The sequence below is a fragment of the Acidobacteriota bacterium genome, assembly GCA_039030395.1.
Taxonomy (GTDB): domain Bacteria; phylum Acidobacteriota; class Thermoanaerobaculia; order Multivoradales; family JBCCEF01; genus JBCCEF01.
The window spans coordinates 1-115,343 of record JBCCEF010000013.1; the positions used below are offsets into that span (position 1 = coordinate 1).

The window sequence follows — 115,343 nt, forward strand, 5'->3', positions numbered from 1 at the left end:
CCGCCACCGGGGGGTACGTAGAGCAATGGTCTTCCCATGCCCTAGGGAGACGCAGAGGGAGACGAGGATCGCTCGCAGCCGAAAACGCTCTTCCCCGAAAACTGCATAGACGCGCCATTTCGACTTTCAGGTGGCACCCTTGAGAGGGCGCACCTTTGAGGGGCAGCTCGATATTCGGGTAGCACCTTTGAGGGGGCAGCTCGATATTCGGGTGGCACCTTTGAGGGGCACGACGAAAACCCCGCTTCCAGGTGCCGGGAGAGGGAATGGCACGACATCACGCGGCCTAGACGGTCACGGATCGGCGGAATCCCGCAGGGTCGTTCGAGCCGCCTCGTAGGCACCGGTCAGGTGGGTGGCACCTTTGTCCGCCGCCAGCTCTTCCAGCCGCAGACCGGCCAGGGCGAGGAAGGTGGCGGCGCGCTCCGTTTGAGTGCGCTCACCTCGTCCGGCGGCGGAGTCGAAGGCTCGGCGATCGAAGGTCTGAACGTGGTCGGCCACCCGCACCATCATCCGACCGAGGGCGGCGAAGGCGCCGTCCGATAGCGGCGGGTCGCCGCGGTAGATGGCGATGCGGCCCTCCGGGAGCAGATGGCCTCGCGGATCGAGGCCGACGAAGCGGAGGAACCAGTCGGCCCGGAAGCGGCCTTCCGCCGCCACGATGCCGGCGTAGTCGGCGATCAGCTCGTCGAGCAGGTGGTTGCGCATGGAGCCGAACACCCGGCGAGTGAAGTAGTGGGCGGCTTCGTGGTCGCGGCGGATGACGAAGGACTTGCGCCGCCACTCGGCTTCCTCCAAACCCAGTTCTTCCGCCGAGACGGCGCTGTACGGCCCATCGCTCAGGATCATGAAGCGGTCCTGATACCGCTCTTTCTGCGGCAGGATGCGACGCAGTTCTTCTCCCCAGGTTGCCGTTTCGCGCTCGGCCGGGTCGGTGGCCTCCCAGGCTCGGCGCAACCGGTGCAGGCGAGCCCAGTTGTTGTAGCCGGCGAGCATCTGGGCGCCCATCGCCTCGGGAATGGTCGCCGGTTCGTTGCGCCGGGAGAGGGCGCGCACCAGGGCCACGAATTCCTGCCGCCCGGAGTCCTGGATGCGAAGCACCGGCACTCGCCCGGCCGGACTCTCGAACAGTTCCAGTTCGAGGCGGGAGGGATCGTCCAGTTGGAGTCCGGTCGCCTCGTCGAGGGAGGTGGGATCCACGCCCTTCAAGGTGGCGGCGCGGTAGGCGGAGGACTTGCTGATGCCCTCGCGCACCGGAAAGGCGAGCTGCGGCAACTCGGCCCGGAGCACCTCCCAGGCCCCGCGACGGCGCGCGGCGTTTTCCCACTTCTGCCAGCAGGCGACGAAGGCTTCGTCCGGCAAGGGGAAGGACAAACCGCTGGCGGCGGCCGGATCGAAGCGGTTGTCGCCGTAGTTCCGAAGCTCCGCGGCCTCCCCAGGATTCGCACCCAGAGCCATATAGAGAGAAGCGAAGCTCTCCTCCAACAAAACGTCTTGCGCGTGTCGACTCATCGTGCTACTTTACCAGATCGACATACGCTTTGAAATGAATGTTTTCAACGACTTGCGCGAGTTTGTGAACGCCGTTGCGCAGCGTCCGGAGGGCGGCATGGCACGGCTTTCCAGAGTCGCCGCAGGCGCGGCGGCGATGGCCCTTGCCTTGATCTTGGCCGCTTCCCCTGTCTTCGCAGCTCCCCCAGCTCCCGGCCTGACCCTGCTCGAAGCCCTCCGCCTCACGTTGGAGAACGATCCGGCCATCGCTCGGACGCTGGTGCAGTCGGATCTGGCCGAGGGCAGCCGGCTCCAGGCAGCCGCTACCTTCGATCCCCTGGTGACCTCCGGCGCCACCCGGCTGGATACCGAAACACCCACCGGCGAGGACTCCTCGACCGAGGAGGAAACGTACCTGCTATCGGCCGGCGTCGATCAACTTCTCCACAGCGGCCTGCAGCTCACCCCGACGGTCTCACTGCAGCAGGACCGGGAGGACGGCGGCAGCAATGTCGGCACCCTGGCGATCGATTTCCGGCAGCCGTTGCTGCGCGGCCGAGGATCCGCCACCGTCACCGCGAACCTGCGAGCCGCCGAGATCGAGACCGAAGCGGTGGCGGCGGACGTCCGGCAGACCCTCTCTCTCCGCCTCCTGCGGGTCGCCCAGCAGTACTGGCAGGTGGTGGCGGCGAGGCGCAATCTGACGGTGTTCTCCGAGAGCGAGCGGACCTCCCGCGAACTGCTCGAAACATCCGAGCGCCTGGTGGAGGCGGATCTGCGGCCGGCGGCGGACTTGATTCTCCTCGAGGCGGATCTCACCGCCAAGGAGACGAGCCGCATCGCCGGCCAGCAGGCGCTGTTTGCCGCGCGCCAGAACCTCGGCCGGGAGATCGGACTGTCGGCGGAGGCCATCGCCCGGCTGCCGATGCCTTCGGATCCCCTGCCGGTGGTCGCTCCGGAAGACCTGCGCGGATCCGGCGACGGCCTGGCTTTCGTCGCCCTCGCCCTGCGCTGGCGAGACGATCTGCGGGCCGCCCGATTGCGCGAGGAAGCTGGCCGGATTCTGGCGCGCGCCGCCGAGAACGGCCTCAAACCACGCCTCGACCTGCTGGTCACTCCCAGCTACACGGGATTCGTGGCGGGCGACTCGGTGGGCGACCTCTTTTCCTCGCCGCTGGAGAATGTACCTGGGGTGAGCACTTCCGTCGGACTGAGCCTCGGCCTACCGCTGCGCAACCGCCGGGCGGAGGGCCTGCTGCTGCAGGCGGAAGCTCTGCTGACGAGTGCCCGCCTGGATGTGGAGGCGCTCGAAAAGCAGCTCGGCGCCGATGTACCTTCGGCCCTCGACGGCCTGCGGCGCAACGCCGAGCAATTGGAGAGAGCGCAACGCTCGGTGGAACTGTTCGCGCGGGTGGTGAGCAACGAGGCTAAGAAGCTCGGCGTGGGCGCTTCGACCCTAATCGACGTGATCTCGCAACAGGACCGCCAGACGGCGGCGCAGCGGCAGCTCGTGTCGGCTCAGTTGTCCCTCGCCCTGGCGCTCCTCGACCTCCGTTTCCGGACCGGCACATTGGTCCGAAGGATCGGCGACGGGGGCGAACTCCGGCTGAGCGATTTCGTGACCCTGCCGGAGCCGTCGCCGATGGTTCCGGTCCGGCCGGACTCCGGCCCCTCCCCTTCCGCAGGAGAATTGCCGTGATCTTCCGAAAAGTCGCCCTCGAAAGGTTGTCGTCGCCGGAACAACTCGACCAGCTCTTGCAGGTCACCACCCCACGGGGCTGGCTGGCGCTGGCGGCCCTCGGGGCACTGATCGTTTCGGCGCTGGTGTGGGGAGTCTTCGGCTCGTTGCCCACGGAAGCCCCGGGATCGGGCATTCTGTTGCGCCGGGGCGGAGTGTCCGACGTGGTGTCGAACGTCAGCGGCCAGGTCGAGGAGGTGCGGGTGCGGGTGGGAGACACCCTCGAGCAGGGACAGGTGGTCGCCACGGTCCGCCAGGAAGCCCTCGAACGGCGGATCGACGAGACCGTCGCCAAGCTCCAGGCCCGCCAGCAGGAGCTCGACGACATGATGGGCTTCACCGCGGAGCAGGAGCGCCTACAGACCCGCAACCGGGCACAGGAGCGGCGGAAGCTCGAACGCACCCTCGAAACCCTGGACACGGATATTGCGCTCCTTCAGGAACGCATCGCGGCACAGGAGGACCTGCTGACGGACGGCCTCATCACCAAACAGGATCTGGTCGCCAGCCAGCAGGATCTCAACAACCTGCAGGACCGGGTGGCCTCCACCCGCCTGGAGCTGGCCTCCCTCGACCTCACCCGCCTGGAGAAAGAACAGGTTTCGGAGCAGCAGATCGAGCAGCAGCGCACCGAAGTGCGCGACCTGGAGTTCGAAATCGCCGACCTGCGGGCGCAGCTCCAGGAAGACTCGCAGGTCCTCTCGCCAGTGGCCGGCCGGGTGCTGGAGTTGATCGTCGATCCCGGCGATGTCATCAGCCCGGGCAAGGCGCTCCTCAGCATGGAGATGCTGGGCGAAAAGGTGATCGCAATCCTCTTCGTGCCGGCCTCCGACGGCAAGAAGATCAAGCCGGGCATGGAGGCCCAGGTCTCCCCCTCCACCGTCAAGCGCGAGGAGTTCGGCTACATGTTGGGCCAGGTGAGCTGGGTGGCGGAGTTCCCTTCGACCCGCCGCGGCATGATCCGCCTGCTCGCCAACGACGATCTGGTGACGGGGATGATGGCCGACGGACCACCGATCCAGGTGGAGGTGGAGTTGGAGCGCGATGCCTCCACCCCGACGGGCTTCCGCTGGTCTTCGTCGCGCGGCCCGGAACTCGAAATCACCAGCGGCACCCTGGCCGCCGGCAGCGTGGTGATCGAGCGCAACCAGCCGATCCACCTGGTGATTCCCACGGTCAAAGAAAAGCTTGGAGTCTAGGGGTCCGATGCTGAAAACCCTCTGGAAACGAATTCGCGGCGGCGCCGGCGAGGCCCGCCGAGACAAGACGCCCACGGTGCTCCAGATGGAGGCGGTGGAGTGCGGCGCCGCCAGCCTGGCGATCATCCTCGCTTTTTACAAGCGCTGGGTGCCGCTCGAAGAGCTGCGCATCGCCTGCGGAGTCTCTCGCGACGGCTCCAAGGCCAGCAACGTGATCAAGGCGGCGCGCACCTACGGCCTCACCGCCAAGGGCTTCAAGAAGCAGCCGGAGTCCCTCCGGCGCCTCAAGGGGCCGGCCATCCTGCACTGGAACTTCAACCATTTCCTGGTGCTCGAAGGGTTCCGCAAGGGCAAGGTCTTTCTCAACGACCCGGCGATGGGACCGCGGGTGGTGACCGAGGAAGAGCTCGACCAGTCCTTCACCGGCGTGGTACTCACCTTTGAGCCGAACGAGGAGTTCGAGGCCGGCGGCCAGGCGCCCAACATTTTACCCGCCCTGGCGCGCCGGGTGGGCGGTTCCCGCACCGGCCTACTCTACGTGGTTCTGGCCGGTTTGGCGCTGGTGATCCCCGGCCTGGTGGTGCCGGTGTTCTCCAAGGTGTTCATCGATCAGGTGTTGCTCAGCGGCCGCCTGGAGTGGTTGCGGCCACTGCTCCTGTGCATGGGTTTGACGGCGCTCATCCTGGGCGCTTTGACCTGGCTCCAGCAGCATTTCCTCCTGCGCCTGGAAACCAAGATCGCCCTCGCCGGTTCGAGCCGTTTTCTGTGGCACGTCCTGCGCCTGCCGACGGTGTTTTTCAGCCAGCGCTTCGCCGGCGACATCTCGACCCGGGTGCGCTCGAACGACCGCGTGGCGCAGCTTCTCTCCCGCGACCTCGCCACCAACGCCCTCGGGGTGATCGTGATCGTCTTCTACGTGGCGGTGATGCTGCGCTACGACGTCCTCTTGACGATGGTCGGCATCGTGGCGGCGTTCCTCAACGTCGTCGCCCTGCGCTTCGTCGCCCGCAAGCGGGTGGACGGCAGCCGCCGGCTGCTGCAGGAGAAGGGCAAGCTCAACGGCACCGCCATCGGCGGTTTGCAGATGATCGAGTCCTACAAGGCGTCCGGCAGCGAAGCGGATCTCTACTCCCGCTGGGCGGGCTTTCAGGCCAAGGTGGTCAATATCCGCCAGGACCTGGAGCGCTACACCCAGTTCCTGAACGCCGTGCCGCCGCTGCTGGCAGCCCTCACCACCGCCGCGATCCTCGCCATCGGCGGCCTGCGGGTGATGGAGGGGGAACTCTCCTTGGGCAGCCTGATCGCCTTCCAGGTGCTGATGGCGAGTTTCATCGCCCCGGTCAGCCAACTGGTCAACCTGGGCGGCAAGGTGCAGACCGTCGAAGGCGACATGAACCGCCTCGACGACGTGCTGCGCTACCCGGTCGACTCGTCCGTGAAGGTCGATGACGAGGATGAACTGGACGAGGACGAACCGATCAAGCTGGCCGGCCGGCTGGAATTACACCACCTACAGTTCGGCTACAGCCGGCTGGATCCGCCGTTGATCGACGGCTTCGAACTGACCCTAGAACCGGGTTCGCGGGTGGCCCTGGTGGGCGGCTCCGGCAGCGGCAAGTCGACCGTCGCGCGGCTGGTCACCGGCCTCTACCAGCCGTGGAGCGGCGAGATCCTGTTCGACGGCCGAAAGCGCGAGGAGATCCCCCGCCGAGTGCTCACCCAGTCGCTGGCGGTGGTCGACCAGAGCATCTTCCTGTTCGAGGGCACGGTGCGCGAGAACCTCACCCTGTGGAACTCGACCATCCCCTTGCCAGAGGTCGTGGCGGCGGCCCGAGACGCTTCTATCCACGAGGACATCGCGGCCCGCAGCGGTGGCTACCAGAGTCTGGTGGAAGAGGGCGGCAGCAACTTCAGCGGCGGCCAGCGGCAGCGCTTGGAGATCGCTCGCGCCCTGGTGGTGAATCCTTCGCTGCTGGTGCTCGACGAGGCCACCAGCGCCCTCGACTCGACCACCGAATCGCTGATCGATCAGAACCTCCGCCGCCGCGGCGCCACCTGCTTGATCGTCGCCCATCGCCTGAGCACCATCCGCGATGCGGACGAGATCATCGTCATGGACCAGGGGAAGATCGTGCAGCGCGGCACCCACGACGAATTGATGGTGGACACGGAGGGTCCCTACGCGGCCCTGATTTCCAATGAGTAGCCGCCGATGAACGAGCCCACCACCCCCGCCGCGATCGGCGACCACGCCGGCGGCGGCTCGCCGTTGTCGCTGCCGAGCAACCGCACTCTGGACCTCACCCACTCCGAGAGCCGCCTGTGGCTGGTCGACCGGGGCCGTCTCGAATTGTTCATGGAGCCCTGGGACGGCGGACGCGCCACCGGCCCTCGCCTGCACTTGGGCGAGGTCACCGCCGATGGCGGCTTGCTGGCGAGCTTCGAGGCGGGCGGCCTGCGGTTGATCGCCGTCGCCACGGAGCCGACGGAACTGACGGAAGTGAACCGGGGCGAGGTCACCACCGCCCCGCAGAGAGACGACGCCGCTGAGGCTCTAGGGCGACGCATCGACGGCTGGATCGCTTCCGTGACGGAGGCGGTGCCCCGGCCTCCAGCGCCGCACCATTTGACGCCACTCCGCAGCGACGGCACGGAACAGGCACTCGAGGCCAAGAAACCCGCCGGACGCCCCGCCAAGGGTCTCCTGTGGGTGCGCCTGGAGAGCGGCGAAGCGCGCTATTTGGGCATCCCGGAGCTGGCCCTGGCGGTGGGGGAAACGGTGCCTTCGACGGGCGATCTGTGGCTGACCGGCGATGGCGAGACGGTGGTTTCCGCCCGCTCGACTCAAGAGCTATTGAAGGCCGGCACCCTCGAAGATCATCTGCGGGCCTTCCACCAGCGCTTCTTGACCTGGCTCGAGATCGAGCGCCGAACGATCGACGAGGAAGAACGACAACGCCTCGGGCTGGCCACGGAACTCGATCGGCGGTCGGTCGAGTCAGCGACGGAACGGCTGGTGTCGATTCTCGACAGCGACGATTCCGGATCCTCCGCCACCGCCACCGTCAGCGAGCCGATGATCACCGTGTGCCGCCTGATCGGCGAATTTCACGGCTTCGAGATCCGGATACCGCCGGAACCGGAGTCCGGTAAGAAGCGCAAGACCCGGCTGGAGGAGATCTGCGCCGCCTCCCGCCTGCGCAGCCGTCGGGTGCTGCTGCGGGACGACTGGTGGCGCCACGACAACGGTCCGCTGATCGGCGTCCGCCTGCTCGGCGAGGGCAAGGAAGAGGACGATCGGCGGGCGGTGGCTCTGCTGCCCACCTCGCCGCGCAGTTACGACATGGTCGATCCGGTCGAAGGCACCCGGCAACCGGTCGACAAGGAAATCGGCGAGGCCCTCGACGGCAACGCCTTCATGCTCTACCCGCCGCTGCCGGAGGGTCCCCTGGGGATTAGGGATCTGGTCCGCGCCGCCTTCAAGGGACGCCGCCGGGACGTGATGACCCTGATCATGATGGGCCTTTGCGGCGGCCTCCTGGGCATGGTCGTGCCGTTGATCACCGGCCGGCTCTTCGGCCAGGTGATCCCCAGCGCCGACCGATCGCAGCTCGCCCAGCTCGGCATGGCCCTGGTGGTCAGCGCCGTGGCGACGGGGGTGTTCGAGATCGTCCGCGGCATCGCGATGCTGCGCCTCGGCGCCAAGGTCGATGGCTCGGTGCAGGCCGCCGTCTGGAACCGCCTGCTCTCGCTACCCATGTCGTTCTTTCGCCGCTACACCGTCGGCGACCTGGCGGACCGCTCCCTCGGCCTCGACGCGATCCGCGAACTTCTCGCCGGCAACGTCACCTCGACCCTCCTGACGGCGATCTTCTCGGTGTTCAGCTTCGGTTTGCTGTTCTACTACTCCTGGCGCCTGGCGCTGGTGGCAACGGCGATTGTGCTGGTGCTGATGGTCACCACCACGGTTCTGACCCTGATGCAGATTCGCCGCCAGCGGCCCCTGTTCGAAATTCAGGGGAAGATCGCCAGCCTGCTTCTGGGACTCCTCCATGGGGTATCGAAGCTGCGCGTCGCCGGCGCCGAAAAACGCGGCTACGCCTTGTGGGCGGGACGCTTCGCGGAGCAGCGCAGTCACGCCATGCGGGTGCGCCATGTCGCCAACCTGCAGGCAGCCCTGAACTCGTTCTACGGGGTGCTCGCCTCGATCGCCATCTTCGCCATGCTCGGCCTGTCCCAGAAGATCCAAATGCCGATCGGCGACTTTCTGGCCTTTATCGCCGCCTTCAGCCAGTTCCTCGCCTCGTCCCTGGCGATCATCGGCGTACTGTCCAGCGTGCTCGCCATGGTCCCGACCTACGAACGCCTCGTCCCCATCCTGGTGGAGCCGCCGGAGGTCGACGAGAGCCGAGTGGACATCGGCGATCTACGCGGCGACATCGAGTTCAACCATGTCTCCTTCCGCTACAAGGAAGACGGTCCGCTGATCCTCGACGATGTGTCTCTGGAGGCCAAGCGCGGCGAGATGGTCGCCCTGGTGGGACCTTCGGGGTCCGGCAAGTCCACCTGTATCCGCCTGATCCTCGGCTTCGAGACGCCGGAGGCCGGCTCGATTTACTTCGACGGCCAGGACCTCTCATCCCTCGCCCTGCAGTCCGTTCGGCGGCAGATCGGGGTCGTGCTGCAGAACGGCGAACCGATGGTCGGCGACATCTACTCGAATATCGTCGGCAGTTCGAACCTCGGCATCGACGCCGCCTGGGAGGCCGCCGCCATGGCTGGCCTGGCGGAGGACATCGCCGCTATGCCGATGAAAATGCACACCATCATCAGCGAGGGTGCCGGGACCTTCTCCGGCGGCCAGAAACAGCGGCTGCTGATCGCCCGGGCGGTGGTCCACCGGCCCCGGGTGTTGCTGTTCGACGAGGCCACCAGCGCCCTCGACAACCGCACCCAGGACATCGTCAGCCGGAGCCTGGAGCAGTTGGACGCCACCCGCATCGTGGTCGCCCACCGGCTCTCCACCATTCTGAACGCCGATCGGATCTACGTCATCGACCGGGGAAGGGTGATGGAGTCGGGCACCTACGCCGAACTGGCCCGGGCGGGCGGCGTGTTCTCCACTCTTGTCGAGCGCCAGGAAGTGTGAGGCCTGCCGTGATTTGCACCACACCACACCTTGAAATCTTTGGGGCAACCACCGGGGAAGCACTATGAGAAAGGTCCTCTACCTTTTCGGCCAGCTCGACGACGGTGATGTCGAATGGCTGACCGAAACGGGCCACACCCAGAACGTCGCACCGAACGAGGCGATCATCATCCAGGACGAACCGGTCGACGCCCTCTTCATCCTCTTGCGGGGTGGCCTGTCGGTCTACCTCGGCAGCGGCGGCGGCGAGCGCGAAATCGCCCGCCTCGGCGTGGGTGAGATCGTCGGCGAAATGTCCTTTGTCGATGCCCGACCGCCGTCGGCGACGGTGCGGGCGCAGGACGAGGGCATCGTCTTCGCCATCTCCCGGGCGGCCCTGAACGCCAAGCTGGCGGCGGACATGGGATTCGCCGCACGCTTCTACAAAGCCCTGGCGATCTACCTCTCGACCACCGTACGCGAACGCCACCGCGCCCTCGGCTTCGGCTCCGAGGAAGACCTCGCTACCCTGGCCGAAGAAGACACCGAGTTCGACGAATTGGATCCCAACATTCTGGACACCCTCGCCCTCGCCGGCGATCGCTTCGACCGCATGCTCAAAGAACTGCTCGAAGACTAGCAGCACTGCTGAAGAAGCGCTTCGCGCATGATTTCAGCAGCGCTGCTAGTCGTGTTGTCAGGGGGCTAGGCGCCCCCTCAGCCGAAAAGAACTGCCTTTTCGGCTTCACCCCATCCTCGGCGGCTGTTCGCCGCCGCTTCACCCTTCGGGCTCAGGTCTGACTCCTGGGTGCTGAGGCAGATTCTCAGCGTCCTGCTAGAATTGCCTTTTACGAGCTGACGCCATGCGGTGCCCCCAGTGCCAATTCGATAGCCCACCGGAGATGCGCTTCTGCGGCCATTGCGGCTGCGGACTGGCGGCCTCCTGCCCTTCCTGCGGCATCGAGGCGCCGCCGGGATTCCGCTTTTGCGGCCACTGCGGCACTCCCCTGAGCGTAGGTCAGGTCGCACCGGTTCCGTCCGCTCCCCCGGCGGTCGCGGCCCAGGCGACCGCCACCGCGCCGCCGACGGTGGCCGCGTCCGCTCCCCCACCGGCGCCCAAGCCGGCGGTGCATCCGACCCGCGCCACGGCGGAGGTGGAGACCTACACACCCGCTCACCTGGCGGACGAAATCCTGCGCTCAGCCGCCGCCCTGGAGGGTGAGCGCAAGCAGGTCACGGTGCTGTTCTGCGATCTCGCCAACTCGACGGCGACGGCCGAGAAGCTGGGCGCCGAAACCATGCACGGCCTGTTCAAACGGATTTTCGAAATCACCCTGGAGGAGATCCACCGTCTGGAGGGCACCGTCAACCAGTTCCTCGGCGACGGATTTATGGCCCTCTTCGGAGCGCCGATCACTCACGAGGACCACGCCCGACGCGCGGTGATGGCGGCGCTGGCGATCCAGCACCAACTGCGCGAGGCGCATGCGCAAATGGGCGGCAAGCACGGGGTCCAGCTCCAGTTCCGCATCGGCATCAACACCGGACCGGTGGTGGTGGGAGGCATTGGCGACAACCTGCGGATGGACTACACCGCCGTCGGCGACACCACCAATCTGGCGGCGCGACTCCAGGGACTCGCCGAACCCGATGACATTTTGATCAGCCAGAAGACCGAGCGGCTGGTGCGCAACCTGTTCGCGATGGAAGGGTTGCCGCCCACCCGGGTCAAGGGCAAAAGCAAGCCGGTCCAGGCCTTCAAGGTGACCGGCCTCTTGCGCGGCGCGCGCCAGGCCAGCGCCTTCGAGCGCGAGACGTCGAGCCCCTTCGTCGGCCGCCGGCGGGAGCTGTCGATTCTGGACGATGTGCGGGAGCGCGCATTCGAGGGAAGTGGCCAGGTGGTCGGGATCACCGGTGAAGCGGGCAGCGGCAAGACACGCCTGGTCAAGGAATTCTGTAGCTCCATGGATCCGGCCTCCTTCACCCACCTGCGCGGCACCTGCCTGTCCTACAGCAGCACCACCCCGTACCTGCCGATCATCCAGCTCCTGCGCCAGGCCGGCCAGATCACCGCCGCCGACCGGGACGAGATGGTCGGGCGCAAGCTGTCGGCGAACCTGAAGCGCCTGGGCTGCGACCCGGAAGAGCACTTGCCCTACCTGCTGCGCCTTCTCGGCAGTCCCACCGAAGACGAGGAACTGGCGAACATCGAGGCCGTTACCCTCCAGAACCGGACCTTCGCGACCCTGTTGCGGATCTTCCTGAATGCCTGCCGCCTTCGCCCTCTGGTGCTCGAAGTCGCCGACCTGCAGTGGATCGACAGGACGTCCGAACAGTTCCTGGAGACGCTCATCGAGTCGCTCGCCGGGGCGCCGATCCTGCTGTTGCTCAGTTTTCGCTCCGGCTACACGGCGGACTGGACGGAAAAGTCCTTCGCCACCCAGATTCCCGTGCGCCCGCTCTCGAAGTCGGACAGCCTCGAGTTGGTCACCGCCCTCCTGGCGGAACGCGAACTGCCGGCGGATCTCACCGAGATGATGCTCGCCAAGGGCGAGGGCAACCCCTTCTTCCTGGAAGAGATCGCGCGGGCGATCTCCGAGGGAGACGACGACGCCAGCGTGCCGGACACGGTGCAGGGGGTGTTGATGGCGCGCATCGACCGCCTAGCGGAGGAGCACAAGCGCCTGCTGCAAACCTCCTCGGTGCTCGGGCGGGAATTCTCGCAGAACGTTCTGGCGGAGGTCCACGGCGACATCGGCCGGTTGCTGAAGGATCTCAACCGCTGGGAGTTCCTCTTCCCCACCCCCGCGGACAACGACCGGTACCAGTTCAAACAGGGGCTCACCCAGGAGGTGATCTACGACAGCCTGCTCACCGATCGTCGGCGGGCACTGCACGCCCAAGCCGGCGCGGCGCTGGAGGCGCTCTACGCCGATCGACCGGACGAAGTCCTCGACCTCCTCGCCTTTCACTGGAGCCGCTCCCCTCACGCGGAACGAGCGGTCCGCTACTTGATTCTGTTCGCCCGGGCGGCCGTCGCCGAATTCGCTCACGGAGATGCCGTGAGCGCTCTGCGGCGAGCTCTCGAACGCATCGCGGAGCTGCCCGAGAGCAGCGAGCGAAACGAGCAGACCCTGGAAGTCGTCCTGTCCATCGCGGAGTCGCTCCTGCCCCTCGCCCAGTTCCCGCAGACCCTCGAACTCTTGCAGCAGCACGACCAGCTTCTGGACGAGGTGGACACTCCCGCGATCCGCGGTCGGTTCGAATTCTGGCGCGCTCACACCTATAGCTATCTCGGCGTCCAGCAAGAGGCCCGTGAGGCCGCCCAGCGATCGATCACCGCCGCCGGTGAGGCGGACGACCCGATCACCCGGGGGCAGGCCTGCTACGTGCTCTCGCGGGAGGGCTTCTGGACCGGTCGGTTTGCGGAAGGCAGCCGCTACGGGGCCGAAGCCCTCGAACTCCTCGACGCCCCCGGCGGCCGCTGGTGGCAAGGCCAGGCCTACTGGACCAACGCCTTCAACCACTTCGCCGTCGGCGAGTTCGAAGCCGCCTTCGAGGCCATCGCGCAGGCGACGGCCCGCGGCGAAGAACTGGAGGACTACCGCCTCGACGCTTCCTGGAGCACCGGCTACTTCCACGCTGCTCTGGGAGATGGAGCGGCGGGAATCTCGCACTGTGAAGGCGGCCTCGAGCGGTCCAAGGACCCGATGAACTCCGCCGTCGCCGGGGGATTCCTGGGATATGCCTACTGGGTCGACGGTCACCGGGAGCGGGCCGCCGAGGCCCTGAGGACTTCCGTCGAGGTGCTCGGTCAGGTCGGCATGCTGCAGCTCGCGGGCTGGTTCTCCGCCTACCTCGCCGAGGTGGAACAGGCCGAAGGCAACGCCGAAGAGGCTCTCGCCAAGGCGCGAGAAGGGTTGGAGATGACCCGCAAGGCACACTTCCGCTTTGGCGAAGGGCTATCCCAGCGAGCCCTCGGGCGCATCGCCCTGGAGCGGCGCGACTTCGACGAGAGCAGCGACCACCTCGCCGAAGCTCTGAGAGTATTCGAGCGGTTGGGAGCTTCCTACGAAGCCGCCCTCACCCAGCTCGATCAGGCGATCGTCCTTCACCACCGCGGGCAGCACAAAGCCTTCCGCAAACTCGCGGACCAGCACTTCGTCGTTCTCGACGGCCTCGGGGCCCACACCGCGATGGAGCGCTCGAGAGCCCGCATCGAAGCGTTGCCGAATCCGCCTCTGAGCGCCGTTTCCTAGCTTTCAATGGAAGCGGGGAGAGCGGCATCCTTCCCCTCGACAAACTGAAACAGCAAGTAGGCCTTGGCTTCGAGCTGGCCGTTCGGGCGTGCCACCAGCTTGCAGTGACTCAGACGACGCACCGCATGGCCCGCCAGGCCCACCTCGTCGGCGGGCCAGTCACCGCGCGCCGTCCAATAGGTATCCACTCCCGAGGCCTGGAGAAAGGCCTCGGCCTTCGCCGCGCTACACAGGCCGGCGCGCGTCCACCGCTCCAGCAACGAGCGCCACCGAGGGTCCTTCTCCGGTGGCGACCTGAAGGATCCCTCCAAGCCCACCCGCGGCAGGACCTCCACCCCGGAGTCCGAGCCGAAGACGAGGTCGAAGGAAACGTGGGGCCGCTCGACCCCGGCCATCAGACCCCCGCCCCGCTCGACCGCCGCCATCACCGACGGAGGCACCAGCGGCCGCAGCACCCCGGCGGCGTCGGCCATCGGCAGTCCGACCCACTCCACGCGCACCGGAGCGCCGGGCCGGGACCAGAGTCCGAAGGCATAGAGAACTCGCGCGCCCCGCGGCATGCGTCGACTCCACTCGTCGATTGTGCGGCTCTGCGATCGGGATAGCTCTCGCCGACGGAGGATTCCCAGGACTTCGCTCAACTCCACGCCGCCGGGAGTCCGCTCGATGCAGACAATCGGGAGGGGCAATCCCCCGCTGGGTGACTCGCCCAATGCCGATCCGACAGGCAGGTCCAGCTCGATCCACAGGCGGCCTGAGTCGGCCAATGAGCCGCTCCGCCAGCCTTCCAACAGCTCCCGGAAGGCCTCGGAATCGAAGGCCTTGACCAAGGCTCCGGAAGGCAGTCTCCGGTCGATGCGAAAGGACAGGTCCACCTGCTCGCTCGCAGGCGCCAGTCGGCATTCGAAAGCAAAGAGAAGGCGCCCGGGCAGAAAGCCGGCGCAGTAGGAGAGGTTCCGCCCTGCCGCGGGTCGGACTAAATCGGCAGGAAGCCGCTTCCTGAGAAGCGGCCACCAGGCCGCGAGGGTGCGGGTCACCCGATGCGGTTCAGACGTCTGAGATCAGCCGCCACCGCCCGGCGGGGGCGGCGGAGGATCGGACGAAGACCAGCCGCCGGCGACCTCGTCGAGATCGTCGTCGGAGATTTCTTCGTTGAGATCCGCCAGATCATCCGGACTCAGGTCGTAGCCCTTCGAGCGAGCCCAGACGGACCAGGTGGCCAGGTCTTCCGCCAGGCTCTCAAACTCGGCGCGAAGCGCGGCGTCGCGTCCCAGATCTTGCTGAAACCTGATCAGGTCAGTGTTTGTCATCTTTTCTTTTTCCTTCTGTAGATTCCTGAATATGACAACAAACTATGCTCCCGGCACGCCTGCTGTCAAGACCAGGACAAGGCCCCGGAGGACCTGATGGGCGTTGGCCCCTTGATCGCTAACCGCAACAAAGTAAAGAGCCTTTTGCCCCCCTCGGGAAGCCCACAGAATCGTTGGACAGCCGGCAGTTCTCGTTCTTCGACGCGAGCGACTCGGCGAGCGGCGGGCTTCACACCGGTTGCTTGCCGGCGGTGGTCGACAGTAGGAAAGTGCGCGCGAAGACCAGCAGGCTAGCGAAGTACCCCGTGGAGCGGGAGCGGCGATCTTTCGAAGATCTTCATTCCGCGCCGGTGGGCCTGCGCGACGCCTTTCCTACTGGATGTCCGGGCTACGCTCGATCTGCCCGGAGCAGCACCAGATGGAGCAGATGCCACCGGTGGCCTCTTCGATCTCGTCGTCGGCGAGGCCATCGATCTCCGTCTCGTCCATGCCATCGATCTTCTCGAGTGCCACTTCTCTCAGCTTGTCCTTGTCCATTGGGAATTCCTTTCTCTCATTCGCCGATCGGCACCGGCGAGGCGGCGGCCCGACGATCTTCCGCAGCTAGAACAGATCCCACATGCCGTGAGTCGAAAGCCCCAGCTCCGGCAGGCCGGAGCCTAGGCGTCGCGCTTCGCGCTCCACGGCGACCACCCCCTTGGCAGAAGGACAAACGACTTACCAAAATACAACCATTGTCAGCTTACCATAAAAAGATGATATTAAGTATGCCTGCTATCACATACAACTTCATTGTCCCAATGACAGAGCGCGCCGCTCCTATCCGGCGCTCGGCCGAAGTGTGACCGGCCGGAGGGCCGCCACTCGATCTTCACCGCGCAGCAAGAGGTGGTAGGCAAACCGCTCCTGAGTCATGCGCAAGCCACAAGCATTGGACACTCCGTGCAACACCTTGAAAAGGGCCGGAAACACCGGACCCTCGGCAAAGGGATCGATGACATAGACCGGATCTCCTTCGAATCGTCGGAGGTAGTCGACGAAATTCACCAGCGGCCGCGCCTCCTCCTCGGACACTCGCAGCCCGGCCATCAAGGAGCCGCTGATGGCGGACGTCCGAGCCCGTTCTTCGAGCCGGGCAATGGAGTTCCCCGCTTGTCTCCGGCCGAGCAGCGGCAAGCGAATGATCCAGTCGCGGTGATACGAAAAGTAGGCCGCCAGCCGTTCTCGTGACCAGCCCAACCCGGCCAACGACGTGCTGACGATCTCCACCAGGATTCGCAGGCGACCGCCGGCGGTCAGCAGACCGGACCGCGGCGCCGCCATGAGACCGACCAACCGTTCACAGCAGGATGCCGCCGCGCGGCCGAAGAGTTCACGGTAGGTGGCATCTTCCAACAACGGCCCACCGCCCAAGGACACGGCACTGGGCCGGTACTCGGTCCAGCGCAGGGTGAGATTTGGGTAGGGACTTTCGACATCGTCTTCGAGATCGATGGCCGGGAGGCTCCGCCCCACGGCAGGGCCGGGGGTGTCGGTGCCTTTCCCGTCTTCTGCGAAGCGGGCGAAGCGGGCAGCGAGTTCGTGCCGCAAGGTGGGCACCTGCGGCGCTTCGGCATACCCCCTGAGTTTCAGGTGTTCCCCGCCCTTGGGATAGCGCAGAAACCACAGCCAACCGGCCTCCCCCATCGCCCTGCGCAAGGGAGCGATGACCTCGGCGATCACCGCGTCCAGCCGACCGCGAGCGTAAAGATTGGCGGTCAGGACGGGATCGGCAGAAGATCGGTTATCGGTCACGGGAGGCTACCCAATGGAGGCGGTCGGGAGATGTTATCCGGTGAGCCGTCGGCGAGACGTCCTCACGGCAGCTTCTTGTGACCCATCCCGGAACCGGTGACCGGACCTCGGCGGCGCGGTAGACTCGCGATTCTCGCCGCGCCCAGCGGCCGCATTGTCTATCACGGGGAATCAACGATCATGCATAGCTACCGAACTCACACCTGCGGAGAATTGCGCCCGGCGAACGCCGGCGAGGAAGTTCGCCTTTCCGGCTGGCTGCATCGCGCTCGCAATCTGGGTCAGCTTCTGTTTCTCGACCTGCGCGATCACTACGGACTCACCCAGTGTGTCATCACCCCGGAGAGCCCGCACTACGCAGCGGCGGCGGATTTACACCATGAATCGGTGATTCGCGCAACCGGCAAAGTGGTCGCACGGGAGAGCCCGAATCCCGAGCTGCCGACGGGACGAGTCGAGGTGATGGTCGACGATCTCGAAATCCTGTCGGCAGCCGAGGTGGTACCGCTACAGGTGAGTGGCGCCCATACGGAGCCCGAGGACATCCGGCTGCGCTACCGCTTCCTCGACCTGCGGCGGGAGAAACTGCACCAGAACATTGTGTTGCGGTCACAGGTGGTCTCCGCCATCCGGCGGCGCATGACGGAGGCTGGCTTCCAGGAGATCCAGACCCCGATCCTGACCGCCAGTTCGCCGGAGGGCGCGCGCGACTATTTGGTGCCCAGCCGACTGCATCCGGGACAGTTCTATGCCCTTCCCCAGGCACCGCAGCAGTTCAAACAGCTCCTGATGGTGGCCGGTTTCGATCGTTATTTTCAGATCGCACCTTGCTTTCGCGACGAGGACGCCCGGGCGGATCGCTCGCCGGGCGAGTTCTACCAGCTCGACGTGGAGCTTTCCTTCGTCGATCAGGAGGATGTCTTCCAAGCCATCGAGCCGGTGATGGCCGGGCTCTTCGCGGAGTTTTCGGATTCTGCCGTAACCCCTCCGCCCTTCCCGCGCATCCCCTACGCCGAAGCGATGCTCAAGTACGGCAGCGACAAGCCGGACCTGCGCAACCCGATCGAGATCTCGGACGTCACGGAAGTCTTCCGCGGCTCCGAGGTGAAGATCTTCTCCGGCGCCATCGAGAACGGTGCCGTCGTTCGGGCGGTACCGGCGCCGGGGGCGGCGGACCGGTCGCGGAGCTGGTTCGACAAGCTCACCAAGTGGGCTAAGGAACTCGGCATGCCGGGACTGGCGTATGTCGCCTTCGTCGAAGAGGGTCTCAAGGGCAGCCTCTCCAAGGCCATCGATCCGGAGCTAGCGAGTCGCCTCCAGGAGACCTGCGGTGTCACCGTGGGCGACGCCCTCCTCTTTACCTGCGACCCACCGTCCCAGGCGGCGGCCTATGCCGGCGCCCTGCGCAAACGGATGGGCGAAGACCTGGAGCTGCTGGAGGCAGACGCCTACCGCTTCTGCTGGATTGTCGACTATCCGCTCTATGAGCGCGACGAGGAAACCGGCCGAATCGAATTCAGCCACAACCCGTTCTCCATGCCCCAGGGCGGGCTGGAGGCGTTGCAGACGGAGGACCCTCTGTCGATCCTGGCCTACCAGTACGACATTGTGTGCAACGGCGTGGAGCTGTCCTCCGGAGCGATCAGGAATCATCGGCCGGACATCATGCTCAAGGCCTTCGCGATCGCCGGCTACGGTGAGGACGAGGTGCGCGAGCGCTTCGGCGGCATGTTCAACGCCTTCCGCTACGGTGCGCCGCCGCACGGTGGTTTGGCCCCGGGAGTCGACCGCATCGTCATGCTCTTGGCCCGCGAGCCGAACATCCGCGAGGTCATCGCCTTCCCGATGAACCAGCAGGCACAAGATCTCCTGATGGGCGCCCCGGCCGCCATCAGGCCGGATCAACTGGCGGACGTCCACCTCGCCCTCGATCTGCCGGAAGGGGACGACGACTGAGGTCCGCCACGGCCTCGAATTGTGGTTTGACCCTCTTCCGGCCCGTTGCTATTCTGCGGCCACGGAATTCTCCAGCGGTTTCGGTCGTAAGTCCGTTCAGACCAGTGTCTTCGCTCGCAGAAAGGAGCCACGATGCTCAATCGCATCGGTAACCTGATCCGGGGATTCTTCAGCCTCTTCATCTCCGGAATCGAGAAACAGAATCCCCGCGCCCTGATCGAGGCGGAGAAGGAAAATCTACGCCGCCAGATTTCCCGTTTCAACGAGAGTCTGGCGCAGCACGCGGCCTTCGTCGAGCGCCTGATGCGGCAGGTCAAGAACCTCGAGAAACGCGAGAACGAACTGGCCGCCAAGGCCGCCGCCAATCTCAAGGTCGGCAATCGTGACGCCGCCGGGCAGTACGCCCTCCAGTTGAAGACGGTGCGCGAGCAGCTGGAAGAGAACCGGGTCCAACTCGAAGCCTCGGACGAGACCTACAAGAAGCTGGTCAAGTCGCGCGATGTCTCCGTCAAAGAAGCGCGCGAGAAGATCGAGAGCCTGAAGCGCCTGCTGACGGAAACGGAGATGCTCGAAGCGCAGGCCGAGCTGCAGGAGATGGCGAAGGGCATGATCACCGAGATCGGTGGCTCCGGCGACACCCTGAACCGGGTGGACGAGTACCTGAAGGAGCGCCGGGATTTGGCCGCCGGGCGGGCGCGAGTGGCCTCTTCGAGCATCGACACCAGCGAGGTGGAGCTGCTGGAAGCCGAACAGAAGGCCCTCGCCGACCAGGCCCTGAACGAATTCGCCGCCGCCTACGGCATCGAAATGCCGGCGACCGAAGGCACCGAGACGACCGAAGCCCCGGAGACGACCCCGCCGGCCAAGCAGATGGGGCCGGAGTTGACCGAAAGCTGAGCTAAAGCGCTGCCGCGGCGGGAAGCGGCCGAAGCGGCGCAGAATCGATACATCGGGAGGAACCCATGGCAGACAACGTCGGACCCACCAAACTGGGCAAACTGGTCATCTTTTTGTTCGTGCTGGCCTTGCTCGGCGGCGCGATCTACTTCTTCTGGGACTTGATCGCTCCGGGCGGCCGGCAGGCCGGCGACATCGACCTCGATGAATTCAAGAAGTACGAGGCCCCGGACACTTCCGGCATCACCACCGTCAACGAATACGCCTACGTGGCGGCGGAAAAGCTGCCGCCGGTCCAGGGGGTCAGCAACTACCAGTGGGACGAGGCGGAGAAGATCGTCCATTTCCCGATCAATGTGTGGGTCGGCTGGCTGCCGATCGTCGCCGCCAACGGCGGCTTCCGGCCGAATGAAGAGAGCATCTTCTTCAAGGAGCATGGCTTCAAAGTCAATCTCAAACTGATCGACGACCCGGTGGTGGCGCGCGACGCCTTCGCCTCCGGGGAGAGCCACGTGCTGTGGGGCACCCTCGACATGATGGCGCTCTTCGCACCGGACCTGATGAAGGATTCCCGCACCGCACCGCGCATCGTGCAGCAGGTGGACTGGTCGAACGGCGGCGACGGCATCGTGGTGCGCGACGGCATCCAGAGCGCCAAGGACTTGAAGGGCAAAACCATCGTCTACGCCCAGAACAGCCCGTCGCAGTATTTCTTGAACAACCTGCTGCTCAATGCCGGCATCCAGCCGTCGGAGGTGAACCACAAATTTACCGCCACCGCTTTCGAGGCGGCCGCGGCCTTCGTGTCGGACTCCTCCATCGACGCCTGCGTTTCCTGGGCACCGGACATTTACAACATTCCCGAGAACGTGCGGGGCACCCGCATTCTCACCACCACCGCGGAAGCCAACAAACTGATCGCCGATGTGTGGGCGGTCCGGGCGGACTTCGCCCAGGACCACCCGGAGATCGTGCAGGGTTTGGTCTCCGGCATCTTCCAGGGCATGGAGCGGTTGAAGGACGATACGTTCAAGGCCCAGGCCTTCCAGTGGATGAGCGATGGGTACGGCATGCCGGTGGACGAGGTGCAGGCGATGGAGGCGGACGCCCACTCGACCAACTTCGCAGAGAACAAGGCCTTCTTCTTGAACCAGAACGAGCCCGCCAACTTCGAGCGCACCTGGAAGAACATCACCTTCGTGTACCGCGAGTTGGGTTTGATCGGTACGCCGGTGCGGTTCGACGAAGTGATGGACTTCTCGTACTTGAAGGCCCTCGATGCGGCCGGCACCTTCGCCCATCAGAAAGACGAATACCGCACCACCTTCGCCCCCACCAGCTACTCCAAGGTGCGGGCCGAGGCACCGATCCTCACCCAGACGATCCGAATCAACTTCTACCCCAACTCGGCGAACATCTACGAGCCGCAGCACGACGAGTTCGACAATCCCGTCGCCGGTACCCTCTACGACCCCAACGTCAACGCAACGCTGGAGAAGGTCGGCCGGTTGGCAGGCCAGTACGAGCGCGCCGTGGTCGCCATCGTCGGCCACACGGACGCGTCGATGAAGGGCTTGGGGGTGCGCTTCGAGGACGTGAAGACGCTGTCCGAGGATCGAGCGCGCTCCGTGCGGGACGCCCTGACCAAGGAGTTCGAATTCGATCCGGACAAGTTCGTGGTCGAAGGCCAGGGTTGGAATCAGCCGGCGGACTCGGCCGATCCCAACAATCATGCCCTCAATCGGCGAGTGGAGATTTCGGTCTATCCGCCTGAGGCTCAGTGAGCCTCGGCGACGGCACCGGCGACCGCCGCTTCGAGTTGGCGGGCGATCACCGGCGTGCACAGGCCTCGATCGAGGGCCGCGCGCATCTGCTTCACCGTCAGGTCGAGGCCGCCGACGATATAGCCGAGGCACTCACGGTGGGAACAGTTGCAGGTGAATTCGTGAGCCAGATGGGTTTCGGTACCGGGATAGAAGAACGTCACCTCGTCGCCGACCGACAGCGGCTTGAGAGCGACAAAGGCCAGGCGCTCCGGATCGAAGATCGAGGTCGGAGCGCAGGCGTGGTTGACGAAGTCCAGGAAGTGATTCTGTAGATGGGTGTGCTCGTCGACTTGGATGGTGCGGAGCGTGCGCTCCGCCGTCAGCTCGTCCGGCGAGCACGCAAAGATCACTCCACTGACGGCCACGTCCTGCTGGGTGACGACCTTGAAGTAGCCTTTGTCATTGACGATTTGGACAGGATCCATAGGGGAAACTCCTCGCTAGGCGGCCGCGGCGCCGCGCTGGCCGGTGATCGAGCATCACGGTGGTTCGGCCATTCCGCTCGCGAACATGCTATTCAGCAAAAAGACGCATGTGCATACTAGCAAATCACTCTGGAAATTTCGATACGCATGCGGATCTGCGAATGCAAAGATGCCTGACACCCCGGCCCGCAACGGCTCGGAATCCGCGTCAGCGGAGGAAGACAGGGGCCTTCGATGAATAGAGACGCCGCAACGCCCGCCGATTCGCCGCTGGAGCCCCGGAACGGTGGCGGTTGGCTGAAGATCCGGGAAACCCTTCCCCGGTGGTTGGTGTGGCTCCTCGGCACTCTGCCCATTCTGGCCACGCTGGGAATTTGGTGGTTGATCACCGCCGGCGCAACGGCGGAATCGCGCATGATCTCGCCGGTCATCCTGCCCAGCCCCCTCGAAGTGCTGCGCTCGATTCCCTCGCTGTGGTTCGAGCGCGCTCTCACCCGCAATCTGTTCGTCTCCTTCGGGCGGGTGGTGGCGGGCTTCGCCGTGGCCGTGGCGGTGGTCTTCCCTCTCGGCCTGGCGATGGGTGCTTTCACCAAAGTCAAGGCCACCTTTAACCCGCTGTCGGTGCTCGGCGCCTACCTGCCGATTCCGGCTCTGGTTCCCTTGACCCTGAGCCTGTTCGGCACCGGCGAGTCGCAGAAGATCATCTTCCTGGCGCTGGCCTTCGGCATCTACCTGCTGCCCTTGATCGTGCAGGCGGTGGACAAAGTCGACGACGTCTTTCTGAAGACCGCTTATACCCTCGGAGCCCGCAAGATGCAGGTGGTCTCAAAGGTCCTTTTGGGGGTCGCCTGGCAGGACATCTACCAGGCGCTCCGCCTCGGATTCGGCATTGGCTGGAGCTACATCATCCTGGCGGAGATGGTCGATATCGGCCGCGGTGTCGGCGGCATCATCATTGTCTCCCAGCGCCAGGGACCGCGGGAGCACATCTATTTGGTGCTCCTGATCATCGTCGCCGTCGCCTTCTTGACGGATCGCATCTGGGCCTTCATCGGGCAGAAGCTTTTCCCCTACCGGGAGGGCCACCGATGAGCTGGTGGCGCCAGATGGCCCTTTGGAGGCGTGGTGAAGCCGCCGAACCGACGCCGACGGGCGAAGCCACCGTTCCTACGGAGCAGCCGACGGCCTCATCGCCGGTGGACGTACCGCCGGCCGGGCCGCCGCCGATCGTCGAGTTCAGCGGCGTCGAGAAGACCTTCGCCGCCGGCACCCCCAAGGCCTACACGGCGATCAAGGATGTGACTTTCCGGGTCGAGGACACCCCCGGCAAGGGCGAGTTCATCTCGCTGATCGGCCCGTCCGGCTCCGGCAAGTCGACGGTGCTCAATCTGATCCAGGGCTTTCCGGATGTCTATCCGCCAACCCGAGGCGAGGTGCGGGTGCGCGGTCGCCGGGTCACCGGGCCGGGGCGCGACCGCGGCATGATCTTCCAGAAGTACAGCTCCTTTCCCCACCGCACGGTTTTGAGGAACGTCACCTTCGGGCTGGAGGTCAACCGCGAGGAGTTGTCCTCGAGCCGCTCGGAAATGGACGACCGAGCGATGGACCTGATCTCGCGAGTCGGCCTGGCCGGCCACGAGCACAAGTACCCGCACCAGCTTTCCGGAGGTCAGCAACAGAGGGTTGCCATCGCCCGCTCGCTGGTGCTCCAGCCGCGCATTCTGCTGATGGATGAGCCCTTCTCTGCACTCGACGAGCCCACCCGCCACGAGATGCAGCGTCTGATCACCGAGCTGTGGCACGACGTGGAAGCCACCGTCTTCCTGGTCACCCATTCGATCTCCGAAGCGGTGTACTTGGGGGATCGCCTGTGGATTCTCACCCGGGCGCCGGGCACCATCGGCGCGGCCTTCGAGGAGATCCTGCCGCCGCGACGCGACGCCGACCCCCTCACGGAGCAGGAGACTCCTGTGTTCCAGAACGCCGTCCGGCAGGTGGCGGCGGCCTTCAGCCAGTTGGAGGCCGGCGCCCGCAGAGTGCGCGGGAGCGATTTCTGATGCCCGACAAGTCACTCGGTTTCGGGGACTACCTGAAAGCCGCCTTCTTTCGCAAAGTGAACGTGCCGCTCCTCGGCGCGGTGCCCTTGAACTTGATGCTGGTCGGCGTCTTCGGCGTACTGGGTATCGCGAATCCGGGGTTCTGGCTGCTGGGCGCCGCCGTTGAACTCGGCCTGGTCACCGCCACCGCTGCGAGCGAACGCTTCCAGAAGGTTGTGCAGGGCGAGGCCCTCCAGGCCGCCCAGCAAAGGTTCGATCACAAGGTCCAGAAGTCCATCGTCCGCCTGTCTCCCGCGGGCCGCGAGCGCTACCGCCGTTTGCTCCAGGAATGCCGGCGAATTCTCGGCATCACCGAGGGCATCGGTCGCGACGATCTGGGCGGCAATCTCGCCGACATGAAGGCGCGCAACCTCAACCAGCTACTGGGAATCTTCCTGCGCCTGCTGGCGTCGCGCGAGTCCATCGTCCAGAACTTGAAGGATCTCGACCGCGACATCCTGGCCCTCGAGATCGCGGACCTCCAAGAGCGCCTGGCGAAAATCGGCGACGAAGCCGATCCGGCGCTCCGGCGCTCCCTCGAAGGTACCCTGGAGATCCAGCAGCGACGCCTCGAGAACCTCGAACGGGCGGACAAGAGTCTTCGGGTGATCGACTCGGAGCTGGCCCGCATCGAACAGCAGGTGGAGCTGATCCGCGAAGAATCGGCCGTCTCCGGCGGCCCCGGCGCCCTCTCCACCCGCCTCGATTCGGTGACCGCCACGATGACCGAGACCCACCGCTGGATGGATGAGAATCGCGACCTCCTCGGCCCCGCCGGCCAGGACGAGGACTTCGAGTTGCCCGCCCTACCGACCATCCTCGAGGAAGAGACGTGAACGACGCCATGCCCGAATGGGCCGATCGTATGGGGCACCTGTACCGCTCCGGCTCGGCCAGCCAGTTCTTGCTCTACGGCAACGTCCACGACCTGGTACCGACGCCGCCGGCAGGCACCGGCGGACGCTTCGTCTCGCTGCGTCGCTTTTTGACCGAGGTGATGTTCGAGCCCTTCGATGTGGTGATCCACTACGACCGCGGCCGCGGTATCCGAGTGCGCAAGGGCGGCGACCACTTCCATCAGTTCTTGAAGATGTACGACTCCTTCCGGGGCACCTCCTGGGCGGCCCTGCCGGACACCGGCGAAGGCAAAGTCGAAACCCTCGACCTCGCCAATCAGCTCCCGCGGGACGCGCGCCAGGCGCTGGAGGTTCTCGACCGTTTCCTGCGCGGCAGCCAACGGCTGACGGAGATCGACGAGGAGGGTCGGCGGGTTCCGGCGCCGCTGCGGGTGGCGGTGGTGATCGACTACGCCCACTTCGTGGCGCCTCAGGGTGATCCGCTGCACCTCTCCGGGGAGCGCAGCCAGATCCTCATCCGGCTCCTCGATTGGGCCAGCGACCCGGCCCTGACGGAGGGCCTAGTCGCCACCGTCCTGATCACCGAGAACCTCGCCCAGATCCACCGCAGCTTGGCCGAGAACCCCTACGCCGCCAAGCTCTCTATCGAGCTGCCGACGGCGGACGAGATCCGCACCTTCGTCCTCACCGAGACCGACGGCGTGGACTTCGACCAGGCCAGCGACGTCAGCCGCGAGGCGCTGGCCGGCCGCCTGGTCGGCCTGTCGCGGGTGAATGTGCGGGCTCTGCTGCGCCGCGCCCTGGCGAGCGGGAACGGCGCCGAATCCGACCGCATCACCCAGGAATACTTGACGGACGTCAAGAAAGAACTGATCGAGAAGGAAGCCTTTGGCCGCATCACCTTCCTCGAATCGGACCGCACCCTCGATGACGTGGCGGGTCACGAGGAGGCCAAGGCCTGGCTGCGACAGGACGCCGAGCTCCTGAAGCGCGGCCGCCTACGGGCCATTCCCATGGGCTACCTGCTGTGCGGACGGATCGGCACCGGCAAGACCTTTCTGGTCCACTGTTGGGCCGGCGAGGTGGGCGTGCCGGTGGTCGAGATCAAGAACTTTCGGGAGAAGTGGGTCGGCGCGACGGAAGCCAACCTGGAGCGGGTGTTCGGCATCCTGCGCGCCCTCGGCCAGGTGATCGTATTCGTCGACGAGGCGGACCAGGCCACCGGCAAACGGGGCGGCGGCGATGGCGATTCCGGCCTCTCCGGCCGGGTTTACGGCATGCTCGCCCGGGAGATGTCGAAGACCGAGAACCGCGGCAAGATCATCTGGGTGTTCGCCACCAGCCGGCCGGATCTGGTGGAGGTCGATTTGAAGCGCCAGGGACGGTTGGATGTCCACATCCCGCTGTTCCCGCCGGGCACTCCCGAAAGTCGCCGCGACCTGTTCCGCGCCATGGCCCGCAAGGTCGGCCTGGGCATCGACCCGGACGACTTGCCGGACCCGCCGGACAATGAACAGATCGGCGGCAACGAGATGGAGGGCATTCTGGTGCGGGCGCTTCGCCTCTACGAGACCCAACCGGAGGACGAAGACCGCAAAGCCCTGCCGGAAGTGATCCGCGAGGTGCTGAAAGACGTGCGCCCTTCCGCCCACGTCGAGCGCCTCCAGTTGATGGACCTGCTGGCGGTCAAGGAATGCACCGACACCCGGTTCCTTCCGCCGCGTTTTGCAAAGCTGTCCCTGGGCGAAGTCAACCGGCGGATCGATGATCTTCGGATGCAGGTGAGGGAGTGACGACGAAGCGGCGCAGGGTCGCAGGCATCCGAGCTTGTTCCCTCAGTCGCCGGTAAACGGCATCTCCGAACTCACCACCGTCACCACGAACTGTTTCTCGGATTCGGCGAGGGCGATTCGATGGCCCTGCGAGTCCGGTGCGACGGCTTGCGCCGAGTAGGAAAAAGGCCCGACGGACACCCCGTGACGGGCCATGGTGTCCGCGAGGGGCGTGAAGTCCGCCTTCCTCTCCGGAGTGATCAACACCCGAGGACGCCGGCAGGTTCCCAGGAACAGCGGCAGGAGCCGGAGGATCCCCTTCGGCCCCCACAGCGAGACCTGCCCGCTTCCCAGGGGTCCATCGGGCAGCCACGGACCGTTTTCAAAGGGCGGCACGACCGCCGGGAGGAACCATCCGAGGCGCCTGATGCATGACCAGCGCACCTCCAACGCATCGACCTTGGTGGCGAAGTTCCCGGTCGTTCCTGCGAGTTCCCTGAAACCACGCTGGGCACCCGGCTTTCCTTCGTGTGGGCGCAGTCTGACCAGTTCGCGGGAACTCGCCGTGCCCAGGGACAGATCGGCGGCGGACCACTCCCCCACCATCACCGGCCCGGCCACCGCCGCAATCGGTGCTGATGCGGCGCGCAGACCCTGCGCTGGATCGCGCCAGCGCGCTTTGCAGCGGTCGATACGGTAGTCGCCGATGGTCTCGTGGCCGCCGCTGGGGGTCCGAATCTGCGAGAAATGGTGCGGATCGAGAAAAGCGTTCAGTGCCTGGACATAGAGCGCCCAGCGGTCCTCCTCCGGCTGTGCCAGGCGGCCCTTGCTCTGCCGCGACAACCGTTCCTCGATCTCCGCCCGCACTCCTTCGAGCACCCTCCGGCCCTGTACCCGAGCGGCGACGACGCCGGCCGGCGAAGGCGCCTTCGCGCCACCGCCGAAAGCGGAAACGTCACCCGTCCGCGGAGCCTCGACAAGCGACCAGGCAACGTCCCTCTGCCGCTCGGCGGTCTCGGGAGAGACCGGCACATCGATGTTGGTGAGGAAGAGCTGGTAGCTCGCTTCGACGGACGGCACGCCGCGCAGGTAAGTCTCTCCCCACTTCGGAACATCGTCCGCAAAGGCCTCCCCGTAGAAGGGCCCGAACTTCGAATCGTTCCAGTTCGCCACCAGCGGAACGGTCACCGCCTGCGGGCAATAGCCGCTGCGGGGAACGCCGCCGACCTCGAGGGCGGTTCGCAGATGGCGGGTCCAGAGGTGGGTGGCGTTGATGGCGGCCTCGCAGGCGGGCGAACGGTTCAAACGAGAAAGCGGGGAGCCGAAGCTCCCCGCAACCATACCCGCTGGCCCTGCCTCAGGAAATCGGCAAGACGTTGTTGAGCACGGCGAAGATCTTGGGCACTCCGGTGGTGTCCTTGGCGGAGATCGAGAACGTATCCTCGTTGAAGGTCACGTCCTTCGAGCTGCCGCCGGCCTTGCCACCGAAGGTGAAGGGGCCGATGCGGACTCCCGCGGTGGCGCCCCACTTCTTCCTCACTTCGTTGTAGGCCGAATGGCCGAGGTTGATCTCTACCTCCGGCTGCATCACCACCACCAGGGACGAGATCATCAGCGGAAAGATGCCGCCTTGACCCCAAGGCTTCTTGGTGCCGTTGCCGATGATGCCACCGGGCTGCCACGGTCCGTTTTCCAAGGCCGCGACCTGGGATCCCATGTACCAACCGCCGGGCCGGATCGGGAACTGCTGCCAGGAGCTCAACCGCGACACCATCTTGAACTCGTCGGAGGTGTTGTCGATGTTCACCTCTTCGTACTCGCCGCCGCCGCTCACCGCGACGAACCCGTTGGTCCATCCGGCCTTGGCGCCGACATTGAAGGTCGACTCGTGAGAGACCTCCGTCTTGCTGGTGATGATGATCTCCTGGGACTGCCGCTGACCGGCCTTGAAATCATCGATGAACTTTTGGAGATCGGCGGCGGTATCGAACGTCCGCTGATCCACCTCCGACGAGTTGGGGGGCGGAGTCATCCCGACCACCTGAAACTGCGGATCGTTGAAGCGCTGTTGCATCTGGGCGAAGGTCTGCCAACCCTGGGTGCTGGTGTTCAAGTAGCTGACGTAGGTCTGCTGAGCGCTATCCACTCTGCCCTGGGCGGCCGAGATCTTGGGCGCCTGGAACTTGGTGTACCACTGCCGGAAAGACAGTTGCCGGTTCGGAGGCAGGCCTTCCTGCTTGGTATTGAAGGCATCCCACTCTTCGAAGAGATTGCCCTCCAGCATATTCAGATTCTCCAGCGCCTCGCCGAGCTCTTCGGCGGCTTCGTTGGCCTTCTGCTGATTCGCCGGATCGGCCGGGGGGATATCGATATTCGTAAAGATCAGCTCGTAGGAGCCGGTGACCGTCTGGCCGCTCTCTTTGTAGTTTGCGCTCCAGGACGGGATCACGTTGCCCTGGGTATTGAGCACCCAGCGGGCCACCGCCTTGCGCTCTTTCTTGCCGTCGGTGCGCTTCTTCCAGTATTTCTCGTTCCAGGTGGCGGGAAGAGGCGCGGTCACGAGCTGAACGCTGTTCCAATCGGCGCCCTGGGACAGGGTGTCCACCATCGCGGTGCGGTACTGACCCCACAACTTGACGCTTGATTCGCTCACTGCCATTTTTCCAAGTCCTCCCTTCGAAATTAGTGCCGGAATAGGGCGATCTGCCCAGGGTGTCCGAGGGGAGGAAAAACGTTTCGCGGCAGGCCGCAGAAGGCGCGACGACCACCTTCGTGAGATCGGCGACCCGCTCGTCCCCGCCCGATAAGGACTGCGCTCTCACCAGCGGCGCCAGGCGGGCGCATCGAATACGTCCTCACTCCTGAGCGCAATATTCACATATATCAAATTTGATCATTTAAACACTTTCGGTTAAATTATTTTCATTCCCGGAAATCCAATCATCACTCTTTGAAAAGGAGAAGGTAATGCTCAAGTCTCGTTCAATGTTCGCAATCCTCATCGCGCTGTTCGTGGCCATTACCATGGCGCCGGTCCTGGTCGCCGAGGAGGCCGAGGGCGACACCAAGGGAACGGCCAAGGTCATTCCGCTCGACCTCGAAAAGAATCAGTCCGTCGACAAGGTGCGCTGCATCGTGGATTGCGCCGGCGATGGTGGAGATCCCGAGTACGATAACCCCGCCGACGACGCGGGGCACTGCATCGATATCTGCGAAGCCATCTGTCGCGCCGAATGTGAAGTGATCGAACAGGTATAGAACGAATCCTGCCGCCGCCCGGCTCGTCCCGAGCGATCAGGCGGCGGCAGGCCATGAACTCTTCAAGCCACCAGGCCACGACGATCAGTCGCCGAGATAGCGCGCCAGATACCAGTGATTACCGAAGGGATCCTCTAAGGCAGCTCCGTACTCTCCGTAGTCCATGGTCATCGGCTCGTGGAGCGATTCGGCGCCGAGTTCCAGTGCCCGCCGGAAACAGCCGTCCACGTCTTCCCAGTAGACGTGCAGGGAACCCGGCCGTGCCTTCCATTCGGCGCGAGCGCTGCTCATTTCGATCATCGAGTCGCCGAGACGGAAGGAGGCGTGCCGAAGGCGGCCGTCATCGTCGAGGGTGCGATCCAACTCTTCGGCGCCGAAAAGCTCCGCGACGAAGCGGGCCAAGGCCGGGGCGTTATCGACGATCAGGTAGGGCGTCACGGTCGAGAAGCCCGGTCGGCGGGGGCCTTGCTGCTGGGTCATGGTCTGGTTCTCCTATGGCGGAGCGCCGCCGTTCATCGACAGCCTCCTGACTCCAGACTGCTCTACCACAGGAGCCCCCGATCGCCCACTGCGAGATGAAGGCGGTTCGCCATGTCCTTCGGAAGGGTGGTTCCGATGGAGCCACCGGCTTGACGTAGGGTCAGATCCTGGACTCAGTCTAATCTTGATTCACCATGGGCTAGGCGAGTCCGGCCCACTGAGTCGCCACCCCGGCTAGAGGTGAGCCCGCAATACAAGAGTCGAAGACCAGGGATATGGAATGGTCGTGCTCAGGGATCGACTAGCGGTTCCGAAGTCGGCTTGCGGTGCTACGGCTAGGACCTCGACCGGTCCCGCGGGTAGCCCTGTGCCCTGCCACAGGCCCGATGCATCGGCCATATTCGCGCCGGCGAGCCACTGTAGGGTCGAACCCGAAAGAGATTGCTGACCGATCCACAAGGCCACCCGCGCGGCTAGATCAAACTGTCCACCAGAACGGGGTCGATACCACTACTTTACGGGTCAATGTGAATAGAACCCACCCCGCGCACCGCCGCAATCGCTTCTACCAACCGCTTCACCGAATCAGGGTTCAGCGCGGCGACGTTGATGCGACCGGAGTTCACCATGTAGACGGCTTGCTCCTCCCGCAGGCGTACGACTTCGGCGCGGCTCAATCCAGTAAAGGAAAACATACCGCGCTGCCGTATGATGAAGTCGTTGCCCTCGGGGTGCAGGCGGAGCTGGTGCTGATCCAGGGCGGAGGCCAAGAGACGCCGAATCTCCTCGATGCGGTATCGCATCGCCGACAGCTCCTCCAACCAACCGCCACGGATCGCAGGATCGGTGAGCACCCGGGCGACCACCGCCCCGCCGTGGGACGGTGGACTGGAGTAGAGGGAGCGAATGGCTCGCTTCACCTGGCTGAACATCGGCTCCCGCTCAGCGACCTTGGCGGTCACCACGGTCAAGGCGCCGACCCTTTCCCGGTAGAGTCCTAGGTTCTTCGAAAAGCTACTGCAGACAGCCGCCTCGGGCACCCGCGAGAGAACTTCGAGAATGCCCGCGCGATCTTCTTCCAGACCTTCACCGAACCCCTGGTAGGCGAAGTCGAAAACCGGCAGGGCACCACGCCGGGCGAGGAGCTCGCCGAGGATCGGCCAGTGCTCCGGCTGAAGGTCGACGCCGCTGGGATTGTGGCAGCAGCCGTGGAACAACACCAGATCTCCTTCCGACACCTCCCCCAGCGCATCGACCATCGCGTCGAAGGCGAGATCTTGCGCCGTCGCATCGAAATAAGGGTAGGCCCGGCTGTTCAAACCCACGGCTTCGAGTAGCGGCTGGTGGTTGACCCAGGTCGGGTTCGAGTACCACACCTCGGCCCCCGGACGGATGTTCTGAACCGTCTCGAAGAACACCCGCAGGGCGCCGGTGCCACCCGGAGTGTGCACCGTGAAGGAACGCTCCTCGGCAATCGCCGGGTGGTCGGCGCCGAGCACGAGATCCCGCACCCGGCGGCCGTAGGCCGGATCGCCGGGGATCGGCAAGTAGCTCTTGCTCCCCTCCTCCTCGACCAGACGCCGCTCCGCCGCCTTGACCGCTTCCAGGACCGGCGTCGCCCCTTCGGCGTTGGCGTACACCCCCACCCCAAGATTGAGCTTGTGGGAGCGCGGATCCTGCCGAAAATCCTCGCTCAGGCTGAGGATCGGATCCGGCGGTGCCAGGGACACGCCTCGGAATAGATGACTACCACCACGGGTCGATGACATCGCTGGAACTCCGGAGGATTGAAAACGCTAAAAAGAGCTCTGAGGTTAGCAAATCGGACATGCTAACGTCACTCTTCGTGACCTCTTTGCTCGGCCTCGACGCCGCCTTCCTCTACCTGGAGAATTCGCGCTCTCCGATGCACATCGGCGCCCTGGCGCTGATGGAAGGCACCACTCCTCGAGGGGCCTTCACCTTCGAGAGATTCCGCCGGCGCATCGCCCAACGACTGCCCCGGGTTCCCATCCTCCGGCAACGGCTGGCGAAGGACCCCACCGGCCTGGCAAGCCCCTCCTGGGTTGACGACGAAGACTTTTCCCTCGACCATCATCTGCACCACACCACCCTCGCAGAGCCTGCTGGCTGGGCGCAACTCACCTCGCTGATGGCGCACGAGATCGCTCGGCCGCTCGCGCGCGAACATCCGCTGTGGGAGATCCTCTTCGTCGAGGGCCTCGGCGAGCTGCCGGGGGTGCCACCGGGCGCCGTCGCCCTGATCACCAAGATGCACCACGCGGCGGTCGACGGTGTGTCCGGGGCCGAGGTACTGGGAGCGCTCTTCGACCTGACGCCCAAGGCCAGCGACGACACGCCGATCGCCGCCTGGAAGCCGGACGACACGCCGACGGACCTCGATTTGCTGTTCTCCGCCGGTCGCCGGGCGGCCGGCAAACCACTCGCCCTGGCCAAGACCGTCGGCCGCACCCTGAAAGGTCTTGCCGGATCCGGAGCGTTGTGGGCTCTGGGACGAGTGGAACTGCCGCCTTCGCCCTTCACGGCGCCACGCACCCGCCTCAACGGGCCGATCAGCGGGCAGCGGGTCTGGGATGCGGTCAGCCTGCCGCTCGATCGGCTGCGAGCCCTCCGGCGCCACCTTTCGGGCATCGCTCCGGACGGGGTGACGATCAACGACCTGGTTCTCGGGATCTGCTCCGGCGCCCTCCGCCGCTATCTTGCGGAGTACGACGACTTGCCCACGGACCCGTTGGTGGCGATGGCTCCCATTTCGGTGCGCGGTCGCGACGAGAACGAAGCCCTCGGCAATCGGGTCTCGGCGATGCTCGTTCCCCTCGCCACCCACGAGCCGGATTCCCTGGAGCGTTTGCGTTCGATTCACCGGGACTCGGTCTCCAGCAAGGCCTACCATCGCGCCATCGGCGCCGACACCCTGACGGACTACACCCAGTTCGTGCCCTTTTCCGTCGCCGCCCTGGCTGCCCGCCTGTACACCGGGATGGGAGCCGCGCGGTTTCACCGTCCGCCCTTCAATCTGGTGATCACCAACGTGCCGGGACCCCAAGTTCCCCTGTATCTGGGGGGCTCGCGCATGCTCACCCACTTCGGCACCGCGCCCTTGTTCGATGGCCTCGGAGTCCTGCTCGCCGTGTTCAGCTATGACGGCAGTCTGGGGATCGGGATCACCGCCTGCCGCCGCACTCTGCCAGACGTCGACCGATTCGCCCTCTACCTGCGACAGTCCTTCGAAGACCTGGAGGAGGCGGCCGCCAGCCTCTCCTCCGATTCGCCCACCGCTACTCCGGAAGATTCATGAGCGCGACCCCTCGATCAAAAAACCACCTCAAGCCCCCCTCGCCTCTGTGGTTGTTCCTGGAGCCGCGAGCGATCTACGAGGCGGCCGCCTCGGTGATGGCCATGCCGGTGCTGAACAAGGCGCCGCGCGGCGACGGACACGGCGTACTGGTTCTCCCCGGCTACCTGGCGAGCGATCTGTCGACGGAGCCGCTGCGCGCCTACCTGCGCCATCTCGGCTATCGTCCCTTTCGCTGGCGCCTCGGCCGCAACCTCGGGCTGCGGCCAGGCCTCGAACGGCGCATGGCGGCGCGGCTGGCAGAAGTGCGCCGCCGCACGGATCGCCGGGTGAGCTTGATCGGCTGGAGCCTCGGCGGCATCTATGCCCGCGAGCTGGCGCGACAGCACCCGGACTCGGTACGACAGGTGATCACCCTCGGCAGCCCGTTCACCGGCAACCCCAAAGCCAACTGGTCTTGGCGGCTCTTCGAGCGCACCAGCGGCTTCAAGATCGACGACATGGACCCCGAGGAGATCGCCGCCCGCCAGCAGACTCCGCCGGTGCCCACCACCGCCATCTACTCGCGCTCCGACGGTGTCACCGCCTGGCAGTGTTGCGTCGAGCAGGAAAGCGACCGGAGCGAGAGCGTCGAGGTGGTCGGCAGCCACTTGGGTATGGGCTTCAATCCACTGGTACTGCACGTCATCGCCGATCGGCTGGCCCAGGAACCGGGCCAATGGAGGCCCTTCGAGCGCGAGGGCCTGAGGAAGTATCTCTATCCGAGGCCAGGGCACCCAACGAACCGTCCGGCGGAATGAAACGAGATCCGGCGAGGCCTCAGGAAGCCCTCGCCGTGCGACGATGGATCCCTGATAGGCTTCCTTCCTGGAGCCATCATGACCGTTCGCGACATTCGCCCCGCAGTCTCCGATCCACCCGTGCGCTCCCCAGCGGAACAGGCCGAAGAGGAGCGCAATCCCGGCATGGAGCTGGATCTCGGCTGGGTGCGCGACGTGCGGGTCAACACCAGCGCCGTCGAGCGCCGAGCCGCCACCTTACCCAAGCGGCGCAGCGTCAAGAAGGACTGGCAGGCCGCCTGGCAACTCCGGGCGATCACCTGCATCGATCTGACCACACTGGCTGGCGACGACACGCCGGGCCGGGTCAAGCGGCTGTGCGCCAAAGCTCGGCAGCCGATCCGACGGGACATCCTCGAAGGCCTGGGGGTGGGAGATCTCGACCTCAAGGTGGCGGCGGTGTGCGTGTACCACTCGATGATCGAAACCGCCGTCCGCGCCCTCGAAGGGTCCGGCATCCCGGTGTGCGCCGTCTCCACCGGCTTCCCGGCCGGCCTCTCGCCCTTCGAGCAGCGACTGGCGGAGGTGCACGCCTCGGTCGCCGCCGGTGCCCGGGAGATCGACATCGTCATCACCCGCGCCCACGTCCTCAACGGTGACTGGCCGGCCCTCTACGACGAGGTTCGCGCCTTCCGCGAAGCCTGCGGCGATGCTCATTTGAAGGCGATCCTCGCCACCGGGGAACTCGCCACCCTGCGCAACGTCGCCCGCGCCAGCCTGGTGGCGATGATGGCCGGCGCCGATTTCATCAAGACCTCCACCGGCAAAGAAAAGGCCAACGCCACCCTACCGGTGAGCCTGGTGATGGTGCGGGCGCTGCGCGAGTACCACGAGCGCACCGGCCACGCCGTCGGCTTCAAGCCCGCCGGCGGCATTTCCACCGCCAAGCAGGCGGTGGAGTGGCTGGCGATGATGAAAGACGAGGTGGGCGACGGCTGGCTGACCAACGACCGCTTCCGCTTCGGCGCCAGCAGCCTGCTGGGAGATCTCGAACGGCAACTCGAACACCATCTCACCGGGCGCTACTCGGCGTCCTTCCGCCACCCCATCGCCTGAGGATCGCCGAAATGAGCGTCGCCGAAATCTTCGAATCCATGGAGTACGGCCCGGCGCCGGAATCCGCCGCCCCGGCCGAGGAATGGCTGGAGCGGCACGACCGTCGCTTCGGACCCTTCATCGCCGGCGAGTTGCGCTCGGAGGCCTCCGGCGGCGACTTCGAGACCCACGCACCGGGCTCCGGAAAGGTGCTCGGGCGCATCGCCCAGTGCGGCCCACGGGAGGTCGACGAGGCGGTGGCGGCAGCTCGCGCGGCGCAGTCGGACTGGTGGAAGATCGGCGGCTACGGCCGCGCTCGCCACCTTTACGCCATCGCCCGCAAGATCCAGAAACACTCGCGGCGCCTGGCGGTGCTCGAATCCCTCGACAACGGCAAGCCGATCCGCGAGAGCCGCGACCTCGACGTGCCGCTGGCGGCCCGCCACTTTTACCACCACGCCGGCTGGGCGCAAGTCATCGACCAGCGCCACCCGAACTGGCGGCCGCTGGGGGTGGCCGGCCAGATCATCCCCTGGAACTTCCCGCTGCTGATGCTCGCCTGGAAAATCGCGCCGGCCCTGGCAACGGGCAACACCATCGTGTTGAAGCCGGCGGAATTCACTTCACTGTCGGCCATCGCCTTCGCCGAGCTGTGCCGCGATGCCGGCCTGCCGCCGGGGGTGGTCAATCTGGTCACCGGTGACGGCGCCGTCGGCGAGATGATCGTCGCCCATCCGGACATCGACAAGATCGCCTTCACCGGCTCCACGGAGGTCGGCCGCGTCCTGCGCCGGGACACCGCCGGCACCGGCAAGAAACTGTCGTTGGAACTCGGCGGCAAATCGCCCTTCGTGGTGTTCGACGACGCGGACCTGGACGGCGCCGTCGAGGGCGTGGTGGACGCCATATGGTTCAACCAGGGCGAGGTGTGTTGCGCCGGTTCGCGGCTGCTGGTGCAGGAGGGCGTGGCGGAGCGCTTCCACGACAAGCTGAGGACCCGCATGGAAACCCTGCGCCTGGGCGACCCGCTGGACAAGGCGATCGACATCGGCGCCGTGGTGGCGCCGGTGCAGCTCGAACGCATCAAGGCTCTGGTCGACCGCGGGGTCGAGGAAGGCGCCACCCTCTGGCAACCTGCGGCGACTTGCCCGACGGACGGTTGGTTTTTCCCCCCCACGCTGCTGACCGGCGTCGAGCCGGCGGACACCGTGGCGCAGGAGGAGATTTTCGGTCCGGTGCTGGTGTCGATGACCTTCCGCACGCCGGACGAGGCGGTCGCCCTGGCCAACAACACTCGCTACGGCCTGGCCGGCAGCGTGTGGACCGAGAACATCAACCTCGCCCTGCAGGTGGCGGCGCGCATCAAAGCCGGTACCTTGTGGATCAACTGCACCAACCAGTTCGACGCCGCCGCCGGCTTCGGCGGCTACCGCGAGAGCGGTTACGGCCGTGAGGGCGGCGAAGAGGGGCTGTGGGAGTACATCCGCCCGGCCTGGGAACTGGCAACCGAGCAGAAACCGCAGAAGGTGGCCAAGAAACCTTCCAAGAAGGCGAAGGGCAAGCCGGCCGCCGTGGCGATCGGCATCGACCGCACCGCCAAGATGTACATCGGCGGCAAGCAGGCGCGCCCGGACGGCGGCTACAGCCGCTCCGTCGTGGGTCCTGACGGCTCACCGGTGGGCGAGATCGGCGAGGGCAACCGCAAGGACATCCGCAACGCCGTCGCCGCCGCTCGCAAGGCCGGTCCCGGCTGGGCCAAGGCGAGCGCCCACCTGCGGGCACAGATCCTCTTCTATGTCGCCGAAAACCTCGAACCGCGCAAGGCGGAGCTGGCCGGCCGCATCGTCGCCATGACCGGCGCCACGGCCAAGGCCTCCTCCCAGGAAGTCGAGCGCGCCATCGAGCGCTGGTTCCTGTGGGCCGGCTGGGCGGACAAATACGCCGGCACGGTGCAGGCGGTGCCGATCCGCAATTTCACCTTCGCCGTGCACGAACCCCTGGGCACCCTAGGGATCGTCTGCCCGGACGAGAATCCCCTTCTGGCCTTCACATCCACCGTCGCCCCGGCCCTCGCCATGGGCAACACCGTGGTGGCGGTCCCGTCCGAGGCCCACCCCCTGGCGGCAACGGACCTCTATCAGGTGTTCGAGACCTCCGATGTGCCGGCTGGCGTCGTCAACATCGTCACCGGCGAGCGGTCCGTCCTGGCGCCGGAGATGGCGAAGCACGACGACCTCGACGGTCTCTGGTACTTCGGCCCCAAGGCCGAAGCGGAGCCCCTGGAGAGCGCTTCCATCGGCAACCTCAAGCGCACCTGGGTCGGCCACCCGGGCCGCGATTGGACGAACTCCGAGCAAGGCGCTGGCGAAGAATTTCTGCGCCACGCCATCCAGGTGAAGAACATCTGGGTGCCCTGGGGCGAGTAGTCTTCTTGCAACCTCGGCAGCCGGCGAAGGCCATCGCCGCCCTGATTCTTCTCGCGGCCTGCACCAGTGCGGCCCCGAAGCCTCCACGGTTCTTGGCGGCTCCCGTCCCTCTCACTTCCGGGGGATCGAACTACAAACCGGCGTGGTCCCCCGACGGCCGGCGCCTGGCCTTCGAGTCGAATCGCGACGGGAACCTCGAAATCTACACAATGAATGCGGATGGCTCGAATCCGCGGCGCGTCACCCGCCATGCCGCGACGGACGCCGGACCGTCCTGGTCTCCGGACGGCGAACGGATCTTCTTCTACTCGAACCGGTCCTCGGAGGAGAATCCGGACGGGCGCTGGCGGCTCTACTCGACCGCGGCGGACGGCTCCGATGTCGAATCCTTCGGCCCGGGCCGGCACGATGAGTTTCGGCCGGTGGCATCGCCGGACGGGCGCTTCATCGCCTACGACGCCTGGACCGAGAGTGCCGGCACTCACCAGGTCTTCGTCTACGACCCAGCGAAGGACGAAGCGACTCAGTTGACCCGCACCCGGTCCTACGAGTCGGCGCCCCAGTGGTCACCGGACGGCTCGCGCATCGCGTTCTTTTCGGAGCGAGATTTTCCGCCGGCGGAGGACCGTCGGCGCACTCCGGCGGAGATCTACACCATGGCGCCTGATGGCTCGGACCTTCGCCGGATCACCCAACTCGGTGTCCGCAGCCACTATCCAGCCTGGTCGCCGGACGGGCGCTGGCTGGCCTTCGAGTCCGACCGCGAGGGCAATACCGACATCTACCTGGTACGGCCGGACGGAAGCGGCCTCACCCCCCTCACCCAGCACCCGGCGCCGGACCTCGGCGTCACGTGGTCGCCGGACGGCTCACGCCTCGTCTTCGTCTCCGAACGAGATGGAACGGCGCAGATCTACCTCGCCTCCTTCGCTCTCTCGAAGAGGCCCTGAATGCCCGAAGGCCCCGAGATCCGCCGCGCGACGGATCGGCTGGACGCCGCTTCGCCGGCAGATTGACCACGAAGGTCGAACTCGCCTTCGACGAACTCAGATCGTTCGAGGGCAAACTGACCGGCGTCGAAATCGAGTCCGTCCGCGCGGCATAACCGTCCTCACCCGTTTCGCCAACGGGCGGGTCATCTACCCCCACAACCAGCTGCTTTTCAGCGCTCCGGATATTGAGGTGCTGCGCGCCGACGGTCTCCGCAAGCACCCCTTCCTCTTCCGTCTCGGCCCGGACGCACTCGACGAGAGCACCACCGCGGAGACCCTCGTCGAGCGCCTCGGCGACGAGCGGTTTCAGGGCCGCGCCCCCGGCGGCCGGCGGCGGACGGATCGGAGAAGATCGCCGCCGCCGACCGGCGGCAGTACCTTTGCCCGGAGTGTCAGGGGGGCTGAGGCGAAACCCTCAAGACTGTCCAGCTCGGCCCGGCGGAGTGTTCGCAGGCTCCGTCGGCACACAGAAATGCGTTGACCAGATACCGACCCGGCGGCAAATCGCTCGGGGCAAACCGACCTTGGAACCGCTGATTGCGATCGATTTGCAGTCTTTTCTCCAGCACCAAGGCATTCGGATCGCTGCCCTCATAGAAAGAGAACACAAGGCTTCGCCCACCGGACACCGGACGCGTCACCCGACCGGTGAGAACGATCGGTTCGACGCCGTGGGTCCAGTCGAGCGGAAGGGGCTGCTCCAGCTCGATTCTCGTCCAATCGCCCGACTCGAGGTGAGAGAGCCGACTGAAGGACCAGGGCGCCGCGGGTGCACCCTGCAGCGGCTCGATGGCGGTTTCGACCTGCACGTTTCCGCCGGTGGCGGCTTCGATCGAGCCATAGCCGAGCCAGGAGGTGGCCTCCGCCTTGCCCCGCAGCCGGGCGTAGTAGGTCCAGAACTTGAGTTCGTCCGGATCCAGCAGCCGGTCGCGGGACACCACCACCGTCGCCCAGCCGAGCGGGCTCGGGATCGTCGGGCCGGAGCGCGGACCATGCACCCGAACGATGTCCCGCAGGGTGCGGCGCACCCAGGCGTCTTCCAGCTCCCGGCCCTCCGGATTGCCACCATCGGCAAGCTGGCTCTGATCCTCTGCCAGCTCCACCGCCGGATTCTCGTTCTCCGGCAGCAGTCCCATCCCGTAGAGCGTGAGCGGATGGAACCGGAACGGTGCCGCACGATTGCGACGCACGGTGCGATCACCGGGCCGAACTTCGTGCTCACCGGTGAGATCGAAGGCGACCAGCGTAGCCGGCCCGCGCCACAGCGGGGCGTGGATCCAGCCTGGATCGGAGAAGGGCTCGATGCAGGCGATGGTGGTCCAGTCGAAATAGTGACCATAGTGGTGCGCCAACTCGTGCGACACGGCCTTCTGGCTCAGACCTTCGCTATCCGGGTAGAAATGCATCGCATCGAGCCCACCGCATTCCCCGTAGACCGAGGAGCAGTCGAACACCCCATCGGTGTGGCCGATGCCGTGCACCTTATTGCGTACCGCCTGGTAGAAACCGCCCCAGCGGGCGAGGTGAGGCTCGTGCGGGTACACGGCAAGCGTCGTGTACTTGCCCTTGAAGTGCTCGAAGAATCGGCGAGCCACCTCGTGGAGCAGAAGGCTCTGATCGTCCGTACCGATGCGGGACGCCCCGAAGTCCGGAATCCGCAGATTGACCAGGTGGCGGGTGAACTGGAGGTCGTGGTTCACCCGAACCACCGGTACCTCGGGTGCTTCCATCAGGGCACTGGCCGCGAACCGAAGGCGCACGCCGAAGGGGTCCGATCCACCCGGAACCGCCAGTTTTCCCCAATCGATCCAGGGACCATCCGTTCCAACCGTCCGTGCCTCAACTTGTTGGCGCGATCTCTCCAGTGACCATGAGAGATCGAACACGCTCACGACTCGGCCGCACACCGTGCGTACCAATCGGCGGCGGAGCCAGGTCGTGACGAGTCCATCCTCCTCGAAGAAATGCGTCAGCTCCGGCACATCCCCCACGACCAGCACTCCCGACAGTCGCACCTCTTCAGCGAGGTTCGCCGTCAAAATGGACGGCTCTTGCCGAAAGTAGATCGGCCCCTCGGCGAGGTGACCGCCGCCGGCACACGGATCCACCGAATCCGGGCAGACGGCAGTGTGACGCGATCCGTCTCCACACTGGTAGCCGCTGGCGGCCGAGGAGTACAGCAAAAGCCCCGCGACGATGCTCAGGAAGCGCCAGTTCATCAAGAACTCCCGCCGTCGTCGTTCTCCTCGGTCCCGAAGAGGATCGGGAAGAGTTCCGTCATGTCGCGCCGCAGGCCAATGGTGATGCGCAGGTCGTCGGCGTCCAGGCTTCGGTCCGCATCGAAGGCACCCGCAAGGTGGAGGTCCCACTTCGTGCCCGGCAGCTCGAGCACCATGGCGCCGTCGAGCTTGAAGCGGTCCATATTGCGGCGGAAGTTGTCGCTACGGCCATAGCCGATCTGGAAGAAACTGCCGTCCAGACGGCCGCCGGAATTGTCGTTGCGGAAGGCGATACCGACCGTCCAGTCGTCGAGGAAGTCGTCTCGAATCCTGTCTTCGTCCTCGGTCAGGATCGAGAAGCCCCAGCGACCGACGAAATCGAACTGAACTTGTTCGCCCGCCTGGGCCCGGCAGATCAACCTTCGGAACCACTTCGCCTCTTCCTTCTCGCGGCGAGGGGCTCCTTTCTCGTCTTCGCAGAATTCCTCCAAGAAGGCCCAGCGGAATCCGAAATGGAAGGATGCGGCCTCCGCATCGCGGATCACGTTCTCCACATCGGCGGAGCTGGCCGGCGCACTGCGCGTCTCGACGTTGATCGCCCCAAAGCGGATCTCACCGAAGCCGGAAAACTTGCGCGAGAACGCGTGTTCGAAGAGCGCGCCACCGAAAACCACCGGATCGCCGAAAGCTCCATCGTCCATGGACTCTTCCATCATCGGGTCAGGCGGCGGTTCTGCCATCATCGGGTCGTCGGCGTCGCCGTCCATCATCATGTCGCTGTCGGCCAGAAGACCGCCCCGGTAGGTCGAGTACTCGGTGCCGAAGAAGAAGTCCACCCGGTACCGGCGAACGCCGACCTTGAACGTTTGCGTGGCTTCGCAGCCCTTCGCGTCGAACACCGTTACCGTGTACTCGGTGTCGTGGCGAGGCACGTCACGTAGCCGAGTGCCCTGGATCCGGCCTCCGCCGGCGGGCGGCGGTCCGGTTGCGGCGAGCGCCCTACGCAAGCGAGCGATCTCCTTCTTCAGCCGCGCCACCTCCGCCTCCGCGTCCTCACGTTGCACGGTACTCGCCGCGATGCGCGCCGTTTGCTCCCAGCTCAGCAGCGCTCGCTCCGCCTCCAAAAGGGCCGCGAGTTCTCGTTCCGCGTGGTCGAGCCGCAGATCGGCGGTGGCCTGCTCGAGTTCGGCGTGGCGCAGCGCACCTTTCAGCTCGATCGACTCAACCTGTAGCCGGTCTAAAAGATCCTTCATTTCTTCTCGACGGACGGGAGAGATCTTCGGCTTGCTTCGAATCGCCTCCGTGAGTTCCGCGCGGCGCTGCTCGTTCTCCGCCAGCTTGTCCCGCACTTCGCAGGCCGTCTTGTCGGCACGTTCCGCACGTTTCCTAGCGGCGCGCAGCGCCTGTTCCGGGGTGGCCCGTCGAGAGGCTTCGAATGCCAGGCAGGCTGAGCCCTTTCCGCCCACGGCGAAGTGGGGCGTCCACGGCCGGTCCGCGGCTGGCTTGGCGGCCGCAGCGGACTGGTTGTTCTCGATCTTCTTCGTCTTTAGCCGATAGCCCTTGTAGCCGTCCACACCATCGACGTCCAGGGTGACGTCCAAGGCTGAACCGTAGGGGACCTGGTCGTCAGGCACTCCGACGAGTTTGAAGCTGGGGGTCTTGTTGCGCTCTACCACGAAGGGCCGAAGCACTCGACGCACCGTTGGCGAACCGTCGTCGCTCGGATACGTCTTCTCCATCATCACGTACCAGGAGCCGGGACCGAGCTCCGCCGACGGGCAGTTGCGCCACTCGGTCAGCTCGATGGGCCGGTGGACGGGTACCCCACCGCCGCCATAGGGATCATCCTCGACCCCTGAGGCGACCTCGCCTCGAAACCAGCGGAAGGTCTCGAAGCTCGGATCCGCTTGGAGCACCGCCTTGCCGGAGCACACCGCCGCCCGTTGCACGGGCCAGGATTCCCAGTTGGGCTCGCAATCGTCGCATTCCGGCGCCGCAGCTGTACCGGCACCATCTTCCGGCAGGCTCCAGAGTGGAAAGGATAGGGAGAACAGCAGAAACAGCCAGCACATCGGTCCACGAGTCTTCATCGTTCCTCCTCGAAGGGGTTCGAGAAGGAAGACGGACCGGCCGATAGAACTTCGCGGGTCGAGCCGTCCTACAGTTCTAGAAACACCCCCGCCACCTCCTTCTCGCGCAGCAGCGCGTTGAAGGCCGGTAGGTCCGACTCCCAGATGCTCTGGAGCTCAACGAGTTCTTCGTCGATCGCCGCCACCAGCTCATCCCGCACGGCGAGGGCAGCGGCGGTGGGGCGGCGGTCGCCGTAGGAGACGAGGGCGAGGACGCCGGCCAGCTTGTCGTTCAAACGGATCGGGAAGTTCAAGGGATCCTGGCGGCTGCGGTTCTCCGTCTGGTAGAGGGTCTTCTCGATCTCCTCCAGAGTGTCCGACAACTCCTCCGCCGCGGCGGTCACCCCGTCGTCCAGGCCGTCGCGCTCCCGGAGGGTCTGCAATTGGTCGCGCACCTCTCGCAGGCGACGGACCTCGCGGTGGGCCCCGGTGAGCTTGTCGCGCACCGAGAGCATGAAGTCGCGGCGCAGACGATGGTCCTCGGCGGTAGCCGAGGACCGAGGATCGGCCAGCACTTCGAAGGCGGTTTCGTCGCTCCACTCCCCCACCGTCAGGCGGGCGCGGTAGGAACCCGGCGCCACCCAGGGACCTTTGTCGAGCACGTCGTTCCAGATCACCAGCCCCGGAAAGCGCTCGGCGCCCGGATAGCGCAGGTCCCACACGAAGCGGTTGGCGCCCTGCTCCAGTTCCAGCACTTCGGCAATGGCAGGGTCGACGTCGGCCTTCGAGCCAGCGTCCTCGCCTTGGCCTTCGCTCTTCTTCGGCCGGAAGGTGCGGATGAGGTCACCGCCATCGTCCAGGATCTCGAGGCGGATTTCCTGGGTGTCTTTCCCTTTTTCTTCGGATTCGTCTTCGTTGCCCTGCTGGCCGCTGCTTTCTTCTTCCTCTTCGACATCCGATCCGGCGACGGCCTTGGGATCGTCCGTCAGCCAGAAGTGGATCACCGCGCCGTCCGGCGGGTTCGTACCCGCGACGTGCAGTTCGTCCCTGCGACCGCCAGCCAGACGATGGGTAGGCGCGGGCTGGTAGAGGCGCGCCGCCTCGGACGGCGCGGCGGCTCCCGCTTCGAGTTGTTGCAGCAGGTGGAGGTCATCGAGGATCCAGTAGCCACGTCCCTGGGTGGCGGCTACCAGGTCGCCCTCCTTCACCGCCAGATCGGTGATCGGCACCTCCGGCAGTTCGAGCTGCAGCGACTGCCAGGAGCCGCCGTCGTCGAAGGACACCCAGACGCCCCGCTCGGTACCGGCATAGAGCAGTCCCGGGCGGTCCGGGTCGGCCCGCAGAGCGCGAGTGAACTGGTCCTCGGGGATGCCACCGGTGATCTTCGTCCAGGTCGTGCCCCAGTCGAGGGTGCGGTAGAGGTAGGGCCGGAAGTCGTCCAGCTTGTAGCGAGTGGCCGCCACATAGAGGCCGCCGGGCTCGGTGGGGTGCGGATCGATGCCGTTGATCTGGGTCCACTCCGGCAGCCCCGGCGGCGTGACGTCGGTCCAGGTTTCGCCGCCGTCCCGCGACAGGTGGATCAGCCCGTCGTCGGAGCCGGTCCAGAAGACGCCCGCCTGGTGCGGCGACTCCAGGGCCGCGAAGATCGTTCCGTAGTACTCGACGCTGGTGTTGTCCTTGGTGATCGGCCCGCCGGAGGGACCCATCTTGGACTTGTCGTCACGGGTGAGATCGCCGCTCAGCGGTTGCCAGCTCTGGCCCTCGTCCTCGGTCACGAAGAGCCGCTGACTGGCGGCGTAGAGGCGGTTCGGGTTGTGCGGCGAGAAGAACAGCGGGAAGTTCCACTGGAAGCGTTCCTTGAGATCCGCCGCCCCCCAGCCCATGGGATTGTCCGGCCAGATATTGACCGCCCGCACTTCGCCCGTGCGGTGATCGAGGCGGGTGAGAAAACCGCCGTAGGAGCCGCCGTAGACGATGTCCGGGTCGTCCGGCTTGGCGACGATGTGGCCGCTTTCGCCGCCGGCGGTGGGCTCCCAGTCGCGTGTGCCGATGGCGCCCCGGCGGGCCGAACGGGAGCGGATTCGCACCGCCGAGTTGTCCTGCTGACCGCCGAGCAGGCGGTAGGGGAAGGCGTTGTCCGTCGACACCCGATACATCTGCGCCGTCGGCTGATTGGCCTGGGTGGACCAGGTTTCGCCGCCGTCATAGGAGACGTTGGCGCCGCCGTCATTGGCCTCGATCATGCGCCGCGGGTCACCGGGATCGATCCACAGATCGTGATTGTCGCCGTGCGGGGTGGGGATCTGTGAGAAGGTCTTGCCGCCGTCCTTCGAGTGGTGGAAGCGCACGTTGACCACGTAGACGCTCTCGGTGTCCGCTGGATCGGCGTAGATGCGGGTGTAGTACCAGGCCCGCTGGCGCAGGCTCCGTTCATCGTTGGTTTTCTGCCAGGTTTCGCCGCCGTCCCCACTGCGAAAGACGCCGCCCTGCTCCGCCTCGACGATGGCGTAGAGATTCTCCGGATCACTCGCCGAAACGGCGATGCCGGAGATACCCCAGGTGCCTGCCGGCAGCCCCTCGTTGCCGGTCAGCTCCGTCCAGTTCTCGCCCCCGTCGACGGTCTTCCACAGGCCGGACCCTTCTCCGCCGCTCTCCAGACTCCAGGGGGTGCGCAGCACCCGCCAGAAGGAGGCATAGAGCACCCGCGGGTTGGTGGGATCCATCACCAGATCGACCGCGCCGGCGTGCTCAGAGACATAGAGCACCCGCTGCCAAGTCTCGCCGCCGTCGTCGCTGCGGTAGACGCCGCGCTCGTCGTTCGGGCCGTAGAGGTGGCCGAGGGCGGCGACGTACACCCGATCGGGATTCTTCGGATGAATGCGGATGCGCGGAATGTGCCGAGAGTCCGTCAGGCCAATGTTCTCCCAGGTCTTGCCGGCATCGACGGACTTCCACACGCCGTCGCCGTGAGAGACGTTGCCGCGCACCGTTTTCTCCCCCCCACCGACATAGATCACATTGGGGTCCCACTGCGAAACGGAAACCGCGCCGATCGAGCCGCCGAAGAAACCGTCGGAGATATTCCGCCAGTCGGTGCCGCCGTTTTCCGTCTTCCACACGCCGCCGCCGGTGGCGCCGAAGTAGTAGACGTCGCGCTGCTGGGGAATGCCCGCGACGGCGGCGGAACGGCCCCCCCGGTAGGGACCGATCTCGCGCCATTCGAGGGAATCCAGCAGGGCTTCATCCACCGGCTGGGCAAAGGATCCGAAGGCCGCGAGTCCAGCGACGAGGAAGGCGGCGAAGAGTCGAAATCGACGGGCGGTGACCATGGCAAATCCTCCGGCTTGAGTGGTGATCGGCCATGACCGTAGCACGCCCTCGGGGCCGCGGCCAAAGATCGGCGCATGCTAGACTTTTCGTGGCTTCAACCCGGCAATTTCAAACCACAAACGGGCGTCTCGGCAGGTCGCCCACGAGGACAACGACGCGATGACGACCGAGGCGAAAGTGCAAGTAACCGGAGACGTAACCCAGGTCTCCTTCGACGGACCCCTGGTCGCCGGCAACGGGGACGCAGTGCTCCGCGACACCCTTCAGGAACTCACCGAGTCCGGCTGCCGCAAGGTACTGCTCGACCTGAGCGACGTGCCGCGCCTCGACAGCGCCGGCGTCGGTCAACTGGTGGCGAGCCATCGCCAGGCGACCCAGCGTGGGGTCAAGGTGAAAGTGGTGGGAGGATCCGGACGGGTCTGGCGGGTGCTGGAGTTGTCGGACATCCTGCCGCTCCTCGACACCTACCCCAGCGAAGCCGAGGCCCTGGCGGCCTTCGAGGGTTGATGCGGTGAGTTCCGACGCCCTGCGCCTAACCTTCCACGGCGCCGCCGGCACCGTGACCGGCTCGAAGCACCTCCTCCAGGTAGGCGATACGCGGGTTTTGCTCGATGCCGGTTTGTTCCAAGGCCGGAAGCAGCTACGCCTGCGCAACTGGGCCGAGCCCTCCTTCGACCCGGCCTCGGTCGACCATCTGCTGCTCTCCCACACCCACATCGACCACGTGGGCTATCTGCCGCGGTTGGTCAAGCTCGGCCTTTCGGCACCGGTCTACTGCACGCCGGCGGCCTACGAGCTGGCCGAGTTGATGCTGATGGACTCGGCCAAGATCCAGGAAGAGGACGCCCGCCACGCCAACCGCAAGGGCTACAGCAAGCACAAGCCGGCGCTCCCCCTCTACACCCGGGAAGACGCCCAGGCGGCTCTCGACCTGCGCCAGCGCCTCGACTTCGACGAGTGGCTGGAGCTCGGCCCGCTGCGGGCCCGCTTCTTGAACGCAGGCCACATTCTCGGGTCCGCCTTTATCGAGATCCGGGTGCCGCGCGGCGAGCGAGCCCAGGGCAAGGATGAAGTCCGCATCGTCTACAGCGGCGACGTGGGCCGCTACGACGCTCCGCTGCACGTCGATCCGGAGCCCTGTCCGCCGTGCGACGTGCTGATCATGGAGTCCACCTACGGCGACCGCCTGCACACCAGCACCTCGATCCTCAAACAGATCGAAACCCCCTTCCGGGAGACCCTCGCCGGCGGCGGCACGATCCTCATTCCGGCCTTCGCCGTCGGTCGCTCGCAGCAGATCACCCTGGTGCTGCGCCGCTTGATGAAGGCCGGGCGGCTGCCGGAAGTTCCCATCCACATCGACAGCCCGATGGCGATCAAGGCAACCTCCATCTACAGCAGCCATCTCAACGCCGACAACGTGGACGCCGACGTGTTCGAAGACGGTCGCCTCCGCCTGTTCCCGGAGGACGTTCACTTCCACCGCAGCACCGACGAATCCAAGGACCTGAACCGCCTGGACGGGCCGCGCATCATCGTCTCCGCCAGCGGCATGCTCACCGGCGGTCGCGTGCTGCACCACGTCAAGCGCCTGGCCGGGGATCCCAAAAACCTCATCACCCTGGTGGGCTATCAGGCCCACGGCACCCGAGCCCGGGCGCTAGTGGAAGGGCACCGGGCGGTGCGCATCCACGGATCGCAGGTACCGGTGCGCTGTCCGGTGCTGTCGCTCCACGGCATGTCCGGCCACGCCGACCGCGACGGCCTGCTGAAGTGGGCCGACGGCGGTGAGCACCCACCGGCGTTGGTTTTCCTGGTCCACGGGGACCCGGGACCGGCCGCGGCCCTGGCCCGTAAGATGCGCGAGGAGACCTCCGCCCGCACCATCACGCCGAGCCTCGACGAGACCTTCGATCTCACCGAGTTGCTCTCCTAGGCTCACGCGTCGGCACGCGTTGCGCTTTTCATTTCAATGATTTAGACTGCTCTCGCAGGGGCATCGCGGGGCCGCCGTCAGGCCTTGCTCGCGCCCACCCATGCTCCATTCACGATTTCAACGAAAAATACGAGGAGATTCCTATGAGCGTTGCCAAAGTCAGTGAGATTTCCGCCACCTCCACCGTCAGCTTCCAGGACGCCATCGAGCAAGGCATCGCCCGCGCTTCCAAAACCCTGAAGAACGTCAGCGGTGCCTGGATCAACGAACAGAAGGTCGAGATTCGGGACGGCCAGATCACCGGCTACCGGGTGTTCATGAAGGTGTCCTTCGTGCTCGAGGACTAGCAGAGTGCTGAAATGGGCTTCGCCCAATTTTTTCAGCGACTCTGCTAGTTGTTTCCTTGAGGGGGCTAGGCGCCCCCTCGCCTGAAGAGACTTTCAGGCTCACCCCATCCTCGGCGGCTCCGCCGCCGTCTCGTTCGGCGGCGCCCAGCCGTTCGGACTCGGAGCTAACTGCCGAAAGGGTTCTGCGTGCCCGTTCCGCAGCCGCGCAGATCGACCCCGGGGGTGTTCGCCCGCTCAGCAGGTGTGGGAATTCGAACCCTGCTCGCACTCGCCGCTCGCCAGCCCTCCCTCGTCGTTGCAGATCCTCTCCGCCACCTTGCAACAGTCCTCGAAGGTCGGCTCGGCGCAGAAGAGAAGTCCGCCATCGGTGCCGTCTTCGCACTCCACCTCGCAGCGGATTCCGGCTGGCTGCCAGGGAGTCGATTCGTGTGGCCCGGCGGGCGTATAGCTGGGTTCCCGGGCGTCCGCTTCGGTCTGGTTCAAGGGCAGCAGGACCAGGGCTAGAAGCGCTACAGCGCAAAAGGCCACAACGGTCAGGGCGAGCTTTTTCATGGCATTCCTCCGGATAGGCGTTCCGCGACCACCGCGCAACACGGTCTACCCGAAGTAGCGTGATCGCCGCCTGGACTCAATAGGGCGCAACACCGGCGGCGGTCTACGGAGACCGGTACAATCCGCCCATGTTCGGAGCCTTCCCCGTGCCTAGTCCCTCTGGACGTCCTGTGCCGGCCCAACGCACCACCCTCTGGCTGGTCCTGGGAACAGCGGCGCTCCTCGCCTTCACCCTGTTTTTCGTCGATCTCAAGCCGCGCGTTGAAGGCGATTTCTTCTTCGCCACGGACGATCCTCAACTCGCCACCGCCGGGCGCATCGCCGAACTTTTTCCGGCCGGCGATCAGGTCCTCATCCGCACCGTCGGCTCCGTCGAGAACGCCGAACACCTGGAACGTATCGAGGCGCTGAGCGAAGAACTGGCGGGGCTCGCCGGAGTCACCGGCGTGCGCAGCCTCAGCCGCGGGCCGCGGGCACCCGAGGCGGTGGCCGACAGCCCGTTCTGGAGCCGACTCCTCACCCCCGGTGGCCCCGGTGCCAGCCTGCTGGTGGTCTCCCTCGACTCCCCCGGCAGCGCTCTCGTGACCCGCATCGAAGAGGCGGTAAGGGGTTTTCGCAGTGAGGGAATGGAGGCCGAGATCTCCGGCGTGCCCTATGTCGTCGAGCAGGTCCGGCGGGCGCTGCTGCGCGATCTGGCGGTGTTCAGCAGCGCCGCGCTGCTGCTCTTCGCGGCCCTCCTCGGATGGCTCTTCCGTTCCTTGCGGCGCCTCGCCGGCACCCTCACCGCCTGCACCGCCGCCTGTGCCGGAACCCTGCTCATCCTGCGCGCAGCGGCGGTACCCATCGGCCTCCTGACCGCCAACCTGGTGACCCTGGTCTTCGTGCTGACCCTGTCGCACAGCATCTTCCTCAATGCCCGCTGGGCAACCCTGGCGAACCAGGGGCGCTCGCCGCAGGAGGCCGCGGCCGAGGCGCGTCGCTCCGTCTTCGGCGCTTCCTTCTGGTGCATGATCACCACCCTGCTGGGGTTCTTGAGCTTGCTCACCGCTTCCGCCAAGCCGCTCCAGGAGCTGGGCCTCGCCGGCGCGGTGGGAGCGACCCTGGCGATCGCGGCGGCCTACCTGATCTTTCCGCCCTTCCTGGCGGCCGCCGCGCCACCGAGACAAGCGCCCGAAGGAAATTTCGCACGCCGAAGGATCCGCCCGCGGTCGTGGCTCGCCGCCGCCGCGGTGATCGTCCTGTGTCTTGGGCTGGGTCTGGGCGTGCCGCGGCTGGCGACGGATCCCCCGCTGCTCTCCTACTTCCAGCAGGGATCTCCGCTGCGAGACGGTCTCGAAGCGATCGACCGGGACGGCGGGTCGAGTCCTCTTTCGATCGTCGTCACGCTGCCGGAGGGCAGCGAAGATCCCCGCCTCGACACGGACCTCGCCATGGCGCGACTGATCGCCGCCCAGCAAGCGTTGGAAAAGGATCCGGCGGTCGGATCGGTCTTGTCAGCAGCGCCCCTCCTGGCCGAAGCGCGCCTCACCTCGCCCTTCGCCGCCCTGCTGCCGCCGAAGGCCTTGCTGGACCTGTTGTCGACCGATTCCTACGAGCGCGTCGCTCTCTCCTTTCTGACGGCGGAGCGGGAGCGTGGCCTGTTCTTTCTCCGCATGCGAGAGAGCGAGCGCGAAGAGGAGCGACGGGCGGTGATCGATCGGCTCACCGAGAGGGTGCGCGGGGCAGAGCTCGAGCCGATCCTGGTCGGCGGCCTCTACGACCTACAGGCACAGCTCTCGACGCTGGTGCGGTCGAGCCTTCTGCGCTCCCTGTTGGTGCTGTTCGGACTCTTCTCAGTCATCGCCTGGGCGGTGTCTCGCAACCTGCGCACCACCCTCGCGATGGCCGCCAGCCTGCCCCTCGTGCCGCTGGCGGTGGTCGGCGCCTTCGGTTGGCTGGGGTTGCCCTTCGACATCATCTCCTCGACGGCCCCCACCGTCGCCCTCGGCCTGGGGGTGGACTCGCTGATTCACCTGGCCGCGGCGGCGCGGCGCTCCGCCATGTCCGATGCGCCCTGGATCGAAGCCCTCCGAGGCACCGGCCCGGCGATCCTCGGCGCGGCTCTGGTGGTCGCTACCGGCTTCACCATCTTCCTCGCGTCGAGCTTCCCGCCCACCCAGCGCTTCGGCAGCGCCGTCGTCCTCGGCACCCTGGTGGCGGCAGCGGTGGCCCTGTGGGTGCTGCCGCGCTTGGCGGTTCCCCTTTCTTCTCGCCGGCGCCGGCCCACGGGGGCGCGTTGAGATGGAAACCGATTCCGATCTGACCGAGTTGCTTCGACAGTGGAGCGGCGGTGACCGGCAGGCGGCACAGGAGGCCTTTCCGCAGATCTACCAGGAGCTTCGCCGCCTTGCGCGGTCCGTCTTTCGGCGGGAGCGGTCCGATCACACGCTGCAGGCGACGGCGATCGTTCACGAGGCCTATATCCAACTCGTCGAGCAGGGCGGAATCGTGTGGCGCAGCCGCTCTCACTTCGTCGGGCTGGCGGCCCACGTGATGCGTAGAATCCTGGTGGACCATGCGCGCCAACGCGGCCGACTGAAAAGGGGTGGGCAGGCGATGCGGGTGACCCTCGCCGAAGCCCAGGTGCTCGGCATGCCCTCCGCACCGGATGTGATCGCCGTCGATGACGCTCTGACCAGCCTTGCGCGGATCGACCCACGCAAGGCCTCGATCGTCGAACTACGCTTCTTCGGCGGCCTCACCGCCGACGAGTCCGCTCAGCTACTCGGCGTCTCCTCGGCCACCATCAACCGCGAATGGCGGAAGGCGAGGGCCTGGCTCTTTCGCGAAATCCGGCGACCCTCCCCCGGTGGCCTAACGGAATCCTAGTTAGCGGACCTCTCGAACACGTTGCCGCCAAGGTCTACAAAAGTCGCGTTGCCGCTGCGATGTCTGTCTCCGACGAAGGTGCTCTCCGTCGCGCGCACCGCGGCGTTGCCCGTCAGGTGAAGGGCGGCTACACCGGCTTCGATGACGCTGTCGACGATTTCGACTTCACCGTTGCCGGAGACCTTCACCACCACCGAGCCCGCCGCAATGGTGCTGAAGCGAATCACCGCAACGCAGCATGCCCCCGATACCGACCAACGTTCCTTCGATCACCGCACCGGCCAGCGCTGCGGCCTCGTCGGTTTTGATGGCAACCCGACCATCGGGCGTCACCTCCACCTTCGAACCACCCACCGGATGGTGGCCTGCGCAAGGGAATCTACCAGCGCCGCGACGGCGGCCAGGGTGAAGATCCTAGGACTCCAATCAGGCATCGCCATTTTCGAACCCTCCCGGGGTAGGGCCGCCCACGCTGAAGTGGGCGGCCCTACCCCGGAATGCGCCTTCCGGTCAGCAGAATGGGTCACCTCCTAGCCATCAGGACTCATCGCGGTTCAAAGGTGAGGATCAAGGACGGCGCGTAGATCGAAGATTCGTCGCTCGAGAAGCCGAGGGCGTGCTGATCGGTGGAGGTGGTCAGACCGAAGGTCAGCACATCACCGCCCTCGATCTCGGCGCCGGTCACGTCGATTTCATGCCATTGACCACCGGCGAGGGCTCCCGTCGCCCCCAGGAATTGAAGCCCCAATGCGTTCTGATCCCAGTTTTCCCAGGTCACGCCCGCCTCGGTCCACTGGGTTCCGTCCACCCGGTAGAGGCGCGCCTCCGGCACGAAGGTCTTGACTCGCATTCGCAGGGTCGCCGAGGTGACGGAGCCCGTCAGGCCGGCGGGGCGGAATTCCAGGAAGGCGAATTTGCCCTGATCGCTGCCCCCGGCGCGGATACCGAGAACAGGTTCGGCACCGAAATTGGCGTTCGGGGCAGCCTGTGAGGTCCAGGAGTCGGCGATCGGTTGAAAGGTCCGGGCCTGACCGCTGCCGGTGGTGACCGTCAATACCGGACGCGAAGCCGAGGCCGGCGCCTCGCGGCTCCAGAATTCGACTCCCTCGCTGTCGGCGGTAAAGGAAGCGATACCGAAGGTCACCGAGCCGTTGCCGGGAACCGCCGAGGTGACGTCGAAGTCCGCGGCGAACGAGAGATTCTGCAGGGTGTCCACCTCCGTCAGAACCAGGCCATTGCGATCCCAGTTGTCCCAGTTGACCGATCCTTCGCTCCACTGCGTATTGCGCACCCGGTAGAGCGCGGCTCCCGGAATCGCTGGCCCCAGGGATCGCAGCCGAAGGCGAGCGTCGAGCACCTCACCGACGCTCGCCGGCACGACAAACTTGAGGAACGAATGACGGGTACGGCCACTCTGCCCGCCGCGGATGTAGAAACTACCCGCGGCGCCGAAATTCCGATACCGGTCGGCACGGTCAACGAAGGAGTCGTCCACCGCCGGCAGATTCATGGTGGTGGTGGCGATCCCGCGAGACCCGCGGTCCGGCAGGCTGAAGCCGCTGATGCCGGTTTCGTTCCGAGCACGGACCCAGTAGTGATAGACCTGTCCCGGACTGGCGCTGAAGTCGCCAAAGACTGTCCCGATATGGCCAAATCCAATGCGTTTCGCCCCACGAACATCGCTACCCGTATGGCGCCAAATCTCGTAGTCGATGGCTCCCGGCGAAGCGTTCCAGGTCACCCGAACCCGATCCGTGAAGGTGCCGTCGCTGGCGCCGACCGCGGTCGGCGCCGGCGGCGCAGAGACACAGGTGAGTGCCTTGGGGGAGCCCTGTAGCGCTGACAGAGCTCCGGTCGGCGTGCCGTTGGAGTTGAGATCGCGGGCGTAGGCCCAGACCACCTCGGGCTGGCCGGTGAAGAATGCCGAGGGTGTCGGCAGGCTGAAGCCGTGGGCTCCGACGTCCGGCCGGAGCTTGTCGGCGAGGACACTGGCGGCCAACACCCCTCCGGCGCCCAGGCGGCCACGGTAGATATCGACCTGAACCGGCGCCGCCGTATCCGAGTCGCGGGCCCAACCACTGAGGGTCGTGCACGATGAGGAACCTGCGAGGAAGCCCTCGGCCCCATGGCGCACGAGGGTCAGCGCCACTCCGGCTTGGGGCCGCCAGGCCGAATTCGGCGGCCGAGGCACGGTCGACACTCCACCACCGGTGACGGTGCCCGAAGCCAGGACCGTTGCCGCTCTTCTGACGTCATACCAGACATAGTCGTAGTTCCCCTCCGGGAGTTGGATCTGCACCGCCGGACCGCTCGCCGATCCCGCCGCGTCCCAGAAGTAGACGAGATACTGGGAGCCCGGGTCGGCCAGCACTTGCCAGTTGCCCGGCGTGGGTCCCGCTTGCACCAGCGAGTCGTATTCTTGGAGCGCCCCATCGACGGGCGACATCTCCCAGAACCGCAAGCTCTCGGCAATTCTCCTCAGGGCCCGCGCGCGTTCCGCCGCCGCCCGCCAGGCGTTGCTGCCGATGTGCTGAGGCACGTCCTCATAGAAGGAGTAGTACCCCCCGGCAGTCAGCATCGCCCAGGCGGCGCGGGTCTCCTGATCGAGCAGGGCGCTATTGAGCGAACCATCGTCGTTGAAATAGCGCCCCCCCTCATTGAGCCACAGCAGTTTGTCCGAACCCTGGAGATTCACCGGAGAAGAGTTCGGGTCGGCACCTCGCAGCAGGTCCGAGATTCGGTTCGGGCTGTAGTTGTAGAAGTGGAAGTTGAGCGCATCCACTCCCGGGTAGGAGGCATAGTGAACGGCGCCGGTGGTGTTGGCTCCCGAAGCCTGCTGCGCGTGAACGGTCACCAGATTCGAGGTCTGGGCGTCGACCCGATCGATCCAGTTTCTTTGCCAGGCGATCTCCATCGCCCCGTTCGCGTCCGCGCCCCGGCTCCTGAGCAGGGGGAATTCATTGCAGATCTCGAAGAAGACGTTGGAGTAGCCGCCGAGCTCGTCGATTGCCTTGGTCACCAGCTCCCGCTGATAGTCGCGCAGGGACTTGCCGGAATGGGAAGTCCCGACGTGATCCAAATGGAAGAACTCCGGAATCAGCGTCCCCCGAGAGTTCGGCTCGAAGACGCCGTTGAGATTCTGCGTCTCGTTCCAGGCATTCGGACCCCAACCGGGCAGTCCCACCCAGTGGTTGGCCCGGCCCAGGTGGGTGGGAGCGAAGAGGGTGACCTCGACGAGGATGTCCGGTTGCGCCGCCTCGACCAGCGCTCTCATGCGCGACCAGAAGGCAGGGTCCCACTGTTCGAGATCCATCTTGCCGCCGACGACCCTCCACGGATACAGGAGGCGGTCGTCGTAGTAGTTGTAGAGCCAGATCCTCAGCTTGTTGACATCGTAGGCGCGAAGCTGGCCGAGCTTCGCCCCGAGATCGATGCTCGGATCGGCGGCGAACTGCTGTGAGTCCCAACCGACGACGTAGCGGTACTCGCCGTCGAGGGTCATCCAGCGACCATCGCGCCCGAGTTGCGGCTGCGCCGTGGCGACGGCCGGCAGCAAAAGGATGAGAACAACCAGGAGGATCGGGGCGGTTCTGCGAGAAGTTGGATCGTTCATTCTGCCTCCACTTGTCGATGTCGAAGATTTTTCTGCGCGAACACTCACTCATCGGAAAGGGCTATCGGTGGCGCGCCATCGAGCCTCTTTTCAATGAACCTCTTGAGTTTCCGGGCTGCCCTTGCGCCCAAATACGCCAGCTGCAGCTGCGGCAGCGCAAATCTGGCGCCCTTTCCGGCGTTCAGGACAAAGGTCGTTTGTTCCGCCGCCGCGGTGCCCACTCCCGGGCGTAGTTGGAGGACTGCCGAAGCGCCCGCTCCTTCTCCTTTGTCGTTGGGAAGCGTGACGTCAGCGCCGAGCCCTGGGAGATCCGCGCGCACCGATACGCTTTCGCCCGCCATGGAATCCACCGTCACGTCGAACTGGATTCCGCCCTTCGCGGTGACCTCGCCGATGCCCAAGCCGACAGATTGGGATTGGGAGGCTCCAAGCCGGAAGATCAGGCCTACGTCACCTTCGTGGTCGGCCGCGACTCCAAGCTCGACGGAAAGATCGAGTTCGAGCGCCTTGGGGTCCACGTAACCGTGGTCCTCGCTGGCACCGTTCGTTCGGGTGGGATCGAACCGTTCATCGGCTTTGCGGGCAACCCACTGCAGGGGCAAAGGAAGCCCCAAGTCCGCGGAGATCGCGGCTACCGCCACCTCCCGTCCATCGGGATCGACCAGACGCACCGGATTGTTCCGAGCGTAGGCAAAGCGGTTCCAAGACTGAGGCGCCAGGGGGCTGCCGGCCACCGGGTCCACGCTCAGGAAGCGCCCGAATAGCGGGCTGTAGTAGCGCGCGTGCATGTAGTCGAGATCCCCCTCGACGGGCCCGTTGGCGTCGCGCTCATGGCCGGTGAATTGAAGCTCCTCTGCGCCGGCTGCGGGTATTTCGGTGTAGCCGCCGAAGGGGTAGTAGGTGTTGAGGGTCACCCGTGCCCCGGCCTCGTCGGTGATCAGGCGGGTGGTGCCGAGATGGTCCAGGTGGAAGTGGCGAGTCTCACCGCCGGCCTGTTCGGCGGCCACTTGGCGATCGCCGGCGTGAATGTAGTTCTTGAGCCGGCTCCAGCCTCCGGCGGACTGACGGAAGCGGCTCAGCACTTGGTTGCCCGGGCCGCGGGGAGTCCAAGTCTGGGCACCGCTCTCCAGGTCGAGGACGGCCACCCGCTCATCGTCGACGGTGTAGAGATAGGACCGATCGGCACCGCCGCCGGCGAGGGTCAGGCGGGAGAGCTGGTCGAAGGGATCGTAGCGGTAGGCATAGGCTAGGCCACCGATGTCGAGGGCGGTGAGATTGCCACGCGGATCGAAGACGGCACCCTCGGCGACGGTGAGCCGGTTGCGCCCGTCAACGCCGATGGACCGGACGGAGCCATCGGTCGTGATGGCGCGCAAATTGCCGTAGGCGTCATAGCGAAAGTCCTGATCGCGGGTGCCGGTGCTGGTGGCGACCCGGCTTTCGGTGAGCCGGCCGGCCAGGTCGTAGCTGTAGCGCTCGACGCCGTTCGAGGTGTCGATGCGATGAATGTTGCCGGCACCGTCGTAGTGGAACGGCCCGTAGGTCCAATCGCCGCCGGAAACTCCCGAGGTTCGGATGCGGTGGAGCGGCGACCAAGCCGTGGCGCTCAGCTCGTGATGGTCGGTGACACCGTTGGCGTGGGTGAGCGAAGCGAGGAGTCCGGTCGGGTGGTAGCGAATCTCGTCCGCAAAGCCGGGAATCGCCGTCAGGAAGCCGCGGTTGAAACCGAAGGCCACCGTGGGCGCGGCGACCACGTCCTCGCACGGTGGCCGGTCGCAGGTGGGATAGCGCAGCGCGGTGACGTTGCCGAGTGGGTCGTATCCGACCACCTCGGCTTCGAAAGTCGGACCGTCGCTCGCACGCACCGAGTACTTCGACAGTCGGCCGCCGGCCTGACCGTAGTGCAACGTCTCGGTCACCACCACGTCGTCGACCAGCCCCGGATCGGCGGCTTGGGCGATGCGATTGTGGCGCTTGGTCTGGTGTAGTTTGCCGGCGCAGAGGCCGGCACATGCGCCATTGCCGCGGGCGTAGAAGTACTCCTTCCAGAGGGATCTCGACGCTCCTTCGACCTGCTCGACCTGGGTCAACCTCCCGGCCCGGTCGTAGCGGTACTCGAGATTCCAGGGGGAGCCCGGCGGATCGACGGCCAGCACGTTGCCCAGCGGATCGTAGGCCGGGTAGCGCAGGGTCCCCGGTGACCCGGTGCCGAGTTCCGGATGGGTCTCCGAGCTGATGAAGCCGCGCCGATCGTAAGTGAAAGAACGCTCCTGGCCGGTGCAGGGATTGCCCGGGTCGTCGTCGGCGTCGTCGATGCAAACCCGGGTCAAGCGGTCGCCACGGTCGTACGCGTAGGTCGTCGTCACCGGTGCGCCGCCCTCCCCGGCCGGTTCGCGCACCAGGACCAGGCGGCCCAGGCCGTCGCGTATTTCCTGCCGGTGGGATTCCTGCGAACCACTGGCCGTGTGAACGTCCACGGTCTGATCCACCCGGCGATCGCCGAAGTAAGTGAACCGGATGACCGAGTCGTCCGGCCGGACGACCCGCGCCGGCCGGCCCAAGGAGTCGTAGTCCTCGAAGCGCGTGACGAATCCCGAAGGCCCGTCGCTGCCCCACTCGGAGGTCGATAGCAACTGACCCGCCGGATCGTGCGCGAAACGGCGCACGGCGAACCCCGCGGGTAGGCGCCGGCGTTCTTCGACCGGCCGGCCCAACTCGTCGTAGGCGAGGATGCTGCGGGTGAGGGTGGCGGCGCCGGTACAGTTCGTCGAGCCGTGCACACAGGTGCGCACCCGGTATTCGAGATCTGCGAGGTCGTAGGTGTGAACGGTCCAGGCCCAACCGTTCGCCTGCGGCTTCTCGTGGATCAACCGGTTCATCCGATCGTAGACGAACTCCGTCTCGTGACCGGCGGCATCGCGACTCTTGACCACCTTGCCGGTCGACGGATCCACCGTGTGATCCTCGATGAGGAGCACCGTTTGCGCGCTGCAACCGGTGGCGGCCGGGTCGCAGGACAGGTAGCGGCTGCGAGCCAGGGATCCGTAGTCGTAGTCATGGGCTACGACGTACGGACCGTGCGCCGGAGCCGCCGCCGCGCCACAGCCCGTGTTTAGGCCCTGGTCGTCGCCGCCGTAGTGCACTTCCCTGATTCGGTTTCCGTGCGCGTCCGGGACCCACCTCACCAGCAGGTCGCCGGCGCCCTCAGCCGCTGCCTTGAGGATCCGCCGGCCGGCGAGGAAGCCGGTCGCCGGATCGAAGCAAAACAGCGATCGCTCCCTCGAGCCCCCCGCGGTCACATTGCGCTCGCTGTAGGTGTCGAGAATCCACGGATCCCCCGGGGCGGGCAGGGTGAAAGCTGGGCTGCCACCGAGGGTGCCGCGATCGGGGTTGTACTGAGTGACGATCGTCTTTCGGCTCTCCCCTATCGGAAAGTCACTATCGCGGACCTCCCGGCGGAAGTGCCCCAGACCGTCGTAGTCGCTATACCTGGATTCGACGAAGTGTTCGCCGTCGTCGTGGTAGACGGTGCGCCGCCAGCGCACCCGGTGGTCGCGCTCGAACTCCGAGCCGCTGCCCTGGCGATCGCTGTCGTAATCGAGCCAGACGCTGCGCGTCGGCGTAGCGGCGCCGGGGGCATAGGTTTCCGTGGACAAATAAGGGGGATCCGCTTGGAATTCGCCCTGGGCGTGAGGATCGCATTGGGTGTAGGGCAGGCCGCGCTTGTAATACTGACCGTCTTCGGCGGCCATGAAGTAGTGGACGGTCCGGTTGCCCACCGGATCGGTAATGGTGGTCTGGTAGTGACAAGGCTGGAAATCGAGATCCGTGTGGTCTCCGGGCTCTCGGTCCATTGGCGCCTCCCACTCCGACCAGCTCGGCTGATAGGTCCACTCGCCGAGACTTTGGCCCAACCGTCCGGTGACCGCCTTGCGCCGGACTCCGAAGTTGAAGTTCGGAGCGTAGTCATCGAGTGGATACTGCGGGTCTCCCACCGGCTTGGAGAATAGGAATTCGTAGCGGCCGTACTCCCAGGTATAGGTGGCGCCGGTGGGCAGCCGGAGCGACTCGATCGCCCCGGACTTGCGGGGACCGGCGCCGTCGTCACCGGTGTGGTAGGTCATGACCAAGCGCGATCCGTCCGGCTGGTGGACGGCAGTCAACAAGTCCACATCCACCGACAGCGGTGGATCTTCGCTGGTGAGAGCAGCGCAGTTGAGCCGCTGCCGCATTTCGGCGTAGCGGTGCCTTGGGACCGATACAGACTCGGCGTACTCGAAAGAATAGGAAACCGTTCCGTCGATCCAGCTCAACTTGACCTCTCGAATGCGCGACCCGGGGGGCGCAAGGGGGTCGAAAAGAACCTCCTGGGTCCGATGGTGCCGCGTGTCGTTGAGGACCCAGCGATGGTTCGCGGCCGAGTAGTCGACGGTCAGAAACTCACCGAAGGGATCTCGGAACTGGACCGGTCGCCAGTCGGGCTCGGCCGGGGTGCCTTGGTTGACGAATCGCTGGGTCACCCCGTCCGGAAAGTCGAGTTCGATCTCACAGTCGGCGGCATAGGGTCCCGTGGGGGCGGTGTGGCAGGCACCGGAACTGCGCATGCGGATGTAGGAGCCGTCGTTGGTGAAGGAGATCTGCGGCTGCCCGAGGTCGGGATGCAGGCTGTCGTAGAAGCCTTGCCGACCACCGTCCGGGCCGGCATAGATCCAGCGGTTCCCAAACCGGTTGAAGGGAGCCTGATTGGGCTCGAACAGCCGCCCGAGGGACACCGACCAGCCGATGCCGGCGTTGGACTGCCGCGCCGGATACGCAATGTGCAGATCCACATCGCCCTCGCTCGTGCGACAGAACTCAGGATCCCAATCCCAGGCGTTGGAGTTGTAGAGCAATTGCAAGCCGTAGGACCTGCCGCCGCCGGTGGGAAACTGCTGACCGAGGGGAAGGGTCAACACCAGATTGCCGCTCTGGGCGTTGACGCGGTCGATGTCACCGACCGCGAAGGGCGTGTTCTCGGGGAGTCCTCGGCGATGGCTCGGGAAGTCGTCCACCGGCCCCTGAGCACCCGCCGCCCCGGGGAGGACGAGGAAGAGAAGCGTCATCATCCGAAAGATCTTTCGCATCAGTATGTTCTCGCTTTCATCGCCCTACGGCGCCGCGCGCCACGAGCGGTAGTCATCGATCGAGTAGCTGCCCGAGACTCCGTCGTCGGTAGCAAAGCCTCCGCCCAGCAGGTCGGTGTCGACCCCAGGGGTGTCATTGTCGAGGCGTGGATGCCGGGACCGGGCGTGATCGCGACCGCCAGGCCGTGGCTTCCCTCGACAGCGGCCACCGAACTGGCCGCCACCTGACCTCCTCCTGAAACCGCCGGTGCCCAGGCGTCCAGGGTGGCCGAGTCGAAGTCGTCCACCTGGACGAAAGAACGGCTGCGAGCCCCGCGACAGGAACGGAAGTCATCGAAATAGAGCGAGCCCGCGACATCCGGTTCGATGCCGTAGACCGCTCCCAGATTGACGCCGTCGATCCAGCGGAGATCGTTGTCGACCTGCGCCAAAACCAAGGCCTGGCGGTGGTCGATCCACAGGCGAGCGCCGCCGTCCGAGGCGCCCGGCCCGCTGCCCGCCCACCACTCGAGATGGATCCTCTGGCGCTGATCGAAGATCGGGGCCGACCGGGCCTCCCAGACGCCGGCGTCGCTACGCACAGCCAGCACCAGCTCATAACCCTCCGTGCTTTTGCGCAAGGCCAGGCTCACCACCACTCCATAGCCGCCTTGGCCGCCGGTGAGCACCGGATGCTCGGCTCCCCGTTTCATCGTCAAGGCGGAGGGGTCGAACAAGAACCGGCTCTGGAAGTGGGTCTCCCTTTCCGGCGAGGCGTCATGGAGAAACACTCCTTGAGCCCCCGGCTGGAGGGCCACTTCCAGTCCCGCGGAGCCGGCGAGGGCCGCGGCGGGAGAGGTCGTCACCTGTCCACCGCTGGCGACCACCTGGGTCCAACCGGCCAGGGTCGATTCGAAGTCGTCCGAGAGAATCTCGACGCAGGCGGCCTCGGCCTCCAGCGTCACCTCCGCCGACGCGGTGAGCGTCGGGTGCTCGTGCCAGGCGGCGGTGTAGTCGAAAGTGTCCACACCGGCGGTCCAGAACGCCGGATCCGGGACGTAGCGGATACTGAGGCCGCTGCCGCGAGGATTGATCCTTCCCCACTGCGGATCGCTCCAGCCGTCGAGGAACAACTCACCGACCGGCCGGTCGTCGTCCAGCAACGCGGCAGAGGGAAGGTCGAAGCTCAGCGCACCCTCCGGCACCAGGAAGACATCGGGACCCGCGGCGACCGGGCTGGCGTCCACGGTAATCGTCACCGTTGCCGGATCCGATACCCGCCCAAAGCGGTCGCGCACCACGTAGGAGAACCGATCGGTGCCGACGAATCCGGGTTGCGGCTGATACACGACGCTCGCCGGTTGGAGCTCCACGTGGCCGTGCTCGGGACCGCCCGGTTGGAGCGCGACGATCAATGCCTCGCCGCTGTCGTTGGCCAGAAGATCGCCGAAGGGAATCGCGACCGGCAAGTCCTCATAGGTCGGAATCTCGTCCGGCGCGGCGAGGATCGGCGGAACCGGTCCGGCGAACAGCCAGATCGTCCCCGACGCCGAGGTGCCGTCCGCTTGCTGGCCGGGCATCGGATCCAGCTCGGCCGTGTAGGCGAAGGAATCCGGAGCGCAGCCGGTATAGAAGGCCTCTTCGGGCTGGTATTGCCAGCCGCCGAAGGAGCCGTCGCCGGCATACCAGGGCAGCACCCGACCGCAATCGGTTTCGACGAACTGCGGGGCGCCTCCCACCGCCCGCACTAGGCCCGGCGGCTCGTCGTTTGCTAGAACATGGCCGATTTGCCCAGAGAGATGGCCCGACGGAATGAAGAAGTGGTCGACAACGCCCGGCGGCACCCGATACAGGTCCGGCCGCGCCTCGACACCGTTGGTGGCGATCAACGTCACCTCACCGCGGTCCAGCCGCTCCGGCGAGGTGTCGAGGTAGATCTCGTAGTGCAGGGTCGCCCGACGAGAGGTCCAGAAGTCGGCGTTCGGGAAGAACTCGATCACCCCGTCGTCCCGGGCTGCGGTACGGGTCGCGGCTTCGTCCGACGCCACAACCTGGATTCGGCCCGGCGGACCATCGTTGGGGAGCAGGTACGCGTTGGGAATCCGCAACACCTCGCGGTCCGGGTCGAAGGGCACCTTGACGACGTCGTCCTGGGCCGTCGGCGAAGGCACCAGCCGCACCGCGGCGCTGTCCGTCAGTTCCTGGTCGAGCACCGCCGCATAGGTGAACTCGAAACTGGCGCCGGGCTGATCCCAGAAGGGCGGAGCCGGTTCGAATCCCCACAGCGGACCGGCCTGGAAACTCAGCGAACCGAAGCTTGGGTCGTAGTCGGACGGCAGACGGTCCTCCACCGTCAAGGGTCCCGGAGCGTCGTCGTTGCTCAATAGCCAGGCGAACTCCACCGGGTAGGTGCCACCCCACGGCACCGGGCCGAAATCGTCGCGAGCTTGCACGGGATTGTTCTCGAACAAATGAACCGTCGCCCTGGCCGTCGCCTGGGGATTGCCGGCGAGTTCGATCTCGTAGCTGAAGCGGTCGCCCTCCTCCGGAAACGGACCGGGGCGGGTGTGGGTGTACCGCCAGCCCTGGGCGGTGCCGGTGAGGGTTCCGTGGAAGGGGCCGGAGCCGGGCACGGCACGACGGACGGCGGTCAGCCCGGTCGGCAGGTCGTCGCCAAGCACCTCGGCGAAGGAGATGTCCTCCACCCGATCGGTTCCGATGACGATGTAGTCGTCGTCCGCGAGAGGACCCTCAGGAACCAGGCTGGCGGTCGCCGAGGCGGTGAGATGCGGGTTGTCGCGATGCCGGATCGTGTACTCGAAACTTCCCAGCCGCCCGCTCCAGAAGGCCGGGTTGTTGACGTGGAAACGGACGTCGCCGGTGTCGGTGATCCGGGCGTTGCCGTACTGCCCCCACAGCTCCACGGAGCTCAACTCCACCCGGCCGGCGGGCGTGTCGTTGGCCAGCAGGTCGCCGGCCGGGATGTCGTAGGCGGCGTTCACCGGATCGAAGGAAATCGGTACCAGAACCTCCGGCTGCGCTACCGGCGCCTCCTCGACGTGCGGCCAGACCTCCACCCAGTTCAAGTTGTAGGAGGCGTCGTCGAGGTAGAGGCGCACCACCTGCTCACCGGCCGGCAGCACCACCTCGGGCTTCACCACCACCTCCCAAGAGCCGGCGGTCCCGGGCGCCGGAGACGTTGAAGGCAAGAGGATGGCGGCATCGACTCCGGCGTCCTCGATCTGGAACGACAGCGTTCCAGGAACTCCGGAAGTCGTGGTGCTGTAGTGGACGATCAGGTCGTAGGAGCCGCCTTCGGCGATGTCCACGGTGTACTCCAACCACTCTCCCGGACGGGTGGACGACAGCACCGTCTGCAGATATTCGTCCGTGCCGGGTATGCCGAGGGTGTTGAGGTCCGGCCCATCGGAGCGATAGTCGCCGAAGGAGTTACCCGGCGTCGTGTCGTGGAAGGTCCATCCCTCACCGCCTTCGGGAACCTCCACCAGATCGAAGTCTTCGACCTGTAGACGTCCGGGCAGAGAGTGCGGCCCGGAACCCGCGGGATACGGGAACTGCGGCGGCTCGACAACCTCCACCAGGGTCAGCGAATCGAAGCGACAGCAGCCGTCGTCGAAGGTGAGACGCAAGACTTGAGCGTCACCGCCGCTGAGCGCCAGGCCGGACGCCTCCGCTTCGCTCCAAGTACCACCGGTACCCGGCAGATCCAGCGTCCCCTGGGCCGTGCCGATCTCATAGCGCACCCGGCCGGGTACCGTGCCGGGATGGAGGTAGCGCAGGGACAGATCAAAGGTGGCGTCGTGGGTCACGTCGATGGTGTATTCGAGCCACTCCCCCGCTACCGTTCGCTCCACCGCCACCGGGCCGGCGCCACCGGCATCCACCCATTCTTCCGGTCGGAAGGGGGTCGCCGCCTGGTTACCGGGGGTGTCGTCGAGATAGGCGATCCCCGGCCCCCCTCGGTCAAAGTGTTCCGCTTCGATCACCGAGCCGGGCACCGCATGGGTCGCATAGGGCGTTTGCGACAGCACGATCGAATCACCCGCTTCGACGTGGAAGTCGTCCAACCGCAACCGACCGGACACCGGTTCGTCCACGGCGTTGAGGTGGAAACCGGCATAGCGGAGCGTCGGGTTCACGGCCGCCGGCAACTCGACACCGGCGAGCACCAGAACGCCGTTCACCCAGGCATAGACCCGGCGCTCGGCGGTGTCGTAGGCGAGCTTCAGGTGGTTGGCCTCGGTGGCCGCGAAGCCGGGCGCGGCAACGGCCAGCAGGCGATGCTGATTGCCGGCCGCGTAGACATCGACCCGCCCCGAGGCACGCAGCAGCATCCACACCTGTCCCACCGTCCAGTAGCCACCGGTCGGCTGGCTGGCCAGGCCGATGCCGACCCAGGCAGCCCCGTCGAGGCTCACCCGCGCCTCGACCTGGGTCACCGGGCGGTCGGGAAATGCCAGCGGATCAAAGGAGACGCCGCCCTGATCTTGCGGCGAAGTGGCCGGGTCGCCGCTGTTGGTCACCGCTCCGTCGGCAGCCAGCACAACACCGGCGGTAGCACTCCAGGGGCGGGCACCGACCTCCGTGAGCGTGCCGTCGAGGCGAACGCCGGGCCGGCGGTCGGAGCCGTTGAGGGTGAACGTGTCGTCGACCACGCCACCGGTTCCGGCGGTCAGGGTGAGGGCGGCCGCATGCGAGGTCACCGCGTCGCCGGAGACGGCGTTGGTCACTCGACACCGGTATTCTCCGATCACCGTCGAATCGGCGTCGCCGATCGCCAGCCGCCGCGTGCCGGCGCCGGAGAAGGAACCACCGTCCACCAGATCCCGGTCGTCCTTCATCCATCGATAGGCGAGCGGAGCGCCGGACGGCACCGACGCCGTCACCTCTAAGAACGCCGTCCCGCCCGGCGGCACGACCATCGGCTGAGGATGCTGGTCGATCCGCGGCACAGCGAGGTCGCTGTCGGTGGCGATATAGAGCACCCAGTCCTGGGTGCCTGAGCGACTGAAGGTCGGGCCGCGGCCCGCCGACTCAAAGGCGCCGGTTCGAGGATCGAACCACTCCGCCCGGTACTCGGCGGGCAGATCTGGAACGGTGGCACTGCCCGCCCGGAAGAAGTACAACAAATACTCGGAGCCCGGCCGGGCCAGCGCCCACACCGGCCGTTCGGAGTCGAGGCCGGTGAGGCCCTGGAACGGTTCCATACCCACCAGATCGATCGCGCGACTTTCCACCAAAGTCCGCGTGTACCCGGTCCATCGCATGGCGTCCCGGGAACCGGCCTCGAAGAGGGTTTCCTCGGATTCGTCGGCGGCAAACTCAAAGACCAGGGGGTAGGCACCCGACAGCAACGAGAGCCATGCCTTCTGCCGCCGGTTCTTAGTGGTGCCGTTGTAGGTACAGCAATCGTTGTCGGCCAGCAGCGGACGGCTCTCGCCGGCGAACTGGTCGGCCAGCGCCGCTTGAATCTGGACATACAGGTCCCGCGGGTTGCAGGTCTCGATGCCGCCGGTGCATCCAGAGTTGGCCGAGCTGTCGCCGGGCAACCAGTGACCTTCCACATTGCTGTGATCGGGAAGATCGAGGGGCATGACCAAATGCCGAGCGTAGCCCTCATCCTGCTCGACATTGCGAATCACATCGCGAATCTCTTCCCGCCAGGTCCTCACCCACGGCCGATTCTTGGCCGGCTCGTTGGCGACCTCCCAAATGATGTTTCCGTAGCCGCCGAGTTGCCGGACCACCCGCCGGACGAAGCGGTCTTGGTAGGTCCGGACCTTGGGATCGGTGTACCAGATGGACGCCTGGGCCGGATTTCCGCCCATCGGATCGACGCCGGCCGGCACGCCGTTGGCATTGTTGCCGCGCGAGAAGAAGTCGTATTTCCGGCCGCCTTTGTAGTGATGGCCGTTGTGGGAGGTCCAGTTGAACTCCCAATCGTTGACGTGACTGGCGTCGAAAAAGGCCAGCACCATCACGATGCCCCTTTCATCGGCGTAGCGAACGACGTCCTCCCAATAGTCAAAAAAGGACTCATCGAACCGATCGAGGTCGAACTTCTTGCGGTTGAGGCCCAGTTCCGAACCGTCGGCGGTGCAGCACTGGTCACTACGCTGGTACGGCAGGAGAGCCGCCGACGATGAGGCCTCGAGCGCCATGTTGAGGGTAAGAAAAGCGCGGGTCAGGTTGAGATCATGGCTTGCCAGTTCGTCAAGGAGCGCCTGGTGGTACGGCTGTCCCTCGTTGTAGAGGGGGCGATGGAGGGACGACAGCGAGTGCAGCCCGGGGTAGTAGCCCGCAACGAACAGCGACCGACCGTCACGAATCAGGCGACGGGGATCGAGGGGATCCGTGGTCACCGGCGAGGGAGAACTTCCGCCACCGCTCGCAACCACCACCTCGACCGATGCGGTGTCGAATCGCCCCCCTTCGTCGGTGAGCCGGTAGTGGATTTGGCAGCCGTCGCTGCTACCGCCCTGCGGATCGTAGTGAACGGTGCCATCGCCGTTGGCGCTCGCCGTGCCCGGGCAAGTACCGCCGGTGACGGTGACGGTGAGCACTTCTCCATCGGCATCGGAGTCGTTGGCGAGCGGATCGATGGTGATCGGCGTGGCGGCGTCGGTGGTGGCGCTGTCGGGTCGTGCCACCGGCCTGGTGCCATGCTCGGAAGCGAGGAGCGAGGCGACGGCAGCGAAAAAAACGAGTGACGCGAGGTGCGGGGTTTTCATCCGATTCTCCGGGTCTTGCCGGGCCGAACTCGGCTCGACGTCTACCCTGGAATGCGCCGTTCGCTCCAGCCAATTGATCACCGGCCGAAAAATTGACGTGCCGCGGCCCTCCCGCGGTGGACACTCATCCGCTGCCGGAGGCACGGGTTAGACTCCGCCCGGAGGGACCGGCCGGAAGCGGCGAACGCGATGGAGAAGAGAGTGATGAAACGACTTGCGCTATGCCTCGCGGCGGGCGTCCTGTGGGCCGCCCCTGGGGTGGCCGCCGGCGAGGACCCGGCCGACGACGATCCAGCCGCCGTCCGCGCTCAGGTAGTCGAGCGCATCGAGGCCGCCGCCGCCGCGTTCAACCGCGGGGACAGCGAGGAGTTCGCCGCCCAGTTCTGGCCCGAGGGCACTTACGAATGGATTGTCCCCCATTCCGATCATCTAGAAGATCGGGCCACCATTGAGGAAACCTTCCACGAGTACTTCGAACTCGCTCCCGAGGGATCCGTCGATCACGGCATCGACGAGGTGCGGATCGATGGCGACATCGCCATTGTCAGCGGCACCTACGTCGTCGCCGGAATGGGCAATCTGTCCGGGCGCGTTTGCTACGTCGCGGTGGCTGAGCAGCGTGGGGCGGCTGGCTGGCGGTACCGCCATGTGTGGGCGATGACCCCCTGCGGACCCGGCCCGCGGGATCCCGGCGACGCCATCGCCAACTAGCAGTTGGCTGAAAAGGCCTTCGGCCTATTTTTTCAACTGCACTGCTAGCTTTTCCTTCAGGGGGCTGGGCGCCCCCTCACCTGAAAAGGCTAGCCTTTTCAGGCTCACCCCGTCCTCGGCGCCTACGGCGCCGCCTCGCCCTACGGGCTCGGAGCTTGGGCGCTGACGAGATCCTTAGTACCCGGCTATCCTGCTTCCACCCGGCAACCCCGTGCGGTCGTCGCCGATAACCTCGCGGTCCATCTTTGCGTAGTCTCCCCACGAGGCGATGCGATGAACGATTCGATCACCCAGGGGCGCTGGCTCGCGGTGGACCGTTGGCTCGACCGAGCCTTGGAGTTGCCGGACGCCGAGCGCTCGCAATGGTTGCGGCGCAACTGCCCGGACGACGCCGTCCGCTTCGAAGTCGCCGAAATCCTCGCCGCGGATCGGGCGGTTCGCACCGACTTCCTTCAGAGCACCGGAGGGACGACCCCGTTCCGGCCCGAGGACTGGACCGGGAGGCTGGTGGGCCCCTACCGACTGGCCGGATTGATCGGGCGAGGCTCGTCCGGCGCCGTCTTCCTGGCACGGCGCAGCGACCGGGAGTTCGAGCGGGATGTGGCAATCAAGATCCTGCTCGACGACCGTCCCGAACTCCGCTTGCGACTACGAGCCGAACGCCAGATCCTCGCCCAGCTCGTCCATCCCTGGATCGCCCGCCTGTACGATGGCGGAACCATCCAAGAGGGCTTGCCCTATCTGGTCATGGAGCACGTCGACGGCGAGCCGATCGACCGCTACTGCAACCGACGCAAACTGGCCATCGCTCCCCGCCTTCGCCTCTTCGCCAAGGTCTGCGAGGCGGTTCACCACGCCCACCAGAACCTGCTGGTGCATCGGGACCTGAAGCCGAGCAACGTGCTGGTGACTCCAGAGGGCATACCCAAGTTGATCGACTTCGGTATCGCCAAGCCCATCGGTCCTGGAGCGACCCGCGCCGGAATGCTGGAGACGCGCACCGGATGGACGCCGATGACCCCGGCCTACGCCAGCCCGGAACAAGTGCGCGGCCAGATCCTGACCACGGGGTCCGATGTCTTCTCCCTCGGAGTCCTCCTGTACCGGCTACTCACCGACCGCTCGCCGTACCCCGGCGTCGGGTCCGACTGGAGCTCCTTGGTGGAAGGAATCTGCCACCATGAACCACCGCTGCCGAGTCGACGCCTGCGCGATCTGAACCCCGAGGAAGCGCCGCCGGTGGCCGCCGCCCGATCGACGACGCCTACCGATCTGGCGCGCCGCGTCGCCGGGGATCTCGACAACATCACCCTCGAGGCGATGCGCAAGGAAGCCGGGCGACGCTACCCGTCGGCCCTGGCGCTAGCGGAAGATCTCGGTCGTCATCTCGACCAACTACCGGTGCTGGCGCGGCCCGCGACTCTCAGCTATCGAGCCGGAAAGTTCTTGCGCAGGAATCGAGCCGCCGTGGCGGTAGCGTCGGCCCTCGCCGTTCTCGCCGTGGTCTTCGTGGTGTCGCTGGTCCTCCTCAACGGGCGCCTCGACCGCCAACAGCGACTGGCCGAAGCTGGCCGCCAGGAAGCCCAAGAGATGCGCCTACGCAGCGACCAGGCGCTACGTGCCATGGTCGACTTTCTCTACGCCCCGCCCCAACAATCCACCGCCCTCGGCGACGATCTCGCCGAGGGCGAACTCGGTCGGACGGCAGCCGCGGCGGTCGGCGAGAGGCCCCGGCTGCGCGCCGCCCTGCTCGAGTCCGTCGCCCAGATCTATACCGGCATGGGTCACTACGATCGCGCCAGGCCCTTGGTGGACCATGCCGTCGGCCTGCGACGCGAAGCGCTGCCGGACGGTGCACCGGAGCTGGCCCGGGGTCTCGCCGAACTGGCCGAAGTCCTTCACTTCGAGGGCCGCTTGGAGGAGGCCGAGAGGGTCTATCTAGAGGCTCTCGCCCACATCGAGGGCCGCGATCCCATCGCCACGGCGAGGATTCTCAGCACCCTCGGATCGCTCTATCGCGAACGCGGCGAACTGGCCGCGGCCCGCCGTCACCATCGGCGGGCCACGGAGATCTTTGCCCAGGCCTTCGCTCCACCCCATCCGGAGCTCGCCCGCACGGCGATGCTCGAAGGGTTGCTGGCACGCGAGGCGGGCGATTGGAGTGCCGCGGAAGAACGGCTGGCGACGGCGCTCGAGATGCGCATCGAACTCTTCGGTGGGGAGCATCCGTTGGTCGCGGAGGCGCAGTCGAACCTCGCCTCGTTGGCCAACGATCGGGGCCGCTTCCGTGACGCCGTCGCTCTCTTGCAGCCGGCCGCCGCCCGAGCCGAGGCGACGCTCTTCAATGAGTATCCGCTGGTCAACGTCATCCTCAACAACCTCGCCTACGCACTCCACGGTTTGGGAGATCACGCGACCGCCGAGCGGACCTACCGCTACGCCCTCGCCAACTCGCTGCCGCGGTTGGGACGCTCACACCCGTTGGTGGCGACTCTCAAGGTCAACCTGGCAGCCCTTCTGCGGGACACCGACAGAAACGAAGAGGCCCTCGCCTTGGCGCTACAGGCGACGGAGATCCGAGAATCCGCCTTCGGCGGAGCCAGCAGCCCGCGATTCGCCGAAGCGCTGGCGCTCGTCGCCGACCTCCGCTTCGCCGCCGGAGAGCGGGCTGCCGCCGAAGCGGACTATCGCCGCGCCCTGCCGGCCGCCGGCTGGCGCCGGGCACCGGTCGCCGACCCGCGGCTCGGCCTCGCAGGCTTGCTCCTCGACCGCGGCGAATCCGCAGAGGCCGTGCGCCTGGTCCGCAGCGTCGTGGACGAACGCCGCCGCTGGCTCGCACCCGGCGACTGGCGCCTGGGCACGGCGGAAGCGGAGTTGGCCACAGCTCTCGCCGCCGCGGGCGAGAGATCCGCGGCCAGCGCCATGGCCGGGGATGCCGAGGGCCGACTCGCCGCCCTGCCCGCTACGGATCCACGGCGACGACGGGCAGACACCCTGATCGCCTCCGTTCGTCGCGATAACGCCGGTCTTCTCGCCCGGCTCGAATCCTTGCATCTTGGAGAAAGGCAACCGTGAAACGTCACATGACCTGGCTCGTCACTACCCTCGCCATCGCCGCCCTCGCGCCGCCTTCCGGGATCGCCGGCGCCAGCGCTTCGTCGGTCACCCTGCGCTGTCCCAGCGGTCTCGCTCTGTCCGGGAATCACCTCTACTTCAGCGAGTCCGGCGGCCATTCGGTGCGCCGGATCGACCTGGACAGCGGCGAAGTGACGTTGATCGCGGGCACCGGAAGCCAAGGGCTCGCCGGCGATGGCGGACCCGCGACCGCGGCGAACCTCGCGGGTCCGATGGGGCTCGCACTAACCCGCGATGGTGGCTTGATCATCGCGGACCAGGGCAACGATCGGATTCGGCGTGTCGATCTTGAGAGCGGCACGATCCGAACAGTCGTCGGCGGCGGCCAGGGCGAAGTCGACGGACCGGCCCTCGAGATGGCCCTCGCCGGCCCCTACGATGTCGCCATCGATCCCCGTGGCGACCTGCTGATCGCCGACACCAACCACGATCGCATCCTGCGGGTCGACGGCGAGTCCGGGATGACCCGGATCTTCGCCGGAACCGGTGAACGCGACTTCGCGGGCGACGGTGGCCCGGCGAAGGAGGCCCATCTGCGCCGCCCGCATGTGGTCGCGGTAGACCATCTCGGCCGGGTCGTGATTGGCGACTCGTTCAATCTCCGCATTCGGCGGGTCGATCCGCAGGGCAGGATCCACACCATCGCCGGTACCGGCGAGATCGCGTCGAGCGGCGATGGCGGACCCGCTCCGGAGGCGAGTTTCGTCTTTTTCGGTGCGATTCACGTCAACGCCCGGGGCGACCTCTACGTCACCGAGTTCGGTGCCAACAAGGTCCGGAGGATCGACAGCGAAACGGGAAGGGTGAGTACCGTCGTCGGCGATGGCGCTGAACGGCTGGCCGGAGACGGGGGCCCCGCAGCGCAGGCTAGCCTCGCCTCGCCGATCGGACTGGTGGTCGACGGCGCCGAGAACCTCTACATCGCCGATTGCGGAAACCACCGGATCCGCCGCGTCGACGGAAAGAGCGGGCAAATCGAATCGTTGGTCGGCGGCGAGCCAGAGAAGTAGGAATCCTTGCCCCGACCGGCAGACTCGCGTCATGCCGAGGCACGTACCGCAGTCAAGAAGTAGTGCAAGGAGACAAAGAAAGACCGGACCGATGACCTCACCGGTCGCCGTATCCATGGAGATACCGGGAGGTTCTCCCCGGCCGATCCAACCCACCCCCTGGATTCAGGTGTCGAACCGCGGGCAAAACTTCGACTACAGAGCCCGGGGCCTCACCGCTTGTTGTCCGTTTCACCTCTACAGTGACGCGGACGGAACAAGGCGTGACAAGAAAGTGACGGCGATGTGACGGCAATTCAGAAACGCTGGGCCAGAAGGACCCGTCCGAAACCCTTCTGCTGGAGAAAGACCACCAGGTGGCGGTTTTCGTTCTCAGCCTCAGGGAGAGCATATCGACTGAGCCCTCGAGTGCCCGCCCGCAACTCGGCGAGGCGGGTGAGCTTGCGCACCACGAAGTGATTGTGAAGGGTGCGGTCGGCGTTTTCGCCGCGCTCGACCTGGGTGACCAAGCCGTTTTCCACCTCGGCCACCCACAGCTCGGCGGCCTGGTCGATGGGGTCGAGGAGGCGAAGGTCGACCCCCGTTCGGGTCTGCGTCAAGAGACCGGGGCGCTCCCTTTGGCGAGCCTCGGCCAGCAGCTTCTTCAGCTCCGACGCGTCGGAACCCACCCCTTCGCCGAGTCCGTCCACCACCATCTGCGGCGTGTAGACGGTCTCCAGATCCATCGCCAAGGCGTAATCCCGCTGGCGTACGGACCAGGCGCTTTGGGAGAACGGATCTTGCCAGCCGAGGCGGTTCCAGTAGTCGACGTGGAAGGCCAGCACGGCGACGTCTTTGCTTCCCGTGAAGGTCCCCATCAGACGATCCGCCGGCGGGCAGCTCGAGCAGCCCTGGGAGGTGAACAGTTCCACTAGGATCAGGTTCTTGCGCGAAAGGGGATCCGCAATGCGGTCGTCTTCCGCGATCCGGCCGGCAAGCGCCGTAACGGCAAACATCAGGGCGAGGCCGACAATGGTGAAGCGTAGAATCATCCGCTGTACCTCTGGCCGAGATGATGACGCGCCTGGCGCTGCCACCACACCCAGTCATGGGAGACATCGTGGCCCCAGATGTCCCGGTGATGGTGAATCCTCTTGGCCGACAGCACGTCGGCCAGAGCGTGGGTTTCCTCGATGCAGCCCTCTTCCCATTTGCCCTGACCGCAGACCAGCGACAGGAAGGTATTGCCGCGCACCCGCTCCAGCTCCCCGCCGGACAGGTTTGGCACGAAGGCCAGGGGGTTGTTGAAGTAGACGTCCTGGTTCGAGAACCCGTCGGTGAAATGGCGCGCTTCGTAGCGGCCGCTCATGCACAGGGCATAGTTGAAGATGTGCGGAAACTTGAGGGCGAAGTTGGCGGCGTAGAAGGCGCCGAGGCTGCAGCCAGTGACCCCGATGGGCAGATTCGGCCCGTGGCAATCGGCCCGAATGAAAGGCACCAATTCTTCCACCACGAAGCGCTCGTAGGCCATGTGGCGGCGAATGCGGTGGTCCGGCGGATGGTCCTTGCGGGTCCACGCTTCGGCGACGTTGCTCTCGGCGCAGTACAGCTTGATCTTGCCGGAACCCAAAAGGTGGCTCAGAGCTTCGAGCATCCCCTGGGAGCGCCACTCGTGGGCCATTCCGGCGGCGGACGGGAACACCAGCACCGGCAGGCCCCAATGGCCGAAGCGCCAGAGGTTGATCGGACGCCCCATGGCGCGGCTGGGTATCAAGTGATGCTGCGACATGGCTCAGCGGTCCTCCAGGCGTTGCTCCAGCCGCTCCAGGCGGCCTTCGATGGCGATCAGCTTGTGGAGGATCAGCACATGGGTTTTCTTGGCGTCGATGCCCACCGGGCTGTCGTCGCTGGCGATCAGGCGCTCGATTTCGAGCGCTTCCGACGGCGAGATTTCCAAAGTCATGAGAGCCCTTCCGAAGGGACAGTTCTGCGTTCGAGGGTGAATTTTTACTCTATCCCGGCGGCGGGCTCCTCAATGAGACCGCCGGTACGGTAGTGTTCCGGAGGGAAGCGGAGATCGGATTGCCCCGGATCGCCCGTGAGCACTCCGCCGGCACCGAGGCCACCGCATCAGAACCATGTACAACGACTTCTACGGCTTTCGCGAGGCGCCCTTCAACATCACCCCGGATCCGCGTTTTCTCTTCTTCAGCGAACGCCACCGGGAGGCCTTCAACCACCTGCTGTTCGGCATCCACCAGCGCAAGGGCTTCATCCAGCTCACCGGCGAGGTCGGGGCCGGAAAGACCACCCTCAGCCGCGCGCTGTTGGAAGAGCTGGACGAGACCTACCGCACCGCCCTGATCCTCAATCCGGTGATGACCGGCAATCAACTACTGCGCAGCATCTTGCGCGAGCTGGGATTCAGCGTCGGCCGCATCGACCGGGTGTCGTCGATGGAGTTCTTGAATTCCTTCCTTCTCGAGCAGGTGCATGCGGGCAACGACGTGGTATTGCTGATCGACGAGGCCCAGGACATGAGCCCGGACCTGCTGGAGCAGGTCCGGTTGCTGTCCAACCTGGAGACGGACCAGCGCAAGCTCCTGCAGATCGTCCTCATCGGACAACCGGAGCTGCGTGAGAAGTTGAACGCCCGCAAGCTACGGCAGCTTCGCCAGCGAATCACGGTGCGCTATCACCTGGAACCCCTCGATCTCGACGAGACGGACCAGTACATTCGCTACCGCATGCAGGTCGCCGGCGCCAATTCTCGTCCGACCTTCAGCCGCTGGGCCCTGCGGCGGATCCATCGCTACTCCCAGGGCATCCCGCGGCTGGTCAATGCGGTGTGTGACAAGACCCTGCTGTGCGGCTATGTCACCGGCAGCGACCACCTGCGCTGGAAGCACGTCCGGCGGGCGATCCGCGACCTGGAAGGGGCGCCATGAGTCTGATCAACGAAGCCCTCAAGAAGGCGCGGGTCGAGGCGGCCCGGCGAGAAGCGGCGGAACGCGGCATGCCCTATCCGGTACTGCCCGAAGCCAAGGCCTCGCGACCTTGGATCTGGGCTCTGGCCGGCGCCGCCGCCCTGGCCGTAGCGCTGGCGGTGTTCTCCCTCGGCTCGCGTCTGGGTGGAGGCGTCGACTCGCCATCGCCGACGGCGGCCGTCGCGCCGGCGCCGACCCCGGTGCCCGTCACCATCGCCGACGCTCCTACCCCATCCGTCTCCGAGGCCTCCCCTGCCCCGCGGGGCGCCCAGGGCGCACCGCGTGCCGAGCCCACCGTCCCTCCCCGGTCGGCACCCTCGAGGCCAGAACCCTCGCCGGCTCCCCAGCCGCCTACGGCCCAGCCCGCGCCGCAGCCGGCCCCGGAGCTCGCCCCGGTTGCCGCGCGGCCGGCCCAAGCGCCGGCCGCGCCTGCCACCGCGGCGGTGCCCGAACTGGCCGCCGGCGAACACCTGCGCCAAGCCCCACTGCCCGGTGGCGGCACCCTTTCCCTCGACGGCATCGCCTGGTCCGAGGTCCAGCCGGCAGCGGTCCTCAACGGCGAGATTGTCGGAGTGGGAGAACGAATCTCCGGCGTCCGGGTGGACGCCATCGAACGCGACCGGGTGACCGTCAGCGACGGCGAAGCGGTGTTGGTGATTCGCTTGAAGTAGGGACTAGAACGGATGCCAGCGGAAAAGACCCAAGGGAGGATCTTCGAGCACCACCGCAGGCGCCGAGGAAGGGAGGAGCCGAGAGACGCAGCAGAGGTGGGCGCATCCGCCCTCGGCAGCACCCAATGCCAAGGGTGAGAGGCCTCGTGCAATGCCGCAGATGCAGGAGTCTCCGCCCTTTACGGGAAGGAAGGGCGGGATTCATACCACTGCTTCGGCCGAATCAGCCTGAAGTCGCGTTTCGATCCGTCGAGTTCCAATCCCGCCGCCAGGCCGTGGGACCGGACATAGAGATAGCCGTGCTTGCTGCCCTCGGCAAAACGCAGGCGGGTGCGGATTTCCAGCTTCTCGGCCGAGATCAACACCGGATCGAGGCGCAGGGAGCCGGGCTCCAGCACCACCCGACCGTCGCCCACCACGTCTTCGAAGTCCAATAGACGCTGGAACCAGTGCAACCAACGCTTGCGCTCCGAAAACACCGACAGCAGGAATCCCGTGTCTTTCATGGAGAGAGTTGCCTGGCTGTCCAGAGTCAAGGGCTTGCGCCAGGACATGTCGCCTTCGTTGAGTTCCAGCCGGGCCCACCAGTCTGCCTCGGCGACCTGCTGGCCGGGGCTGACGAGCTCGACGTCGGTGAGTTCCAGGCGACTGTCGTCGAGGGCGAAGGAGCGCTCTTCCAGTTGCGTCGTTTCCAGCCGGGTCTTGAGGTGAAGAGCGCCGGTCAGCTCTTGGTCGAGGAAATGCACTCCGACCTCCGAGGAGCGCACGTCGACCCGGCCCCAGCCGGAGTCATCGGCCGCCGACAGTTCGAAGTATGCCTGGATCTGGCCGCTGCCGGAGTCGATCCCGACATTGGCGCGCTTCGGCAGATAGGCGTTGTAGACGGTCAGGTCCGGCACCGAAGAGTTCGGCAGATCGACCACCGCTTCGAGATCCTCGAAGGGTTTGCGCAGATCGAGGTCGGCCGTGGTCGCGGTCAGGTGGAAGCCGCGGCCCTCGACGTAGGGACGATCTGGATCGTTCAGGCCGGCCATCTTGAAATCTTCGAGGTTGACAAACAGGTCGGCGCGCGGACCCCGGGAGTCGCTGGCCACGATGGCGCTGACCGCGGCGTCGCCGACCACCCGGTAGTCCAGGAAGTCGGCCTCGACCGGCGACGCATCGACCCGCAGGCGGCTACCGACGGCGAGCCGGCCGCTATCGATGCGCAGGTCCGCGTCGAGGTCGCCGGCACCGTCCAAGGCGAGCCAGGGGGCGGCCTCGAAGGCGTAGCGGAAGAAACCTAGGGAGGTCACCTGGCCGCTCAACTTTGCCCGGGTGGTGAGCCGGGCGATCGCCTCGCGCCCCCCGGAACCGAGGTCGAAGGGACCGAAATCCAAGGTGCCGTCGAGCAACAGTCTCGAGGCCACGGGCCGACCGGCGGCGGTCAACCGACCGTTTTCTTCCTGTACAAAGGCACCCCCCAGCTCAATCTCACGGCCCGGCGCAAAGCGCACCGAACGGGCGCCGAATCGCGAAATGGGCTCCAGGTCGAAGGCACCGAAGGAGACCTTCGGCACCTCGACCAGCTCCACATCGGTCACCTCATAGACCCAAGGGCCAGCGGGTCTCTCGCGCGCGCCCTCACGGCCGTCCTTCGCCAGCCAGGCCACCCGCCCGCCGCGGCCCCGCACCCGATCGAGGGCGACGCGCCGGTCGGCGAGCGCATTCAAATCCAAGCGACCGGCGAGTTGAGCGAGTTCCCCTTCGAGGCGGCCCGCCCGCTGCAGCTTCACGCCTTGGGCGTCGATGCTCGCGACCCTCGCCGCAGCGCCGCCCTCCGGCCCCTTTCGCATCGCACGCAGGCGATTCACCATCGCCTGGAGACCGGTGGCGAGGGAGCGATCTTCGGATCCCACGGAGATGCGCGCCTGCCGGGACGTCACCAGGGGCCGGTCCGCACCTTCCCGACGAAAGGCCAGATCTCGCGCCTGGAGACCGGCGACCAGCAGCTCCCCTTCCACCCCGGCCACCACCTCCACCGCCGCGGTGAGTTGCCCTTTCGGCAGGTGCAGATCGAAGCCCTCGAGACCGACCGACGCTCGGCTCTCGGAAGTCAAGATTCCGTCCTCGGCCACCGCCCGCAAACGCAGATCTCCCTCGCCATCGATGGACCAGCGCTTCGAGGGCTCACCCCCCGGCAGCCCAATGCGGCCCTTCGCTCCCAGCTCGCCGGACAAGTAGGCCAGGGATTGCAACCCGCGGTGCTCCCTTGGATTCCAGGGCGCGAAGGCCAGTTGGCTAGTGAGGTCCAGCGAGCGGACCCACGGCTCACCGCGCAGGTTCAAGCGGGCGCCGTTCCAGGTCAACGTGGTCTTTTTCACCTCGACGGTTCGGCGCAGAGCGATCACCAAACCTCCGACCACACTGCCCTCGTCGCCCTCCTCACCATCGGGCAGGATCTCCAGATCGTTGAAGTGGATGCTCCGCACCCCCGCCAAGTCCACGTCGTCGAATTGGAGCGTCCAGGGTTTCTTGGCCTTGGGATTCTCGGACGAACGGCCTGGCGCTATCGGATCGCGCGGTTTTTCCAGACGCTGCGAGGCGAAGGTCACCCCTTCGGCGTAGAGGGCATCGGTCCGAAAGATCTTGCGGACCAACGGCATCAGATCCATCACCAGAAGGGCGCGATCAGCGGTCAAACTCCAATCCACCCGGCGGGCATGACCTTCGGCGACCACCCCCGAGAACTGGACTCGCCCCGGCCACCAGGTGCTGGCTCCGTCCCAGGTCAGGGTGAACTTCTCCGGCCGGCGGTTGATCTGCTGGCGGCCCCACTCGGAGCGCAGGAAAGCATTGCCTGCCACCAAGTAGACCAACTCGAAGGCCACCAGCACGAACACCAGGACCCATAGGCCGCGGCGAAGCCTGCGGATGCCGCCGCGGCGGGTTTCAGGAGGGACGGTCAAGGGGCTCTCCGGCGCTTCGGCGGTGGCGCCAAGCCGAAATCGACCAGAATCGACTCGGCCGCAGCCCAGCCGCTGGTGCAGGCCCCTTCCATGGTGCCGCGGAAACGCTGGGCGCAGTGTTCACCGGCGAACAGGAGACGGCCGAAACGGTCGCCTTCGGCGCCGCCGAAGGCGGTCCATTGACCCGGCTCGTAACATGCGTTCGATGCCATCCATGGATAGCGGGCGACGGAGGCCGTTCGGGTCGCGGCGAGCCCCGGCCACGGGCCTTCCAGGGCGTCCACCATGGCGCGAGCGCGATCCGCCGCACCGCTTCGAGCCAGGATATCGGCTTCGGATCCGCCGGCCATTCGCACCAAGGCGCCGGCACCGTCGCTCGCCCGCACGCGACCCGGCGGGCGATCCGTCCACACCGTTCCGCGATCGCCAAAGTCGCGCCACAGGGCTCCCCGAAAGCCCACCGCCATGGTGGTCTGCCGGCCATATCCCAATTCGTCGATGGCCCGCCGCTGGACCGTCGGCAGATCCGCCCTCAGCTCCATCCGGCGCAGCGCATGGAAGGGCGCGGCCAGCAACAAGTACGGGGCCGTCTCGTCGCGCACCGCCGGCCCTCGCCGCACGGTGAGGCTGTACAGACCGTCGGAACGCCGCCGGACGGCCTCCACTCCGGCGCCGACTTCGACCCGGCCGGCGAGCTGCCGGGCCAGAGCGCCGACCAGGCGGTCGTTGCCGCCACGGATGCGAAAGCGCTGGTTACGGTTGTCGAACAGGCGGATGGCGGGCTTAGGGTCCGCCGGGTTGAGCGAAAGGGGCGCTTCCCAACGGATCCGGGTCACCAGGTTGAGGGCCGACTGGCGGCCGATATCCACTCCTAGCTCGGTGCCGTAGAGGGTGGCGAGCAGATCCCTCACCCAGCCCTCGGCACCGGCGACCTCCAACCACTCTTCGAGGGTCAGCCGATCGAGAAAGCCGCCGCCAGGATTGCGGTATCCGGGCAGCCCGTAGGGCAGGATGAGGGCTTGGTCGCCGGCCAGACGGTCCGCCAAGGGGACGAGAGCTTCGGCCAGTTCCGCGTCGCTCCGGCGCTGACCGCCAAAGATATAGGTCGACGACAGATGGAGGACGGACTCCAGCAGGTCCTCCATCTCCAGACCGAGATCTTCGACCAAACGGCGGATCGTAAGGTGGTTGGAGTCGATCCGGTCGCCCCCCATCTCCACCGGTCCGTCGAAGCGATCGCGCAGGGTGAACACCCGACCGCCGACCCGGTCGGCGGCTTCGAGCACTCGCACGGAAACCCCCGCCCGGTGCAGCCGATAGGCCGCCGTCAGGCCGGCGAGACCGCCACCGACCACCACGACCTCCTCGAGCGGCGCCGCCACCTTGCGGCCGGTGGCACAGGCCGCAAGGCTGGCGCCGCCGGCGAGGAGGAAGGCACGCCGGGTCCAACCGCCCACCCCGTAATCCACCAGACAACGGGGGTTTGGTGGTCGATCTCTCTGAGGTGCCGTCATTGGGTCCTGTTTTCCAACTCAGCCACTGCCTGCGACCGAGCCCGTGAGGGCTCGGCGACGGCAAAGCCGCCGAGGACCGGGTGAGCCCGAAGAGAATCTTCGGGCGAGGGGGCGGAACGCGTGCGGGCGCCGAGCCCCCTTGAAAGGAAACTAGCAGCGTTGCTGAAATCATGCGCGAAGCGCATTCAGCAGCGCTGCTAGTAGCTGATCTTCGGCTTCATCTTCTTGGCCTGGGCGATCCATCCCAGCACCTTGGCCTCGCCCGGAGCCACCCGGGTCCGCTTGGTGGAGGCCTGGGTCTCGGCCAGCTTCACCGCCAGGTTGGCGCCATTGCGGTTGCGCAGCTCCTTGACGGTATCGACCCCGGCCGCTTCGAGGAGTTCGGCGAACTGCTTGCCGATGCCGGTGATGCGCATCAGATCGGCCATATTCGCCCATTCCAGCAGTAGCTTCTCGCTGATGCCGGTCTCCTTGGACACCGCTTTGCGGCCCTTGCGGTCGGCACAATGCTTGAGAAAGTCGTTGGTGCTCTTGATGCCCGCCGGCTTCAGTTTGGCGGCGTACTTCGGGCCAATCCCTTCGATTTCGTCGATCCGGTAGTTCATTTCGTTCTCTCCTCGGCAGCCGTGGCGAACGACCCTCGGGACTCGTCCGAAGGCGCCCGGCGGTGGATTGTAAGGCTCGATCTGCGCAGAGGTTATCGGAAATCGCGCGAAAGAGGAAAAGAGACCGGCAACCCCTACCGACCCTCGACGTACTCATAGGATGGGGACACCGTCATCGGCCCGGGAGGAGATCATGACCCAGCACCTCGGCATTACCCGTCTCGGACGCGGATTCTCAGCGCTTTTCCTGTTTTTCGCTACCGCAGCACTCGCCTTCGGCTCCAGCGCGGAGAGTCCGACTCAGGGCGAGCCGTGGCTTTCGCCTTTCGCCGCCACCCCGGAGATCGAGCAGGCCACTCGGGTCATCGAGCGGGCGCCGGGCACCACCTTCCGCAAGGTCGAACGTCTGGTGGAGGCGATCTTCGACGAGCACCGGGGACTCCATTTCAAGTACGTCAGCTATCCCACCCTCACCGCCGGCCAGGCTTTCGAGCGCGCCGAAGGCAACTGCGTGTCGCTGGTCAACCTGATGATTGCCATGGCCCGCAGCGCCGGCCTCGAGGCCTACTTCGTAGAGATCCAGGACTTCGAGACCTTCCATCAGGTGGGAGAGGTGACCGTTCGCAGCACCCACCTGGTGGCCGGCATCACCGTCGACAACCGAACCTTGACGGTGGACTTCTACCCCAACAGCACCAAGTCCTACCGTCGCTGGCGCCGTATCTCCGACGAACGCGGCACCGCCCATTACCACAACGCCGTCGCCGCCGAAGCCCTGCTGGCCGGCCGCCTGGACGCCGCCGAACGTCACCTCGCGCGGGCCCTGGACCTCGACGGCGGACTGGTCGAGGCCTTGAACAACCGGGCGCTGGTCACCGCTCGCCGCGGCGACCGGCACCAGGCCATCGCACTTTTGCAGCAGGTTTTGCGCCTGGACCAGGAGTTCATACCGGCGATCGAGAATCTGAGCGGCATTTACCGCTCCGCCGGCCTTTCCCACAAGGCCGACGCGATGACCGCCCGGGCGCTCGAACTCGAAACGCGCAATCCCTTCTATCTTCTCGAACAGGCGAAAAAGAGCCTCTCGTCGTCCGACCTGGAGACGGCCCGGCACCTGCTCAAGCGTGCCCGGCGGATGGAGCGGCACATTCCGGACATCCACCTGCTCCTCGGTCAACTGGAGCAGCGGAGCGGCAATGAGCAGAAGGCGGCGCGGCACTTCGCCCGGGCCGTACGCCATGCGGACGGACAGTCGCGACTGTTCCAGGAGAGCCTGGAGAAGAAGATCGACAAGCTCACCCTAGCGAGTCGCTAGCCCGCTAGGCCGCCAGGGGGCGATTGGGCCGCAGCCGCCGCAGCACATCGACCGCCTCACCCAGGCCTTCGAGGGTCAGCTCGAACATTGGGAAGACCTGGCGGATCCAGTGAATGGTCGGCGCCTTCCACACCTGCGGCGGCTCCGGATTGAGCCACACGGAATCCGGACAGCGGCGACGGATCCGCTGTAGCCAGGTCAGGCCCGAGTCTTCGTTGTGGTGGTAGTAGTCCAGGGCGCCTCCTACCCGGGTCAGTTCCCAGGGCGCCATCCAGGCGTCGCCGACGAACACCACCGACCAATGCTCGTCGAGTTCTCTGAGACGGTCGGCGGTGCGTTCACCGCGCCCATGCGCCATGTCCGTGTAGAGCTTCTCGTAAACGCAGTTGTGGAAGAACCGCACTTCGAAACGCTTGAAGTGCTGCGCCGAATGGGCGGCACTGAACAGGCGCTCGCACAGCTCCGTGTGGGGATCCATCGAGCCGCCGACATCCATCAACAAGAGGAGCTGCACCCGGTTGCGGCGCGGCGGCGCGAACACCAGATCGATCTCGCCGCCGTTCCTGGCGCTAGCGTCGACGGTGCCGTCGAGATCGAGTTCGTCCGGTCCCGGCTCCTGCCCCAACCGGCGCAGGCGCCGCAGCGCCAAACCGATTTGCCGGGTGTCCAGAAGGCGGTCACCGCGCAGATTGCGGAAGCGCCGTTCGCCAGCCACCTGCACCGCCGAGCGGCCACCGCCAGGGCCGCCGACCCGCACCCCGGCGGGGTTGCGGCCGCCGTGGCCGAAGAGCGACACGCCACCGGTTCCGATCCAACGGCTACCACCGTCGTGACGCTCCGTCTGCTCGGCGCGGCGCTCTTCGAACAAGCGGCGCAGGTCCTCCAGATCCATGCCCGCCGGCAGAGCCGCATCGAGGTTCGGCAACTCGGCGTTCTCTAGCCACCGGAGCAACTCGTCGTCGATCTCGAAGGTGTTCTCGACGCCCCGAAAGAACGAGGCGAAGGCCCGATCCCACAGATCGAAGTCCGTTTCGCGCTTCACCAACAGCGCGCGGGCCAGGCTGTAGAAGGTGTTGAGATTGGCCCGGCCGTGGCCTTCGACCAGCGCTCGCATCAGCGCCAGCCACTCGGTCAAGCTCACTTTGAGCCCGCAGGCGCGCAGGAAGTAGAAGAAGTCGGTGAACACAGCTCTACGACCCAGAAACCACGAGAAACCTGCACTCAAACAGACCACGCCCAAACTGCGACCGAGCCCGAAGAGCGAGGCGGCGGCTGAGCCGCCGAGGATGGGGTGAGCCCGAACCAACTGTTCGGGCGAGGGGGCGCCCCGCCCCCTGGACAAATGAATCCGGCAGGGCTGCTGAAAACATTGGCGAAGCCACTTTCAGCGTTCTGCTAGTGGTCGGCCCGCCGGCCGGCCCGCAGGGCCGCTTGGAGATCCGTCTCGCGCTTGAGGAGTACCCCGAGGAAGGGCAGCTCTTCCTCAATCGCCTCGGCCGATACGCCGCCCCGCCGCAGAGCGCCGATCCAGTCGATCAGTTCACTGGTCGAAGGGCGCTTGCGCAGCTCGGACAGGTCCCGCAACCAGTAGAAGCGCTGCAACACCTGACGCAACAATTCTTCCTCGACATTCGGATGATGAATTCGCACCACCTTCTCCATCGCCTCCTTGTCGGGGAAGGCGATGTAGTGGAAAACGCAGCGCCGCAGGAAGGCGTCGGGCAGTTCCTTTTCGTTGTTCGAGGTGATGATCACCACCGGCCGAAACTGCGCGGTGTGGGTCTCACCGGTCTCTTGCACCTGGAAGCTCATGCGATCCAGTTCATGCAGTAGATCGTTCGGGAACTCCATGTCCGCCTTGTCGATCTCGTCGATCAGCAGGACCACCCGCTGGTCGGCGGTGATCGCCCGTCCGAGGGGTCCCAGCTCGATGTAGGGAGAGACGTCGCTGATGTCCCGATCGCCGAATCGGGCGTCGTTCAGGCGACGCACCGTGTCGTAGATGTAGAGGCCGTCCTGCGCCTTGCTGGACGACTTGATGTTCCAGGAGAGCAACTCCATCACCAGACTTTCGGCGACGGCCTCGGCGAGCACCGTCTTGCCGGTACCGGGCTCGCCGCGCACCAGCAGCGGCTTCTCTAAGGCGATGGACACGTCCACCGCATCCCGTAGGTCCGGCGAGGCCAGGTAGTTCTCCGTGCCGGTGAATTGTCGAAAGGTCATTGCAGGCTCCCGCTAGGCCAGTGCTTCGCGCACTCGGTCGGCGTCGATCACCAGTCGGGTGCGGCCGTCCTCCTCGCTCAAGCCGCCGCTATTCCAGGGATCGAACTCGTAGCGGTTGATCACCTTGCTGAACACGTCGCGCAGCGCCCGGGCGCCGGTGCGGCTCTCTTTGGTGGCCTTTTCGGAGATCAAGGCCGAAGCCAGCGGCTCGATCTCGAGATCGATGTCCAGGGTTTCGAAGAACCGGCGGGAGCGCACGAAGGGCGAGTCATAGGACTTGAGGAGGATCTGCTCCAGCACCTCGCGGGGCAGTTCCTTCATCAGCACGATCTTGTCGAAGCGCGCCATGAACTGGGGCACCATGCCGTACTCGAAGAGGTCCTTCACCCGCAGGAACTCGCCGAGTTCGAAAATGGTGTCGATGCGCACTTTGCCGTCCGCCGTGCGGCGTGCCTCGGAGCGCAGCTTCACGCCGCTGCCGGGCTTGGTTACGCGGTTGTACACCTGGTCATAGAGCCCCTCGAAGGCTCCGCCGCAGACGAACATCATGCGCTCGGTGTTGATGCGTAGCGTCACCGGCCGCTCCTTGCCGTCTTCCCAGGCGTGGGTTTGGTAGGCCACCCGCTCGCCCTCCATCAGGGTGAGGAGACCCTGCTGCAGCACGACGCCCAGCGGGTTGGGCTTGCCGCCGAGGATCGAGGTCATTTTGTCGATCTCGTCGATACAGACCGTCGCGCGCTCCATCGCCTGCTGCAGCTCGTCGGCGGTCGGTTCCTCGCTCACCACCAGCCGGGCGCGCTGTTCGATGCTGCGCAGCATGCGGTCCGGCCGGAACTCAGTGCGGTCCGAATCCACCAGCAGGTTGGCGTTGAGAATGGTCAGAGCGCGAAACGAACGGTATTCCGGCAGGGTGTCGTAGAGGCGCTGGATGTTGTTCATGATGGTGGTCTTGCCGGTACCGGAGTTGCCCACCAGAAGCAGGTTGCCGGAGACCCGGCCGGTGGTGTGCTTGTAGATCGCGACGGAGACGAAACGCAGCGCCTCGTCCTGCCCGAGCACACCGCGTTGCAGCTCCGAAAAGATCTCCGTCGGCGGGATGTCCTTGGGCTGGCGCAAGCCGTCCGGCGTACCGCGGTCCGGCGTTCCGGGGTCCGGCGTTCCGGACTCAGGTTGTGCTTCGAGGGTAGAGGAAGGGTTCGAATCCATGGTGCAACTCCGTGCCAACGATCAGTGAGCGCTCAGCCGGTAATACGAAAGAGAGGGCGCAACCGTCCTGTGCGGACCGCAAATCGTAGCACCGGAGGCCAACGGACGGAGCCCATCGAGCAGGGGCTGTTAGAATCGACGGCAATCTAGCACCGGAGGCTCAGCACCCCCAAGGAGATCAACATGGCCCTGCTCCCGCGTCGCCCGCAGCTCTTCGCCACCCTGACGGCCCTGCCACTCCTCGCCGTTTTCTGCACTGCCCCGGTGGCGGCCCAGAACGACCTCTTCATCGATCAGCTCAACGTCAACGTGGTGAACGTCGAAGTGTTCGTCACGGACAGCGACGGCAACCGCGTCGCCGGCCTGACCGAGGACGATTTCGAACTGTTCGAGGACGGGCAACCGGTGGAGATCAGCAACTTCTTTACGGTTTCCTACCAGGACTCCTTCGCCTCTCGGGTCACCGATACGCGGCGCCCGGCACCCGTCCCCCGGCGCCCGGTGACCCCGGATCAGCAGCTTCACCTGGTGGTGTTCATCGACCACGCGCACATCTATCCACAGTCCCGGCGGCAGCTCCTGGAGGTGCTCGAAGGCTACCTCGAGGATCGGCTCTTCGAGGGCGACAAGATCATGCTCGCCAGCTTCACCCGCACCCTGGAAGTCGTCCAGCCCTTCACCCAGGATCACAAGCTGCTGCTCGACGGCCTCGCCAAGATGAGCCAGGAGGCCGCCTACGGCCCGACCATCGACGCCCAGCGGCGCCAGGCCTACCGCTCTATGACTCTTTTCGCCGAAGCCAACGACCCGGCGGCAGCGGCGGCGAACATCCGCCGCGCCCACGGCTTTGCCCGCACCTACGTACAGAACGTCCAGTCGAGCACTCGCCGCTCCACCCGCGCCATGGAACAGGTGTTGCGGTCCCTCGCCGGCTTGCCCGGCCGCAAGGCGATGCTGTACGTCAGCAACGGCATGCCGAAGCGCCCCGGCGAGGAGATCTACCAGTACCTGCAAGACATCACCGGCGCCGCCGCACTGCGCGGAGCGAACGTCACGGGGTTCACCATCGACCCCTCCCTCGAAGCCCTGCGGGAGGACGAGACGCCGTTGTTCGACGCCGTCGCCCGGGAGGCCAATACCCATCAGGTGACCCTCTACACGCTCAACGCCGAGGGCGCCGGCGGCTCCAGCTCGAGCGCCCTGTCCGCCTCCTTAGGCCAGGTGGAGACGGGCTTCAGCGACAGCGGTCGGACCGGCCTGGACAACATCCGTTCGATGAACCTCGCCGAGCCGATGATCGATCTGGCGGAAGCCACCGGCGGCTCATCAATCCTGAACACCCAGAACTTCGACGACGCCCTAGCCCGCCTGTCGGCGGACTTCGACACCTACTACTCCCTCGGCTACCGGGCCCCCAGCGGCGGCGACGGCGAATACCACAAGATCGAGGTGCGGGTGAACCGACCCGGCCTGCAGGTGCGCCACCGCACTGGCTATACGGACAAGCCCCAAGGCGAGCGCATCGCCGATCGCACCTACTCGTCACTGCTGCTCGACCTGGAGAGCAATCCTCTGGGCATCGAGATCGAAACCGGGGAGCCGGAAAAGCAAGCCCGTAACCGCTACCTGCTGCCGGTGCTGGTACGGATTCCGGTCCGCGAGATCACCCTACTTCCGAACGGCGAGCAGTCCGAAGGACGGCTGCAAATCTACCTGATCGTCAAAGACGAAGAGGGCGGCGTCAGCGACCTGCATCGGGAGCCCTACCCGGTGAAGATCCCGGCGGACATGGTGGACGAGGCCCGCGCCACGGACATCGGCTATCTGGCCCGCCTCGAGTTGCGCAGCGGCAAGCCCAAGATCGCCGTCGGCGTGTGGGACGAGCTGTCCGGTCTGGAGTCCTTCGTTCAGCGCAGGGTGATCGTCGAGAACCCGAACAAGAAAGACCGTAAGGGAAAGTAGCCCGCCCTCAGATCGAGGCCCCGGCGTCGACCACCAGGGTCTGGCCGGTGACCGCCGCCGCATCGGCCGACAGCAGATAGGCCACCGTCCCGGCGACGGCGATGGCGTCTACCCCCGCCGGCAGGCTTTCGCCGGCGCGCATTTGAGCAACCCGGGCCTCCGGCAGCTCGGCGGTCATCTCCGTCGCCACGAAACCCGGCACCACGGCGTTCACCCGCACCCCCCGTCGACCGACCTCCCGCGCCAGCACCCGGGTCAGGGCCAGCAGAGCTGCCTTCGAGGCCGCATAGGCCCCCTGCCCGGCCATCCCGCGCAAGGCTCCCAAGGACGAGACATTGACCACCGACCCGGCGCGCCGATGGAGCATGCCGCGGCTCACCGCCCGGCAGAAGCGGAAGGCGCCCCCCAGGTTGATGTCCATCACCCGGTCCCAATCGTCGTCGGAGGTCATCGCCACCAGGCCTTGGTGCGCGATGCCGGCGTTGTTGACCAGGGCCGCCAAGGGACCCTGCACCTCCTCCACCTCCCCCACCAGATCCTCCGGCCGGCGTCGGTCGGCCAGATCGCAGGGGTAGGCGTGGGCACCAGTGGCGGCGGCCAGGCGCCGCGCCTCGGCCGCCCGGCTGCGAAAGGTGAAGGCCACGGACCATCCGTCGGCGGTCAACCGTTCGACCACCGCCCGACCGATCCCGCCGCTACCGCCGGTGACCAGTGCTACCGGTCCTCGACTCGGCATCTCCTCCGTTTCCTGACCTTCTGGACTGGTCATCGGGCCCCTCTCTGCTGATGGATCCGCCGCAGGCGCCGGCTGTCCCAGCGCGCCTGGAAAACCGCCCCGGCGATGCGCAGGCTGTCGATCAACGGTCGGTAGTGACTCGTACAGCGGCCGTCGGCGAAACCCAAGCGGATGGGCACCGAGATCACCGGCAAACCCAACCGCGCCGCCCGCACCACCACCGCGCTCTCGGCCTCGAAGCGGGACTCCGGAAAGCCGGTGGCGGCGATGAGTCCGCGGGAATAGAGCCGGAAGCCACTCTGAATGTCCGTCAACGGCCGGCCGGCGAGAATCGAAATCAGCGACGACGAACAGCGGTTGCTCGCCTTGCGCACGGCGCTCATTTGCTCGAAGAGGTGATCCCGGGTGCCGATGACCAGCTCTTCGCCGCCGCGCGAAGCGGCGAGCAGACGTGGGATCTCCTCGGGCAAATGCTGACCGTCCGCGTCGAGGGTCACCACCGCTTGCCAACCGTCCTCGAAGAGGGTTCGAAAGGCCGTCGCCAGGGCCCGGCCCTTGCCGCAATTGCGCCGGTGGCGCACCACCCGGGCGCCCGCCGCCTCGGCCGCCTCGGCGGTGCCGTCGTCGGAGCCATCGTCCACCACCAGCACCTCTCCCATGACTTTGCGGGTGCCGGCCACCACCGCGCCGACGGAGGCCTCGGCCTGGTAGGCCGGGATGACCGCCGCTACCTTCACCGGGCCTCCAGAACCGACCAGGCCGCGGCGCCACCGGCGGCGAAACTGGTCACCAAGGTCAGGCCGGCCGGCGGCAAGGCACAGCCGTCGTGCGGCGTCACGGCCAGTTCTGGATCCGCCCGCTCAAAGCCCGCCGTCGGTCCGAAGGCTAGAGCGCCACGGGCCGAGTCCGGGAACCTGCCGTCCTCGGACGCCAAACCCTGGCCCGCCAATAACGCCGCCGCCAGGAATCCACCACCGTATTCGCCGGTCACTCCCTTGGGGGCGAGGATGGGCACCGCCGCCGCCAAGCCGTGGTGCTCCATCAAGGCTCGCAGCACCCTGCCTTCGAGGCGATCGCCAGCGCGCGAGCCGGAAGCTCCGGAGACCACTCGGCCAATGCTGCTCAAAGGTACCCCCGAGCGATCCAGGCCGCGGGCGATGGCCGCCGCCAGTTCGCCGTGGCCGCGCCCCCACCCGCTTTGGCCGGCGGTGGGATCGAAGGCGCTGCCCCAGGCGGCCAACCGCACCCGCGGGATGGCTCCGCGGCTCGCCGCCGCATCGGCGGATTCCAACACCAGCACCGCCGCACCCTCGGAGGCGGTGAAGCCGTTGCGCCGGCGATCGAAGGGGCGGGCCGCCTCGGGCAGATCCGGTAACGGCCGGGCCAGGGCCCGAAAGCGCTCCAACACGGCGAAGATGAGCGGTGTCACTTCTTCCGCCACCCCCACCAACATGCGCTCAGCCCGCCCGGAGCGCAGTTCCTGGGCACCCCGCGCCAGGGCGAGGAGCGGCCCCGCCTCGCGCTGACAGAGGGTGTGGTTCGGACCCGCCAGACGGCACTGGATCGACACCTGGGCGGCCGGGGCGTTGGCGACGCATTCCGTGAACAAAAAGGGCGAGGCCGCTTCCGGCCCCTCATCGAACACCTGATCGAGCAGCCGCTGGGTGAAGGACATGGGGCCGAAGGAGGTCGCCAGGGCCACCCCAGTGGCGGGATCCGCCGCCTCGGAAGGTTCCAGGCCGGCGTCCTCGAGAGCCAGGCGGGCTGCCGCCAGGGCGAAGCGCGACGGCGGGCTCATCCGCCGGCCGACCAGCGGCGGCACCCAGCGGCGGAGAGGTTCGTCGGTCATGGTGGCGGCATGCGTCGGACCGTTCGGGCGCCGCGGGATCGGGCCGAAGGGCCCCATCGGCCGCCGCGCGCCGCGGCCGGCGGCGAGGGCCGCGGCCAACGGGCCGGGACCGATACCCTCCGACCCCACCAGGCCGAGACCGGTCACCACCACCTCAGTCCGGCGGTTTTCGGGTTCCGGGGACACTAGCGAAGGGCACTCCGCCGCGGCCGGGTGAAGATCGCCGCGGCGTTGCAGCCCCCGAAGGCCAAATTGATCGAGGCCGCGGCGGCGCCTTCGGGATCCAGTTCGAGGGCCTCGTCGACCACCAGCCAGATTGGGATCTCGGCATCGGCCTCGCCGTCGCCGGGGGTCGGATGGAGCCGCCCGCGATCCAGCGCCAGTACCGTGGCCACCGCTTCCAGGCAGCCGGCAGAGCCCAGGAGATGGCCGACGCAGGCCTTGGTCGAGGTCACCGGAACGGACCGCGCCCGGGCACCCAGAACGTCTTCGAGGGCCTTCCACTCGGCGACATCGTTGTGCGGCGTGCCGGTTCCGTGAGCGTTGACGAAGGCCACCGCCGAGGCGTCCAAACCGGCATCCGCCAACGCCCGGCGGAGCGCCTGGCCGACACCCCGACCCTCCGGATGGGGCGCCGTCATGTGATGGGAATCGCTGGTCGCCGCGGCACCCGCCAGGCAGCACAGGATATTCGCCCCACGGGCCTCGGCCCGCTCCACCGTCTCCAGCACCAGAGCGGCGCCGCCTTCGCCGATGGAGAGCCCTTCGCGCTCCGCCCGGAAGGGGCGGCAGGGCTCTTCGTCCACCGAGCGCAGGCTGTTGAAACCGCCATAGGTGGTGCGGCAGAGGGAATCCGCGCCGCCGACCACCGCCGCCTCGATCTCACCATCGCGCAGGGCGTCGAGGGCCATGCCCAAGGCGAGAGTGCCGGAGGAACAAGCCGAGGACAAGGTCGCCACCGGCCCGGTCCAGGCGAAGTGGCGCGCGACCGCTTCGGCCGGGGCGCTCACCTGCTGACTGACCAGCAAGGAGAGGGGCGGTAAGGAAGGGGAAGAAGGCCCGTCGCCACCCGACCGGCGATCCAGAGCGGCATAGAACGCCTCGCCTTCGAACATCCCGCCGGTGCTGCTGCCGAAGTAGACGCCGATCTCCGGCCCTTCCAGGCCGGCCATCGCCGTCGACTCACTTACCGCGGCGACGGCGAAACGGTCCGCCAGGGATAGGCGCCGCCAGTGCGGGAAGTGAGCCGGCAGATCCGCCGGCGGCGGCGGTACCTGGCCGGCGAGGTGAGTGCGGTAGGGAGAGGCGTCGAAACGATCGAAGGTCGCCACGGCGGTGCGGCCGGACATCACTCCCTGCCAGAAGGATTCGATACCCCAGCCGTAGGCGGATACGGCTCCAACGCCGGTGACGGCGACCGCCCCAACGCTCATGCCGGAGCGCTCATGCCGGGGCGATCCCCTCGATCATGTCTCCCGCCGGCGCATTCTGTCGCTCCTCGACGAAACGCGACAAGGTGCGCACGGTGGAAAACGCCTCGGGATCCATCTCGTCGCTCCGGATCTTGATGCCGTACTCCTTCTCCATCGCCACGACGAGTTCCAGCGCGTCGACCGAGTCGAGGCCCAGCCCCTCTCCAAACAGCGGATCGTCGTCGCCGATCTCGTCCGGCGTCATGCCCTCGAGGTTGAGACTCTCGATGATCAGCTTCTTGATCTGATCGGCGGTATTGGACATCGATAACCTCCAAGAAGGGGCGTGCCCTGGCTGCACGGACTACCCGAAGACCGCCCGTTCGATACGCCCCTGCTGATTGAGTTTCCTTGCAACGCAGACCAGGGTAGCCGAGGGATCACGGGGTGGCGTTTCAATGAGCCCCTGCCGCCCGTGAGATCCCGGCGAAACCAGTATTATAGAGCAGATGTGGTGGTTTCCATCCTATTCGCTTCGGGAGTCATGAGAGCCAATCCGCTAGCCGCCGCCTTCGACCGTCGGCTCACTCGCGATCCCTCGCGCACGCTGGTGGCTTCGCCCACCGCCCGCGCGACGACCGGCCAGATCGATGCCCTCGCCCGCGCCGCAGAGCGCTCCCTCGCGGAGCTTCCACCTGGCACCATCGTCGGCCTGTTGGCGCCCGATGGACCGGCCTACCTCGCATCCCTGATCGCCCTCTCCCGGCAGGGCGCGGCGACCCTACTGCTGGACTACCGCACCCCCGCCGAGGAGTGCCATCGGATCGTCCGCGAGATCGGCGCCAGGGCCTTTCTGATCTGCGACGAGGGCTGGCCGTCGGGCCCCACCAACTGGCGCCTCGAACGGACGAAACCGACCGCCGAAGCCGCCGGCGCGGCGGCCGAAGCCCTACCCGCGGGCACCCTGATCAAGATCACTTCCGGCTCCACCGGCGCCGCCCGCGGCATCGTCACCCCGCCGGAGGCACTGCTGGCGGACGACGAGGCCCTGGTGGCGACCATGGGAATCCGGCCGGACGATCGCTTGATGGCGACCATCCCGATGTCCCATTCCTACGGCCTGGCAAGTCTGGTGGCCCCCGCCCTGGTGCGCGGCATCCCGCTGATCGTGCCGAACCGCCGCGGCCCCTTCGGCCCCCTGGCGGCGGCCGCGGATATGGGTGCGACGGTCTTCCCGACGGTGCCGGCCTACCTCTCCGCCATCGGACGCCTGGCGGAACCGCCGCCGACGCCGAAGGCGTTGCGCCTGGTGATCTCCGCCGGCGCCCTGCTGCCGGCGGCGACGGCGGCCCGCTTCCGGGACCGCTTCGGCCTGCCGGTGCACGCCTTCTACGGTTCGAGCGAATCCGGCGGTATCGCCTACGACCGCGAAGGCGGAGGCGCCGAGCGCGGCACCGTCGGCACCCCGGTCGACGGCGTCGAGATCGAACTGGAAGCCTTCGATCCCGGCCGGCCACAGGACGGCGGCAGGGTGATCGTGCGCTCCGCCGCCGTCGCCAGCGGGTACCTGCCGTCGGGCTGCAGCGAAGAGCGCCTTGCCTCCGGTCGTTTTCGCACCGAGGACCTGGGAATCTGGGATGAGCGCGGCGAGTTGCAGTTGATCGGCCGTTTGGACGACATCATCAACGTGCGCGGGAAGAAGGTGAATCCGCGCGAGGTGCAGACGGTGCTGCTGGCCCTCGATCGGGTGGACGAAGCAGCCGTTCTCGCCCTCGAGCAACCCGGCGAGGGCTGTTCCGGAGTGCGGGCCGTGATCGCCTGCCAACCGGGCAGTCTCAGCCGCGAAGAAGTTCTCGCCTGGTGCGACGGCCGACTGGCGAACCACAAGAAGCCCCGCAGCGTGGTGATCGTCGAGCAGCTCCCGCGCACCGCCCGGGGAAAGGTCGACCGGATCGCCCTCGGGCGCCTAGCCTCGGCATGACGACGGTCCCATGGACTCCTGCCCCAGGATGACCGCCACCCCGCCGCGCCCGCGTCCCAAAGCCTGGCGGCCCAGCCCGTTTCTCCTCGCCAGCGGCGCTCTCCATCTCACCGGCGTCGCCTGGGCCGCCGTTCGTCCGAGCATCCTGCCGTGGGTGGCCGCCGGCCTGGCCGCGAACCACCTCACGGCCGTTGGAGCGGGCCTCTGGCCGCGCAGCCGGCTGCTGGGGCCCAACCTCCGCCGGCTGCCGGAAGACGGTGCGGCGGGCCGAGTCGCCCTGACCTTCGACGACGGGCCGGACCCGAAGGTCACCCCGCAGGTGCTCGACCTCCTCGATCGGACCGAAGCCAAGGCGACCTTTTTTGTCATCGGACAGCTCGTGGAGCGCCACCCGGGCTTGACCGCCGAGATTCACGCCCGGGGCCATCGCCTGGGCAACCACACATTCCGCCACCTGAAACGTTTCTCGATCCTCGGCCCCGGCCGAACCGGTGAAGAGATCGACCGTAGCCAGGAGGCGTTGGCCCAGATCACCGGGTATCGGCCGGTCCACTTTCGCCCTCCGGCGGGCCTGCGGAGTCCATGGCTCGAACCTCTGTTGGCCCGCCGCGGCCTCCGCCTGGTGAGCTGGACTCGGCGCGGCTACGACACCGTTCGGCAAGACTCCGAGAGCATCACCGGTGATCTGTTGCGGGATCTCGCTGAGGGCGACATCCTGCTGCTCCACGACGGCCGTTCGGAAGGTCCCTGGCATCGTCGGCCGCCGGTCCTCGACGTCCTCCCAAGGCTTCTCGAAGTCTTGCAGCGCAAGGGTTTGCGCTCCGTCGCCTTGCCCGCGGCGGGCTTGATCGGGCCGGTCACGGCGGATAGTATGGGCGTGCAGTAGGCTCTACTTGGCGTCCCAGAAAACACACCGTGAAAACGACTCACACCCCTACCGCCTCCGGCCCACCGGGTACCGCGTCACCGGCAGCTCCTGGCTTGGCGGACTATGACGTGGTGGTGATCGGCGGTGCCTTTTCCGGCAGCGCCACCGCCACCCTGCTCAAGCGCTCCCGGCCCGAGGCCCGAGTGCTGGTGGTGGAATCCCAAGAGTCCTTCCCGCGCAAGGTCGGCGAAGCGACGGTGGAGATCTCGGGGCTGTTCCTGCACCGTATTCTCGGCCTCTACGACGAGCTGTCTCGGGAGCATCTGCCGAAGCACGGCCTGCGCTTCTGGTTCACGGACAGCCCGAACCGGCCGCTCGAAGAAATGAGCGAAGTGGGCCCATCGCGGCTGCCGTCCCTGCCCTCCTTCCAACTCGACCGCTCGAAGCTCGACGAGACCATCCTCGGCCGCGCCGTGCAGAGCGGCTGCGACGTCTTGCGGCCGGCGAGGGTCAGCTCCATCGAGCACGAATGGCCGACCAGCCGGATCCGGATCGAAGGCGCCGACGGAACCGAGCGAGAGGTCACCGCCCGCTGGGTGATCGATGGCTCGGGCCGGCACCAATTCATCGCCCGCCGCAAGCGCCTCCGCCGACGCACCGAGGGACACCCGACGGCGGCCCTGTGGGGACGCTGGAAGGGAGTGCAGGATCTGGACGGCCTGGCCTCCCGCGGTTCCGAGGTTCGGGCTCCCCGGCTACCGGAGCTGTCGTGCTCCCGGCGCCTCGCCACCAACCACTTCTGCGGCTATGGCTGGTGGAGCTGGAGCATCCCGCTATCCGGCGGCGAGACCAGCATCGGCCTGGTCTACAACAAGGACCTCTTCGACCTGCCCGGCGATGGCTCGAAGGGCGAGAACTATGAGGCGTTTCTGCGCTCCCGGGCAGGCCTCAAGGAACTCCTCGCCTCGGCCGAGCTGATGGAGGAAGACTTCCACTCCTTCAACCACCTGCCCTTCCGCTCCGAGCAATACATGGGGCGCGGCTGGGCCCTGGTGGGCGACGCGGCATCGTTTATCGACCCGTACTACAGCCCGGGCCTCGACCACGCCGCCATCTCCGTCTACGCGACCGTCCGGCTGATCGAAGACGACCTCGCCGGCCGCCTCGACGGCGACGCCCTGAGCGAGCGCATCGAGGCCCACAACGAGAAGTTCGAGCTGTCCTACCACCGCTGGCTCGACGCCCTCTACCGCGGCAAATACGAGCTGATGGGCGACGCCGAACTCACCGTCGCCGCGTTCCTGATGGACACGGCGCTCTACTACATGGGCGTGGTGACGCCGATCCACAAGGATCTGGAAGCCCTCGGCAACCCGATGTTCGGGCTGCCCATCCCCCAGTCGAAGATCGCCTACCGCATCCTGCGAGGCTACAGTCGGCGGCTGGTGCGGCTGGCACGGTTCCGGCGCCAGGTGGGCCTCTACGGGCGGCGCAATGCGCGCTGGCGGCTGGCCGCCAAGTCGCCGGGCCTCGGTACCGCCTCCCTCGGCATGCTGCGCCAGGGTGTGGGCCTGTGGCTCAAGGCCGAACTGCAGTACCTCGGCCATCGACTACGGCGCGGCGGAGTCGACCTGTCCGAGCCCGTCCCGCGCGCCGTCGCCTCGCCTCCCTGACCGATCCCTTTCCTCAGGCGCCATCGCTTTGGGCAAGGAGCCGAAGGACTCGCCGCGTCGGCGGCGCTTCCACCGCGCCTTCGCGGAGATGCACTTTCAGCTTCGCACCGAAGGCGGCACCCCGGCGAACAACGCCGGTTCGGTGGCCCTCGGCGTTTTCATTGGCAGCCTGCCGATCTACGGGCTGCACCTGGTTCTGTGCGTCGCCTTCGCCCGCCTACTGCGCCTCTCCCGGGTGCGCACCTACCTCGCCGCCCATGTCAACAACCCCTTCACGGCCCCACTGCTGGTCACTGCGCAACTGGCCGTAGGCCACCGGCTGCTCGACGGCGACTGGCCCACCTTCGACCTTCGGGCCCTGCCCTCCGTCGGCCGCCTCGGCGCTCACCTGGTCGTCGGCAGCCTGGTGGTGGGCGTGGTGCTCGCCGTCCTCCTCAGCCTGCTGGCCCTCGCCATTTCCAGCCGCTGGAGCCGACCCAACCCTAGCCAGCGCCTGATCGAGCGCACCGCCAAGCGCTATTTGGCCTCCGGCGTCTTCGACTGGGAGTTCGTACTGGGAAAGCTGCGCTGGGATCCGCTGTACCTGGGCTTGCTGGAAAGCGGCCTGTTGCCGCCGAAGGGCCTGCTGCTGGACCTCGGCTGCGGCCGCGGAATCCTGGCGGCTCTCGTCGCCACCGCCGCCGAGCGGAAACCGGAAAGTCCAGGATCCGAAGGCTGGCCCGCCGGCTGGCCGGAGCCGCCGCGGGAACTGGAGATCCTCGGCTTCGAGCGCTCAGCGCGCAAGATCGCCGCCGCCCGCGTCGCCCTCGGACCGGAAGCGCGTCTCGAGACCGGCGACCTGACGACCACCCCCCTGCCGCCGGCGGAAGGCGTGGTGCTGCTGGACGTCCTCCACTACCTGCCGCGGAACGAGCAAGAAGCGCTCCTCGGCCGGGTCGCGCAAGCCCTGCGCCCGAGCGGCCTGCTGCTGCTGCGCGAAGCCGACGCCGCCGGTGGCCTCGCCTTCTTCTGGACCCGCGTCGGCGAACGGCTGGCGGCCTGGAGTCGCGGCCACTTCCGCCAACGCTTCGCCTACCGCTCCGCCGAGGAATGGCGAAGCTGCCTCGAGGGCATCGGCCTCCGGGTCACCGACGAACACCCGATGTCCGCCGGCACGCCCTACTCGAATGTGCTGCTGGGCGCTCGTAGGCCCGTAGAAGGATCGAATCGAAGCCAAACCGGGCCACGAGATTAGCGGCCCAACGACCGAACCCGAAAGGTGAGGCGGCGGCAGAGCCGCCGAGGACGGGGTGAGCCCGCAGGGCGAGGGGGCGCCTAGCCCCCTGGAAATAGGACTAGCAGTGTTGCCGAATCATGCGCGAAACGCTTTTCAGCAACCCGCTAGTTAACGTAGCCCAGAGCTCTCAGGCGCCGAAGATCCTCGTCGTCGTGGGCGATCTCGCCGCGGCGCCGGTCGGCGGCCTGGCGCATGCCGACGCGCGCCCGGCGGAGGTAGCCGTCGAGCAGGTCGTCGAGGTCCGCGTCGCGCCCGGTGAGGAAGGGCAACGAAACGAGCTGCCGGCCGAGGGGCTTCCAGAAACCGCCGGTGGTGGGGTTGGGCGCCTGCCAGAAGGCGTCGTCTTCCGCCGGCACCCGATCGCGGCGCAGGAAGCGGCCCTGGAGGGCCACGCCGACCTGCCCCAGACTCTCCACAAAAACCGGCCCTTCGCTTCCTGCGATGGATTCGAGGAGCGAGGGATAGGCCGAGTCGCCGCCGAGGCCGACGATGTTCAGCACCGTCGCGTACCAGCCGAGGTTGGAAACCGGCGCCGACACCCGCCCGCCCGCCGGCACGCCGGGGCCGACGAGGAGCAGCGGCACCCGCACCTGATCGAGCCCCACCGAGTGGCCGTGGGCGAAGTAGAAGCCGTCTTCCCCGAAGGCTTCGCCGTGGTCCGCCGTCACCGCCAGGAGGGTGTTGTCGAGTCGGCCAGTCGCTTCGAGTTCCTCGAGGAAGCGCCCGAGTTGCCGGTCGAGATGAGCGATCTCGCGGTCGTAGCGATGCACGTAGGCGGCCACTCGCCCCTCCAGGTTGGGCAGTACCTGGTATTTCGGGATGGCCCGGTAACCGGACTGGTCGGTACCCACCGGCAGAACGGTTTGGTCCTCCCCCATGTCCCGCTTGGCCGCTGCCTCGATGAGGGTGGGAGCCTCCGCTGCCGGCAGGTAGGGACCGTGAGGGTCCTGTAGGTGCAACCACAGAAAGTATGGCCGCTCGCCGGAGAAGGCCGGCGAGGCGAGCAGGGCGCGCGCCTTCTCCAGAGCCGCCTCCACCCGCTGCTCCGGCTGGTCGCGGTTCTGCTCACGGCCGCGAAGATCAGAGTCGTACACCTCGAAGCCCTGGTCGAGGCCGAGATGAGGCCCCAGGACCGGGTTGCTTACCACCGCCGCCGTCTCGTAGCCGGCCGCGGCGAGTTGCTCCGCCAGGGTCGCCGCTTCCGGTTCTAGGGGGAACTTGCTGTTGAAGGCTCCGACGGTGTGGAAACTCGGCATCACCCCGGTCATCAGGGAGGTGTGGCTGGGGGCGGTGCAGGAGGCGGCCGAGAAGGCGTTCTCGAACAGGGTGCCGCGCTCCGCCAGGCCGCTGAGGGCCGGAGATGTCGGCAAACCGTAGCCGTAGGTCGAGAGATGGTCCGCCCGCAGGGTGTCAATGGTGATCAGCAGGATGCTCGGCCGCGCGGCCGCGCGGTTCACGCGACCGGCGTCGCCCTCCGGAAGACCGCAACCAATGGCGGCGAGGAGGAATCCGAGGCCAAGAATCGCCGAAGATCGCCGTCTCATAGCTCGAAGAGAGCGGCAAAGCGCTCGTCGCCGCGCAACTGCTGGCGCAGGCCCGGCGCCTGGGTTTCGGCATCAGCCAAGGCTTGCTCAGCGGCGGCAAGGTCGCCGGCTTGGAGTTCGAGCGCCACCAGACGGAGGCGCGCCTGAACAAAGCCCGCCTCTTCCGGCCGTGCCGCCGCCAGCCAGCGGCGGGCCTCGGCGCGGCGGCCGGTATCGAACAGCAGAGCCCCCAGGCCGGCCCGCTGGGGGAACGGCCCGGTCCAATTCTCGGAGGCTTTGAGGAGATGTTCGAGGGCATCGTCGAGGCGACCGGCGCTCTGCTCGGCGGCGGCCAGATTGCTCCACAGCAGTCCGTTCCCGGGATCGAGCTCCGCCGCCCGGGTGAAGGCCTCGATGGCCCGGTCCAGCTCGCCCCGGCGGCCGAGGGTGGTCCCGAGATTGGCCCAGGCGGCCACCCGCCGGGGCTGAAGGCGGACGGTCTCCAGCCACTCCTGCTCCGCCCGTTCGAGACGTCCGGCACGAGTCAACGCATCGGCCAGGGCGAAGCGCGCCTCGGCTTGCTCCGGATCCAGCCGCACGGATTCTTCGAGCAGGGTCAGTGCCCTCTCCACCGCTCCCGCCTTGAGGTGGGCAATGCCCGAACGCAGGGTGGCGAAGCGGTTGCCGGGATCTTCTTCGAGCACCGCCTCGAAACTTGCGAGGGCGGATCGAAAATCTTGTCGACGAAGGGCCAATTCCCCTTCCGTCAGGAGGTTGCGGGCCTGGATCCGGTCCTTCGGATCGGGCAGTCCCGGCGGCGGCTCACGATCGCTGCCGCCGCTTCCCAGGTAGCCGAGGGCACGCAACTGGGCCAGAGCTTCGGCATCGGCGGTAGTGGAACTGCCCACCACCGGACGCTCCTTCCGCTCCCGGGCCACCGCCTGCAGCCGGCGCACCACCGGACGCTCGTCGGCGATGCGGTTGGTCGCCTCCTGCGGGTCGGCCATCAGGTCGTAGAGTTCCGGCCGCGGTGCCAGCACTAGCTTCCAGCGCTCCGTCCGCACCGCTTCGAGGGGCGACCAGCCGTAGGTGATCCACGGTTGCCGGGTTTCGAGATAGGCCGGAGGAATCTCCTGCTCGGCCCCTTCGAGGGTGGGCACCAGACTGACTCCGTCGGTCCCTTCGAGCGGCGGCAAGCCCGTCAAGTCCAGCACCGTCGGAGCGAGATCCACCAATCGCGGCGCCGCCGAACTCTCGCTGGACGAAATCCGTCCTGGGAAGTGAAAGACCATCGGAATTCGCATCGAAGAGTCGTAGAGGAAGAAGCCGTGCGTCGGCTCGCCGTGCTGCCCTAGACTTTCCCCGTGATCGGCAGCGAAAACCGTCAAGCGGGGAGTGTCCGGCAGGCCCGCGAGTAACTCACCGACTCCCCGGTCGGTCACCGCAACCTCGCCGTGGTAGAGCCCCTTGCGGCCCGGGCGCACCAGCTCTTCCGGCGGTTCGTAGGGATCGTGTGGGTCGTAGTAGTGCACCCAGAGAAACCACGGTTCCGGTGTAGCCCGCAGCCACTCCAAGGCCGCCGCCGAGGTCGCCGAGGCGGGTCGCTCGAGCCAACCTTCGGCACCCACCGGCAGGGTGTCGTCATAGTGGTCGAACCCTCGATCGGCCCCGAACTGCGCCTGGAGCGGATACCCGCTGATAAAGGCTCCGGTGGACCAACCGGCGTCCCGTAGGCGCTCGGCAAGGGTGGCGGGGGCCGCACCCAACACTTGACCGTTGTCCCGCACGCCGTGGCGGCGGGGCACCATGCCGGTGAACATCGAGAGGTGGGCCGGCAGGGTAAGCGGCACCGGCGAAACCGCCGACGGGAAGCGGAAACCCTCCGCCGCCAGGGCGTCCAGGGCCGGCGTTTCGTTCTCGCCGGCTACCCAACCCAGAGCATCCGGGCGCAAGGTGTCCACGGTGATCAGAAGGACATTCGGGCGTTCCGGTGCCGCCGGAGAGGCAGAGTCCGCTCCGCCGCAGCCGACGAGCAGCAGGGCCATCGGCCACGCCGCCCTCAGCATCTCAAGACGCCGCATCGACCGCCGCCGGCACGGTCTTGGACAGCACCTCCGTCAAGCGCTCCTTGAGACCGCTGCGCGTCACCAGCTCGATGAAGTAGTAGTAGGTCTTGCCCGGCTCGACGTCGTCGTCCACAAAGCGGTAGCGACCGATGTTGCCCGGCCCCTGCGGCGCCACCACCATGCCCTCACCGGCGCGGAGGAAGGGACCATCGGCCTGATCCGAGCGATAGACGAGATAGCCGAAAATATGGTCCTGCTTGCGCACCGCCCAGGCGAGCACCACCTGCTTTGCTGACGCTTCCTCAGCGTCCCTGCCGGCCGATTCCGTCGGGACCTGCTCAGCGGCTGGCGGGGATGGGTTCGAGGCCGCGGGTTGCGGGCGCGCTGCTTGATCGACCCGCTCGGACGGCTTGATGTGCCGACGGCCCTCCACCCGGATCGGCTCATCTCCCAATACGCCCAAATCCCGCACCACGGCGTCGCGCCGGGCCACCATGCCGGAAAAGGTGAGGGGAATCGGCTCCTCCTGGCCGGCGACGAAGACCTCCGCCGTGCCGCGCAGCTCCCCTGCATGGTGGGGGATCAGGGAAAGGGTGAGCCGGCGGCAACCCTCCTCGCCGGGGCAGTCGTCCACGGCCGCCGACACCGTGGGATCGGCAATCTCCACCCGTTCGATGTCCACCGGTTGGCCTGCTCGGCCGCGTAGAAGGATCACCTTCTCGGCCGGTTGGTCGACTCGCATTAAGCCGAGATTCGCCGGATTCTCACTCGGCACGACCTCGCCGTAGACCGTCGCCCGGTACTCGATTCGATACTCCGGCTGCGCTCGAACGCCGGTGCGCAACCGGACGGTGCCGGTCGAGAAGCCGAGGGGAGCCCCCGGCAGTAGCCTCACCGCCAGGCGTCGGCCCTGACCTTTTTGGGTTTCTTCGAGGGCGGTCACCTCGACGAACTCAGGTCCTTCGACGGTCTCGATCGAGCCTAGCTCTTCGGCAGCGCGGCTGACCAACTCAAAAACGGCGGTCTTGCCTTCGTCCTGGAAGACATCTCCAATCTCCACCTGCCCGGTCTCCGGTTGATAGGCCGAGTGGACGAAGGCCTCCGCTAGGAGTTTGACTTCGGGCTTGCCGGGATCCGTTGAACGAACGGCGAAGCGAAAGGCGGTTCGCCCCAGGCGATCGCCCACCGGCTGCACCACCCGCACTTCCCCACCCTCGCCGGCCGGTATGACCGACGGCTCTACGTTGACCCGGCCGGTTTGAAGGATCGACTCGACTCCGGTGATGACCACTTCGTCACTCCCCCGGTTGACGAAGGGAAAGACGTGTTCGACGGTCGAGAACTGGTACACCTCGCCGAGTTCGACGGCGCGTTCCTCGAACACCAGCCAGGGGTCTTCGGCCGCCAGGCAGAACGGCACAAAGATGAGCAGGAAGAAAAGCCGGATGGTTTGCTGCATGGATTGAGCCTCGAACTTGAACTGCGGTCCACCAGGAAGTCCAATCCTGTCGCAAAACCGGCGGGAGCTCAAACCCCCGAAGGCGCCACAGGCCATGCGAGGCGAGGCCTCGCCGGAACACCCGGACCTACTCGATCGTGAACTCGATCAGCTCGACCGGTCGAGTTGGGCCCATGATCACGAGATCGAATGGCCCGGCATCGCGGGTGCCGCCGACGGCGTAAAACGAGTCGACATAGAAGAAGTGCTGAGCGTTGGGAGTCAGGATCAAGGGGCCGAAGAACTCGTCGGACACAGCGCCACAAGGATTGCCAGGAGCGTTCTGCGCGAAGCAGCTATCGGCGCCGGCCACGCAGCTATTGCCGTCGTTGCAGGTGGTCAGCAAATAGATCGACGGGTCGTAGTCAGGGTCCGGTGTGGTGACAAAAAAAGTAGGACGAGGAGCATTGCCGGTCGTAAAGGTGTAGATCTCGTCCGGACCGGCAACGGTGGCGTAGTTGCCGTTGCAGGCGATCGGGATCGTGCCGACGGTATTGGTATTGCCGACCGTCGTTCCGTTGTCCCCGAAATTGTCGCCTTCGAAGAGGTCAGGAACCACCGTCGGTGCAACGCAGGTATCGCTGCCGGCGGTCTCCATCTCGCCGGCGGCGATGCCGGCCCGGTAGTCCGCCTTGGTTTCGTAGTAAAGGTCCGCGGACACGGCACCGCTACAGGCCAGAATCCACACCACGCCGAGCGCAACGATCCCTCTCCCTCGATCCGTCTTCCCAGGTGTGCCCATTGCCCGACCCTCCGGAAGTCTGCGACCCGCCGCTGCGCGCCAGATTGAATTCGAACTTGTTCGATCCTTTCTTCATCCTGCCGCAGCCCGAGTGAGAAATCAATCGCCAGGAAAAAGGCGGCGCTCAAAAGGAAAAGCCACCCCCGCCGAGCGAGGGTGGCTTTCCAGAGTCCTGCAGTGATCGATGGTTATTCGATCGTGAACTCGATCAGCTCGACCGGCAGCGGGCCGGTGATCGCCAGGTTGTACGGACCGTCATCACGGGTACCGCCCACGGCGTAGAAGGAGTCGACGTAGAAGAAGTGCTGGGTGTTTCCGGCCAGCGCCACGGGACCGAAGGTCTCGTCGGAGACGGCACCGCAGGGGTTGCCGCCGGCGTTCGCCGCGAAGCAGTTGTCCGCGCCGGCGACGCAGCTCGTGCCGTCGTTGCAGGTGGTCAGCACGTAGATGGACGGATCGTAGTTGGCATCCGGCGTGGTCACCAAGAAGGTGGCGTTGTTGGCCGGGCCGGTGGTGAAGGTGTAGATCTCGTCCGGGCCGGCGACGGTGGTGTAGTTGCCGTTGCAGGAGATCGGCACGGTGCCGACGGTGTCGGTATTGCCGACGGTGGTTCCGCCGTCGTTGAAGGTGTCGCCACCACCGACGCCCGGAATGACCGTCGGAGAAGCGCAGGTGTCGGTACCGGCGGTCGGCTGGTTACCGGCCACAATGCCGTTGCGGTAGTCCTCCTTGGTGTCGTAGTAGACATCCGCGGTGACCACGCCAGCGACCAACAGCAGGGCCGCGGCCAGAACAACGTACTTCGTCTTCATCAGGTTTTTCATCGCTCAAGTCCTCCTAGGGATCCAATGGGCTGGATTCGAATTGTCCAATCGGTTCCTGAGATTGTATATGGATTGCTTATTGGGTACTAGTACCCGGTTCTATTTTCCTATGGGTCCTTTTTCTTGATCCTGGGAACATCCCAGATCGGTCCAGATCCTTGTCCGCTCAGACTGCGGCGCTGTCTGGCGGCGGCACCGCCGGTCGAGGACGCGGACGCTCGAAGCGCCGCTCGGCGGCCGCGGTTTCGAGAACCGCGGGGGAAACGGTGGACCGACCGTCGCTCCGCAGCCATAGGAACAGGCTCAACTGGGAGGTCGCAATCCAGGTTTCGGAATCGTTCGAGACGGTGTCTCTGCGCACGGTGCCGAGGGAGGTTTCTTCTCCCGACGGACCGACGTAGACCAGGGCGTAGTCACAGTGTCGGCGCCAGCAGCGTCCATCGCGGAAGCGATAGACCTCTTCGCCCACCACGGCCTCGACCTCGACCATCATCGCGGGTTCGCCGCCGGCTTCGATGCGATAGAGGCGAAAATGACCTCCCGCCTCCCCGGCTCGGGCTCGCCAGGTCAGGTCGACCGGAGAAGCCGGAGCCACGCTCACCCGCTGCCACGGAACGGAGGATTGGGTCACGCCAACCGGAATCATCGAGGCACGATCCTGCGGAGAACGGGCGGAGTCGTCGCTGTCGACCGGAGCGTTCGCCCAGGCGGGCGGAGAAGCAGCGGCTCCCCACCCCAACAAGACGGCGAGTAGGCCGTGCAAGACCAATGACGAGTTCAGCCCAATCGTTCTCATGCGATAAGAAGGTGCTGCACACGGGCGTCCCCAACAAGGGCAGTGCCAGCCCGCGCTTCCTGATCGTGAAATCACTTGAACCCTACCATAATTCATCGCCATGGCTACAGGCAGGGACCGCTCGGGACCGTGCTAGCCTCACCGTCTGAGGTCGCTGCATTCCCAACGCCTTTCTATGCGCTACTCGTATTCAGGCCGCCCGCTTTCGTTGTCGGTGATTTCACTGCTGCTGGCCCTTGCCCTGCCGACGGCGACGCCCGCCGCACCTCTCGAGCGCATCCGATTCCAAATCGAGACGGCGACGGAAGGGGTCTATCGAGTGACCTACGAAGATCTCACCGCGGCGGGCCTGAGCCTCGCTTTCCTACCCAGCTCGGCGCTCCGTCTGCGACAGGGCGACACGATCCAACCCATCCGTCGCCTCGATGGGGACGATGGACGTTTCGGTCCCGGCGACCGGTTGGAGTTCGTCGCCCGGCGCCTGGCAGGCGACTTCACCTACCACCACGGCTGGGCCGACCGCAACGTGTATTGGCTGGAGACCCACAGGGAAGGATCGCCATCGATCGTCGAAAGTGCGGCGCAAGCGGGCGGGCGGCCGACTCCCCTGCGAGGGTCGATCCACCTGGAAGAGGAAGAAATCCTGCTGCGCTTCCCACGGGAAACGCTGTTGACCGATGAGGGCTGGTACTGGAAGAGGCTGAGCCATCTGGACCGGGAGCCTTTCGCGATGCCGATTCGGCTACCTCATTTGGATGCGGCGTCGAGCCGACCGGTCACCCTCCGGCTACGGTTTCGCGGCTGGTCCAAGGTGCTCCAAACCACCCCACCACAGCCCGGGTCCTCGAAGCCCGACGATCATCGAGTCGAGGTGCTGCTCGACGGCCGGGTGGTCGGCGAAGGGCGTTGGAACAACCATCGTGATGGCTACCTTCTCTCGATCGAAGGTCTGTCCGCCCGCGCCTTCCAGGGAGGCGAAGCGCGGCTTGCTCTGCGGGTACCGCGCCGGGGCCCGGAGGATCAACCCCTGGTGGACGTTTCCGCCCTGGACTGGATCGAACTGGACTATCCGCGCATCGGTCAACTCGCCAGATCCGGCCGGAGAATCACGCCGGAGAACGCACCCGCGACGGTGCGGGCCGATCCGAATCAACCGGTCGCCGTGTGGAGTGACGACGGCCAGCGGATCTCTCTGCCGGCCGGCGAGGGGCACTTCCGGCTTCCCTCTTTCCCTTCATTCTTCACCGTTGCGGACGATACCCTGCGGACTCCGGAGCGCATCACCGTCGGCCGACCACCGCGCCTGCGGAGCGAGGACCGGGGCGCCGATTACATCGCGGTGGTTCATCCCCGGCTGCGAAAGGCCGTTCAACCACTGATCCAGGCCCATCGGCAACGCGGTCTGCGGGTGGAGATCGTGGGCATTGGCGAGATCTGGCATGAATTCGGCGGCGGCGTGCCCCATCCACGGGCGCTGCGCGAGTTCCTTGCCTACGCCCACCATCACTGGCACCCACCGGCGCCGCGTTTCGTCCTGCTGGTGGGCGACGCGAGCTGGGACACGCGCAATCCGGTCATCCGCAAGCAGAACTATGCGGAGTTGCCCTACGCTCCCGGGCGGGGCCTTCTGCTCGGTACCAATCGGGCTCAGACCTACTCCGACCAGCCCTACCGCAACCGGCGGAATCTCATTCCCACCGCGTCCTACGGCTCCCTATTGGGCCATGCCGCAACGGACAACTGGTTCGTAGCCTTCGGCGAGGACGACCTCCATCCCCAAATGGCGATCGGCCGCTTCCCGGTGGTCGAAGAAGCCGAGGTCGCAGCGATCGTGGCGAAGACCCTGCGTGCCCTCGACGGTCCTCCCCCCGGACCGGAGCGCCGCGAGGTGGTGTGGATCAGCGACGGCAACTCCATTGTCGAAAGCACCAACCGCCGACTGATCCGTCAGTTGACGGCCCGGGGCTTTACGGACCGACGCATCCGCCCACAAGCGTCCGACGCTTCGCCGGCCGAACGCCGTGAGCGCTTGCTCGCAGCCTTCGATTCCGGACCACCCCTCATCCACTTCATCGGCCATGGCGGGCGCAATATCTGGCGCACCGGCCTGAGCGAGGAAGAGGCGCTGAAGGATTTGTTCACCCTGGAAGATCTCGATCGTCTCCAGGCCCAAAAACAAAGTCCCATCGTGCTCTCGATGAGTTGCTACTCGGCGCCCTTCGATCACCCCAACGTCGACTCCATCGGCGAGAAGATGCTGCGCCTGGAGAATCGTGGCGCCGTCGCGGTGCTCGCCGCCAGCTCTCGCAATTCCCCATCCTTTCGCATGAGTTGGACGCTGCTGCGGGAACTGCTCGACAGCGACACCCTCGGCGAGGCGATCCAGATCGCCAAGGGAAAGACCAACAATCGCGATTTCATCGAGCAGTACAACCTGCTCGGCGATCCGGCGCTCCCGGTTGGGCTGGCGGCGGCGGACCTCGTTTTGCGCGAAGCCACCACCCTGGCGGGCCGTGAGCGCGCGGTCTATCTGAGCTTCGGAGAGACTCGCGGGACGCCAGCCCAGGGAATGCTCGAATGGTTGGGAGCCGGCGACGAAGTGATTTTCGAGCAGGCGGTTGAGTTGCGCCGAGATGGCGCTATTGTTGCCTTCGCCGGGCCGCCGGAGCGCGCATCGAGGGTTCGTGCGGTGCGCGCCTATCTGTGGAACCCGGATTCCGGCGCCGATGGCGCCGGGCGCCTCCAATTGATGCCGAATCCACCGCCGCGGCGCCTCGCCGCCCGCAACCTCCCTGAGGAGAGTCCAAGATGACACGTCGTCTCGCCCTTCTACCTTGCCTTGCGCTGGTCGTCTCCATCGGCTGTGGAGCCCCGGACACCAACCCCGACACCAGCTCCGGCCCCGGCAACGAGCCGGCCGCTGCTCCGGAACCGGCACCCGCACCGCAGGCGCGGGCGCGCGACGACGCCAACCGCATCGCCTGGCGAACCGCCAGCGAGGTGGACAACTTTGGCTACGACATCTACCGCGCGGAGAGCCCCGATGGCCCCTTCGAGCGCATCACGGAGCAGCCCCTAGAGGGCGCCGGAACCACCGATTTGCCTTCGAGCTACGAGTACTTCGACGAGACCATCGAGTACGGCAAGGAGTACTTCTACTACGTCGAATCGATCTCGATGAACGGCGAGCGGCAGCCGTTCACGCCGGTTTCCCGGGCGGCGCCCAAACCGGGGCCGTCGGCACGGGAAGGCTCGGAAGAAGGCTAGGTGGAAGCGGCAGCGCGATCGGAGGACGTTGCGTTGCGGTCGAGCAACGCCCCGCCAAGGGCCGCGAAAAAGACGAGGGCCGGAAGCATCTGGATGCGGTAGCGCGTTTTGACGTGCAGGACCAGAAAAAGCCCCAGGTTGTAAACCAGAAAGAGCCCAAGGACCCACCACCAGCGACGTTGGACGAGGGACAGGCCTCGACCTTTCCACAGCCAGCCCACCAGCCCAACAGCGGCCCCGACCAGCAGCGCAAGGTACATCCCCCAACTCACGAACCGGAGGATCCAGGCCAACCCTGCCGGCGTCTGTCGGTAGCCCGCTCCAAGCTCGGCGATCGCTCCGCCGGGGAGCTGGTCCGTCAAGAACGAACCGGGAGCAAACAAGCGCCCGTACTGGCTACTGACCTGATCCCGCAGCACCGTCGCCAGGCCCCTTTGCCGCACGAAGGAACGAATTTTCCGCCACAGAATGCGGTCGCGTTCCGCGGCGGTCGCGGCGCTCGCCCGGTAGGTACGGGCCTCACGCACCACCAGACTGACCGCACCGGAAGCGTCCTCGCCGGAGTCTGCTGCTCCCTCATTGAGGCCTACCCAGAGGTTGAAGGCAGCGCTCGACGCCACGGCAAAGCGGCCTTCGCGCCGGGCGTTTTCGAGCATCGTCGGCAGCAGGAGGAGAAAGGCAAGGCCCGCCACCGCCGCTACCCGCTGGAGACCCTTCGGCTCGCGGGCGAGAGGCCACAGGAGCACCGGCAGGAAGGGGCCGAGCAGGCTCTTGGTCGCCAGGGCCAAGGCGACCAACGCCCCCAGCAGCACCATCCACGGCCACGAGCGGCGGCCGGTGATGAGGATCCAAAGAATTCCCGAAAACCACAGTAAATGGGGCACTTCCGGCCAGCGGTAGTGAGCGAAGGCGGCCAAGGGTGGATAGGTTGCCAACCAGAGGGTCGCGTACCGCACCGACTGAGTTCCCTGCGGCAGGAGGCGGGCGAGGACCCCGCGGAGTAGGACGATGGCGGCAGCGAGGGCCGCCACCTGCAGCCCCGTCAAGAGGGCCTCACCGGGAATCCAGGCGAGCAGCCGAGCATAGAGCGGCGGCCACAGCAGATCCGGCGAGAAAGGCTCGCCGGAACGCAGGGCCTCGGCGGCTGCCCGGTAGGTACGTTCGTCTCCGAAAGGCCGCCGCGCCGCCGGCCAGAGAGCGATCACGGTGAGCAGAGCGTGCACCGCCAGCCCTACCAGAATCGGCAAGTAGCGCTCGGTTCTCTCCACGTTCGGCAACCGAGGCTGCCGGTTTCCCGCCTCGGGCGTCATCCTAGATGTCGAAAACCAGCTCGAAAAAAGTCTGCAGCAGGCCGTTCGCCTCGGGACTCGGCCGGAAGCCGGCCAGCGCCTCGGCGCGCTCTTGAGCGTTCATATTCTCGGCGTAGCTGTCGAGGTAGCGCTCGAAGCGGCGGCGGTTCTCGGCTCCGTCCAGTTCCGGATGGAACTGACTGGCCCAGATCGGCCGATCCGGCACGCGGAAAGCCTGGAAGGGACAAAGATCGCTCTCCGCCAGGTTTTCGTACTGCGGCGGCAGGGCAGTCGCCCGGTCCTTGCGGCCGAGTTGAGCCGAAAAGCGCTCCGGCAGCGTGCCGAACAGCGGATCGTCCTTGCCGGCGGCGGTCAACCGAATGCCCTTGGTGCCCACTTCCAGGGTCGGGGGGTCGAACACGATCGTGCCGCCGAGAGCCTCGACCATGCACTGGAACCCGAAACACGAAGCGAAGGTCGGATGGCCGGAGTCCACCACCCGGCGCAACAGCTCGAACAGCTTTTCCTGTTGCGGCAGGTGGCCCTTGGAGACGTAGTACTCACCGCTACCGCCAATCAGCACGGCATCGTGACGCCGGACGGTCTCCCAAGCGGGCGGTCCCTCCAGCAGGTCGTGGGTCGCCACTCGGTCGAGGGGCAAGCCGGAGAACTCGGCGAAGGAACGGTGTTCCCGCGGCCGCGCCGGGTCCGTCACCTCCCGCGCCTGGAGGAGCAAGGCATGAATGGGCATCGCGGAATTCTACCCTCTCCGCTCGGCGGCGACGCACGGCCGGCGATAGAATTCCGCCCGATATGAGCCCTCCCAAGTCGTCCTCCCCTCGGCAGAGCCTGCCGGTCCAGGCGCTTCCCTCGGAGGCGCCCACCACCCCCGGCCGCATCGCTGCCATCGACGTGGGTTCGAACTCCATCCACATGGTGATTGCCGATCCTGACGCCGCCGGCGGCTTTCGGGTGGTGGATCGAGAGAAGGAGATGGTGCGTCTCGGCCGCAGCGCCCTGTCGAAGCACCGGCGCCTGTCGAAGAAAGCCGTGCGCGACGGTCTCGAAGCCCTCGCCCGGATGACCACCCTGGCCCGCCTGCGGGGCGTCACCCGCACCGCGGCGGTGGCGACCAGCGCCGTACGGGAGGCGGAGAACGGACAGGACTTTCTCGATCAGGTGCGCGCCCGCTCCGGCCTGGAGGTGCGGCTCCTCTCCGGCGAGGACGAAGGCCGACTGATCTACCGGGCGGTACGGGAAGCGGTCGATCTGGGTCAAGGCCACACCGTCGTGGCGGACATCGGGGGCGGCAGCACCGAGTGGATCCACACCGTCGGCGGGGCTCTCGAGGCGGTCGTCAGCCTGCGCCTAGGCTCCCTGCGCTGCGCCGCCGATCTCAAAGGCAGTCCGCCGTCGGCGAAGTCCGTGCGCAAATTGAACAAGGCGATCGCTCAGCGACTCGACGCCTTGCCGGCGCCGCCAGCCTGCGATCTGATGGTCGCCACCTCCGGCACCGCCGCCTGTTGCGCTGACCTGGCCGACCACTTCGCAGGCCGGAATCCGCCCACCACCCCTTCCGGCCTGCGCGAACTGCGGATCAAAGATCTCGATCGGGTGATCGAGCGGCTGGCGGTGATTCCCCAGGAGAAGATCGTGCTGCTGCCGCCGGTGGCTCCACAGCGCTCCGGATCGATCTTTCCGGGCGCCTTGATCCTCCGCCGCGTCGCCGCCCTCGCCAAGGTCGACCGCATTCAGGTGAGCGACCGGGCGCTGCGCGAAGGAATCGTGCTCGATCTCGTCGGTCGTTCCCTCGATGAACTACCTGAACCGGGACAGATTCGCGCCGAGCAGATCGACTCTTTCAGTCAGCGGGCTCCGGCCATCTACGAGCACCACCGAACCACCGCCCGACTGGCGGCCCGCCTGTTCGACCTGACGGTTTCGGTCCACGGCCTCGGCCCGCGCGAGCGAGAGTGGCTGGAGTACGCGGCGATGCTCCACGACATCGGCTACCTGGTCGGCTACCGACGGCACCACAAGCACAGCTACTACCTGATCACCAGCGCTCCTCTCGACGCCTTCGATCCGCGGGAGATCGCCGTGATCGCCCACGTCGCCCGCTACCATCGGCGGGCCACCCCATCAAAGAAACACCCGACCTTCGCTGCCCTCAAGGGCTGGCAGCAGACCAGCGTTCGCAAGCTCGCTCCTCTGCTTCGAATCGCCGACGCCCTGGACCGCAGCCACGCCCAGAGGGTAGAAAATCTCTACTGCTCGATCCGCAAGAAGAAGGTCGTAATGGAGGTGATTTCGTCCCTCGACATCGACCTCGAATTGCGTTCGACCCGCGAACGGGCTCGCCTGTTCAATAAGGTCTTCGGCTGCAAAGTCAAGGTTCGCCAAGGCCTCGAACCCGTCGACTAGCAGGTTTGCTGGGCGCCCGCACACGGTCCGCCCCTCGCGCCAAAAAGCTTAGCTTTCTTGGCTCACCCCGTCCTCGCTGCCTGCGGCGCTGCCTCGTCCTGGGGAGCCCAGCCCCGCGGGCTCGGAAGGCGCCATCAGGTTGCTGTAAACTCTTACTTCGAAACCCATCGCCGCAAAGAAAACGTACCCTGGGGGCTACATCGGCGATGGAGTGAGGAGGAGAGAAGGTGTCGGACACCCCCGACCGCATCAGCGCCGCGTTGTTGAACATCGACGAGAAGGAAGCGGAGCGCCTGGTGCGCAAAGCCATGCCGCACGGCGAACGGACCTGCGGACCGAACCGGGCCGAGCACAAGATCGTGGGACTGAGCCTCGCTTCCGAAGGCCGCCATCTCGCCCAGCAAGAGTTGATGTTTCTCCGCCTGCACGCCAACGGCCTCGCCCATCTGGTGGGTGAGGCGCACCGCGCGGCGCGGGAGATGGCGGACCGCCTCGGTCTGCCTCTGCCGGAAGCGGCCGACCGGGTGATGAACCGGATGATCGAAGAAAAAGGCCGCTAGGCCGGACTCTCCTCGGTGGCGGCGTCGCCGCCCGTGCCTTCCGACGGCGGCGTGATGCCCAGACGATCCTGCTCGGTTTTGCGCCAGAACTGGATCATGCCAAAAAAGTGGTCCGTGAACTGCTCGATCTCGTGCTCCGGGAAGAGCGCCGCGACCTTGCGGTGGACGGCGTCGTGGGCTACATCGGAACCGAAAAAGTCAATCGCCACTTCGTCCAGATGGGACAGATGGCGTTCGCAGAACTCCTCGAATTCGTCCGCCTGGAAGCGCTCCCGCGCCAGGGCTCCGTAGGCCGCCAGTCGCTCGCGGTACTTCATACCATCGCGCTCGGCGAGGTCGTAGAAGGGCTGCCAGTCGAGGTTCTGACGCATCTTTCGACCGGTCACGGCGCAGAAGATGGACCAACGCAGCTTCGCCTTGATCAACCACGGGAAGTGGTAGTGCAGTGAGGTGACCTGCGAGTCCGGGCAGGCGTTGGCGAAATCGATGGGATAAAACTCGCCGCCCTGCCGAAGGGCCTCACAGGAATTGAAGTCCCAGCCGAAGAAGCTGTTGATGGTCAGGGTCATATCCCGCAGCAGGCTGGCCTCCTCGCCATCGAGGAAGTTGAAGGCGACCTCGTAGCGGGCGTGGAGCGGTGCCGACGGGTTGTAGCGCACCGGCCGCACCTGCGGCCCCACGCCGATCGCCCGCACGAAAAGATCGTGCGGATCCACCGCCTTCTGGACGTGCATCACCCGGGTACCGCTCTCCTCGTAGGCGCGCCGCAGGTCGGCCTCTTCGCTCAGCCGAGTCACCCCGGCCCAGGCACCTCCGTCATAGGGCTTCATGAACATCGGGTAGCCGAGCTGCTCCCCCACCCGGCCCAGGTCGAAGGTGCGGGCGTAGCGCTGGAGGGTCGGCTCCAGATCCGACTTTGGCTCGTAGGCTTTGGGCGGCACCATCCAGGTGTCCGGCACCGGCAGGCCCAAGCGCATCATCGCGCAGTAGGCGGTGTGCTTCTCCATCGACTGCACCGACCAGGGATTGTTGAGGACGTAGAGATCGTCCAGAATGACGGCCTTCTTGAGCCACTCGCGGCTGGTGTGGTACCAGTGCGTCAGGCGGTCGAGCACCACGTCGAAACGCACCGGCTGGCGCAAATCGTACGGTTCGATGGTCAACCGCTCCACCTCTACCCGCACCGTGTCCCCGCCGTGGGGAATCGCCAGATCGAGATTCTCCAAAATTCCCTCGAAACAGAGCGGCCAGCAGATGTCGGCGCCGAGCGAAAGTCCGATCCGTCGTGTGATGTCAGCCAATTCTCAAATCTCCCTCATGCCGGCCGCGGGAAGCATCCCCGCCCAAGCCGTGCGCTGCATCTTACTGGAGGAGGCGCCGAAATCCGCTACTCGTACACCATCCACAGCGGCCCCGGGAACAACCAGGAGAGCCCTTCGCGCAACCGGTCGCGCCAATTCTGCCAGTTGTGGCCGTCGCGGGCTTCGCGGTAGCGCACATCCATGCCCGCCGCCTGCAGCACCGGCACCATGGTGCGGTTCTCGTAGATCAGGGATTCGTAGATGCCGCAGCTCACATAGACCTTTTCCACCGGCCGGCCGGGCTCTTCCCGGAAGGCATTGACGAAGTCCGCCACCGGGTCAAAGGCCGGCGAACGGTTGTGCCGGCCGATGTCCGAGAAGGCAAAGGAGCCGGACTGGAGAAGCAACTGATCGAAGGTACCGGGATACTTCCAGGCGGCGTGGAGGGAGGCCACGCCACCGAAGCTCGCCCCCATCAAAGCCTTCGGCCCGGACACCGGGAAGGCCTTTTCGAGACTCGGCAGCAGCTCTTCCACCAGGTACTGGGCATGGCGCGGATCGGCGCCGTACTCTTTGATGCGGTCGCTCGACGAGGTCAGGGCGACGATCATCGGCGCGATCTCCAGCCGTTCGATGAGGTTGTCGAGTACCGTTTGAAGATCCGAGAAACGCAGGTAGTCGCGTCCGTCGTGGGCGAGCAACAGGGGATAGGTGCGATTGCGTCGAAAGCGCGCCGGCAAGTACACCGGCACCCGGCGGTTCTCGCCGAAGGCGGCGCTCCGCAGGCGCAGCTCATCGAGGGTACCGGAACGCGCCTCGGGATTCGGCAGAGTCCATTCCGGACGCTCGTAACCGGCGCCGTAGAACACCGAATTCTGGCCGAACGGATCGCTCGCCCGGTTTGGGTTGAGGGGATCGCAAATCAGCCGGTGGTGCTCGCCCTTCTCGATCTCCAGTTTGTATTCGACGCGCGATTCGGCCGGCATCTCCACCGTAACGATCCACACGTCGGTACCCGGTAGACGCTCCATCTCCCGCGCCGAGGGCAGTCCGAAGATCCAGTGGCGAAGATGGACCGCGTCGGCCTCGCCGCGGTAGAAAAAAGTCGCC

Annotated in this window: 81 protein-coding genes (1 of these 81 running past the window's edge); 39 read left to right on the forward strand and 42 right to left on the reverse strand. The window is 66.3% G+C overall.

What is annotated here, in order from left to right:
• Positions 1–294: 294 nt before the first annotated feature.
• A complete protein-coding gene (locus tag AAF481_13015; GenBank protein ID MEM7482089.1) occupies positions 295–1,512 on the reverse strand; it encodes a hypothetical protein in 1,218 nt (405 codons plus the stop codon).
• Between the two features lie 97 nt (positions 1,513–1,609).
• Between AAF481_13015 and AAF481_13020 the strand changes: the two genes are divergently transcribed.
• The 6 genes from AAF481_13020 (at position 1,610) to AAF481_13045 (ending at position 13,815) form a co-directional block, all read left to right on the forward strand.
• Positions 1,610–3,190 carry a TolC family protein gene (locus AAF481_13020; GenBank protein ID MEM7482090.1) on the forward strand — a complete coding sequence of 527 codons (1,581 nt, stop codon included), beginning with the start codon at positions 1,610–1,612 and terminating at the stop codon, positions 3,188–3,190.
• Complete coding sequence (locus AAF481_13025) at positions 3,187–4,428, forward strand: NHLP bacteriocin system secretion protein (protein MEM7482091.1); 1,242 nt, start codon at positions 3,187–3,189, stop codon at positions 4,426–4,428. The genes AAF481_13020 and AAF481_13025 overlap by 4 nt, the downstream gene beginning before the upstream one ends.
• Positions 4,429–4,435: 7 nt before the next feature.
• The gene (locus AAF481_13030) at positions 4,436–6,634 is read left to right on the forward strand and encodes an NHLP family bacteriocin export ABC transporter peptidase/permease/ATPase subunit (GenBank protein ID MEM7482092.1); all 2,199 of its coding nucleotides are present in this window, start codon (positions 4,436–4,438) and stop codon (positions 6,632–6,634) included.
• A 6-nt stretch (positions 6,635–6,640) separates the two neighbouring features.
• Complete coding sequence (locus AAF481_13035; GenBank protein MEM7482093.1) at positions 6,641–9,577, forward strand: NHLP bacteriocin export ABC transporter permease/ATPase subunit; 2,937 nt, start codon at positions 6,641–6,643, stop codon at positions 9,575–9,577.
• 64 nt (positions 9,578–9,641) lie between these two features.
• On the forward strand, positions 9,642–10,196 hold the full coding sequence (locus AAF481_13040) for a cyclic nucleotide-binding domain-containing protein (protein ID MEM7482094.1): 555 nt from the start codon (positions 9,642–9,644) through the stop codon (positions 10,194–10,196).
• A 223-nt stretch (positions 10,197–10,419) separates the two neighbouring features.
• Positions 10,420–13,815, forward strand: a complete 3,396-nt coding sequence (locus tag AAF481_13045; protein MEM7482095.1) for an adenylate/guanylate cyclase domain-containing protein — start codon at positions 10,420–10,422, stop codon at positions 13,813–13,815.
• Here the strand turns inward: AAF481_13045 and AAF481_13050 are convergent.
• The 4 genes from AAF481_13050 to AAF481_13065 form a co-directional block, all read right to left on the reverse strand.
• Complete coding sequence (locus AAF481_13050) at positions 13,812–14,690, reverse strand: hypothetical protein (protein MEM7482096.1); 879 nt, start codon at positions 14,688–14,690, stop codon at positions 13,812–13,814. The two genes, AAF481_13045 and AAF481_13050, sit on opposite strands and share 4 nt — an antisense overlap.
• Before the next feature lie 186 nt (positions 14,691–14,876).
• Positions 14,877–15,125 carry a Nif11-like leader peptide family RiPP precursor gene (locus AAF481_13055; protein ID MEM7482097.1) on the reverse strand — a complete coding sequence of 83 codons (249 nt, stop codon included), beginning with the start codon at positions 15,123–15,125 and terminating at the stop codon, positions 14,877–14,879.
• A gap of 372 nt (positions 15,126–15,497) precedes the next feature.
• Positions 15,498–15,662, reverse strand: coding sequence for a hypothetical protein (locus AAF481_13060; protein ID MEM7482098.1), 165 nt, complete (start codon positions 15,660–15,662; stop codon positions 15,498–15,500).
• Positions 15,663–15,944: 282 nt separating this feature from the next.
• Positions 15,945–16,919, reverse strand: coding sequence for a lantibiotic dehydratase C-terminal domain-containing protein (locus AAF481_13065; GenBank protein ID MEM7482099.1), 975 nt, complete (start codon positions 16,917–16,919; stop codon positions 15,945–15,947).
• Between the two features lie 180 nt (positions 16,920–17,099).
• On the opposite strand from AAF481_13065, the gene aspS reads away from it, so the two are divergent.
• The 3 genes from aspS to AAF481_13080 all read left to right on the forward strand — a co-directional run bounded on the left by aspS (position 17,100) and on the right by AAF481_13080 (position 21,556).
• The gene (aspS, locus tag AAF481_13070) at positions 17,100–18,875 is read left to right on the forward strand and encodes an aspartate--tRNA ligase (protein MEM7482100.1); all 1,776 of its coding nucleotides are present in this window, start codon (positions 17,100–17,102) and stop codon (positions 18,873–18,875) included.
• Between the two features lie 132 nt (positions 18,876–19,007).
• A complete protein-coding gene (locus tag AAF481_13075; protein ID MEM7482101.1) occupies positions 19,008–19,772 on the forward strand; it encodes a PspA/IM30 family protein in 765 nt (254 codons plus the stop codon).
• Between the two features lie 65 nt (positions 19,773–19,837).
• Positions 19,838–21,556: a phosphate ABC transporter substrate-binding/OmpA family protein gene (locus AAF481_13080; protein ID MEM7482102.1), complete on the forward strand. Its 1,719-nt coding sequence runs from the start codon at positions 19,838–19,840 to the stop codon at positions 21,554–21,556.
• Here the strand turns inward: AAF481_13080 and AAF481_13085 are convergent.
• On the reverse strand, positions 21,550–22,023 hold the full coding sequence (locus tag AAF481_13085) for an SET domain-containing protein (protein ID MEM7482103.1): 474 nt from the start codon (positions 22,021–22,023) through the stop codon (positions 21,550–21,552). The two genes, AAF481_13080 and AAF481_13085, sit on opposite strands and share 7 nt — an antisense overlap.
• Positions 22,024–22,257: 234 nt before the next feature.
• Between AAF481_13085 and AAF481_13090 the strand changes: the two genes are divergently transcribed.
• Genes AAF481_13090 through AAF481_13105 form a run of 4 tightly spaced genes read left to right on the forward strand, consistent with a single transcriptional unit; the run spans position 22,258 to position 26,769 of the window.
• Positions 22,258–23,115: an ABC transporter permease subunit gene (locus AAF481_13090; protein ID MEM7482104.1), complete on the forward strand. Its 858-nt coding sequence runs from the start codon at positions 22,258–22,260 to the stop codon at positions 23,113–23,115.
• Positions 23,112–24,080 (forward strand): ABC transporter ATP-binding protein, encoded by a 969-nt coding sequence (locus tag AAF481_13095; GenBank protein MEM7482105.1) that lies wholly within the window; start codon positions 23,112–23,114, stop codon positions 24,078–24,080. The genes AAF481_13090 and AAF481_13095 overlap by 4 nt, the downstream gene beginning before the upstream one ends.
• The gene (locus tag AAF481_13100; GenBank protein MEM7482106.1) at positions 24,080–24,955 is read left to right on the forward strand and encodes a hypothetical protein; all 876 of its coding nucleotides are present in this window, start codon (positions 24,080–24,082) and stop codon (positions 24,953–24,955) included. The genes AAF481_13095 and AAF481_13100 overlap by 1 nt, the downstream gene beginning before the upstream one ends.
• The gene (locus AAF481_13105) at positions 24,952–26,769 is read left to right on the forward strand and encodes an AAA family ATPase (protein MEM7482107.1); all 1,818 of its coding nucleotides are present in this window, start codon (positions 24,952–24,954) and stop codon (positions 26,767–26,769) included. The genes AAF481_13100 and AAF481_13105 overlap by 4 nt, the downstream gene beginning before the upstream one ends.
• Positions 26,770–26,811: 42 nt before the next feature.
• Here the strand turns inward: AAF481_13105 and AAF481_13110 are convergent, their stop codons facing one another.
• Positions 26,812–28,053 carry a hypothetical protein gene (locus AAF481_13110; protein ID MEM7482108.1) on the reverse strand — a complete coding sequence of 414 codons (1,242 nt, stop codon included), beginning with the start codon at positions 28,051–28,053 and terminating at the stop codon, positions 26,812–26,814.
• A 52-nt stretch (positions 28,054–28,105) separates the two neighbouring features.
• Positions 28,106–29,401 carry a hypothetical protein gene (locus AAF481_13115; GenBank protein MEM7482109.1) on the reverse strand — a complete coding sequence of 432 codons (1,296 nt, stop codon included), beginning with the start codon at positions 29,399–29,401 and terminating at the stop codon, positions 28,106–28,108.
• 314 nt (positions 29,402–29,715) lie between these two features.
• Here AAF481_13115 and AAF481_13120 point away from each other — a divergent pair, with 314 nt between their 5' ends.
• Positions 29,716–30,006 carry a hypothetical protein gene (locus tag AAF481_13120; GenBank protein ID MEM7482110.1) on the forward strand — a complete coding sequence of 97 codons (291 nt, stop codon included), beginning with the start codon at positions 29,716–29,718 and terminating at the stop codon, positions 30,004–30,006.
• An 84-nt stretch (positions 30,007–30,090) separates the two neighbouring features.
• On the opposite strand, the gene AAF481_13125 is transcribed toward AAF481_13120, so the two are convergent.
• On the reverse strand, positions 30,091–30,486 hold the full coding sequence (locus AAF481_13125) for a VOC family protein (GenBank protein MEM7482111.1): 396 nt from the start codon (positions 30,484–30,486) through the stop codon (positions 30,091–30,093).
• A gap of 515 nt (positions 30,487–31,001) precedes the next feature.
• The gene (locus AAF481_13130) at positions 31,002–32,255 is read right to left on the reverse strand and encodes an amino acid aminotransferase (protein MEM7482112.1); all 1,254 of its coding nucleotides are present in this window, start codon (positions 32,253–32,255) and stop codon (positions 31,002–31,004) included.
• A 59-nt stretch (positions 32,256–32,314) separates the two neighbouring features.
• Between AAF481_13130 and AAF481_13135 the strand changes: the two genes are divergently transcribed.
• The 5 genes from AAF481_13135 (at position 32,315) to AAF481_13155 (ending at position 39,052) form a co-directional block, all read left to right on the forward strand.
• Entirely contained in the window at positions 32,315–33,805 is a 1,491-nt protein-coding gene (locus AAF481_13135) for a wax ester/triacylglycerol synthase family O-acyltransferase (protein ID MEM7482113.1), read from the forward strand.
• Entirely contained in the window at positions 33,802–34,602 is an 801-nt protein-coding gene (locus tag AAF481_13140; protein MEM7482114.1) for an alpha/beta hydrolase, read from the forward strand. Before AAF481_13135 ends, AAF481_13140 begins: the two co-directional genes overlap by 4 nt.
• 165 nt (positions 34,603–34,767) lie before the next feature.
• On the forward strand, positions 34,768–35,697 hold the full coding sequence (gene deoC, locus AAF481_13145) for a deoxyribose-phosphate aldolase (GenBank protein ID MEM7482115.1): 930 nt from the start codon (positions 34,768–34,770) through the stop codon (positions 35,695–35,697).
• Between the two features lie 11 nt (positions 35,698–35,708).
• Positions 35,709–38,102 carry an aldehyde dehydrogenase family protein gene (locus AAF481_13150; GenBank protein MEM7482116.1) on the forward strand — a complete coding sequence of 798 codons (2,394 nt, stop codon included), beginning with the start codon at positions 35,709–35,711 and terminating at the stop codon, positions 38,100–38,102.
• Positions 38,103–38,107: 5 nt separating this feature from the next.
• Positions 38,108–39,052, forward strand: coding sequence for a hypothetical protein (locus tag AAF481_13155; protein ID MEM7482117.1), 945 nt, complete (start codon positions 38,108–38,110; stop codon positions 39,050–39,052).
• Positions 39,053–39,486: 434 nt separating this feature from the next.
• Here AAF481_13155 and AAF481_13160 read toward each other — a convergent pair whose 3' ends face one another.
• From AAF481_13160 to AAF481_13170, 3 genes are all read right to left on the reverse strand, one after another.
• Complete coding sequence (locus tag AAF481_13160) at positions 39,487–41,313, reverse strand: hypothetical protein (protein MEM7482118.1); 1,827 nt, start codon at positions 41,311–41,313, stop codon at positions 39,487–39,489.
• Entirely contained in the window at positions 41,313–43,403 is a 2,091-nt protein-coding gene (locus AAF481_13165; GenBank protein ID MEM7482119.1) for a hypothetical protein, read from the reverse strand. Before AAF481_13165 ends, AAF481_13160 begins: the two co-directional genes overlap by 1 nt.
• A 68-nt stretch (positions 43,404–43,471) precedes the next feature.
• Positions 43,472–46,711, reverse strand: coding sequence for a glycosyl hydrolase (locus tag AAF481_13170; GenBank protein ID MEM7482120.1), 3,240 nt, complete (start codon positions 46,709–46,711; stop codon positions 43,472–43,474).
• Between the two features lie 160 nt (positions 46,712–46,871).
• On the opposite strand from AAF481_13170, the gene AAF481_13175 reads away from it, so the two are divergent.
• The 3 genes from AAF481_13175 (at position 46,872) to AAF481_13185 (ending at position 48,995) form a co-directional block, all read left to right on the forward strand.
• Positions 46,872–47,219 carry an STAS domain-containing protein gene (locus AAF481_13175; protein MEM7482121.1) on the forward strand — a complete coding sequence of 116 codons (348 nt, stop codon included), beginning with the start codon at positions 46,872–46,874 and terminating at the stop codon, positions 47,217–47,219.
• Between the two features lie 4 nt (positions 47,220–47,223).
• Positions 47,224–48,648 carry an MBL fold metallo-hydrolase gene (locus AAF481_13180; protein MEM7482122.1) on the forward strand — a complete coding sequence of 475 codons (1,425 nt, stop codon included), beginning with the start codon at positions 47,224–47,226 and terminating at the stop codon, positions 48,646–48,648.
• A gap of 143 nt (positions 48,649–48,791) precedes the next feature.
• Positions 48,792–48,995, forward strand: a complete 204-nt coding sequence (locus AAF481_13185) for a dodecin family protein (GenBank protein MEM7482123.1) — start codon at positions 48,792–48,794, stop codon at positions 48,993–48,995.
• A 234-nt stretch (positions 48,996–49,229) separates the two neighbouring features.
• On the opposite strand, the gene AAF481_13190 is transcribed toward AAF481_13185, so the two are convergent.
• On the reverse strand, positions 49,230–49,547 hold the full coding sequence (locus AAF481_13190; GenBank protein MEM7482124.1) for a hypothetical protein: 318 nt from the start codon (positions 49,545–49,547) through the stop codon (positions 49,230–49,232).
• 170 nt (positions 49,548–49,717) lie between these two features.
• On the opposite strand from AAF481_13190, the gene AAF481_13195 reads away from it, so the two are divergent.
• Positions 49,718–51,826: an MMPL family transporter gene (locus tag AAF481_13195; protein ID MEM7482125.1), complete on the forward strand. Its 2,109-nt coding sequence runs from the start codon at positions 49,718–49,720 to the stop codon at positions 51,824–51,826.
• Between the two features lies 1 nt (position 51,827).
• Positions 51,828–52,415: a sigma-70 family RNA polymerase sigma factor gene (locus AAF481_13200; GenBank protein MEM7482126.1), complete on the forward strand. Its 588-nt coding sequence runs from the start codon at positions 51,828–51,830 to the stop codon at positions 52,413–52,415.
• Here AAF481_13200 and AAF481_13205 read toward each other — a convergent pair.
• From AAF481_13205 to AAF481_13220, 4 genes are all read right to left on the reverse strand, one after another.
• Positions 52,412–52,642 (reverse strand): hypothetical protein, encoded by a 231-nt coding sequence (locus AAF481_13205; protein ID MEM7482127.1) that lies wholly within the window; start codon positions 52,640–52,642, stop codon positions 52,412–52,414. The two genes, AAF481_13200 and AAF481_13205, sit on opposite strands and share 4 nt — an antisense overlap.
• A gap of 317 nt (positions 52,643–52,959) precedes the next feature.
• The gene (locus AAF481_13210; protein ID MEM7482128.1) at positions 52,960–56,028 is read right to left on the reverse strand and encodes a DNRLRE domain-containing protein; all 3,069 of its coding nucleotides are present in this window, start codon (positions 56,026–56,028) and stop codon (positions 52,960–52,962) included.
• Positions 56,029–56,072: 44 nt separating this feature from the next.
• Positions 56,073–61,151 carry an RHS repeat-associated core domain-containing protein gene (locus AAF481_13215; protein MEM7482129.1) on the reverse strand — a complete coding sequence of 1,693 codons (5,079 nt, stop codon included), beginning with the start codon at positions 61,149–61,151 and terminating at the stop codon, positions 56,073–56,075.
• Entirely contained in the window at positions 61,151–67,882 is a 6,732-nt protein-coding gene (locus tag AAF481_13220; protein ID MEM7482130.1) for an Ig-like domain-containing protein, read from the reverse strand. Before AAF481_13220 ends, AAF481_13215 begins: the two co-directional genes overlap by 1 nt.
• A gap of 204 nt (positions 67,883–68,086) precedes the next feature.
• Between AAF481_13220 and AAF481_13225 the strand changes: the two genes are divergently transcribed.
• From AAF481_13225 to AAF481_13235, 3 genes are all read left to right on the forward strand, one after another.
• Positions 68,087–68,593: a DUF4440 domain-containing protein gene (locus tag AAF481_13225; protein ID MEM7482131.1), complete on the forward strand. Its 507-nt coding sequence runs from the start codon at positions 68,087–68,089 to the stop codon at positions 68,591–68,593.
• 273 nt (positions 68,594–68,866) lie between these two features.
• Positions 68,867–71,668: a serine/threonine-protein kinase gene (locus AAF481_13230; GenBank protein MEM7482132.1), complete on the forward strand. Its 2,802-nt coding sequence runs from the start codon at positions 68,867–68,869 to the stop codon at positions 71,666–71,668.
• The gene (locus AAF481_13235; protein MEM7482133.1) at positions 71,665–72,738 is read left to right on the forward strand and encodes a hypothetical protein; all 1,074 of its coding nucleotides are present in this window, start codon (positions 71,665–71,667) and stop codon (positions 72,736–72,738) included. Before AAF481_13230 ends, AAF481_13235 begins: the two co-directional genes overlap by 4 nt.
• A gap of 296 nt (positions 72,739–73,034) precedes the next feature.
• On the opposite strand, the gene AAF481_13240 is transcribed toward AAF481_13235, so the two are convergent.
• Genes AAF481_13240 through AAF481_13250 form a run of 3 tightly spaced genes read right to left on the reverse strand, consistent with a single transcriptional unit; the run spans position 73,035 to position 74,680 of the window.
• Positions 73,035–73,769, reverse strand: a complete 735-nt coding sequence (locus tag AAF481_13240; GenBank protein MEM7482134.1) for a DUF1223 domain-containing protein — start codon at positions 73,767–73,769, stop codon at positions 73,035–73,037.
• The gene (locus AAF481_13245) at positions 73,766–74,506 is read right to left on the reverse strand and encodes an alpha/beta hydrolase-fold protein (GenBank protein MEM7482135.1); all 741 of its coding nucleotides are present in this window, start codon (positions 74,504–74,506) and stop codon (positions 73,766–73,768) included. The genes AAF481_13240 and AAF481_13245 overlap by 4 nt, the downstream gene beginning before the upstream one ends.
• A gap of 3 nt (positions 74,507–74,509) precedes the next feature.
• Positions 74,510–74,680, reverse strand: a complete 171-nt coding sequence (locus AAF481_13250; GenBank protein ID MEM7482136.1) for a hypothetical protein — start codon at positions 74,678–74,680, stop codon at positions 74,510–74,512.
• Between the two features lie 175 nt (positions 74,681–74,855).
• Between AAF481_13250 and AAF481_13255 the strand changes: the two genes are divergently transcribed.
• Positions 74,856–75,665 carry an AAA family ATPase gene (locus AAF481_13255; GenBank protein MEM7482137.1) on the forward strand — a complete coding sequence of 270 codons (810 nt, stop codon included), beginning with the start codon at positions 74,856–74,858 and terminating at the stop codon, positions 75,663–75,665.
• Positions 75,662–76,375, forward strand: a complete 714-nt coding sequence (locus AAF481_13260) for a hypothetical protein (GenBank protein ID MEM7482138.1) — start codon at positions 75,662–75,664, stop codon at positions 76,373–76,375. The genes AAF481_13255 and AAF481_13260 overlap by 4 nt, the downstream gene beginning before the upstream one ends.
• A gap of 179 nt (positions 76,376–76,554) precedes the next feature.
• Here the strand turns inward: AAF481_13260 and AAF481_13265 are convergent, their stop codons facing one another.
• The 3 genes from AAF481_13265 to AAF481_13275 all read right to left on the reverse strand — a co-directional run bounded on the left by AAF481_13265 (position 76,555) and on the right by AAF481_13275 (position 81,442).
• Complete coding sequence (locus AAF481_13265) at positions 76,555–79,323, reverse strand: hypothetical protein (GenBank protein MEM7482139.1); 2,769 nt, start codon at positions 79,321–79,323, stop codon at positions 76,555–76,557.
• Positions 79,320–80,780, reverse strand: coding sequence for an NAD(P)/FAD-dependent oxidoreductase (locus AAF481_13270; protein ID MEM7482140.1), 1,461 nt, complete (start codon positions 80,778–80,780; stop codon positions 79,320–79,322). The genes AAF481_13265 and AAF481_13270 overlap by 4 nt, the downstream gene beginning before the upstream one ends.
• A gap of 254 nt (positions 80,781–81,034) precedes the next feature.
• Positions 81,035–81,442 (reverse strand): DUF4332 domain-containing protein, encoded by a 408-nt coding sequence (locus AAF481_13275; GenBank protein ID MEM7482141.1) that lies wholly within the window; start codon positions 81,440–81,442, stop codon positions 81,035–81,037.
• A 193-nt stretch (positions 81,443–81,635) separates the two neighbouring features.
• Here AAF481_13275 and AAF481_13280 point away from each other — a divergent pair, with 193 nt between their 5' ends.
• On the forward strand, positions 81,636–82,757 hold the full coding sequence (locus tag AAF481_13280) for a transglutaminase domain-containing protein (GenBank protein MEM7482142.1): 1,122 nt from the start codon (positions 81,636–81,638) through the stop codon (positions 82,755–82,757).
• Between the two features lie 4 nt (positions 82,758–82,761).
• Here AAF481_13280 and AAF481_13285 read toward each other — a convergent pair whose 3' ends face one another.
• From AAF481_13285 to AAF481_13295, 3 genes are all read right to left on the reverse strand, one after another.
• The gene (locus tag AAF481_13285) at positions 82,762–83,943 is read right to left on the reverse strand and encodes a VWA domain-containing protein (GenBank protein MEM7482143.1); all 1,182 of its coding nucleotides are present in this window, start codon (positions 83,941–83,943) and stop codon (positions 82,762–82,764) included.
• A 209-nt stretch (positions 83,944–84,152) separates the two neighbouring features.
• The gene (locus AAF481_13290; GenBank protein MEM7482144.1) at positions 84,153–84,980 is read right to left on the reverse strand and encodes a MoxR family ATPase; all 828 of its coding nucleotides are present in this window, start codon (positions 84,978–84,980) and stop codon (positions 84,153–84,155) included.
• Between the two features lie 12 nt (positions 84,981–84,992).
• Positions 84,993–86,186, reverse strand: a complete 1,194-nt coding sequence (locus AAF481_13295; GenBank protein ID MEM7482145.1) for an AAA family ATPase — start codon at positions 86,184–86,186, stop codon at positions 84,993–84,995.
• 183 nt (positions 86,187–86,369) lie between these two features.
• Here AAF481_13295 and AAF481_13300 point away from each other — a divergent pair, with 183 nt between their 5' ends.
• Positions 86,370–88,148 (forward strand): VWA domain-containing protein, encoded by a 1,779-nt coding sequence (locus tag AAF481_13300; protein MEM7482146.1) that lies wholly within the window; start codon positions 86,370–86,372, stop codon positions 88,146–88,148.
• Between the two features lie 7 nt (positions 88,149–88,155).
• On the opposite strand, the gene AAF481_13305 is transcribed toward AAF481_13300, so the two are convergent.
• The 5 genes from AAF481_13305 to AAF481_13325 are packed head-to-tail and all read right to left on the reverse strand — an operon-like array spanning position 88,156 to position 92,470.
• Positions 88,156–88,917: an SDR family oxidoreductase gene (locus tag AAF481_13305; protein MEM7482147.1), complete on the reverse strand. Its 762-nt coding sequence runs from the start codon at positions 88,915–88,917 to the stop codon at positions 88,156–88,158.
• Positions 88,914–89,621 (reverse strand): glycosyltransferase family 2 protein, encoded by a 708-nt coding sequence (locus tag AAF481_13310; protein ID MEM7482148.1) that lies wholly within the window; start codon positions 89,619–89,621, stop codon positions 88,914–88,916. Before AAF481_13310 ends, AAF481_13305 begins: the two co-directional genes overlap by 4 nt.
• Entirely contained in the window at positions 89,618–90,919 is a 1,302-nt protein-coding gene (locus tag AAF481_13315) for a beta-ketoacyl synthase N-terminal-like domain-containing protein (protein ID MEM7482149.1), read from the reverse strand. The genes AAF481_13310 and AAF481_13315 overlap by 4 nt, the downstream gene beginning before the upstream one ends.
• Positions 90,919–92,166 carry a beta-ketoacyl-[acyl-carrier-protein] synthase family protein gene (locus AAF481_13320; GenBank protein MEM7482150.1) on the reverse strand — a complete coding sequence of 416 codons (1,248 nt, stop codon included), beginning with the start codon at positions 92,164–92,166 and terminating at the stop codon, positions 90,919–90,921. The genes AAF481_13315 and AAF481_13320 overlap by 1 nt, the downstream gene beginning before the upstream one ends.
• A 10-nt stretch (positions 92,167–92,176) precedes the next feature.
• Positions 92,177–92,470 (reverse strand): phosphopantetheine-binding protein, encoded by a 294-nt coding sequence (locus AAF481_13325; protein MEM7482151.1) that lies wholly within the window; start codon positions 92,468–92,470, stop codon positions 92,177–92,179.
• Between the two features lie 219 nt (positions 92,471–92,689).
• Here AAF481_13325 and AAF481_13330 point away from each other — a divergent pair, with 219 nt between their 5' ends.
• The 4 genes from AAF481_13330 to AAF481_13345 are packed head-to-tail and all read left to right on the forward strand — an operon-like array spanning position 92,690 to position 97,901.
• Positions 92,690–94,126: an AMP-binding protein gene (locus tag AAF481_13330; protein MEM7482152.1), complete on the forward strand. Its 1,437-nt coding sequence runs from the start codon at positions 92,690–92,692 to the stop codon at positions 94,124–94,126.
• Between the two features lie 28 nt (positions 94,127–94,154).
• Positions 94,155–95,012, forward strand: a complete 858-nt coding sequence (locus AAF481_13335) for a polysaccharide deacetylase family protein (protein MEM7482153.1) — start codon at positions 94,155–94,157, stop codon at positions 95,010–95,012.
• A 29-nt stretch (positions 95,013–95,041) separates the two neighbouring features.
• Positions 95,042–96,667 (forward strand): NAD(P)/FAD-dependent oxidoreductase, encoded by a 1,626-nt coding sequence (locus tag AAF481_13340; protein MEM7482154.1) that lies wholly within the window; start codon positions 95,042–95,044, stop codon positions 96,665–96,667.
• A 28-nt stretch (positions 96,668–96,695) separates the two neighbouring features.
• Positions 96,696–97,901: a DUF2062 domain-containing protein gene (locus tag AAF481_13345; GenBank protein ID MEM7482155.1), complete on the forward strand. Its 1,206-nt coding sequence runs from the start codon at positions 96,696–96,698 to the stop codon at positions 97,899–97,901.
• 146 nt (positions 97,902–98,047) lie between these two features.
• Here the strand turns inward: AAF481_13345 and AAF481_13350 are convergent, their stop codons facing one another.
• The 6 genes from AAF481_13350 to AAF481_13375 all read right to left on the reverse strand — a co-directional run bounded on the left by AAF481_13350 (position 98,048) and on the right by AAF481_13375 (position 105,242).
• Complete coding sequence (locus AAF481_13350; protein MEM7482156.1) at positions 98,048–99,400, reverse strand: sulfatase; 1,353 nt, start codon at positions 99,398–99,400, stop codon at positions 98,048–98,050.
• A gap of 83 nt (positions 99,401–99,483) precedes the next feature.
• A complete protein-coding gene (locus AAF481_13355; GenBank protein MEM7482157.1) occupies positions 99,484–101,532 on the reverse strand; it encodes a sulfatase-like hydrolase/transferase in 2,049 nt (682 codons plus the stop codon).
• 1 nt (position 101,533) lies between these two features.
• A complete protein-coding gene (locus tag AAF481_13360; GenBank protein ID MEM7482158.1) occupies positions 101,534–102,991 on the reverse strand; it encodes a DUF1573 domain-containing protein in 1,458 nt (485 codons plus the stop codon).
• Between the two features lie 127 nt (positions 102,992–103,118).
• Positions 103,119–103,772, reverse strand: a complete 654-nt coding sequence (locus AAF481_13365) for a hypothetical protein (protein MEM7482159.1) — start codon at positions 103,770–103,772, stop codon at positions 103,119–103,121.
• A gap of 188 nt (positions 103,773–103,960) precedes the next feature.
• The gene (locus tag AAF481_13370; protein ID MEM7482160.1) at positions 103,961–104,596 is read right to left on the reverse strand and encodes a hypothetical protein; all 636 of its coding nucleotides are present in this window, start codon (positions 104,594–104,596) and stop codon (positions 103,961–103,963) included.
• A 166-nt stretch (positions 104,597–104,762) separates the two neighbouring features.
• Positions 104,763–105,242, reverse strand: a complete 480-nt coding sequence (locus AAF481_13375) for a hypothetical protein (GenBank protein ID MEM7482161.1) — start codon at positions 105,240–105,242, stop codon at positions 104,763–104,765.
• Between the two features lie 364 nt (positions 105,243–105,606).
• Here AAF481_13375 and AAF481_13380 point away from each other — a divergent pair, with 364 nt between their 5' ends.
• Together AAF481_13380 and AAF481_13385 are read left to right on the forward strand one after the other, a co-directional pair.
• Complete coding sequence (locus AAF481_13380; protein MEM7482162.1) at positions 105,607–108,204, forward strand: C25 family cysteine peptidase; 2,598 nt, start codon at positions 105,607–105,609, stop codon at positions 108,202–108,204.
• Positions 108,201–108,659 (forward strand): hypothetical protein, encoded by a 459-nt coding sequence (locus AAF481_13385; GenBank protein ID MEM7482163.1) that lies wholly within the window; start codon positions 108,201–108,203, stop codon positions 108,657–108,659. The genes AAF481_13380 and AAF481_13385 overlap by 4 nt, the downstream gene beginning before the upstream one ends.
• Here the strand turns inward: AAF481_13385 and AAF481_13390 are convergent.
• Together AAF481_13390 and AAF481_13395 are read right to left on the reverse strand one after the other, a co-directional pair.
• The gene (locus tag AAF481_13390; protein MEM7482164.1) at positions 108,656–109,927 is read right to left on the reverse strand and encodes a hypothetical protein; all 1,272 of its coding nucleotides are present in this window, start codon (positions 109,925–109,927) and stop codon (positions 108,656–108,658) included. The genes AAF481_13385 and AAF481_13390 overlap by 4 nt on opposite strands.
• Before the next feature lie 43 nt (positions 109,928–109,970).
• Positions 109,971–110,699: a type 1 glutamine amidotransferase gene (locus AAF481_13395; protein MEM7482165.1), complete on the reverse strand. Its 729-nt coding sequence runs from the start codon at positions 110,697–110,699 to the stop codon at positions 109,971–109,973.
• A gap of 62 nt (positions 110,700–110,761) precedes the next feature.
• Between AAF481_13395 and AAF481_13400 the strand changes: the two genes are divergently transcribed.
• Entirely contained in the window at positions 110,762–112,372 is a 1,611-nt protein-coding gene (locus AAF481_13400) for a Ppx/GppA phosphatase family protein (GenBank protein MEM7482166.1), read from the forward strand.
• 227 nt (positions 112,373–112,599) lie between these two features.
• Positions 112,600–112,932, forward strand: coding sequence for a hypothetical protein (locus AAF481_13405; GenBank protein MEM7482167.1), 333 nt, complete (start codon positions 112,600–112,602; stop codon positions 112,930–112,932).
• Here the strand turns inward: AAF481_13405 and AAF481_13410 are convergent.
• Together AAF481_13410 and AAF481_13415 are read right to left on the reverse strand one after the other, a co-directional pair.
• Positions 112,929–114,233 (reverse strand): hypothetical protein, encoded by a 1,305-nt coding sequence (locus tag AAF481_13410; protein MEM7482168.1) that lies wholly within the window; start codon positions 114,231–114,233, stop codon positions 112,929–112,931. The genes AAF481_13405 and AAF481_13410 overlap by 4 nt on opposite strands.
• Positions 114,234–114,319: 86 nt before the next feature.
• Positions 114,320–115,343, reverse strand: the 3' portion of a protein-coding gene (locus AAF481_13415) for an alpha/beta hydrolase-fold protein (protein ID MEM7482169.1). Its footprint extends 107 nt past the window's final position; only the last 1,024 of its 1,131 coding nucleotides appear in the window; its start codon lies off the right edge, out of view; its stop codon occupies positions 114,320–114,322.

What these genes read in the sequence shown, in the direction of transcription:
- AAF481_13015 (MEM7482089.1), bottom strand. Translation starts at nt 1,512, where the DNA reads ATGAGTCGACACGCGCAAGACGTTTTGTTGGAGGAGAGCTTCGCTTCT.
- AAF481_13020 (MEM7482090.1), top strand. Translation starts at nt 1,610, where the DNA reads ATGGCACGGCTTTCCAGAGTCGCCGCAGGCGCGGCGGCGATGGCCCTT.
- AAF481_13030 (MEM7482092.1), top strand. Translation starts at nt 4,436, where the DNA reads ATGCTGAAAACCCTCTGGAAACGAATTCGCGGCGGCGCCGGCGAGGCC.
- AAF481_13035 (MEM7482093.1), top strand. Translation starts at nt 6,641, where the DNA reads ATGAACGAGCCCACCACCCCCGCCGCGATCGGCGACCACGCCGGCGGC.
- AAF481_13040 (MEM7482094.1), top strand. Translation starts at nt 9,642, where the DNA reads ATGAGAAAGGTCCTCTACCTTTTCGGCCAGCTCGACGACGGTGATGTC.
- AAF481_13045 (MEM7482095.1), top strand. Translation starts at nt 10,420, where the DNA reads ATGCGGTGCCCCCAGTGCCAATTCGATAGCCCACCGGAGATGCGCTTC.
- AAF481_13055 (MEM7482097.1), bottom strand. Translation starts at nt 15,125, where the DNA reads ATGACAAACACTGACCTGATCAGGTTTCAGCAAGATCTGGGACGCGAC.
- AAF481_13060 (MEM7482098.1), bottom strand. Translation starts at nt 15,662, where the DNA reads ATGGACAAGGACAAGCTGAGAGAAGTGGCACTCGAGAAGATCGATGGC.
- aspS (MEM7482100.1), top strand. Translation starts at nt 17,100, where the DNA reads ATGCATAGCTACCGAACTCACACCTGCGGAGAATTGCGCCCGGCGAAC.
- AAF481_13075 (MEM7482101.1), top strand. Translation starts at nt 19,008, where the DNA reads ATGCTCAATCGCATCGGTAACCTGATCCGGGGATTCTTCAGCCTCTTC.
- AAF481_13080 (MEM7482102.1), top strand. Translation starts at nt 19,838, where the DNA reads ATGGCAGACAACGTCGGACCCACCAAACTGGGCAAACTGGTCATCTTT.
- AAF481_13085 (MEM7482103.1), bottom strand. Translation starts at nt 22,023, where the DNA reads ATGGATCCTGTCCAAATCGTCAATGACAAAGGCTACTTCAAGGTCGTC.
- AAF481_13090 (MEM7482104.1), top strand. Translation starts at nt 22,258, where the DNA reads ATGAATAGAGACGCCGCAACGCCCGCCGATTCGCCGCTGGAGCCCCGG.
- AAF481_13095 (MEM7482105.1), top strand. Translation starts at nt 23,112, where the DNA reads ATGAGCTGGTGGCGCCAGATGGCCCTTTGGAGGCGTGGTGAAGCCGCC.
- AAF481_13100 (MEM7482106.1), top strand. Translation starts at nt 24,080, where the DNA reads ATGCCCGACAAGTCACTCGGTTTCGGGGACTACCTGAAAGCCGCCTTC.
- AAF481_13120 (MEM7482110.1), top strand. Translation starts at nt 29,716, where the DNA reads ATGCTCAAGTCTCGTTCAATGTTCGCAATCCTCATCGCGCTGTTCGTG.
- AAF481_13125 (MEM7482111.1), bottom strand. Translation starts at nt 30,486, where the DNA reads ATGACCCAGCAGCAAGGCCCCCGCCGACCGGGCTTCTCGACCGTGACG.
- AAF481_13130 (MEM7482112.1), bottom strand. Translation starts at nt 32,255, where the DNA reads ATGTCATCGACCCGTGGTGGTAGTCATCTATTCCGAGGCGTGTCCCTG.
- AAF481_13135 (MEM7482113.1), top strand. Translation starts at nt 32,315, where the DNA reads ATGCTAACGTCACTCTTCGTGACCTCTTTGCTCGGCCTCGACGCCGCC.
- AAF481_13140 (MEM7482114.1), top strand. Translation starts at nt 33,802, where the DNA reads ATGAGCGCGACCCCTCGATCAAAAAACCACCTCAAGCCCCCCTCGCCT.
- deoC (MEM7482115.1), top strand. Translation starts at nt 34,768, where the DNA reads ATGGAGCTGGATCTCGGCTGGGTGCGCGACGTGCGGGTCAACACCAGC.
- AAF481_13150 (MEM7482116.1), top strand. Translation starts at nt 35,709, where the DNA reads ATGAGCGTCGCCGAAATCTTCGAATCCATGGAGTACGGCCCGGCGCCG.
- AAF481_13160 (MEM7482118.1), bottom strand. Translation starts at nt 41,313, where the DNA reads ATGAACTGGCGCTTCCTGAGCATCGTCGCGGGGCTTTTGCTGTACTCC.
- AAF481_13165 (MEM7482119.1), bottom strand. Translation starts at nt 43,403, where the DNA reads ATGAAGACTCGTGGACCGATGTGCTGGCTGTTTCTGCTGTTCTCCCTA.
- AAF481_13170 (MEM7482120.1), bottom strand. Translation starts at nt 46,711, where the DNA reads ATGGTCACCGCCCGTCGATTTCGACTCTTCGCCGCCTTCCTCGTCGCT.
- AAF481_13175 (MEM7482121.1), top strand. Translation starts at nt 46,872, where the DNA reads ATGACGACCGAGGCGAAAGTGCAAGTAACCGGAGACGTAACCCAGGTC.
- AAF481_13185 (MEM7482123.1), top strand. Translation starts at nt 48,792, where the DNA reads ATGAGCGTTGCCAAAGTCAGTGAGATTTCCGCCACCTCCACCGTCAGC.
- AAF481_13190 (MEM7482124.1), bottom strand. Translation starts at nt 49,547, where the DNA reads ATGAAAAAGCTCGCCCTGACCGTTGTGGCCTTTTGCGCTGTAGCGCTT.
- AAF481_13200 (MEM7482126.1), top strand. Translation starts at nt 51,828, where the DNA reads ATGGAAACCGATTCCGATCTGACCGAGTTGCTTCGACAGTGGAGCGGC.
- AAF481_13210 (MEM7482128.1), bottom strand. Translation starts at nt 56,028, where the DNA reads ATGAACGATCCAACTTCTCGCAGAACCGCCCCGATCCTCCTGGTTGTT.
- AAF481_13215 (MEM7482129.1), bottom strand. Translation starts at nt 61,151, where the DNA reads ATGCGAAAGATCTTTCGGATGATGACGCTTCTCTTCCTCGTCCTCCCC.
- AAF481_13220 (MEM7482130.1), bottom strand. Translation starts at nt 67,882, where the DNA reads ATGAAAACCCCGCACCTCGCGTCACTCGTTTTTTTCGCTGCCGTCGCC.
- AAF481_13225 (MEM7482131.1), top strand. Translation starts at nt 68,087, where the DNA reads ATGAAACGACTTGCGCTATGCCTCGCGGCGGGCGTCCTGTGGGCCGCC.
- AAF481_13230 (MEM7482132.1), top strand. Translation starts at nt 68,867, where the DNA reads ATGAACGATTCGATCACCCAGGGGCGCTGGCTCGCGGTGGACCGTTGG.
- AAF481_13240 (MEM7482134.1), bottom strand. Translation starts at nt 73,769, where the DNA reads ATGATTCTACGCTTCACCATTGTCGGCCTCGCCCTGATGTTTGCCGTT.
- AAF481_13245 (MEM7482135.1), bottom strand. Translation starts at nt 74,506, where the DNA reads ATGTCGCAGCATCACTTGATACCCAGCCGCGCCATGGGGCGTCCGATC.
- AAF481_13250 (MEM7482136.1), bottom strand. Translation starts at nt 74,680, where the DNA reads ATGACTTTGGAAATCTCGCCGTCGGAAGCGCTCGAAATCGAGCGCCTG.
- AAF481_13255 (MEM7482137.1), top strand. Translation starts at nt 74,856, where the DNA reads ATGTACAACGACTTCTACGGCTTTCGCGAGGCGCCCTTCAACATCACC.
- AAF481_13260 (MEM7482138.1), top strand. Translation starts at nt 75,662, where the DNA reads ATGAGTCTGATCAACGAAGCCCTCAAGAAGGCGCGGGTCGAGGCGGCC.
- AAF481_13275 (MEM7482141.1), bottom strand. Translation starts at nt 81,442, where the DNA reads ATGAACTACCGGATCGACGAAATCGAAGGGATTGGCCCGAAGTACGCC.
- AAF481_13280 (MEM7482142.1), top strand. Translation starts at nt 81,636, where the DNA reads ATGACCCAGCACCTCGGCATTACCCGTCTCGGACGCGGATTCTCAGCG.
- AAF481_13290 (MEM7482144.1), bottom strand. Translation starts at nt 84,980, where the DNA reads ATGACCTTTCGACAATTCACCGGCACGGAGAACTACCTGGCCTCGCCG.
- AAF481_13295 (MEM7482145.1), bottom strand. Translation starts at nt 86,186, where the DNA reads ATGGATTCGAACCCTTCCTCTACCCTCGAAGCACAACCTGAGTCCGGA.
- AAF481_13300 (MEM7482146.1), top strand. Translation starts at nt 86,370, where the DNA reads ATGGCCCTGCTCCCGCGTCGCCCGCAGCTCTTCGCCACCCTGACGGCC.
- AAF481_13305 (MEM7482147.1), bottom strand. Translation starts at nt 88,917, where the DNA reads ATGACCAGTCCAGAAGGTCAGGAAACGGAGGAGATGCCGAGTCGAGGA.
- AAF481_13320 (MEM7482150.1), bottom strand. Translation starts at nt 92,166, where the DNA reads ATGAGCGTTGGGGCGGTCGCCGTCACCGGCGTTGGAGCCGTATCCGCC.
- AAF481_13325 (MEM7482151.1), bottom strand. Translation starts at nt 92,470, where the DNA reads ATGTCCAATACCGCCGATCAGATCAAGAAGCTGATCATCGAGAGTCTC.
- AAF481_13330 (MEM7482152.1), top strand. Translation starts at nt 92,690, where the DNA reads ATGAGAGCCAATCCGCTAGCCGCCGCCTTCGACCGTCGGCTCACTCGC.
- AAF481_13335 (MEM7482153.1), top strand. Translation starts at nt 94,155, where the DNA reads ATGACCGCCACCCCGCCGCGCCCGCGTCCCAAAGCCTGGCGGCCCAGC.
- AAF481_13355 (MEM7482157.1), bottom strand. Translation starts at nt 101,532, where the DNA reads ATGCTGAGGGCGGCGTGGCCGATGGCCCTGCTGCTCGTCGGCTGCGGC.
- AAF481_13360 (MEM7482158.1), bottom strand. Translation starts at nt 102,991, where the DNA reads ATGCAGCAAACCATCCGGCTTTTCTTCCTGCTCATCTTTGTGCCGTTC.
- AAF481_13365 (MEM7482159.1), bottom strand. Translation starts at nt 103,772, where the DNA reads ATGGGCACACCTGGGAAGACGGATCGAGGGAGAGGGATCGTTGCGCTC.
- AAF481_13370 (MEM7482160.1), bottom strand. Translation starts at nt 104,596, where the DNA reads ATGAAAAACCTGATGAAGACGAAGTACGTTGTTCTGGCCGCGGCCCTG.
- AAF481_13375 (MEM7482161.1), bottom strand. Translation starts at nt 105,242, where the DNA reads ATGATTCCGGTTGGCGTGACCCAATCCTCCGTTCCGTGGCAGCGGGTG.
- AAF481_13385 (MEM7482163.1), top strand. Translation starts at nt 108,201, where the DNA reads ATGACACGTCGTCTCGCCCTTCTACCTTGCCTTGCGCTGGTCGTCTCC.
- AAF481_13395 (MEM7482165.1), bottom strand. Translation starts at nt 110,699, where the DNA reads ATGCCCATTCATGCCTTGCTCCTCCAGGCGCGGGAGGTGACGGACCCG.
- AAF481_13400 (MEM7482166.1), top strand. Translation starts at nt 110,762, where the DNA reads ATGAGCCCTCCCAAGTCGTCCTCCCCTCGGCAGAGCCTGCCGGTCCAG.